The following is a 114163-nucleotide window of genomic DNA, read 5'->3' on the forward strand; positions in this document are numbered from 1 at the left end:
GGACGAGGAGACGGCCGGGCGGATCGGGGTGCTGGTGCAGGCTTCGGCGGCGACGACGGCGTTGATCGCGGGGGTGGAGCCGCCGGTGCCCGTGACGCGGCGGGTCGCGCCGGACGGGTCGGTGGTGGAGGTGGACCTGCGGGACGCGTGGTTCGGGGCCGGGCGGCACGCGTGCCCGGGGCGTGCGCACGCGTTGGCGCTGGTGGAGGGCTCGCGGGCGTTCCACCGGCTGCACGACGAGCTGCTGGTGCTGCCGAACGCGTGGGACTTCGCGTCGGCGGCGGCGTTCGTGCGGGCGGGGTTCGCGGCGGTGGGGACGACGAGCCTGGGCGTGGCGGTGGCGCACGGGCTGCCGGACGCGGCGGGGGTGGCGCGGGCGGAGACGCTGGCGCTGGCGCGGCTGCTCGTGCGGCTGCCCGTGCCCGTGACGGTGGACGTGGAGGCCGGGTTCGGCGGGGACGTGCGGGAGCTGGCGGCGGAGCTGTGGGAACTCGGCGTGGCGGGGGTGAACGTGGAGGACGGCCGTGGGACGGGGCTCGCGGACCCCGCGGAGCACGCCGGGATCGTGCGGGCGTTCAAGGAGGCCGCGCCGGGCTTGTTCGTCAACGCCCGGGTGGACACCCACTGGCTGTCGGTCGACCGGGACTCGGCCCTGCGGCGTGCCCGGACGTACGCGGACGCCGGTGCGGACGGCGTGTTCATTCCGGGCCTGCGCGACGAGCGTGAGATCGCCGCCACCGTCGCGGCGCTCCCCGTTCCGCTGAACACCCTCCCGGACCTGCCCCTGAGCACGTTGCGCTCCCTGGGCGTCCGCCGCGTGAGCACGGGCTCCCTCCCGTTCCGCGCCGCCCTCTCCGCCGCCGTCCACGCCGCGACCGCCGTGCTCACCGACCAGCCCACACCCACCGACCTCCCCACCTACGACGAAACCACCACCCTGACCACCCCGTGAGTCGAACCTCCAGGCCCCGAGAGTCGAACGCTCAGGACCCCCGAATTCAACGCTCAGGACGAGCGGCCCTGTCCTGAACGTAGAACTCAGGGGTCCTGGAGGTTCGACTCTCGGGACCTGAGCGTTCGACTCTCGGGTCCTGGAGGTTCGACTCTCGGGACCTGAGGGTTCGACTCGCGAGGGGTCAGGAGGGGTTGGTGGCGTGGGTCAGGGTTTCCCAGGCGATGAAGAGGCGGTCGGTGCCGGCGGGGCGTTGGCGTTCGGTCAGGGTCTGGGTGTTGGTCATGGCGATGCCCAGGCGGGTGTTCAGGGCGTTGAACGCCACCTCGGTGGTCGGGCCCAGCGCCTGCTTGCGCGTGCCGCCGCACAGCCAGGACGGCATCGGCTCCAGCTGGTAGCGGGAGTGCAGGCCGTAGGCGTGGCGGAGGCGTTCACGCACCTCGCCCCACAGGTCCTGCCCCTGGTGGTGGGCGGTCTCGGCGATGTGCGCCGCGGCGGCCAGGCCGTAGCCGGTGTGGGTGAAGTCGCGGCACGTTTCCTGCGACAGCCCGTTCACGAACGTCGTCTGCCCGTGCCAGTACGACACGATCTCGTCCCGCGTGTCGATGCCGCTGCCCGGCGGGGTGCGGGGCAACGCGCCGTCCGAGGTCAGGTAGACGTACGCGGGCATCCGGGTCCGGAAGATCGACACGGCCTTGTCGTACACGGCCCGGTCCTCCAGGAACACCGAGATTCCCAGCGTCGCCTCCATCATGGACAGTTCCCAGTTGCCGTTCGTCGCCGCACGCCCGTTGACGATCTCCGGCAGGTACACGTCCCGCAGCATGGTCGCGAACCGGCCCGCGTTCGGCCAGTTCCCGCGCACGTGCTTGATGATCTCCGCCGCGCGCGGCCACGACGAGCCCGCCCAGGCGGTCTGCAACGGCGCGTTGCTGTTGGTGTGGTCGCGGATCGTCGCCGACCACGCGTCCATGATCTCGATGGCCTTCGCCGCGTAGCGGTCGTCCCGAGTCACGTACCACGCCAGCGACAACGTGTACGCGGCCAGCGCGTCCTCGCGCTCGTCCGTGCACCCGTAGTTGGGGTTGGAGTACGACCCGCACTCCACCACCGCACGCGGTTTCGGCACGCGTGACAGCGAGGCGAACGGGTGCGCCACCATCTCGTCGAACGCGCCGCGCCACGGCTGCGCGCCCGCGTTGACCTTGGCCCGCACGAAGTCCAGCTGTCCCTTGCTCACCAGCACCCCGGGGTGGGTGAACGTGGCGGGCGCAGCCGTGGCCGACTGCCCGGGCGCCACCACCAAGCCGACCGCCAGCAACGCGGCGGTGAAGAGCGATTTCCCAGCCATGCCACCGAGTTTGTGTGGTCTAAACCACATTCGTCAACATCGTTCACGGTGGTGAAGCGACCGCGCCGTCCGGTTCCGGCCGGGAGCGCGACCAGCCGGAAAGCGCGACGTCACGGTCGCCCGCCGAGAACAATCCGTCGTGCCGTTACCCGGCGACCGGCGCGGATTCGACCCCGTCGGCCTTCCGACGCCGGGACCGGGCACCCAGCACGGCGTCGACCACGAGGAACGCCACCAGGCCCAGCCCGAGCAGCGGGATGAACCAGCCGACCGCCGCCGCGACCACGAGCACGGCGACGAGCTGCGCCCGCGGCACCTTGCGCCACTGGCCGCGCGGCACGGGCCGGCCGAAGCCGAGCGTCGGCCGGCGCAGCCACCAGATCCGGTAGCCGAGCATGACCAGCGCCACCAGGCCGAGCCCGACGGCCAGCAGCAGGAGCTGGTTGGGCCAGCCGAACAGCACGCCCATGTGCAGGTCGATGCCCCACCTCGTCAGCTTGGCCGCCAACGGGTAGTCGGAGAACCGCACCTGGTCCGCGATCACACCGCCGTCGACGGCGACCGCGTCCACCTGGGTGGGCCACGAGCGGTCGATCTCGGTGACGTTCCACGCCATGCCCGCCATCGGCGGCACGGTGATCTCGATCAGCCCGGCGTCGATGCCGGCCCCGCGCGCGGTGGCCAGCACGGAGTCGACCTGGCCCGGTGACGGCGGGATGGGGTCGGACATGTCGTGCCCGGCGTGGTCGCCGCCGCCCTCCAGCGCGGGCGTGGTCCAGTTGAACGCCTTCCGCAGGTCGGCCACGTTCTCGCCCGCGTAGGCGGACCAGGTGAGCCCGGTCGCGGACAGGAACAGCGCGCCCGCCAGCACGACCAGGCCGACGGTCGCGTGCGCGCGGGTGGTCGGCTTCGTGCGCTGGGCGCGGCGGCGGCTGAACCACAGCACCACGCCGCCCAGCGCCACCACCCAAAGCCAGGACGCGGCCAGCTCGCTGTAGAGCCGGCCGGGTTCGCCGAGCAGCAGGGTGCGGTGGACCTGGTCGATCGTGGTGCGCAGCGGCAGCACGCCGCTGGTGCCGTAGGTCATCAGCTGGCCGACCACGGTGCCGTCGGCGGGGTTGACGAACACGGTCGGGCGCGCGTCGCCTTCTCCGTCGCCGGTGAACAGCACGCGGGTGGTCGCACCGGGTTCGGGCGCGGGCCGGATCGCGACCAGGTCGTCGTCCGGCCGCACCGCCACCGCGGCCTTGACCTGCTCCGACAGCGGCACGGTGGACGTGGGCGCGGGCACGCGCAACTGGTCGGAGTACAGCCACGACTCCAGCTGCGGTGTCGCGGCGTAGAGCACGCCGGTGAGGGCGGCGATGAGCACGAACGGGCCGACGAGCACGCCCGCGTAGAAGTGGAAGCGCAGCACGAGGCCGCGCCAGGACTCGGTCATGGCGAGAACTCCCGGGTATGGGGGGATGCCACCGGTCCCGGAGCCGGGACGGTGGTGGGGACCTGCGCACACCTAGGAGCGGGGCGGGCCTCGACGGGGCAGCGTGCGGCGGCGCAGCACCTCGGAGAACGGCTGCTGCGGGTCGGCGGCGATCGGGATGCGCAGCGGCGCGAACGCGGGCGGCGCGCTCAGCGGGCGCGGCAGCACGGCCGCCACGGCGGCGGCCAGCCGGAACACGGCCTGCTCGAAGCCCGTCAGGGCGGCGACGACGATCGCCGTGGCGACGAGGTGGGCCAGCAGCGCCGAGGGCGACGGCAGCACGTCGCGCGGGTGCCGCGACAGCACGCCGAGGAAGACGTGCGCGGCCACCTGCACGACGCCGACCAGGCCGAGGAGTTCGGCGAACCCGAGCTGCCGGTCGGTCAGCGGCACGCACGTCCAGGCGATGGCCAGCGCGAACACCAGCACGTGGGGCAGGGACGGCAGGTGGCCGCCCCCGCTCGCGTGGGCGAGCACGGCCAGCAGCCCGGTGGACAGCCCGACCGCGCCGCAGCGCACCGCGCGCGCGGCTCCTCGGGTGGGGGCCGGTGCCACGCTTCCGCAGCGTAGTGGCCCCGTCCAGGGTGCGAGAAGAACCGAATCCGCAGTGCCCGGCGACGGGCCCGTCCGGACTTCGTCGGCCGGACGAGCCCGATTCGTCGCTATTCGCCCACCTCGGTTGGAATGTTGCCCTATCGGGTTGGAATACCGCGGGTCAGTTGTAGGGCATCCCACCGAACGGGCTGGTGGAGACCTGTGCCGCCGTCGTGAAGACGGCGACGAGCAGGGCGGCGACGAGCACTCGGGCGATGCGCATGCGTTCTCCAGTGAACAGGTCGGGGAATTTCGGCGATTACCCTGGCAGTACTCGGGCCGAAACGGGGCGGAATCATCGTGAACAATTGGATAACTGGTTTGACGACCAAGTAAATTGCCACGCAATGTAACATCTTGTTAACCAGGAGTTAGCACCGTATTCTCACGGTGTGCGCGCCGTCACACTGCGTCTCGCCGGTCGCGAGCGTGAGCTGGGCCGCCTCCTGGCGCTGGTGGACGACCTGTCCCAGGGGCGGGGCGCCGCGCTGCTCGTCGAGGGCGAGCCCGGGATCGGCAAGACGGCGCTGGTCCGGGCCGCGTGCGACACCGCGGCGGTCCGGGGGTTCCGGGTGTGTCGGGGCGCGGGCGACGAGCTCGGTCGACCGCTGCCGCTGTTACCCCTGTTGGACGCGCTCGCCGTAGCCCGGTCGGAGAGCGCCGGCGCCACCGCCGAACGCCTGCTGGCGCGGGTGGACGACCTGTGCGCGATCGGCCCCGTGGTGCTGGTGCTGGACGACCTGCAATGGGCGGACGAGGCGAGCGTCGCGGTGTGGCGACGGCTGGCGGGCCTCGTGCCGCAGTTGCCGCTGCTGCTGGTCGGCGTGCTGCGGCCGTTGCCGCGCCGGGACGACCTGGCCGTGCTGCGCATGGACGTGCCCCGGCTCGTGGTGCCTCGCCTCGCGCCGACCGCCGTGGCGGAGCTGACCGGGCGGCTGGTCGGCGGCGCGCCCGACGAGGCGCTGTCCCGGCTGGCCGAGGACGCCGGTGGCAACCCGCTCTACCTGGTCGAGCTGGTCGAGGCGCTGGTGCGCGGCTCGGCGGTCGCGGTGGACGGCGGGGTGGCCCGGCTGGTCGACGCGGGCGTGCCGCCGTCGCTCTCGGCCGCCATCGCGGACCGGATCGGGTTCCTCGGCGCGGACGTGCGGCGGGTGCTCGTGGCCGCCGCGCTGCTCGGGGTGGACTTCCCGGTCGCCGACCTGGCCGCGGTGCTCGGCAGGCGCGTGGTGGAGCTGCTGCCCGCGTTGCAGGAGGCGACCGTGGCGGGCGTGCTGGTGGACGGCACGGCCGGCCTGTCGTTCCGGCACCCGCTGGTGCGCACCGCGCTGTACGACGAGGTGCCCGAGGCGGCGCGGGCCGCGTGGCACGCCGAAGCGGCGCGGGCGCTGGCCGACACGGGCGCGGGCGTGGACCGGGTGACGCGGCAGCTCCTCGCGGCCGACGACCGGATGCCCGACTGGGTGGCGGACTGGCTCGTCCGGCACGGCTCGATGCTCGTGGCGCACGCGCCGGAGGCCGCGGTGGACCTGTTCGGCCGGGTCGTGGTCGCGCCGAACGCGGGCGCCCGGCGCGGCGTGCTGCTGGCGCACCTGGCGGAGGCGAGGTTCCGGCTCGGCGACCACCACGGCGCGGAGGCCGTCGCGCTGGCCGGGCTGGAGCACGGCACGCTGGTCGACCTGCACTGGACGTTGGCGCAGTGCCGCAGCATGACCGGGCGTTCGGCGGAGACGTTGGTGGAGGTGGAGCGCGCGCTCGCGGCGCCGGACGTCACGCCGTCGGACCGGGCGCGGCTGCTGGTGGTGGCCGCCCGCGCGCACTGGGACCTCGGCGAGCTGGACGACGCCGAACGGCTCGCGCGGGCCGCGCTGGTCGGCGGCGACCGGTGGGCCACCAGCTGGGCGCTGCACGTGCGCACGATCGTGGCGATGGCGCGGGGCCGGATGGCCGAGGCGCTGCCGCTGTTCGACCGGGCGCTGGCGGTGGCCATGGGCGAGCCGGCGACGTCGGACCTGCGGCTGCTGCTGCAGATCAACCAGGCCGTGACGCTGGGCGAGCTGGACCGCGGCGCGGAGGCCATCGCGTCCGCGCAGGTGGTGCGGCACGCGGCCGACCAGGTCGGCAACCTCGTGCGGCTCGGGCAGGCGCAGAGCGCGCTGGGCCAGTTGCTGCTCGACGCCGGCCGGTGGGACGAGGCGCTCGTCGACGTCGACCTGCTGACCGACGACCTGAAGCACCCGATGGTGTCGCGGTGCGACCACGGCGTGGCCGCGCTGATCCACCTGCACCGGGGTGACGCGGCGGGCGCGCGGCGGCACCTGGACGCGGCCGGGACGGGGTTGGAGGGGCACGTGATCGGGCCGCTGGCGCTGGCCGTGAGCCTGTCGCTGGAGCAGGCCGGGAGGGTGCGCGAGGCGTGGTCGGTGCTGGGCGGGTGGGACTGCGTGGAGGACCTGCTGCCGGACTTCGTGCGGCTGGCCGTGGAGCTGGGCGAGGACGCCGCCGACGCGGTCGCGCACGCCGAGGCGCTGGCGGCGGAGCTGGACGTGCCGCACCGGCGGGCGTCCGCCGCGTGCTGCCGGGCGCTGGTGTCGGCCGACCCGGTCGGGCTGCTGCACGCGGCGGAGGAGTACCGGGTGGCGGGCCGGCCGCTGTTCCGGGCCAAGGCGCTGTCGGCGGCGGCGGAGCTGTTCGCCTCGGCGGGCGACCGGACGTCGGCGCGGGCGGCGTTGAGCCACGCCGTGGACGTGCACGCGGAGCTCGGCGCGGACTGGGACTCGACCCGGCTGCTGGCCCGGCTGCGCGTGCACGGCATCCGCCGCGGCCCGCACGCGAAGCACCGGCGGGCCACGCACGGGTGGGAGAGCCTGACGCCGATGGAGCTGAAGGTCACCGAGCTGGTGGTGGCCGGCCTGTCGAACCGCCAGATCGGGGAACGCCTGTTCCTGTCCGGCCGCACGGTCGCCACGCACGTGTCGCACGTGCTGGCCAAGCTCGGCGTCCGCTCGCGCACCGACATCGCCCGCGAGGGCATCCGGCGCCTGGGCGCGTCGGGCTAACCGGTCGGGAAGCACTCCCGCGCCCAGGTGGCGTACGAGCGCGCCGGACGACCCAGCACCTGCGCCACGTCGTCGGACAGCAGCGAGCCGTCGCCGGCGCGAATCGCGCGCACGCCCTCCGCGTACTCCGGGGGCAGCGACTCCAGCGGAACGTCCACAGTGGACAGCTCGCGGTCGAGGAGGTCCGACAGCACGGCCACCTGCTCGGGCACGTTCAGCAGTTCCGGACCGGTGAGCGCGTACGTGCGGCCTCGGTGGTCGTCGAGCAGCGCCCGCACCGCCACCTCGGCCAGGTCGCGCGGGTCCACCACGCCGAGCCTCGTGTCACCCGTCGGGTTCGGGATCGGCTCGCCGGCGGCGACCAGCGGCGCCCACTGCGCCGAGTTGGACGCGAACAGGCTCGGGCGCAACAACGTCCACGCCGGGAACGCGCGGGCCGCCTCCTCGCCCGGCCGGTGCCACTCGGCGACCGGGCCGACCGGGATCGCGGACAGCTTCACGACCTTCGCCACCCCCGCGCGCTTCGCCGCGTCCAGCACGGCCAGGTCGTGGGCGGGCAGGTCGACGGTGCCCGGACCGAGCAGGAACACCGCGTCCACGCCCGCCACGGCCCGGTCGAGGGACGCCGGGTCGGTGTGGTCGCCGCGCACCTGGTCGCCGGTCGGCGTGCGGGACATGGCGCGGAACGCGACACCGCGGTCGGCGAGGAGGCGGACGACTTCACGGCCGGTGGTGCCGGTGGCACCCGTGATCAGCAACATGGGACGAGTCTGGGCCGGGCGGTGCGGGAAGGTCTTGGACGTTTCGGCGGTTGTGCCGGACGTGGAAGAACGTCTGCGGCCGTGGGTCGCCGGGATCGGCGTCCAGTCGTTCGAGGCCGGCGGCACGGTGGTGCACGCGCCGGACACGGCCACGACGCTGGTGCTGTGCACGGCGTCGGAGGGCGCGTACGTGGTCGGCCCGCGCGACCGGGCCCGCTACCGGGTGGGTGGTGACGCGTGGCGCACCGTCGTGCGGCTGGCGCCGGGCCGGGCGCAGGCCGTGCTGGACGTGTCGGTGGACGAGCTGGTCGACCGGGCCGTGCCGCTGAGCGAGGTGTGGGGCCGTCCGGTGGGGGACGAGGCCGCGTTGCGGTCGGCGTTGCTGCGCCGGGTCGCGACGGCCGACCCGAAGCGGTCGGACCTGGTGCACGCGGCGGCACGGCTGCTGCGTGCGCACGGCGTGGCGGAGACGGCACGGGCGCTGTCGGTCAGTGAACGGCACCTGCGCACGTTGTTCACCCGGGCGGTCGGGTTGTCCCCCAAGCAGTTCGCCCGGGTGGACCGGGTGCGCCGGGTGGTGGCGCGGGGTGCGCGCGGCGGGTGGGCGCGGCTGGCGGCCGAGCTGGGCTACTACGACCAGGCGCACCTGAGCCGCGAGTTCCGGGCCACGATGGGCGTGCCGCCGGGCGCGTACCTGGCGGGCGACCTGCCGGACGCGACCTACTGCTAGAGGTCCCGGGCGAAGAACAGCGCGACCTCGCCGGCCGCGGGCGTGCCCCGGTAGAACGTGGTGTCCAAGCCGCACAACGTGAAACCGGCCCGCTCGTAGGCGCGCACGGCGGGCACGTTCACCGACGACGTCTCCAGCCACGCGGTCGACGCGCCGCGCTCGCGGCCGTGCGCGCAGGCGTGGTCGAGCAGGGCCCGGCCGATGCCGCGCCCGCGGTGTCCCGGCGCGACCGTGACCTGCGCGATCACCAGCCGCCGGTGCCAGTCCTCCAGGTCGACGGCGACGAAGCCGCGCACGCGCGGGCCGTCGGCGGCGACGAACACCGTGCCGCCCGGGTCGTCGTCGGGCGGGAAGACCTTGTGCAGCGGCGGGTCGACCGGTCTGGGGCGCAAGGTGAAGCCCTCGGGCGTGGCCACGACGTCGAGCACGGTGCCGGTGGTGAAGGAATCGTCCAGCACGGCGACCTGGTCCAGGTCGGCGGGGCGGGCGCGGCGCAGTTCCACGGCGTTACAACCGGGCCGTGCGCACGGCGGAGAAGGTCATCCCGGCGGCTGTGCCGAGCAGGCCGACGACCGCGATCCACACCGCGAAGCGGTTGCCCAGCCAGTCGGCCGACACGCCGCCCAGCAGCGCGCCGAACACGATCACGCCACGGTTGACCGACCGCGTGGTGGCGTTCATCCGGCCCATGAGCCGGTCGGGCGTGATCGACTGCCGGTAGGCCATCTCCACCGGGGAGTCCAGGATGGCGGACAGGAAGAACACGAACTGCGCCGCGCACAGCAGCACGAACCCGGTCGTGCTCGACGTGGCGAACGGCACCAGCGCGTAACCGACGGGGGTGAGCCACCGCGCCGCCACCATCACGGGGCCGGCGCCGAACCGCCGTCCCGCCGGGCCGGACAGCGACGCGCCGAGCAACCCGCCGACACCGCCAACGGCGAACGTGACGCCGAACAGGAACGCGTCGAAGCCCAGTTCGTCCAGCACCAACACGGTGTAGGCAGCCGTGACCATGGACGTGCACAGGAACCACGCGTGCGAGCCGATGGCGAGCGGGCGCAGCACCTCGTGCCCGTAGACCCACCGCAGCCCTTCCTTCACCTCGCCGCGCAAGTCGCGCCGCACCGGCGTCTCGACCGGCCGTTCGGGTGTGCGCAGGGTGGCCAACACCAAGCCCGAGATCAGGTAGGACACGGCGTCGACCAGCACGGCGAGCGGTCCGCCGATGACCTTGACCAGCGCGCCGCCCACCAGCGGACCGAGGCCCTGCGCGGCGGCGCGCGTCTGTTCCAACCGGGCGTTGGCGTCGGTGAGGCGTTCGGTCGGCACGAGCAGCGGCAGGAACGACTGGTGCGCCGCGTCGTAGAACAGCGACAACGTCCCGAACACCACCACCAGCGCGAGCAGCAGCGGCATGGTGAGCGTGCCGGTGAACGCGGTCAGCGGGATCAGCGCCAGCACGACGGCGCGGGCCAGGTCCGTGCCGACCAGCACCGGCAGTCTGCGACGGCGGTCCAGCAGCGCGCCCGCGACCAGCCCGAACAGGAGGTAGGGCAGCCAGCGCGCGGCTTCGAGCATCCCGGCCTCGGTGGCGGTGGCGCCGAGCGTCAACACCGCCACGGCCTTGAGCGCCAACGTGGTGACGTGCGTGCCGGCCAACGACACCGTGTCGGCGGCCCAGAACCGGACGAATTCCCTGTGGTACAGCGACGTGGTGCGTTCTGCGCCGTCGCTCATGCGGCCACCCCCGGACCACCTTCCCAGACGTGTGCGCGGACGGGGAAGTCACCGCGTGCTCGTCCGCACCACGACCGTCCACTCGGGCTCGCGGACGGGCCCCCGGTCGCCCAACGAGATCAGCGCGCACGTCCGGCCCTGGTCGTGCAGCGACTGGGCGACGGTGGTGAGGCCCGCCCGGCTCGCGTCCGGGTCGTCGTCCCACCCGGCCACCGCGAGGTCGTCCGGCACGCGCAGCCCCCGGTGGTGGGCGGCGTCGAGCACGGCGAACGCGAGCTGGTCGCTCATGGCCACCACGGCGTCGGCGCCGGCGTCGAGCAGCGCGTCGGCCAGAGCCGCGGCGTCGGCCCGGTCGTTGCGCGCGACGACCGCGACCGGCAGCCGGTCGGGGTCCGGGCCCGCGTCGCGGCAGTGGTCGTAGACGCCGCGCAGGCGTTCCCGGGTGACGGGGAACGGCACGTCGTCGGCGTCGGGCCCGGTCTCCAGCCGCGGCCTGCGCCCGCGGTCGAACGGGAAGCTGAGCACGGCCGGGCGGCGTGCTCCGGTGAACGTGCGCGCGGCCAGTTCGCGGGCGGAGGCGCGGTTGTCGATGGACACCACCCGCGTGCCGACCACCGAGGGGCCGCCGTGGACGGCGACGGGCTTGTCCGACCCGGTCACCACGTCGAGCACGGGATCGGAGTCGACGGTCGTCCAGACGATGTAGCCGTCCACGGAGGCCGAGCGGACGCGGTCGACGTCGCCGTCCTCGCCGGTGGTCGGGATGAGGTTGAGCCCGACGCCGCGCTCCCGGCAGACCTCGGCGACGCCGGTCAGGAAGCGGCGCGCCTGCGGGTCCTCGAACGCGTAGGCCAGGTGCTCGCCGAGCACGACGCCGATCGCGCCGGTGCGGCGGCGGCGCAGGGACCGGGCGGTCGGGTCCGGTCCCGGGTAGCCCAGCTCGGCGGCGACGGCGAGGACCCGGCGCAACGTCTCCGGCGCGACCCGGTCCGGCTGGTTGTAGCAGTACGACACGGTCATCGGCGAGACGCCGCAGGTGCGCGCGACCAGCGCCATGGTCACGCGTGACGACCTCGGGCCCGACATGCGGCCAGCCTATCTGTGTATCGTTACACAATGCGCAGGTCGGGTGTGGCCCTGGTGGCGTTGAGCGCCGCCTGCTTCGTGTCCGTGACGTCGGAGAACCTGCCGGTGGCGCTGCTGGCCGAGCTCGCGGCCGGACTCGGGGTGGGTGAGTCGGCGGTCGGGCTGCTGGTCACCGGGTACGCGGTCGTGGTCGCGCTCTCGGCGGTGCCGCTGGTCGCCCTCACGGTCCGCTGGGACCGCCGCACGACCGCCCTGGTCACGGTCGCGGCCATCGCGTTGTCCAACGTGCTGCTGGCCGTCGCGCCCGGCTACGGCGTCGCGGTGCTCGCCCGGCTGGTCTCGGCCGTCGGGCACGGCGTGTTCTGGTCCGTCGTCGCGCCGATGGCCGCGCGGCTGCTCGGGGCGGACAGGGCCGGCCGCGCCACCGCCGTGGTGTTCGCCGGGAACTCGCTCGCCTTCCTCGTCGGGCTGCCACTGTGCTCGTGGCTCGGCGCGACGCTCGGCTGGCGGCTCACCGCGCTGGCGATGGCGGGCGTCGCGGCGGTGGCCGCGGTGGCGATCCGGCTGACGGTCGACCCGGTGCCGGGCGAGCGCTCGCCGGCGGCACGGGGACCGACGGCGATCCGGCACGCCCTGACCGACCGCGCCCTGCTCCCGGTCAACCTGGTCACGGTGCTCGCGGTGACGGGCCACTTCGCCGTGTTCACCTACATCACGGTGATCATCGCCGACTACGCGCACCTCGCCGGGCCCGGCACGTCGTCCCTGCTGCTCGCGTACGGCGCGGCGGGGATGCTCGGCCTGGTGCTGATCGGGCGGCACGTGGACGGCCGGCCGCGGGGGACCGCCCTCACCGTCACCGCCGGCCTGGCCGCGTGCATGCTCGTGCTGCTGGTCCTCGGGCCGGGTTCGGGGGTCGTGGCGGGAGCCGCCGTGGTGCTGTGGGCCGTGCCGTCGGGCGGGCTGGCCGTGGTGCTCCAGGCCGCGGTCCTGCGCACCGCCCCCGACCGGCCGGACCTCGCGTCCGCGGTCTACGTCGTCGCGTTCCAGGTCGGCATCGCGCTCGGCGCGTGGGTCGGCGGCGTCTTCCTCGACCTCGGCGCGCTGCCCGTCGCCGTGGCGGTCGCGGTGGCGTGCGGCCTCGTCGGCGCGGTCGTCGTGCGCCGGTCCGCCGCGTTCTCCGTAGCATCGAACGCGTGACGGAGTGGGCCCGTGCCGCGATCGGGTTGCTGGAAGCCTCCCCGGCCGCCGAGGAGCCGACACCGCTGCGGCGCTTCCCGTTGCCCGGTGACGGTTCGGTCGAGCTGTTCGTCAAGGACGAGTCGGCGCGCCCCACCGGCAGCCTCAAGCACGGGTTCGCACGGGCGCTGCTGCTGGACGCGCTGCGGCGCGGCCTGATCGCCGAGGGCACCCCGCTGGTCGAGGCGACCAGCGGCAACCTGGCCGTCGCGGCGGCGCACTTCGCGCGGCTGCTCGGCCTGCCGTTCACCGCCGTGGTGCCGCGGCGGACCGGCCGGGCCAAGCTCGACCGCATCGAGGAGCACGGCGGCCGGTGGGAGCCCGTGGACCCACCACTGGCCGTCTACGAGCGGGCCGGGCGGTTGGCCGCGGCCACCGGCGGCCACTACCTCGACCACCTGGCGACCCTGGGCGGCGCGGTGGATCGCGACGGCGGGTGGAACCTGGCCGCCGAGATCCTGCGCGACCTCGGCCGCCTCGGCCGCCCCGCGCCCGCGTGGGTGGTGGCGGGCGTGGGCACGGGCGCGACGTCCCGCGCGATCGGCCGCCACCTGCGCCGGCACGGCCACCCGACCCGGCTGGCCGTGGTGGACCCGGAGAACTCCGCCTACTTCCCCGGCTGGACCACCGACGCGGCCGACTACGCGACCGGCATGCCGTCGCGGATCGAGGGCATCGGCCGACCGCGGCTGGAACCGCCGTTCGACGGCGGGGTGGTGGACCTGGTGATCCCGGTGCCCGACGCGGTCAGCGTCGCGGCGATGCGGCACCTGCGCGCGGTCACCGGGCTGGTCGCGGGTCCTTCGACGGGCACGTGCCTGGTCGGCGCGTGCCACCTGGTGGCCGGGATGCGGGCGCGCGGCGAGAACGGCGCGGTGGTGATGGTGCTGGGCGACTCCGGCCTGCCGTACGCCGACACGTACTACGACGACGAGTGGGTGTCGGCGAAGGGCTGGGACCTGGCCGGTCCGACGGCCGCGCTGACCCGGTTCACCGAGGACGGCACGTGGCCGTGAGCGGTCAGGGCGTGGTGCGGCGGTAGTGGCGGTGCACCCGTGCCAGGCGGGCTTCGGTCCGCTCCGGCTCGTCCATGCCCGCGCGCACGCGCTGCCGGAGCCGTGCCGCCACGACCTCGCCCAGCGGCACGTCGGCGTGCTTGCGGAACCGCCCCGGTCGCCGGTCGCGCGCGGACTGCTCGGCGTGGTCGGCCGACGCCTGGTCGGGCCGGCCGAGCGCACCGCGCAGCGCCTGGTCGGCGTGGTGCCGGTCGGCGCGGTGCGCGAGCTGCCTGTTGCGGGTGATGTTGCGGCGCGAGCTCTTGTCGTTCTCGCCGTAGGTGTTGCGGCGGTCCTTCGCGTAGCTCAGCCGCTTCTTCTCCTGCGGGCTCCGGCGCACAACGTCCCCCTCTGTCCATCGGGTCACGGGACGTTAGCCGGGCGGCACCCGTGCGGCCCAGGTGTTTTCCCGGCCGTGTCGCGAGTCCTGACCTCACCGCTGCGCCGCGCGGGCCAGTGCCCGGCCGATGACCCTGGCGGCGTCGGGGAAGCGGTCGGGGTCCGGGCCGGAGTAGTTCAGGCGGAGGAACGAGCCGGAGGGCTCGGCCGGGAACCACTCCGCGCCGGGCGCGACCACCACGCCCTCGGCCTCGCAGTCGCGGACCAGCCGGTCCCGGTCGGTCGCGTCGGGCAGCCGGGCCCACAGGTTCAGGCCGCCGGGCGGCACGTGCTCCAGGTGCGCGTCCGGCACGTGCTCGGCCAGGCAGGCGGCGAGCAGGTCGCGCCGTGCCCGCAGCTGGTGGCGCAGGGCACGCAGGTGGGCGCGCCACCCGGGCTGCGTGACGACGTCGAGCGCGGCGGCCTGGAGCACGCCGCTGACGTACACCGACTCCGCGCCCCGGTCGGCCAGGATGCGGTCGCGCACCGGGCCGCGGGCGATGACGGCGGCGACCCGCACTGCCGGTGACACGCTCTTCGTCAACGAGCGCAGGTAGACCACGTGGCCCGCGTCGTCGTGCGCCGCGGCGGGCCGCGCGGTGGTGTCGATGCCGAAGTCGTGCGCCCAGTCGTCCTCCACCAGGAACGCGCCGTGCGCGCGGACGACGTCCAGGACCCGCCCCACCAGGTCGGGCGACCACTGCGCCCCGGTGGGGTTGGCGTAGTTGGGCTGCGCGTAGAACGCCCGCGCCCCGGTCTCCTCGAACGCCCGCGCCAGCTCGTCCGGGTCCGGGCCGGCCGCCCCGCTCGGCACCGGCACCACCCGCACGCCGGCCTGGGCCGCGGCCAGGATCGCGCCCCAGTAGGTCGGCGACTCGATCAGCAGCGGCCCGCCGAAGCCCACCAGCGCGCGGAACGTCGAGCTCAGACCGCTCTGGCTGCCGGGCAGGACCACCACGTCGCGCGGCGCGGGCGGGGTGACGCCGGCCGGCGTGGCCTGCCCCAGCTCGCCGGCGAACCACGCCCGCAGCTCCGGCAGCCCGGCGGTGTCCGACCGGGTCAGCGCCGCGTCGGCACGGGCGGCGCGGGCGAGCGCGGCGCGCACGAGCCGTTCGGGGAGCAGGTCGCGGTCGGGGTAGCCGGAGTGCAGGCCGATGGCGTCGGGCAACTGGCCGCGCAGGGGCGTGGCCAGGACGGGCAGGGCCGCTCGCGGTGACCGCAGGGCGCCGGTCTGCCAGCCGTAGTCCGGCGGCCGGACCGCCCGCACGGCGCGGACGAACGTGCCGACGCCGGGCCGTGACTCGACGAGCCCCTGTGCGGCCAGCGCGTGCACCGCCTTCTGCACCGTCACCGGGCTCGCGCGCCTGGTACCGCGGTCTGGCGATCGGCCCGATGGCGCGGGTCAGCCAGGTGCAGCTGGTGCAGCCCGTGCTGGGCATCGGTTGGGCGGCGCTGCTGCTGCGGGAGCGGCTGACCTGGCCGACCGTGCTCGGGGGCGTCGCCGTGGTGCTGTGCGCGTCGGTCGCGGTGCGGGTACGCCTCGACCGGGGATGACGCAGCGGCGCGGGGGTCAGCAGTTCGCGGCGCGGTCGAGCAGCAGCTTGCGCTCGCGCTCGTTGCGGGTGAGCCCGGCCGCCAGCTTGAACTCCTCCCGCGCCTCGGCGTGCCTGCCCAGCTTGGCCAGCAGGTCTCCGCGCACGCTCGGCAGCAGGTGGTAGCCCTTCAGCGCGGGCTCGTCCAGCAGCTCGTCCACCAGCTCCAGCCCGACCTCCGGGCCGAACGCCATCCCGATCGCCACCGCGTGGTTCAGCTCCACGATCGGCGACGGCGCGACCAGCGACAACGCCTCGTACAGCCCGGCGATGCGGGTCCAGTCGGTGTCCTCCGGCACGCGTGCCCGCGCGTGGCAGGCGGCGATGGCGGCCTGCAACGCGTACGGCCCGCCCGCGCCGCCCAGCGACTCGGCCCTCGCCAACGCCGCCAGGCCGCGGCGGATCAGCAGCTGGTCCCAGCGCGCCCGGTTCTGCTCCAGCAGCAGCACGGGTTCGCCGTCCGGGCCGACGCGGGCCCTGGCCCGGGACGCCTGGATCTCCAGCAGCGCCACCAGGCCGTGCACCTCGGGCTCGCGCGGCATCAGGCCGGCCAGCACGCGGGCCAGCCGCAGCGCGTCCTCGCACAGCGCCGGGCGCATCCAGTCGTCGCCCGCGGTGGCCGAGTAGCCCTCGTTGAAGATCAGGTAGATGACGCCGAGCACGGACGCCAGCCGGGCGTCCCGCTCGTCCTCCGCCGGCACCTCGAACGGGACACCGGCCTTGGCCAGGGTCTTCTTCGCCCGCACGATCCGCTGCGCCACGGTCGCCTCGGGCACCAGGAACGCGCGGGCGATCTCGTCGGTGGTCAGGCCGCCGAGCACGCGCAGCGTCAACGCCACCTGCGCCTCCGTCGACAGCACCGGGTGGCAGGCGGTGAACACCAGCCGCAGCAGGTCGTCGTCGATCCCACCGACCTCGGCGGCGGCGTCCGGCTCGTGGTCGGAGCCGGTGTCGCGCCCGATCTGCTCCAGCTTGCGCTGGTAGTTGCGCTCGCGCCGGATCCGGTCCACGGCCCGGTTCTTCGCCGCGGTCATCAGCCACGCGCCGGGGTTGCGCGGCACGCCCTGTTCCGGCCACTGCTCCAAGGCGCTGACCAGCGCGTCCTGGGCCAGTTCCTCGGCCAGGCCGACGTCGCGCACCATCCGGGCCAGCCCGGCGATCAGGCGCGCGGACTCGATCCGCCACACCGCCTCGACCGCGCGACGCGCATCGGTAGCCACCACGACCCGGGATCAGATCAGCTACCGATGCGCGTCGGCAAGCGGCGCGGCGGCCCCTCAGCCCCGGGAGGCGCGGGCCTCGTGCTCGGCGCGCAGCTCGCGCTCGCGGTCCTTCAGCTCCTCGGAGGCGTTGACGAAGTCGTCCTCGGTGAAGACCTGCCGGATCTCGATCTGCGACTCGTCGCCGGTGGGGTTCGGCACCCGCTTCACCCACTCGACGGCCTCCTCCAGCGACTTGACTTCGATCAGCCAGAAGCCCGCGATGAGCTCCTTGGTCTCGGTGAACGGGCCGTCGACCACGGTGCGCTTGTCGCCGGAGAAGTAGACCCGCGCGCCCTTGGAGCTGGGGTGCAGGCCCTCGCCCGCCAGCATCACGCCCGCCTTGACCAGCTCCTCGTTGAACGCGGCCATCTCGTTCAGCTGCTCCGCGGTCGGCTGGACCCCGGCCTCGGTGTCCTCGGTCGCCTTCACGATCACCATGAAACGCATGTCGCTCTCCCTGTCGGTTCGTCGGCCGGTACATCCTGGCCGCCACTGACGCGACGATCGAGCGGGTGCGCGGATCGACACGTGCGCCGAAGTTTTTCCAAGATTTTTTCGCGGGCCGCTGACCAGCGGGTTTACGTGATGGGTGAGCCGCCGGTGACGCCGACGACCTCGCCGGTGATGTAGCTGGACTCGGCCGAGGCGAGGAAGACGTACAGCGGCGCGAGTTCTGCGGGCTGCCCGGCGCGACCCATGGGGGACTGCTCGCCGAAGTTCTCCACCTTCTCCGGCGGCATGGTGGCCGGGATGAGCGGCGTCCACACCGGACCGGGCGCGACCGAGTTCACCCGGATCTTCCGGTCGACCAGGTTCTGCGCCAGGCCCTTGGTGAAGTTCACGATCGCGGCCTTGGTGGTGGCGTAGTCGAGGAGCTGGAAGGACGGCTGGAAGCCCTGGATGGACGACGTGGTGATGATCGAGGAGCCCTCGGGCATGTGCGGCACGGCGGCCTTGCACAGCCAGAACATCGCGTACACGTTCGTCTTCATGACGCGGTCGAACTGCTCGGTGGTGATGTCGAGCAGGCCGCCCTCTTGCGCCATCTGGTAGGCGGCGTTGCTGACCAGGACGTCGATCCGGCCGAACTCCTCGACCGCCCGCGCCACGACCGCCGAGCACTGCGCCTCCTCCACGAGGTCGCCCGGCACGGTGACCGCCTTGCGGCCGGCCTCCTCCACGAGCCGCGCGGTGTCGCGGGCGTCCTTCTCCTCGGCGGGCAGGTACGAGATCAGCACGTCGGCGCCCTCGCGCGCGAACGCCAGCGCGACGGCGCGGCCGATGCCGGAGTCGCCGCCGGTGATCACGGCCTTCTTGTCGGTGAGCCGTCCCGAACCGCGGTAGGTCTGTTCACCGTGGTCGGGGGTGGGGCGGACGTCGTCGGTCAACCCTGGGTACTTGATGGGGGTCTCGGCCATGCCCGCAGGGTGCCCAGGCGAGTCCGACCTGAACACGTCGAAGGGCGCGCCTCCGGTGTGAGGCGCGCCCTTCGGGTGGTGCGGGTGTCAGCGGCGCAGCGCGCGCTGGACCGTGAAGGCCCCCGGGCCGAGGACGGCCAGCAGCAGGAAGATCCAGCTGTAGACGGCGGCCAGCTCGCCCATGTTGTGCATCGGCAGCAGCGCTTCCGGCTGGTGGACGGTGAAGTAGGCGTAGGCCATCACCCCGGAGAGCACGAACGCCGCCGGCCGCGCGGCCAGGCCGATCAGCACCAGGACCGCGCCGACCAGCTCGATCACGCTGCCGTACCAGCCCGGCCAGGAGCCGAACGGGACCGCGCCGCCCTGGCCGTCGATGCCGCCGAGGAAGCCGAGGCCCTGGAGGCCGTGCAGGCCGAACAGGAACGAGACGACGACGCGGAAGGCGGCGAGCACCAGGTCGTTGCGCCTGGCGGCGGTGGCGGGGTGGGCGGCGGCGCGGCGGGTGTCGGTCGTGGTGGTCATCTCGGGCTCCCCTGCTCGGTGGTCTTACTGAGACGACGAACGGGGACCCCGCCGGATCGACACGGCCGCGGAACTTTTTTCGCCGAGCCTGACCTGGAGGGTGAAACGGCTGGTCGGAGGGGGAAGGCGCTGGCCGCGCCGGAAGAAGCGGACGCGGTGGGGGTCGGCCGCCTCGGCCCGCATGGCCGCCAGGTCGGCCTCGGTGGGCGCGCGGGCGACCGACGGGCCGGGCCGGTGGTCGAGCGGCGGTGGCGGGCCGTGGTCGTCGGCGTCGTCGGGCAGCGGGGGGAGGTCGACCCGGCACGCGACCAGGCCGTCGGTGTCGGGCAGGTCCAGCGGCAGCACGGACCCCGGCCAGAAGTAGTCGAGGTCGTCCGGGGCGTCGGGGAACAGCGGGCGGTAGTGGTCGGGGTCCTTGCGCAGGAGGGCGGACCGGTGGCTGCGGTGCAGGTCGTCGTCGCCCAGCCAGGGCGGCAGGAGACCTTCGGCCAGGCACCACGACCAGGTCGGCTCGTGGCCGCCGGTGAAGTCGAGGAGGGAGGCGCGCAAGCCGTCGCGGTGGCCCCGGCGCCGCCACTCGTCGCACACGGCCACGCCGTAGGCGACCAGCGCGGGCGTGAACCCGCGCCACATGACCACCGCCGGGTGCCGCTTCCAGCCGTAGTCGGGCCAGACCAGGGCGCGCAGGATCTGCAGGGTCTCCACGCGCTGCTTGCCCAGCCGTCGCGAGTCGAGCACGGCGGCGCTGGCGGCGAAGGTGGCGCGGGGCAGGAACGTCTGCACCCCAGCGACCTACCCCACCTGCGGCGGGTCAAGCGCGCGACCCGCAACAGACCGGTGGGCTGTTAGCCTGCGGCGGTGGAGTTCCAGCGCGCGAGGCGTCCCGAGCAGGTGGAGCAGCGGCGGCGCACGATCCTCGACGCGGCGTGCGCGATGCTGCGGGAGCGGTCGGTCGCCGACATCAGCCTGCGCGAGCTGAGCGACCGGGTGGGGCTCGCGAAGTCGAACGTGCTGCGGTACTTCGACAGCCGTGAGGCGATCTTCCTGGAGGTGCTCGACCGGGAGCTGGGTGCGTGGCTGGACGAGGTCGAGGACGCGCTCGGGCAGGCCGGGTCGGCGGAGGCGGTCGCGCGGGCGGTGGCGGCGACGTTGCTGCGGCGGCCGTTGCTGTGCGAGTTGATCAGCGGCATGGCGGGTGTGCTGGAGCGGAACATCCCGGTGGACTTCGCGCGCGTGTTCAAGCGCCGGGCGAACGAGCACAAAGCCCGGCTGGCGGACCTGGTGCGGGCCCGGGTGCCGGTGCTGGACGCCGCCGCCGCGCACCACTTCGCCACTTCGGTGCTGATCATGACGGCCGGCCTGTGGCCGCACGCCAAACCGACCGACGCGGTGGCCCAGGTGATGCGGGAACTGGGCGGGCCGACGGCGGCGGAACTGGTGCGCGAGGGCCTGACGGAGGGCCTGGTCAACCAACTGGTCGGCCTGGTCGCCCGCGCCTGACCGCGGGAGCCGGCCCGCGCTGTGAGGTGGGTGTCGCCGGCGGGTGGCGGGCGGCGACGTCAGGTCGGTCGGCAGTGGCGGCCACCGGGTGGTCGCGCCGCAGCCGGAGGAGCCGGTGACGCCCTAAGGTTCCACCCCGTGAAGGCACTCGTGGTTCGCGGTGGTTGGCCGGGGCACTCGCCGGTGGTGGCGACCGACTCGTTCCTGCCGTTCCTGCGGTCGTCGGGGTTCGCGGTGGACGTGTCCGACTCACTCGACGTCTACGACGAACGCCTCGGCTCCTACGACCTGGTCCTCCAGTGCTGGAGCGACGGCGAGCTGACCGACGAGCAGTTCACCTGCCTGGAAGCGGCGGTCCGGGGTGGGACGGGGTTGGCCGGGTGGCACGGCGGCCTGGTGGACGCGTTCCGCCACTCCCGTGGCTACATGCAGTTGGTCGGTGGGCAGTTCGTCGCTCACCCGGGTGATTTCGTGGACCACCGGGTGGACATCACCTCCACGCACCCCGTCGTGGCCGGCATCGAGGGGTTCGAGCTGCGGACCGAGCAGTACTGGGTCCTCACCGACGGCCTCAACGACGTGCACGCGACCACGACGTTCGCCGCCGCCGACCCGTGGCACGCCCCGCTGACCGTGCCGGCCGTCTGGACCCGCCGCTGGGGCGCTGGCCGGGTCTTCGCCTGCACGGTCGGCCACCACCCGGCCGACCTCGACCTGCCCCAGGTCCGCACGATGGTCGAACGCGGCCTGCTCTGGGCCGCCCGCCGCTGACCCGCACGACCCGCCGCACGACCGGCGGGCCGCCGGCTCACTCGCCCGACGCGGGCAGGGCGGCGGGCTCGGAGTCGGCCAGGTTCTCCGGCAGCCTCAACCCCTCGTGCAGCGGCACGAGCTCGGACTGCAGCACGAGGGCCGCACCACCGATCGCGGACGCCGTGGCGGCCGAACGGGACAGTCGCACGTCGACGCCGTGCGCCGCGCGCGAGAAGAACGTGCGGTCCAGCTCGTCGCGCACCACGGGCAGGTACACCGACCCGGCGATGGCGAAGCTCGGCCCGGTGAGCACCAGGACCTCCAGGTCCATGATGTTGGCCAGCGTCCGCGCCGCCACCGCGATGTAGCGCGCCGACCGCTCCAGGATCGCCAGCGCGGCCGGCTCGCCCCGCCGCGCCGCCCGGCTCACCGCGGCGAAGTCCGACGACACCGATCGCACCTGCCCGGTCAGCCCGGCCGCCCCGGCCAGGTCGGCGTCCGCGCGGGCCGCCGCCACCACGGCCGCGGGCCCGGCCAGCGCCTCCACGCACCCGCGCGCGCCGCACCAGCACTCCGGCCCGTCGGCGTCCACGCAGATGTGCCCGATCTCCCCGGCGTTGCCGCTGCTGCCGCGGTAGGTGATGCCGTTGATGATCAGGCCCGCGCCGATGCCCGTGCCCATGTAGAGCGCCGCCGAGATGGCCGTGCCGCCGATGCCGCCCGACCAGTGCTCGCCCAGCGCCGCCGCGGTGGCGTCGTTGTCCAGCACCACCGGCAGGCTCGTGGCCCGCTCCAGCTCCTGGTCGAGCGGGAAGTCCTCCCACTTGCGCATGGACGGCGGGGTCAGGCCCATGCCGGTGTCCGAGCTGAGCGGGCCGGGGGAGACCAGGCCCAGGCCGAGGACCCGGTTGTGGTCCACGCCGACGCCGTCGATCAGGCCCTTGACCTCGGCGGCCATCCGCGCCACGACGGTGCGCGGCTCGGCCGCGCCGGCGCCCGCCCTCGAAATGCGCGCCACGACCGACCCGCCGAGATTGGTCAGCACGTAGGTGATGCCGGCGTGGTCGAGGTGGACGCCCACGGCGTAGCGGGAGGAGTGGTTGAGCTGGAGCAGCACCCGCCGCTTGCCGCCGGTCGACTCGGCGCGTCCGGTCTCCACGACCAGGCCCTCGTCGATGAGCTTGCGGACGACGGTCGAGATGGTGGCGCCGGTGAAGCCGGTGGCGTTGATCAGGCCGACCCGGCTGATCGTGCCCGCCGCCCGGATCACGTCCAGCACGGCGGCCTTGCTGCTCGCGTGTTGCGTCGCCCGCGCCGGTCCGCTCACGTGGTCCCCCGCGTTCGTCTTAGTTCGTTCGTCGGCCGAAGGGTAGCAACTTGACCGGCAGATGACGCCGAGGTGTTGACTTCGTTTCTTCGATGACTTAACAATCTGCCTCAACGCGGGACCGCGGCCGGTCTCGGGCCACGAGAGGAATCGACGATGTCCCTGAAGGCAAGGCGCTTCTCACGGGCGCGCATGGCGGCGGCCGGGCTGGCCGCGGTCGCCATGCTGGCGACGGCGTGCGGCGGGTCGAGTTCGGGCAGCGACGCGAACAAGGACACGCTGGTCGTGTACACCGGTCAGTCCGGTGACTGGCAGCTGAACTTCAACCCGTACTCGCCCACCATGCTCGAGGGCCCCGGCACGATCTTCGAGCCGTTGTTCTTCTTCAACAACATCCGCGACGTGGAGCCCCGGCCCCGGTTGGGCAAGGGCTTCACGTGGAACGCCGACGGCACCCAGCTCGACATCGAGCTGCGCGACGACGCGAAGTGGAGCGACGGGCAGAAGTTCACCGCCAAGGACGTCGTCTTCACCCTCGACATGGTCAGCAAGAACGCGACCATGAACAGCACCGGCTACAAGGGCGTCGCGACCGCCGTGGACGACACCCACGTGACGGTCAAGTTCACCGAACCGTCCTTCATGGACGGCCCGCAGGTGCTCGGCCGGATCTGGATGGTCCCCGAGCACAAGTGGAAGGACATCCCGACCCCGGCGACCGACGTCGTCAAGGAGCCCGTCGGCACCGGCCCGTTCATGCTCGACGAGTTCAAGGCCCAGGCGTTCACGCTCAAGTCGAACCCGGGCTACCACTCCGGCGAGCCCGCCCTGAAGAAGATCCGCTACCTCGCGCTGTCGGGCAACCAGTCCGGTGAGGCCGCGCTCAAGCAGGGCCAGATCGACTGGCAGACCGGCCCCGTCCCGGACATCGCCAACGTCGAGAAGAACTACCCGGGATACAAGGCCATCACCATCCCGATGAACCAGACGGCCCTGTTCACCTGCTCGAACGCCGAACTGGGCTGCCAGGGCCCGCAGACCGACGTCGCCGTGCGCAAGGCGATCTACTACGGCCTGAACCGCACGCAGATCAACTCCCTCGCCTTCGAGAACACCTCCAGCGAGGTCTCGCCCGGCGCCGCGCTGCTCGAGCGGGACAAGGACCAGATCTCGGGCAAGCTCCAGGAGAAGACCGCGCCGATGCAGCCCGACGAGGCCAAGGCCACGCAGCTGCTGGAGAGCGCCGGTTACACCAAGGGCAGTGACGGCATCTACGCCAAGGACGGCAAGCCGCTGGCCATGACCCTCAAGGTCGTCGCCGGCTGGACCGACTACATCACCGCCGTCGACACCATGAGCCAGCAGCTGCAGAAGGTCGGCATCAAGGTCACCGCGCAGCAGCTGTCCTGGAACGAGTGGTCCGACGCCCGCGGTCGCGGCAACTTCGAGCTGCTGATCGACTCGCTGCACCAGGGCCCCGCGCCCGACCCGTTCTACAACGCGTCCTACTTCTTCAGCACCGCGACCACGGCGAAGGTCGGCGAGACCGCCAACCCGAACTTCTCCCGGTTCTCCAACCCCGCGGTGGACGCCGCGCTCGCCGCGCTGAAGGGCATCGACCCCGAGGACGACGCCGCCCGCCAGCCGCACTTCGACACCATCCAGACCGAGATCGAGAAGTCGCTGCCCTACATCCCGGTCCTGACCGGCGGCACCACCAGCGAGTACAACGCCAAGAAGTTCACCGGTTGGCCCACCAAGGAAGACCTCTTCGCGTTCCCGGCCGTCTGGGCGCGCCCGGAGCACTCCGAGATCTACCTGAAGCTCAAGCCGGCCGGCCAGTGAACGACTGAGTGAGGCGATAGGCGGACCGATGAGGTACTACGCCCGAAAGTTCGCGTTCTACGTGGTCGCCCTCTGGGCGGCGCTGACGCTGAACTTCTTCATCCCGAGGCTCATGCCGGGCAACCCGGTGGACATCCTCATGGCGAAGCTCGCGCAACGCGGCGGAACCGTGGACCCGTCGGCCCGCAGAGCGTACGAGCTGCTGCTCGGCACGAACAGCGGCGAGTCGCTCTTCCAGCAGTACCTGTCCTACCTGGGCAACATGTTCCGGGGTGATCTGGGCATATCGGTGAGCGCGTTCCCGGCGCCGGTGTCCCAGATCATCTCGGAGGCCCTGCCCTGGACCCTGATGCTCGTCGGCATCGCGACGTTCCTGTCGTTCGCCTTCGGCATCATCCTGGGCACGTTCGTCGGATGGCGGCGCGGCACCTGGCTGGACAGCCTGGTGCCCGCCACCACCGTGCTCGCCGCCGTGCCGTACTTCTGGCTGGCGCTGATCCTGGTCGCGCTGCTGTCCTCGGCGTGGGGCTGGTTCCCGCTCCAGGGCGGCTACGACGTGATCCTCACGCCCGGCTGGAACGCCGAGTTCATCGGCTCGGCGATCTACTACGGCACGCTGCCCGCGCTGACCATCGTGATCTCCTCGGTCGGCGGCTGGCTGCTGGGCATGCGCAACATGATGGTGTCGGCCACGGCGGAGGACTACGTGCTCACCGCCAAGGCCAAGGGCCTGCGCGACTCCCGGATCATGATCAGGTACGCGGCCCGCAACGCCGTGCTGCCGTCCGTGGCCGGGTTCGCCATCTCGCTCGGGTTCGTGGTGGCCGGCTCGATCATCACCGAGCAGGTGTTCTCCTACCCGGGCATCGGGTCGAAGCTCCTCCAGGCCGTGCAGAACAACGACTACGCCCTCATGCAGGGCATCTTCCTGGTCATCACGGTCGCCGTGCTCGGCGCGAACCTCGTGGTCGACCTGCTCTACGCCGTCATCGACCCGCGCACCCGCGTCAGCGGCTGAGAAGGAGAACGGACACCGTGACGAATCTCAGTGCCGCCACCGTCGGGGCTCCGCGCGGGCGGGCCGGGTGGCGGTCGATGCTGCCGCGCTGGTCGCCCAAGCTCGGCGTCGGCCTGGCGCTGATCGGGCTGATCTCGTTCATCGGCCTGATCGGCCCGCTGCTGGTCGGCGACCCGAACACGATCCGCGACCTGGGCCTGACCGCGCCGGGCGGCGAGTTCTGGCTCGGCACCACGCAGACCGGCCAGGACATCGTCCCGCAGCTCGCCCACGCGACCCGCGGCTCGCTCTACATCGGCTTGATGGTCGGCGTGATGGCGACGGCCCTGTCGGCGTTGTTCGGCATCGTCGGCAGCTACGTCGGCGGGTTCGTCGACGAGGCGTTCTCGCTGTTCTCCAACGTGATGCTGGTGATCCCCGGCCTGCCGCTGGTGATCGTCATCTCCGCGTTCGTGCCCGCCGACCAGCGCGGCACGTGGACCATCGCGGTGGTGCTCGCGATCACCGGCTGGGCGGCGTCGGCGCGGGTGCTGCGCGCGCAGACCCTGTCGCTGCGCAACCGCGACTACGTGGCCGCGGCCAAGGTGTCCGGCGAGAAGCCGTGGCGCGTCATCACCGTGGAGATCCTGCCGAACCTGCTGCCGCTGCTGGCCTCGCAGTTCGTGTTCTCGGTGATCTACGCGATCCTGAGCGAGGCGGGCCTGTCGTTCCTCGGCCTGGGCGCGTCCAACTCGTCCACGCTCGGCACGATGCTCTACTACGCGCAGAACGGCTTCGCGCTGCAACGCGAGGCGTGGTGGTGGTTCGTGCCGCCGGGCCTGATCATCGCGCTGTTCGGCTGCGGCCTCGCGCTGGTCAACTTCAGCATCGACGAGATCATCAACCCCAAGCTGCGCGACATCCCCCGCCGCGCCACCGCCGAAGCCGCCCGCACGCCCGCGCCCGAGCCGCGCGCGGACGACGACGTCGTGCTCACCGTGACCGACCTGTCCGTCGTCTACCAGGTGGACAAGCCGGTGCACGCGGTCAAGGACGTGTCGATCACCCTGCGCCGCGGCGAGATCCTGGGCCTGGCCGGCGAGTCCGGCTGCGGCAAGACGACCCTGGCCTACGCGATCAACCGGCTGCACCGCCCGCCCGCGGAGGTAACCACCGGCTCGGTCACGTTCCACGATCGTTCTGGCCAAGACCGCGAGGGCGGCGACGTGGACGTGCTGGCGCTGACGCCGGGCGAGCTGCGGGCGTTCCGCTGGTCGAAGCTGTCGATGGTGTTCCAGGGCGCGATGAACGCGCTCAACCCGGTCATCTCGATCCGGGCGCAGCTGGAGGACGTGCTCACCACGCACCGCCCGGAGATGACCAAGGCGCAGCGCAGGGCCAAGTGCGAGGAGGTGCTCAAGCTGGTCGGCGTGGACGTGCGGCGGCTCAGCTCCTTCCCGCACGAGCTGTCCGGCGGCATGCGGCAGCGCGTGATGATCGCCATGGCGCTCCTGCTCGACCCCCAGGTCATGATCATGGACGAGCCGACGACCGCGCTGGACGTGGTCGTGCAGCGCGGCATCCTGCGCGAGATCCTGCGGCTGCGCGACGAGATCGGCTTCGCCGTCCTGTTCATCACCCACGACCTGCCGCTGCTGCTCGAACTCGCCGACCGCATCGCGGTGATGAAGGAGGGCGAGGTGGTCGAGTACCGCGCCGCCCAGGACATGTTCGACCACCCCGAGCACCCCTACACCCGCCAGCTGCTCGACTCGTTCCCGAGCCTGACCGGCGAGCGCGGCTCGTTCGTCCGCTCCGGCGAGCAGCTCACGCCGGTCCGCGAGTCCGGCGAGCCCACCCCGTCCGGAGGATCTCAATGACCGTGTCAAGCAGTAGCTGGCGCGGTGGGCTGCCAGGGCCGGTTGTCGCGGAGCATGGCCCACAAGACGTCGACCAGTCGGCGGGCCAGGGCGACCATCGCTTTGGTGTGTCGCTGTCGTTCGGCTCTCTTGCGCTGATAGAAGGTGCGCGACGGGCCGTCGGTCTTCAGGCTGGAGAACGCCGCCATGTAGAAGACGTGCCGCAACCGGCGGTGGTAGCGCCGTGGCCGGTGCAGCACGCCGCTGCGGCGGCCGGAGTCGTTGGGCACCGGTGCCAGCCCGGCGTAGGTGGCCAGGCGTGCGGCGCTGCCGAAGGCCGCCAGGTCGCCGGCGGTGATCGAGAGGAACTCCGCGCCCAGGATCGGTCCCATGCCGGGCATGCTCTCGATGACGGCCGCTTGTGGATGGTCGCGGAACCGCTGGGTCAGCAGCTTGTCCAAGTCTTTGAGCTCGCGGTCGAGGTCAAGCAACCGGCGGGCCAGCCGGGTGATGAGCGTGGCGGTGGTGGCCTCGCCAGGCAGCGACACGGTCTGCGTCTGAGCGGCCGCCAGCGCCTTGCCGACGATGCCGGGGATGCTGGGCCGGTGGGCGCCTGCCGCGTGCAGGTGCCCGGACAACCCCGGCTTGCCCGCCGCCCGGATCGACGCGGGGGTGCAATAGCCGGTGAGCAGGATCAGCGCCGAGCGAGTCGTGTAGTCGAACGCGCGCTCCAGCGCCGGGAACACCCGCGTCAGCAGCTCGCGCAGCCGGTTGACGCCGCGGACCCAGTCGGCCATCAGGTCGGCTCGGTGCGCCACCAGCAAAGACAGTTCCACGACCAGTTCGTCCGGCGTCGTGACCTCGGTCAGATCCCGCCGCAGCCGGGCGGTTTCGGCGATGACCTTCGCGTCCCGCGCGTCGGTCTTGCCCTCACCGGCGAACGCACCGCTCATCCGGTTGACCACCGTGCCGGGCACGTAGACGACACGCTGACCGGTCGTGATCAGCAGCGCCGGCAACAACGCGGCGTTGGCCGAAGTCAGGTCGACCGCCCAGCACGGCTGCGACGCGGTCGTGCCCGCCTTGGTGACGAGCTGCTCGATCGCGGCCTGATCGTTGGGCACCTGCCGCGACCACGAAACCGTTCCGTGTTCATCGACAGCCGTCGCGTGATGCGACACCTTGCCGACGTCGACGCCGATCCAGGCCACCTCGGGCAGCGCCACGCGGCTCCACCTCCCGTCCTCGTGCTCCTCCGATCCCACGGACGACCCCGCCTGCATGCCCCTAAACAGCGACTTCTCGCAACACATCTCAATCAGCGGCCGGGGTGTCCCGGACGGCGGGGTGACCATCCTCCGGGAGCCATCGATCGCATCATCCGATCAGTCACGCCCCACCGTCCTGGGCGTCCAGAGAGCCCATCCCTGAACACCTACGAACTTAGGGGCGTCCGATGACCACGCTGGAAGCTCGCGAACTGGTCAAGGACTTCCACGTCCGGGTCGGCCTGCGCCGGGTCCGGCTGCGCGCGGTGGACAACGTCTCGTTCACCCTCACGCCCGGCCGCACGGTCGCGCTGGTCGGCGAGTCCGGTTCCGGCAAGTCGACCATCGCCCGCATGATCGCCCGGCTGGAGAAGCCCAGCGGCGGCGCGATCACGCTCACCGGGCCGGACGGCGCGAAGGTGCCCGAGCGGGAGTACCGCGACAACGTGCAGATGGTGTTCCAGGACCCGTTCGCGTCGCTGAACCCGTTCCACACCATCGAGCACCACCTGGCCCGGCCGTTGAAGCTGCACGGCAAGCCGCACGGCTGGGAGGACGTCGTGCAGCTGCTGGAGCGCGTGTCCCTGCCCGGTCGCGACATCGCCGGGCGCAGGCCGCACGAGCTGTCCGGCGGCCAGCGGCAGCGCGTGGCCATCGCGCGGGCCCTGGCTCCGGGCGCGAAGGTCGTGGTGGCCGACGAGCCGGTGTCCATGCTGGACGTCTCCATCCGGCTGGGCGTGCTGAACCTGATGGCGCGGCTCCAGCGCGAGGAGAACCTGGCCGTCCTCTACATCACGCACGACCTGGCCACCGCGCGGCACTTCTCCGACGACATCCTCGTGCTCTACAAGGGGCGCGTGGTCGAACGGGGACCGGCCGACGAGGTGATCCTCAACCCGCAGCACCCGTACACCAGGATCCTGGCCTCCGCCGCGCCGAACCCGGAGGCGCGCGGCCGGGCCGTCGAGATCGACCCGGCCGACGTGGAGCGCGCCGGGGCCGCCGCCGCGTTCGACCACAACACCGGTGCGTGGGAGGAAGTTGTCAGATGACGGTCACGTGGTCCACCGGCGCGATCAGGCTGCTGCTCACGCACGGCGACGACCGGCCGGTGAGCCTGCTCTCGCTGCGCCCCGACGGGCCGGTCGAGGGGATCGGGGTGCCGCTGGTCGAGGTGCAGGCCATCGGGCACGGCCGGTTCCCCGGCAGCCACCGGTACGCCGACACCACGATCGGCGCGCGCCTGCGCTACCGCTCCCACGCCGCGTCCGTGGACGAGCTGCGCGTCGTGCAGCACGACCCGGTGAGCGGGCTGGTGGTGACGTCGGTGTTCCAGGGCGTCGCCGGCGTGCCCGCGGTGCGGACGTGGACCGAGGTGGCGGTGGAGGGCGAACCGGTCCACCTCCAGGCCGTGACGTCGCTGTCCACCGGGGCGTTCCTGGTGGACTCCGGCCGTTCGGTCGACGAGGTGGACCTCGTGCACGCCGACTCCGACTGGGTCGCCGAGTCGCGCTGGCACCGCACGCCGCTGCGCGAGGCCGGCCTGGTGGCGATGGACCCGACCGTGCACCACCACGCGTCGCGCAGCCGGTTCGCGCTGACGTCGCGCAGCTCGTGGTCCACGGGCGAGCACCTGCCGACCGGCGTGCTGGTGGCGCGGGACGACAGCTGGGCGCTCGCGTGGCAGATCGAGCACAACGGCGCGTGGCACTTCGAGGTGGGGGAGACCGTCGCCGGCGCGTACCTGGCGCTGCTGGGGCCCAGCGACGGCGAGCACCAGTGGGGTCGCGTGGTGTCGGAGGGCGACGGCTTCACCACCGTGCCCGTGTCGGTGGCCACCGCCGCCGGTGGCGTGGACGAGGCCGTCGGCGCGTTGACGCGGCAGCGGCGGGCGACGTTGCGCAACCGGCGCGCGCCCGAGCTGCCGGTGGTCTTCAACGACTACATGAACACCCTCATGGGCGACCCGACCACGGAGAAGCTGCTGCCGCTGATCGACGCGGCGGCCTCGGTGGGCGCGGACTACTTCTGCGTCGACGCGGGCTGGTACGACGAGGACGGCAAGTGGTGGGACAGCGTCGGCGAGTGGCGGCCGTCGCGGACCCGGTTCCCGGGCGGGTTCGGCGAGGTGGCCGACCACATCCGGGCGCGCGGGATGGTGCCCGGCATCTGGCTGGAGCCCGAGGTCGTCGGCGTGCGGTCGGCGCTGGCCCGGTCGTTGCCGGACGAGGCGTTCTTCCAGCGCCAGGGCGCGCGGGTGGGCGAGCACGGCCGGTTCCACCTGGACTTCCGGCACCCGGCGGCGGTCCGGCACGTGGACGAGGTGGTCGACCGGCTGGTCGAGGAGTTCGGCGTCGGGTACATCAAGCTGGACTACAACATCATGCCCGGCGCGGGCACCGACGTCGGCGGGGTGGCGCCGGGTGACGGCCTGCTCGGGCACAACCGGGCGCACCTGGCCTGGTTGGACGCGCTGCTGGCCCGGCACCCGGGGCTGCTGCTGGAGAACTGCGCGTCCGGCGCGATGCGGATGGACTACGCGATGCTGTCGCGGCTGCACATCCAGTCCACCTCGGACCAGCAGAACCCGTTGCTGTACCCGCCGATCGCCGCCGCCGCGCCCGCGTCCGTGCTGCCGGAGCAGGCCGGGAACTGGGCCTACGCGCAGCCGGGGATGACGCCGTCCGAGGCGGCGTTCACGCTGGCCACCGGTGTGCTGGGCCGGTTGTACCTGGCCGGGCGGGTCGACCTGATGGACGACGCGCAACGCGCTCTGGTGCGCGAAGCGGTCACCGTCCACAAGGGACTGCGGCCGGAGATCGCCACCTCGGTCCCGTTCTGGCCGCTGGGCCTGACCGGCCGAACCGGTCCGTGGGTCGCGCAGGGGCTGCGCGCGGCGGCGAACAGCTACCTGACCGCCTGGCGGCTGCCCGACGCCGCACCGGACGTCGAGCTGCCCGTGCCGCACCTGCGCGGCCGGGACGTCGCGGTGTCGCCGGTGTTCCCGGTGACGTCGCCGGAGTGGGCCTTCGAGTGGCACGCGGGACGAGGGGTGCTGCGTGCCACCCACAGCGGCGCCACGCCGTCGGCGGTCGTCGTGCGGTTGAGCGCCTGACCGGGGTCAGGGGAGCCGGGGCTCGACCAGTTCGGCGACCCGCATCGCCAGCGGGCACGGGTCCTCGGTCGGGCTGCCCGAGTTCAGCACCACGTCGACCCGGGACGACGCCGTGACGCCGATGAAGATGCCGCAGCTGCCGGTCGCGCCCACGGCCTGCTTGGCCTGGTGCCGGCCGATCACCAGCTCCTGCACCACGTTGCCGTTCGACTGGACCTGGTCGAGCCCGGACGTGGTCCGGATGCCGACGCCGAGCAGGGCCTGGGGTGGCGAGAAGTTGCACACCCGCGCGGCGCCGAGCTGCTCCACCACCGGTTCGGCGGTCTGCGCGCCGGTGATCTGCTCGGCCTCGGCCTTGGTGAGCAGGCCGCACGGGTCGGCGCCGTCCAGCGGCCCGCCCCGCGACGGTCCGACCGCGGGCGCGGTGGCGGGTGCGGACGTGCCGCCGGAGGTCGGGGCGGACGGGCTCCCGGCGGGCCCGCCGCAGGCGACGGCGGAGAGCAGGACCGCGACGGCGGCCAGCGTGGTGCGAGGGTTCACTGGGTCGTTCCCCGGTCGGTCAGGGCGGGAGGGCGCGCCGCCGGCGTTCCGGTCGGTCCTCGCCCCGGTGACGCTCACGACCGGGACCGACACTTCCGTGCGCCGACCGTAGCGCACGTTCTGGGAGCGCTACCAGACCCGCGTCCTGCGGCGCGACGCGACGACGGCCGCCCACCGGGGGTGGACGGCCGTCGGGTCGCGCCGCTAGACCGCCGTCGCGCGCAGCAGCACCAACCGCTCCGGGTGCTGCACGGGGGCCTGCACGCCCGCCGTCGTCAGCACCCGGCCCGGCAGCGTCACGCCGTCCTGCCACCACGGCAGGCGCACGCCCCAGTTGTCGGCGTTGCCGTCCGGCACGTCGCCGGGCGCGAGGGGCCGCACGCGGTAGGTCCGGTCGTCGGGCAGGCCCGGCAGCCGCACCGGCCCCGGCGGGTAGAGCTGGGACGTGGCCACGGCGACGATGGCGAACACGGCGTCCGACCCGTCCTCCGCCACCACGCCGTGCACCTGGATCGCCGGGTCCGGGTGGTCGCCGTGGACCGACACGCCGGTGTGCAGCAGCGGCCGCAGCTCCTTGTAGAGCGCCACCCACGACCGCAGCCGCGCCAGGTCCGACTCGGAGGCCGCCGTCAGGTCCCACTCGATGCCGAAGTGCCCGAACAGCGCCGTCCCCGCCCGGAAGTCGATCGGGTGCTGCCGGTGCGTCGTGTGCGACGTGCCCGCGCCGACGTGCGTGCCCATCAGCTCCAGCGGGATCAGCGCGTTCGTCCACCGCTGCATCGACTGCCGCTCCAGCGCGTCGATGCAGTCCGACACCCACACCCGGTCCGTGCGCTCCAGAATCTCCAGGTCCACCCGCCCGCCACCGGACGAGCACGACTCGATCTCCACCCCGGGGTGGCGTCGCCGCAGCTCGTCCAGCAGCCGGTAGACGGCCAGCGTCTGGCCGTGCACGCCCGCACGCCCCGTCGGCCGGTGCCCGGCGTCCACCAGGTCCCGGTTGTGGTCCCACTTCAGGTAGGACACCGGGTACTCGGTCAGCAGCGCGTCCAGCCGGTCCAGGACGTGGGCGAACGCCTCGGGCCGGGCCAGGTCGAGCACCTGCTGGAACCGCGCCGTCCGGGGCAGCCGGTCGCCCGCCGCCATCAGCCAGTCCGGGTGCGCCCGCGCCAGGTCCGAGTCCGGGTTGACCATCTCCGGCTCGACCCAGATGCCGAACTGGAGGCCGAGCCCGGTCACGTGGTCGGTCAGCGGGCCAAGCCCGTCCGGCCACACCTCGTCGGACACGTACCAGTCGCCCAGGCCGCGCCGGTCGTCGCGGCGCGACCCGAACCAGCCGTCGTCGAGCACGAACCGCTCCGCGCCGACCGCCGCGGCGGCGTCCGCCAGCGCTTTGAGCCGGTCCAGGTCGTGGTCGAAGTACACGGCCTCCCACGTGTTCACCACGACCGGTCGCGGTGAGGTCGGGTGGGACGGGCGCGCGCGCAGGTGCCGGTGGAACCGCGCGGACACCTCGTCCAGCCCGTGCCCGTACGAGGCGTACTGCCACGGCGAGGTGTACGACTCGCCCGGCCGGAGCACGACCTCGCCGGACAGCAGCAGCTCGCCGGAGCCCAGCAGCGACACCGAGTGGTAGGTCTTCTCGGCGAACGTGCGGTGGTTGCCCGACCAGGCCGTGTGCACGGCCCAGATCTCGCCCGACCGGTTGCCGAACCCGGCCGTGCCCGCGGCGACCAGGTACGCCGAGTCGTAGCCGGTCCGGCCGGTCCGGTTCTCGCGCACCCGCAGACCGTGCGTCCACTGCGTGCGCTGGGGGCTGCGCTCGCGCGTCCACCGCCCGGTGAAGTCGAGGATCTCGACGGCCTGCGGCGGCACCGGCAGGGTCAGGTTGACCGCGTCCACGGTGAAGTCCGTCGACCCGGCGTTGGTCAGCGCGGCCCGCTGCCGCACGAGCCCGGACGGCGTCAGCTCGACGACGAGGTCCAGTTCGAGCCCGGCGACCTCGTCCACCGCGCGGACCGCGGGACCGTCCACCGACACCACGCGGAACGCGGTCGAGAAGTCGCGCCCGGCCCGGTTGCCGATAATTCCGGGGGTGCCCAGCCAGCCCGCGGACTGCTCGGGCAGCACGGCCACGTCCACCGGGCCGTCCACGGAGAACCCGATCGGGTGAGGCGCTTGCGCCAGCAGCACCGCGTCCAGCTCGGCGGGGGTCAGTTCGCCCAGGTCAGCGCCCCAATGGCGGACCCTCGGCAGGGTGCCTCCGGAGAAGTCGAGCACCAGGCTCACACCCGCGGCCCGCAGGTGCGTCACGTCTGCCACTTGTGGTCTTCCTCTCTGGTGGTGATCCTCGTTGACTTACTTTAGTTGCTGGCGTAAGAATCGCCATACCTTGAATGTCACACGGCAGAAACCCACCGCCGTCGCCGGGAAAAGAGGAACGATGATTCGCACGACCTTGCACGACGGGTGGCGACTGAGCGCGGTGGGCGGGCCGATCCCGGCGGCCGTCGCCGACCGCTCGGTGCCGGCCGCCGTGCCCGGCAGCACGCACCTCGACCTCCTCGCGGCGGACCTGATCCCCGAGCCGTACCTGGACACCAACGAGGCCGAGCTGGCCTGGATGCACCGCGCCGACTGGCGCTACGCCCTGACCTTCGAGGCGGAGGCGGCGAAGCCGGGCGAGAAGGTCGAGCTCGCGTTCGACGGCCTCGACACCGTCGCCGTGGTCGAGCTCAACGGCGTCGTGCTCGGCCGCACGGCGAACATGTTCCGCTCCTACCGCTTCGACGTGCGCGAGCACCTCGAGGACGGCCCGAACGACCTCGTCGTCACCTTCCACTCCGCGCTGGCCTACGCCGAGCAGCAGGAGGAGCAGCTCGGGTGGCGCGACCGGGCCTACCCGCACCCGATGAACGCGGTGCGCAAGATGGCCTGCTCGTTCGGCTGGGACTGGGGCCCCGACCTCCAGACCGCGGGCATCTGGAAGCCGGTGCGGCTGGAGCGCTGGACCGAGGCGCGCCTGGCCGGGGTCCGCCCCCTGGTCACCGTGGACGAGGACGGCACGGGCCGGGTCGAGGTGCACGTCGAGGTCGACCGCGCCCGTGACGCCGACCTGGCCGTGGTGGCGACCGTGGCCGGCGTGGAGCAGCGCGTCCGGGTCGAGGGCGACTCCGCCGTGGTGACCGTCGAGGTGCCGGACGTCGACCTGTGGTGGCCCGTGGGCTACGGCGACCACCCCCTCTACGACCTGGCCGTCGTGCTCCGGTCCGAGGAGCAGGACGTGGACCGCGTCGATCGTCGCATCGGCTTCCGCACCATCACCGTCGACACGACGCCCGACGAGATCGGGACGCCGTTCACGTTCGTGGTCAACGGCAAGCCGGTGTTCGCCAAGGGCGCCAACTGGATCCCGGACGACCACTTCCTCACCCGCGTCACGCGCGAGCGCCTCGCCCGCCGGGTGGACCAGGCCGTCGAGGCCAACATGAACATGCTGCGCATCTGGGGCGGCGGCATCTACGAGACCGAGGACTTCTACGACGTCTGCGACGAGCGCGGCGTGCTGGTCTGGCAGGACTTCCTGTTCGCCTGCGCCGCCTACGCCGAGGAGTCGCCGCTGTGGGAGGAGGTCGAGGCCGAGGCCCGCGAGAACGTCGCCCGGCTCACCTCGCACGCCTCCCTGGCGCTGTGGAACGGCAACAACGAGAACCTGTGGGGCTTCGCCGACTGGGGCTGGGCCGAGCAGCTCCAGGGCCGGTCCTGGGGCCTGCGCTACTACACCGAGCTGCTGCCCGCGATCGTGGCCGAGCTCGACCCGACCCGGCACTACTCGCCCGGCAGCCCGTACAGCCCCGGCGACCTGCACCCGAACTCCGACACCCACGGCACGCGCCACGAGTGGGAGGTCTGGAACCGGATCGACTACACCCACTACCGCGACAACGCGCCGCGGTTCTGCTCGGAGTTCGGCTTCCAGGGCCCGCCGACCTGGGCCACGCTCACCAACTGGGTGCACGACGAGCCGATGACCCCGACCTCGCCCGCGTTCCTGCTGCACCAGAAGGCCGAGGACGGCAACGGCAAGCTCGACCGCGGCCTCGCGCCGCACCTGCCCGCGCCGGCGGCGTTCGAGGACTGGCACTGGGCCACCCAGCTCAACCAGGCCCGCGCGGTCGCGTTCGGCGTCGAGCACTTCCGCTCGCACTGGCCCCGCACGGCGGGCGCGCTGGTGTGGCAGCTCAACGACTGCTGGCCGGTCACGTCGTGGGCCGCGATCGACGGCGACGAGCGGCCCAAGCCGCTGTACTACGCGCTCAAGCACGCCTTCGCGCCGCGCCTGCTCACCGTGCAGCCGCGCGACGGCCAGGACGCGCTGATCGCCGTCAACGACACCGATGAGGTCTGGACCAGCGACATCGTGCTGGAGCGCCAGACGTTCGCGGGCGACGTGCTCGCGGCGGTTAAACTCCCGCTCGACGTGCCGGCCAGGTCGGTGGCGCGGCTCGACCTGGCGGCCGAACTCGTCACGCCGGGCGACCCGAAGGGGGAGGTGCTGGTGGTGAGCACGGCCGACGCGCGCACCGCGCACCTGTTCCGCGAGGACCTGGAGCTGGCCTACGACCCCGCGCCGCTCACCGCCGAGGTGAGCCGGGTGGACGGCGGCTACCGGGTGGACGTCACCGCGACCTCCTTCGCCCGCGACGTCGCCGTGCTGGCCGACCGGGTCGCCGAGGACGCCGTCGTGGACGACACCCTGATCAGCCTCCCCGCCGGCGGGACGCACTCGTTCCTGGTCCGGACCGCGACCGAGCTGGCCGACCCGTCGGCCCTGACCGGCCCGCTGGTGCTGCGCTCGGCCAACGGCCTGTGCGCGGTGCGGACATGACCACCGGCTCGCCCGGCTCCGTCGGCCTCGTCCTGGCCCGCCCCGCGCGGCTGCTGGGCGCGGAGCCGTTCTTCATGGAGTTCATCGCGGGCATCGAGGAGCGGCTCGCCGAGGGCGACCGGTCCGTGCTGCTGCACATCGTGGGCACCGAGGACGCCGAGATCGCCGCCTACCGCAGGTGGGCGGCGGGCGGTGTGGTCGACGCGGTGGTGGTGGTCAACCGCACCGTGGACGACCACCGGCCGGCGGTGCTGCGCGAGATGGGCCTGCCCGCGCTGTACGTGGGCGAGCCGGACGAGCTGGCCGTGCCCGCGGTGCGCACCGACGACGCGGGCCCGGTGCGCGAGGCGCTGGCGTACCTGCTCGACCTCGGGCACCGCCGCATCGCCCGGGTCAGCGGCCCGACCACGCTGCTGCACACCAGGGCGCGCACGGCGGCCCTGCTCGAAGGCTGCGCGGAGGCGGGCATCGAGCCGGTCGTGGTGGAGGGCGACTACTCCGAGGAGTCGGGGGCCAAGCTCACCACCGCGCTGCTCGACGCGCCCGAGCCGCCCACCGCGATCCTCTACGACAACGACGTGATGGCCGTCGCGGGCCTGAGCGTCGCCAAGGAGCTCGGCGTCGCCGTGCCCGACCGGCTCAGCCTGGTCGCGTGGGACGACTCGTCGCTGTGCCGGCTCGCGTCACCCGCGTTGACCACGATGAGCGTGGACGTGCACCAGTTCGGCGTCACCGTCGCCGAGTCGGTGCTGGAGCTGATCGCCGGCGTCGAGGTCACCGAGCGCTGGTCGCCCAAGCCCACGCTCATCGCGCGGGAGAGCACCCGATAAGAGGATCGCCATGACCCACCACGCCGCCGAGTCGCGGTACGACGCCATGCCCTACCGCCGATCCGGCCGCAGCGGCCTCAAGCTGCCCGCCGTGTCGCTGGGCCTGTGGCACAACTTCGGCCACGACAAGCACCTGGACGGGCAGCGGGCCATCCTGCGCCGGGCGTTCGACCTGGGCGTCACGCACTTCGACCTGGCCAACAACTACGGGCCGCCGCCCGGCAGCGCCGAGGAGAACTTCGGCAGGCTGTTCGCGCGGGACTTCCGGCCGTACCGGGACGAGATCCTGGTGTCGACCAAGGCCGGCTACCACATGTTCGACGGCCCGTACGGCGAGTGGGGCTCGCGCAAGTACCTGGTCAGCTCGCTGGACCGGTCGCTGGAGCGGCTGGGCCTGGACTACGTGGACGTCTACTACCACCACCGGCCCGACCCGGACACCCCCATCGAGGAGACGATGGGCGCGCTGGACCACGTGGTCCGCTCCGGCAAGGCGCTGTACGTCGGCATCTCCAACTACTCGGCCGAGCAGACCGCGGAAGCGGCCCGGGTGCTCGACTCGCTGGGCACGCCGCTGCTGATCCACCAGCCTTCGTACTCGATGCTCAACCGGTGGGTCGAGGACGGCCTGCTGGACGTGCTGGCCGAGGTCGGCGCGGGCAGCATCGCGTTCTCGCCGCTGGCGCAGGGCGTGCTGACCGACCGGTACCTCGACGGCGTGCCGGAGGGGTCGCGGGCGGCGGGCGCGTCGCCGTTCCTGTCGGCGTCCAACCTGGACGACGCGACGCTGGCGAAGGTGCGGGCGCTGAACGACCTCGCGAAGCGGCGCGGGCAGACGCTGGCGCAGCTGGCGATCGCGTGGGTGCTGCGCAACGTCACGTCCGCGCTGATCGGCGCGTCGAGCGTGAAGCAGCTGGAGGACAACGTGGCCGCGACGGCGAACCTCGCGTTCGACGACGACGAGCTGGCCGAGATCGAACGCCACCTGTGACGGCGGGCCCCCGGTGCCGGACCGCCACCTGATCGACGTCCACGTCCTGCTGGTCCGCGACGGCCGCGTGCTGCTGTCGCGGCGGCGGGACGTGAACCCGCTCTTCGACGGCCTCTGGCACCTGCCGTCGGGGAAGTTGGACGCCGGCGAGTCGGTCCTGGCCGCGGTGGTCCGCGAGGCGGAGGAGGAGGTCGGCGTGGTCCTGGACCCCGCCGACCTGCGCCTCGTGCACACCCTGCACGCGCGGCGCGCCGGCCTGGAGCCGCGCCTCGGCCTCTTCTTCGAGGCGCGGACCTGGGTCGGGGAGCCGGAGAACCGCGAGCCGGACAAGTGCTCCGAGCTCGGCTGGTTCGACCTCGACGCGCTGCCGGACGACCTCATCGACTACCCGGCGGCCGGTCTGGCCGGCTACGCCGAGGCCGTGCTGTTCGCGGTCTACGGCTGGGAGGAGTGAGGCGAGGTGAACCGGTTCACCTTGCCCCTTCCGGCCGTGTCAACGCCTCTTGACGAAACTTTGCTTAACCGCTTAACTAAGTCCCATGGGGCAACCACTCGACCCGGTCGCGGTCGCCATCGACATCGGCGGCACCAAGCTCGCCGCGGCGCTGGTCGAGTCCGACGGCGCCGTCCTGGCCCGCCGCACCACGCCGACGCCCGCCGGTGACGCGGACGCCGTCTGGGCCGGCCTCGCGGGCATCCTCGACGACCTGCTGACCGTCGCCGCGGGCCGGACCGTGCTGGGCGCGGGCATCGCCTCCGCCGCCCCGATGGACCTGCGCACCGGCACCATCAGCCCGGTCAACATCCCCGGCTGGCGCGACTTCCCCATCACCGCCAAGGTCGGCGAGCTGCTGCCCGGCCTGCCGGTCCGGCTCGGCGGCGACGCGCTGTGCATGGCGCTGGCCGAGTACCACCACGGCAACGGCCGGGGCAGCGAGTGCCTGCTCGGCATGGTCGTGTCGACCGGCATCGGCGGCGGGTTCGTCTTCGCGGGCCGGCCGCACTTCGGCACCACCGGCAACGCGGGCCACGTCGGGCACTTCGTGGTCGACCCGGCCGGACCGCGGTGCGGCTGCGGCGCGCACGGCTGCTCCGAGGCCATCGCCAGCGGCCCGTCGATGGTGCGCTGGGCGGTGGACCAGGGCTGGCAGCCGCTCGGCGGCACCGCGGACGGCGTCGCCCTGGCCGCGTCGGCGCGGGCGGGCGACCCGACCGCGCGGGCCGCGTTCCGGCGTTCCGGCGCGGCGGTCGCCCAGGTCATCACGGTCGCCTCCGCGTTGTGCGAGATCGACCGCGTGGTCATCGGCGGTGGCGTGGCGCAGGCGTGGGACCTGCTCGAACCCGCCGTCACCGGCCCGCTCGCGGACCACGCGGGGCTGGAGTTCATGCGCCGGGTCGAGGTGTGCCCGGCGACGTTGGGCGTCGACTCGGGGCTGATCGGGGCCGCGGCGCTGCTCGCGGACGACCGCGTCCCGTCCCTGCCCGTGGGAATCTGAGGGATCGCCGTGCGCAAGTTGGACACCATCGTCCGGGAGTACCACTGGGGTTCGCGGACCGCGTTGGCCCGGATGCGCGGGGAGCCGGCGCCGAGCGCCGTGCCGCAGGCCGAGCTGTGGGTGGGGGCGCACCCCGACGACCCGTCCCGGCTGGCCGGCTGCGACGTGGCGCTGGACGCCCACCTGGCGGCCAACCCGGCCGGGCTGCTCGGACCGGACAGCCTGGCCGCGTTCGGGCCCCGGCTGCCGTTCCTGCTCAAGGTGCTGGCCGTGGACGCGCCGCTGTCGTTGCAGGTGCACCCGAACCGGGAGCAGGCCGCGGTCGGGTTCGCCGAGCACGGCTACCGCGACGACCGGCCCAAGCCGGAAATCCTGGTCGCGCTGACCGGGTTCGAGACCCTGTCCGGCTTCCGCCGGCCGGCGGACACGGTGGCGTTGCTGGACGAACTGGCCCTGCCGTCGCTGGGGGAGATGCGGGCCGCGCTCTCGGCCGACGACACGTGGAGCGCGCTGCGCTGGGCCCTGCACAACGCCGACGGGGCGCTGGTCGCCGAGGTGGTCGACGCGGCGGCACGCGTGCCCGCGCTCGCGCACGTCGTCGAACTGGCCAAGACCTACCCGACGGACGCGGGCGTGGTGGCGGCGCTGCTGCTCAACGCCGTGCGGCTGCGGCCGGGGCAGGCCGTGTACGTCGGCGCGGGCGTCCTGCACGCGCACCTGAGCGGCACGGGCGTCGAGCTGATGGTGAACTCCGACAACGTGCTCCGCGCGGGCCTGACCACCAAGCCGGTGGACGTGCGCGCGGTGCTGTCGTTGGTGGACCGCGCCTCCGGTCCCGCGGCCGTGCTCGACGGCGAGGAGGACGGTCCACTCAGGACTTATCGGACGCCGGAGCCGGAGTTCCGCCTGCACGCCGTGCGGCCGGGTGCCGTGCTGCCCGGCGGTGGTCCGCAACTCCTGTTGTGCACCAGTGGTTCCGTCGTGGTGAGCCGGGACGGTGACGAGGTCGCTCTGCGCGGCGGTGAGTCGGTGTTCCTGCCGCACAGCGCGAACTCCGCCGGGATCACCGGCGACGGCGAAGCGTTCTGGGCCACCACGAACCTGGCGTGACGCGAACGAGCACACGGGCGCGGAGACCGCCGCCCGTGTGCTCGTTCCGGCCTACGGCGTCACGGGGGGACCGCCGTCGGGCCCTTACTGGAAGTTGACGTCACTGCACAGGTAGTACGCCTGGTCCATGTGGCTGGCCTGCCAGATCGTGAACACCACGTGGCGGCCGGTGCGGCTGCCCGCGTTCACCTGGGCCTGGTAGAGACCCGTGGTGCCGTAGCGGCCGGTCGAGGTGACCAGCTCCAGGTCGCTCCAGCGCAGCGGCGTGGTCGCCGTGTTCACACCCTGGCGGGTGATGTAGATGCGCAGGTAGTCCGCCCCGTGCTTCGCCTGGTCCGTGATGGTCAGGGTGAACTGGCGCGGCTTGGTGGTGGTGTTCCACGCGCCGACCGTGTCCAGCGCCCGGTACCGGCCGCTCTCGGCCAGGCCACCGCTGCACAGCTGGCCGTTCGGCAGGGCGCCCTGGTGGTTGCCGCCGACACCGTTGCGGTACAGGCCGTTCCAGTTCCACATCGCGTTCGGATCGGTCTTCCACGCCTGGGCGCACATCGGGTCCGTCTGACCCATGTTCGGGTTCAGGTGGTCGCTACCCCAGCGCTGCCAGCAACCGTAGTTGCGCGACGGCGGGTCGGTGACCGAGCCGTGCGCGCTCGCGACGCCCGACGCGCCCACCAGGACCACGACACTGGCCGCGAGGACCCCGAGGACCGAGCTGAAGACGCCGATTGCCGAGCGGAGACCGCGTCTGAAGGTCATGTGTGTCCTCCACGTTGAGGATGTGCGACTACAGGGCTGGGAGCGCTCCCAGATCCCAAGGTAGCGAACCGGGCACAATCTGTGAACCCCATCGCCGCACGAAGCTCTCGCGTCCCAACCGCCCGCCGACCGGCCTACCCCGAACCCCCAACCGCCGCGAGTCGAACGCTCAGACCCCGAGAGTCGAACGCTCAGAACCCGAGAGTCCTACGTTCGGAACCCGAGAGTCCTACGTTCAGGACCCCCGAGTTCAACGCTCAGGACCGGTAGTAGCCGGCCACCGGAACGGTCGCCTCCTCCAGCAGCGCGGGCCCCTCCTGCGGCACGGCCGGGAACCCCCCACCCGGCTTCAACGCGTTCAGCTGCTCGGTCGACAGCGCGAACACCACCCGGCCCAGCCCGGACCGCTCGATCGCGCCCGTGCACATCCCGCACGGCTGGCAGCTCGTGTACATCGTCGTCCCGGCCGCCACCTCCGGCGTGAGCGACCGCGCCGCCCACCGCGCCAGCTTCAGCTCCGGGTGCGCGGTGATGTCGTCGTCCGTCACGCTGGTGTTGCGCTCCTCCGCCAGCACCGCGCCGTCCGGCCCCACCAACAACGACCCGAACGGCGGGTTGCCCGCCGCACGCGCCTCCGCCGCCAGCTCGATCGCCCTGCGCAAGCTCATCGGAACTCCTTCCGCACGGTGGCCAACGCCTGCCATGCGACCTCGGGGTGGACAGTCTCCTGCGGATCGCCGACGAACGGGTCCAGCACCACGGCCTCGGCACCCAGCGACCGCAGCTCCGCCAGGTCGCCCACGACCTGCGCCACCGTCCCCTCGCCCAACCGCCGTCCCGGCCCCTGCTCCTCGGAAGTGATGTGCAGCAGGATGCGGGGGGTCAACGCGGGCAACGGCTTCCCCTCCGCCTCCGCGATGACCTCCAACCGCCCCAACGCCTCCCGGAACCCCTCGGGCGTGAGCCGCAGGCTGTGCCACGCGTCCCCGAGCCGCACGACCCGCCGCAACGCCGCGTCGGAGTGCCCGCCGACCCAGATCGGGATGCGCCCGGCCCGGTAGTCCGACTCCTCGCGCCACGCCGCCCGCACGACGCGCAGCCCCTCGTCGGTCAACCGGCCGCGTTCGCCGAACGGCACCCCCAGCGCCGCGTACTCCTGCCGCGCCCACCCGACCCCGACGCCGAGCACGAACCGCCCGCCGGACAGGTCGTTCACGTTCGCCGCCATCCGCGCCACCAGCAACGGGTGCCGGTACGGCAGCACCACCACCGTGGTGCCGAGCCGGATGCGCGTCGTCACCCCGGCCAGCCACGCCAGCGCGGTGAACGGCTCGTAGAACGGCGCCGGGTACTGCTCGGCCACGTCCGGCGTCACGGCCACGTGGTCGGACACCATCAACAGGTCGAAGCCCAGGCCCTCGACCGTCCGCGCCCAGTCCCGCAACACGTCCGGAGAGGTGCCCGGACCGAAGTTCGGGACGTTCACACCGATCTGCACGGCCCCAACGCTAGGCGGCCCAGCCTCGATCTTGAAGAGACTTCGTCCGGTCTCGTCCCCGTTCCGCCGTGAAATCCACGGTAAAGTGCGCCGGTGACCGGGAACCTCGATCCGACCGACTGGGCCATCCTCGGTGAGCTGCAACGCGACGGCCGGATCGCGCTCAGCGAACTGGGCCGCCGGGTCAACCTCAGCGCCTCGGCCACCACCGAACGCGTCCGCCGGCTGGAGTCCGCGGGCGTGATCACCGGCTACCGGGCCGAGGTGGACCTGGCCAAGGTCGGCTACGCGGTGCTCGCCGTCGTCCGGCTGAAGTACCCGGGCAACCGGCACGAGCCGCTGCACGCGCTGCTGGCCGACCGCCCCGAGATCCTGGAGTGCCTGCGCACCACCGGTGACGACTGCTACACGCTCAAGGTCGCCGCCACGTCCATGCCGCACCTGGAGCAGGTCGTCAACGACCTCACCGGCTTCGGCAGCACCACCACGAACATCGTCTACAGCCAGACCCTGCCGTACCGGGGTGTGTCGCAGGCGTAGCGCGGCACACCCCGGCGACGACTACTCCCAGGCCACGGCCGGCGCGCACGTCGCCGGGTCGCGGTCGCGGGCGCCGGCGACGATCACGCCACCCGGGTCGACCCAGCACTTCGTCCGGTCCCACTGGGACATCCACTCGCCGAGCAGCGCACCCCGCGCGTCGTACGCCCGCAGGGTGCCCTGCCGGTCCCACCGGTCCGGGACCTGCCAGTCCGACGGGTGCGCGATCCGGGCCACGAACGTGCCGTTGGCGATCGTCGCCTCCACCTCCCGCCCGTCCTGCCCGAAGGTCACCCTCGCCACCTTCGACGTCACCCGGCCGACCGCCTGGTCGTACCCCGGCCGGTCCCGGTACTCCGGCTTCCCGCCGTCGCCGCCCGAGGCCGAGCCGACCTCGTCCGCGGCGAACTCGCCGGGCAGCCACCCGACCGCCAGGCCGCTCGCCATCGCCGAGTTGTAGGGCATGGTGGGGCCGTCGACCGTGCAGCTCAGCATGTCGCGCTCGGAGTAGAGCAGCGCGAACGTGCCGATCTCGTCGGTCAGGTACTGGTGCAGCACGGGCTTGCTCTTGACGCCCGCGCTGTCCGCGCAGCCCTGCTCGATCTCGGCGATCCGCTCCGGCGCGAGCCCGGGGACCACCGGCGTGGCCGGTGCGGCGGCCGAGGAGGCCGTCGTGCTCGTCACGACGGTCCGGCCCGCCGCCCCGTCGCCACCGCCGTCCTGCTGCCACGGCGCGACGACCGCGACCAGCGCGACGACGGCCGCCACCGCGACACCGGCGGTGATCAGGGGTGCGAACCGGACGGCGCGGCGACCACCGGTGACCTCCTGCTCCAGTCGCGCGCGGATGCGTGCCCGGCTGTGCGGCGGAACGTCCCGGGTCGGGGGGAGTGCGTGGTTCATCGGTCCTCCAGGGTGAGCGCGGGAGCTGCGACGACCGGCGCCAGCTTGCGGGACAACCGGGCCTTGGCCTTGCTGACCCGGGCCCGGACGCTCACCTCGGCGATGCCGAGCACGCCGGCGGCGTCGGCGTAGGACACGCCCGACCACACGCACAGCGCGAGCGCTTCCCGTTCGTTGCGCGGCAGTTCCGCCACGGCGGCCAGCAGTCGGGCCATCCGCCGCTGGTCGTCGACCCGCTCGGCCACCTGGTCGGCGTGGTCGGGGACCGGGGTCTCCACCGGGGCCCTGCGGAACAGGCGCAGCCGGCGCGCCACCGTGCGCCGGTCGCTGCGCACCACGTTCGTGGCCACGGCGAGCAGCCACGGCAGGGCGGAGTCGTGCTCCAGCCGCAGCCGGTCGCGCTTGCGCCAGGCCACCAGGAACGTGTTCTGCAGGTGGTCCTCGGCGGCCGCCCACGACGCGGTCAGCCGGAAGCAGTGGTTGTAGACCGCCTTGGCGTGCCGGTCGAACAGCACGCCGAAAGCCGGTCCGCTCCCCGCCGCGGCCTGTGACCACAGGGTGCGGTCGTCGGGGTCATCGGTCGTCATGCACCACTTGTGCCCGCCGGGCGGGCAGGTGTTGCCTCCCGGAATCCCAAAGGGCCGCCGCCGGCGAGGTCGGCCTCGTCGTCGAGACCTCCAGGGCGTGGGGGAGAGCGCTCTCGCCCCGCGTCCAGCCACACCGGCGGCGGCCCCTCGGACCCGTCAACGCCGCCGCCGTGCGTTGCGGGACGACCCGTCTCTGGGAACGTTCCCAGGATCGACGGTAGCGCACCCCGAGCACACCTGGCAAGCGCTTTCCGAAGGGGCGGTTCATGCTGCTGAACAGCGTGAACCGCCCCGCCGGGCCCATCAGGAGGAGTGCGGGCAGGTGTCCCGGTACTCGGAGATCGCCGCGTCGCGCGGCGCCGGGCACAGGAACTGCTCGTAGCGGGTGTCGTCGTCGATGAACCGCTTGAGCCACGCGATGCTGTACTTCGCGATCGTGGTGTTCGAGCTGTTCGGCGCGAAGTGGCTCGCGCCCTCCAGCTCCAGGTACGCCTTGTCCAGGGTGGACGGCAGGCCGTTGTAGAACGGCTCGGAGTGCGACGTGACGGACGCGACCGTGTCGTCCTCCGCGCCGACGATCAGGGTCGGCGTCTGCACGGTCGACCACGTCTTGGTGGTGTTCCACGCGGTGAGCGGGATGGAGGCTTGCAGGCTCGGCCGGTCCTTGGTGGCCTCCAGCGCGCCACCGCCGCCCATGGAGTGCCCCATCACGCCGAGGCGGGAGGCGTCGATGCGGCTGCGCACCGAGCTGCTCGTGGTGAGGTAGTCCAGCGCGGCCAGCAGCTGGTCGCCGCGCGAGGAGGGCTGGTCGTAGCGGGAGTTCGTGTCGATGATGAAGATGACGAAGCCCTGCGAGGCCAGGCGCGGTCCGAGCCAGGACAGGCTGGACTGCGTGGCCGTGTAGCCGGGCGAGACCGCGACCGCGCCGAAGGTGCCCTCGGCGGTGCTGGTCGGGTAGTAGATCGTGCCGCCGCCGAAGCCGCGCACGCTCAGCGACGACACGGTCGTCTGGCTGGTGGCGAACGGCCCGCGGGTGGCCTCGATGCTCGAAGTGGACGGTGCCGGTCCCCTCTCGTAGGGGTTCTCCGCGGCCTGGGCGACCGCGCCGGACGTGGTGAGGGCGACCGTCGCGGCCAGGATCAGGGCGCGACGGGACAGGGGAGACCTCAAGGACATGGCTTCGTTCCCAGCGTGGCAAGGACTTGGCGGCGTAAGTCCTGAGTGGACCAACTGACCTGGAGGAGTCTGAACCACTACCTACTCTCGCGTCAAGTAAGTGGTCGTGCACACACTGTGATCAGAAAATGTTTCACTTCCGCGTACCGGGACATCGGCCCGCGACCGGAACTCCGACCTGCGAGGAAGCGCTCCCACGGTGGTCTTGACCACGAACCGAGACCTCACGAGGATCGGGCGCGACACAGCCGTCGAACGAACGGAACCGCCGATGTCCCGCAGACACCTGAGCGCCGCGCTGGCCGCGGTGCTCGCCGCCGGTCTCATCACCGGAGGCGCCAGTGCCTCCCCGGAGTCGCGCCGTCCGGTCATCGGCGAGCCGCGCACCGAGCACGGCTGCGCCCGGATCGAGAACGAGCTCCCCGAGCTGGCCGACTGGCCCCGGGTCGAGAGCCGGGTCAAGTCCAAGCCCGCCGACGAGCGGCGCGTCAAGAGCATCCTCGCGGGCATGACGCTGGCCGAGAAGGTCGGCCAGATGACCCAGCCGGAGATCGGCGCCATCACCCCGGACGAGGTGCGCGAGTACGGCATCGGCTCGGTCCTCAACGGCGGCGGCTCGTGGCCGAACCGGGACAAGCACGCCGCGCCCGAGGCGTGGCTCGCCCTGGCCGACGCCTACTGGGACGCGTCCAAGGCCAGCCGCACGGGCATCCCCGCCATCTGGGGCATCGACGCCGTGCACGGCAACAACAACGTCTACGGCACCACCGTCTTCCCGCACAACATCGGCCTCGGCGCGGCGCACGACCCGTGCCTGATCCGGGACATCGGCAAGGCGACCGCCGAGCAGATCCGCGCCACCGGCCAGGACTGGGCGTTCGCGCCGACGCTGGCCGTGCCGCTGGACGACCGGTGGGGCCGCACGTACGAGGGCTTCTCCGAGGACCCGCGGATCACCCGGGCCTACGGCTACGAGGCCACCCGGGGGCTCCAGGGCAGCAGCCGCAGCCGGGTCGGCGTGCTCGCCACGGCCAAGCACTTCATCGGTGACGGCGGCACGGCCGGCGGCAAGGACCAGGGCGTCAACCCCTCGTCCGAGGCCGAGATGATCAACGTGCACGGCCAGGGCTACTACGGCGCGCTCGCCGCGGGCGCCCAGACCGTGATGGTGTCGTTCAACAGCTGGACCAACGCCGACCTGGGCATCGACGAGGGCAAGCTGCACGGCAGCAAGCTCGCGGTGAACGACATCCTCAAGGGCAAGATGGGCTTCGACGGCCTGGTGGTCTCCGACTGGAACGGCATCGGCCAGGTCGCGGGCTGCACCAACTCGTCCTGCCCTCAGGCGATCAACGCGGGCATCGACGTCGTGATGGTGCCCAACGAGTGGAAGGCGTTCATCGCCAACACGATCGCCCAGGTCGAGAGCGGGCAGATCCCCCTGGCCCGCATCGACGACGCGGTGACGCGCATCCTGCGCGTCAAGCTCCGCTCCGGCGTCCTCGACGGCGAGAAGCCGTCCCGGCGCGACCACGCCGGGTCCGCCGACGCCCTCGAAGCCCGCGAGCTGGCCCGCGAGGCGGTCCGCAAGAGCCAGGTCCTGCTCAAGAACGACGACCGCGTGCTGCCGCTGAGCCCCCGGTCGAAGGTGCTGGTCGTGGGCAAGAGCGCCGACAGCATGCAGAACCAGACCGGCGGCTGGACCCTGACCTGGCAGGGCACCGGCAACACCAACGCCGACTTCCCCCACGGGACCACCGTGCTCGGCGGCCTCAAGGAGGCGCTCGGCGAGCAGAACGTGGTGTTCAGCGAGACCGGTGACGTCGACCCCGCCGGCTTCGACGCGGTGGTCGCGGTGATCGGCGAGACCCCGTACGCCGAGGGTGTCGGCGACATCGGCAAGCGGTCCCTGGAGGCCGCCAAGCTCTACCCGAACGACCTCGCCGTGCTGGACAAGGTCAGCGGCAAGGGCACGCCGGTCGTCACGGTCTACGTCTCCGGCCGCCCGCTGCACGTCAACAAGGAGCTCAACCGCTCCGACGCGTTCGTCGCGGCGTGGCTGCCCGGCACCGAAGGCGGCGGCGTCGCCGACCTGCTGGTCCGCGGCAGGCACACCTACCCCGGCTACACCGGCAAGCTGTCGTTCTCGTGGCCGCGCAGCGCCTGCCAGACCCCGGTGGACGCCGACGGCGACCCGCTGTTCAAGGCGGGCTACGGCCTGCGCGCGCACCAGACCGGCAACGTCGGCCGGCTGGACGAGACCTCGCCCGAGTTCGGCTGCTCCGGCAACGGCGGCGGCGGCACGGCGACCGAGGACCTGGAGCTGCACGTCCGCACCGACGTGGCCCCCTACCGCAGCTACATCGGCTCCCCGGACAACTGGGGCGGCACCGAGCTCGGCCCGGACGGCGAGGCCGCGCACAGCTCGATCACCGTCGTCCCGGCCGACGTGAACGTCCAGGGTGACGCGATGAAGACGACGTGGACCGGCACGGGTCCGGGCCAGGTCTACGTGCAGGACCCGGCGGGCGGCAGCGACCTGCGCGGCTACCTCAACGCCGACGCCGCGCTGGTGTTCGACGTGATCGTGCACCAGGCGCCGGCCGCCCGGACGGTCGTGAGCACGCACTGCCAGTACCCGTGCTTCGCCGAGGTCAACGCGACGGGCGTGTTCACCGGCCTGCCCACCGGCGTGAAGTCGACGGTGAAGATCCCGATCTCCTGCTTCGCGCAGGGCGGTCTCGACCTGGAGAACGTCAACACGCCGTTCCTGGTCTACACCGAGGGCGCGTTCCAGGCTTCGTTCGCCAACGTCCGGTGGGTCCCGAAGGCCGCCGCCGACCCCGACGCCAAGACCTGCGCCGAACTGACCTGACCGGCCACCGACCCGGAGCCCTTCCCCGTCAGGGGGAGGGCTCCGGTCGTTCCGCCCCGCTCCGCCGGCTCCTGCGCCGCGCGTTCAGCCGGGCCGCCTGCTTGGTGAGGTGGGCGTGCTCGGCCAGGTCGACGGCCTTCCGCGCCGCCTCGACGTACAGCCGCGCCGCCGTGTCCAGGTCACCGTCGCGCTCCCGCAGGTGCGCTTCCACCGCCGTGTAGCGCGGCAGCGCGTCGTCCACCCCGGCGAGCGCCGCCAACCCGGCCCGCGGCCCGTCCGCCTCGCCGACCGCGACCGCCCGGTTGAGCCGCACGACCGGGCTGTCGGTCAGCCGCACCAGCTCGTCGTACCACTCCACGATCTGCACCCAGTCGGTCTCCTCCGCCCTCGGCGCGTCGGCGTGCAGCGCCGCGATGGCGGCCTGGGCCTGGAACTCGCCCAGCCGGTCCCGGGCCAGGGCCGCCTGCAGGATCTCGACGCCCTCCGCGATCAACCCGGTGTCCCACAGCCCCCGGTCCTGCTCGGCGAGCGGCACCAGGCTCCCGTCGGGCTTGGTCCGGGCCGCCCGCCGGGCGTGGTGGAGCAGCATCAACGCCAGCAGCCCGGCCACCTCCGGGTGGTCGATCGACGCCGCGAGCTGCCGGGTGAGCCGGACGGCCTCGACCGCGAGGTCGACGTCCCCGGAGTACCCCTCGTTGAACACCAGGTAGAGCACCCGCAGCACGGTGGCGACGTCGCCGGGCTGGTCGAACCGCACGGACGACACGGTCCGCTTCGCCCGGCTGATCCGCTGCGCCATGGTCGCCTCGGGCACCAGGTACGCCCGCGCGATCTGCCGCGTCGTCAACCCGCCGACGGCGCGCAGCGTGAGCGCGACCGCCGACGACGGCGTCAACGACGGGTGGGCGCACAGGAAGTAGAGCTGGAGCGTGTCGTCCACCGCCGCCGCGGGCCCCGGCCCCGGTTCCTCGTCCACGAGGTCCTCGCGCCGCCGACGGGCGACGTCCGCCCGCGTCGCGTCGAGGAATCGGCGCCAGGCCACCGTGACCAGCCAGCCCTTGGCGTCGCGCGGCGGGTCGTCCGGCCACACCCGGACCGCTTCGACCAGCGCGTCCTGCACCGCGTCCTCGGCCGCCGCGAAGTCGGCGCCGCGGCGGACGAGGATCGTGAGCACGCTCGGCGTGAGGGCGCGGAGCAGGAGCTCGTCCATCGTCGGACGTCAGTCCGCGATGGTGTGCGACGAGGTCAGGAACGGGCGCAGCTCCAGCCACTCGTGGATCGGCTTCCCGCCCGCGCCGGGTGCCGCGGACAGCTCGCCCGCCAGTTCCACCGCCCGCTCGTAGCTGTCGACGTCGATCACCATCCAGCCCGCGATGAGGTCCTTGGTCTCGGCGAACGGGCCGTCGGTGACCGGCGGGCGGCCCTCGCCGTCGTACCGGACGAACGTCCCCTGCGGGGCGAGAGCCTGGCCGTCCACGAACTCGCCGGTCTCCTCCAGCCGCCGCGCGAAGTCGTTCATGTACTGCACGTGGGCCGTGATCTCCTCCGGCGTCCACTGCTCCATGGGCACGTCGTTGACCGCCGCCGGAGCGCCGCGGTAGTGCTTGAGCAGCAGGTACTTGGCCATGGGGGTTCTCCTCGGTGCGCGGTGCGACCCATTCTGGTCGCACGTTCACCGCGGGGACGGAGCCGATGACGGGTTCTCGACATCCGGCCCGAAGAACTTCCTCAGTACCCGACGGTGAACCGGACACCCCGGTGCCGGGGCGCCTCGGCCTCGTCCAGCAGGGCCACCGCCAGGTCCTCGATCGAGATGGTCGACCCGACCTGCTCGTCCCGACCGACCCGGAACACGCCGGTCCGCTCGCCCGGCTCCAGCAGCGACGGCGGGCTGAGGTAGGTCCAGTCCGCCGCGCGGTCGGCCAGGCACACCCCCAGCTGCTCGGCGCACGCCCGGGAGATGGGCTTCAGCTCGTCCGGGAAGTCGGGCGCCTCCTGCACCGTGTGCCCCTCCGGCGTCACGAGCGTCGCGGCCCCTCCCACCAGCAACAACCGCACCCCGGTTCGCGCCACCCCGGCCAGCAGCGCCCGAGCCGCCTCGACCAGTTGGCCCTCCTGCCCGTCCACCGGCCGGGTGGCGCTGATCACCAGGTCGGACCCGGCGCTGAGCCGGACGACGTCCTCGACCACCCGCGCGTCCCCGACCTCGACCCCGGCTGCGGCCCCGGCCTTCCGGCTGACGGGCGTGACCTCGTGCCCGCGCCGCCGCGCTTCCTCCACCACGCGCCGACCGACGCTACCGAACGCTCCGAACACGGTGATCCGCACCGCTTTCCCCCTCCTGCTCGACCTTCTTCTCCCGCTCGGCCTTCCGAGCCGGTTCCCCTTGGGCCGGATTCCGCTGGATGGGATTCCCTTGGGCTGGATTCCGCTGGGCCACCACCAGCGCCACCAGCACGACCACCGCACCGACCACCTGCAACGCGCTCAGGCCCTGGTCGAGCACGAGCCACCCGACCGCCGTTGCGACGACGGGGCTGAGCAGGCCCAGGAACGTGACCTGCGTGGCGGCGAGCACCCGGATCCCCCGGAACCACAGGGCGTAGGACATCGCCCCGCCGATGATCCCCAGGTAGGCGAAGCCGCCGACGTTGGCCGCGGTCATCGCCGGCGGCGCCCCCTCGACCAGGAACGTCACCGGCAGCAGCACCAGGCCACCGCCCACGAGCTGCCACCCGGTCACGGCCAGCAGCGGTGCGGGCGACGTCCACCGCTTGCTCAGCACGACCCCGGCGGCCATCGCCACCGCGCCACCCAGCGCCGCCGCCACCCCGACCAGGTCCAGCCGCGCGTCGGCCCGCAGCACCAGCAGCGCCACGCCGACCACCCCCGCGATCCCGGCGAGCGCCGTCCGGGTCGTCATCCGCTGCCCCAGCAGCAGCACCGCCAGCCCGGCCACGATCAACGGCTGCACGGCGCCGACGGTCGCCGCCACCCCGCCCGGCAGCCGGTAGGCGGCCAGGAACAGCAACGGCAGGAACACGCCGATGTTCAGCGTGCCCAGCACCAGCGAGCGCCACCACCAGTCGCCGCGCGGCAGCTGCCGCGTGACCGCCACCAGCACCAACCCGGCCGGCAGCGCCCGCAGCAGACCGGCGAGCAACGGCCGGTCCGGTGGCAGGTGCTCGGTGGTGACGTAGTACGTCGTGCCCCACACGGCGGGGGCGAGCGCGGTCACCCATTTGCTTAGCACTAAGACAAAGTATCTCATTGCTAAGCTATCGCCCGCGTGACTTAGCTCACCGCTAAGCTAGTTCGGTGGCAGACCACGTCGACCTGGTTGTCAGCCAGTGGCACGCGCAGCGCCCCGACCTCGACGTCTCACCGATGGCGGTGATCGGCCGGCTCAGTCGCCTGGCCCGTCTGGTCGACGCCGAGCTGGGCAAGACCTTCGCCTCGCACGGCCTGGACCGGGCGTCGTTCGACGTCCTGGCGACCTTGCGCCGCAGCGCCCCGCCGCACCGGCTGACCCCGACCGAGCTCATGCGCGCCTCGATGGTGACGTCCGGGGCCGTCACCCAGCGGCTCGACCGGCTCGAAGCGCGCGGTCTCGTGGTCCGGACCCCGAACGAGCACGACGGCCGGGGTGTGGTCGTCGCCCTCACCGACGCGGGGTTCGACCTGATCGACCGGGTGCTGCCCGACCACCTCGCCACCGAGAACCGGCTGCTCGGCGCACTGTCGTCGGCGGAGCGGACGGCGTTGGCGGACACCTTGAAGCAGGTTTTGGAGTCCCTCGGCGACAAGTGAGCGCACGGGTCCGCGCGGGCCCGCGCGACTGACTTGGGCCAAGTTTCTTCACTTACGGCGCCTGTTCTCCCACCTGCGCGACCAGCAGGGCAACGGTGTGCTGTTCGGCCACCAGCAGACCACCGAGTTCGGCGTCACCTGGGACGAGTCCACCGAGACCGACGGGCTCAAGTCCGACGTGAAGGCGGGCGTCGGCGACCACCCGGCGCTGTTCGGCTGGGACACCGGCCACCTCGGCCACGGCTCGTCACCCGGCGACCCGGCCCCGGAGGAGAACTTCCGGGCCACGGTCAAGCTGATCGAGACCGCGCACAACGAGATCGGCGGCATCCACACGCTCGCGTCCCACATGGACAACTTCGTCACCGGCGGCAGCTTCTACGACACCGACGGCGACGTCGTCACCCGCATCCTGCCCGGCGGCGACCACCACGCGCAGTTCAACGCCTACCTCGACCGCGTCGCCCGCCTCGCGCACGAGGTCGACGACCGCGACGGCAACCCCATCCCGATGATCCACCGGCCGTTCCACGAGAACAGCGGCTCGTGGTTCTGGTGGGGCGCGGCGCACGCGTCACCGGCGAAGTACGTCGAGCTGTTCCGCTACACCGTCGAGTACCTGCGCGACGTCAAGGACGTGCACAACTTCCTGTACGCGTACTCGCCGGGCGGCGGCTACGGCGGCGTGGACGACGTCTACATGCGCACGTACCCGGGCGACAACTACATCGACGTGTTCGGCATCGACAGCTACGACGGCAGCAACGGCTCGCAGCAGTGGCTGGACGGCGTGGTCGCCGACCTCGGCATGATCGCCCGCATCGCCCAGCAGAGGGGCAAGGTGTCGGCGTTCACCGAGTACGGCGTCAGCGGGGCGCTCAAGCCCAACGGGCAGAACGGGAACCTCGACTGGTTCACCACCCTGTTCGACGCCATCAAGGCCGACCCGTGGGCCAACCGCAGCGCGTTCATGCTGACCTGGGTCAACTTCGGCACCGAGCAGTTCTTCCTGCCCCCCCGGCGACCGCCACCGAACCCGAGCACGAGCTGCTGCCGGACCTGCGCCGCCTGCACGCGGACCCGTTCGCCGTGTTCGGCTCGGCGCTGGACCTCGCCGACGTCTACGACCGCAAGGTCAAGGCCGCGGCGCACGAGCCGTTCCTGCACGTCGTGTCGCCGCCGGGCGGCGAGCGGATCACCACGCCGACCACGACGGTCCGCGCGCGGCTGCTCGACGCCAAGCACGCGCTCGTCACTACACCGTCGGTGACGACCCGACCAAGCACCCGTTGAAGCTCGACCGGCGGACCGGGTACCACACGGGCACCTGGGACATCGGCGCGGAGCACCTGATGAACAAGGTCACGCAGCTCAAGGTGACCGCGGTGGCGGCCGGTGGCACGTCGTCCACGACGAACCGCGTGATCCTGGGCGCGAAGCCGCCGTCGGCACCCGGTGTGGTGGACGACTTCGAGGGCCACGTGGACGACGTGGCGCTGGGCGCGGAGTACAGCCCGTACGGCACGAACCGGATCTCGTTGGCGGCGGAGAACGGCGGCAAGGCGCTGAAGTTCGCCTACGACTTCGGCTCCCAGACCTACACCGGCATCGGCAAGCGGATCTCGGGCGACTGGTCGGGCTGCACCGGGCTGTCGTTCTGGCTGCGGCCCGACGGGTCGAACCACGAGCTCGTGCTCCAGCTCAACGCCGGTGGCGTGGCGTACGAGGCGTACCCGTCGATGGCGGGCACGGCGGCGGGCGTCGTGACGATCCCGTTCGCGGACTGGCGGCCGGCGCCGTGGGACACCGGCAACGCGCACCGGCGGATCACGCCGGGGGACCTGGAGAACCTGTCCCAGTTCAACATCTTCGTCAACCAGGTGGAGGGCAACCCGGTCGTCACCGGGACGTTCTACCTGGACGACATCCGCGTGAGCTGACCGCTCCGCACCGACCCCGCCCCGGCGTCCGCGTCCGACGTGAGCCCGCAGTGCCGGGAATCGGGGTACTGCGTGTTCTCCGGCACCTCGTTCACCGGCACCCGTGCCGTCGTGCCGCCGACCTACGGCTGCCACCCCGTGGCGGACCTGGGCTTCCCGACCGCCCGTTCCGCCGCCCGGGGGCTTCGGCGACGGCACCGCCCTGGAGCTGTTCTCCGAGGCCACCTGCACGACCCGCGTCGCCACCGTCCACTACGAGACCCCGACCACCGCCGCCACCTCCTACCGCCTGACCCCGATCCCCACCTGACCGCGAGAGTCCAACGCCCACGCCGCGAGAGTCCTACGTTCAGAGCAGGCGAATTCAACACTCGGCAGACCGGGCGGTCGGTCCGAGCGTTGAACTCAGGGCTCCTGAACGTAGGACTCTCGGGCGTTGGACGTAGGACTCTCGCGGTCAGAGGGTGGTGGTCCAGGTGGCGACGGTGTGGTGGTAGGCGGGGGCGTTGGGGGCGTAGTTGATCGAGTGGCCGTAACCGGGCAGCACGTGGGACTGCAAGCGGGCCGACGGTGAGAAGAACGGGGATTCCGAGGCGCGCAGGGCGTCGGACGACGAGCAGTCGCTGCCCAGCGGTCGGCCGCAGAAGTGGGTGTCGCCCGCGCCGACCACGACCAGCACCGGCACGTCGATCAACCGGGTGAACGGGATGACCACGTTGTTCAGCGTGATCGTGTCCACCGCCTCCGACACCGCGAACACGTCCTTCGTCGCCTCGTCGACCGCGATCGCCTCCGGCACCAGCGGACCGGGCGCGTGGAACGAGTCGTAGCGGCGGCCGGGCCCGGTGGTCAGGTAGCCCAGGTCCAGCCCGGACCGGTGCAGCTGCGGGTCCAGCACCGCCGGGATCATGCCCGCCAGCGCCGGCACCACCGTGATGAAGTTCATCCGGTGCGTGAAGCCGGTGACCAGCACGCCGTCCACGTCGTGGTAGGTGCCGGCCTCGATCATCGCCATGGCCGACCCGATCGAGTGACCGCCGATGACCACCTTCTCGAACCGCGGCCGCACCGCCCGCACCACCTGGTGCACGGCGTGCGCCTGGGTCGACGCCGTCACGAGCGCGCTCAACGGCCGCGAGCTGCGCCCCGTGCCGAGCCGGTCCACGGCCAGCGTCGCGATCCCGGCCCGGTTCATCGCCTGCCGGTACGACCGGGTGTCCGGCGAGTACGAGATGTCCCAGTAGGAGCTGTTGTAGGTGCCGCCGGGGATCAGCACCTGCACGGTGGACGCGCCCGCCGGCGCGCACAGCCTGCCGTGCACGTGGTGCGCCGTGCCGAGCACCGGCACCGGCACGACGAGGTCCTCACACGTGATGGGCGCGGCGCTCGCCGGTGCGGCGGGCAGCAGACCGGCCGCCGCGGTGAGCAGGGCGACCGCGGACAACCGCAAGCGCGACCAACGCACGATTCGACAACCTCCGGGGAGTCAACGGGGCACCGCCGTCATCAGCAGGCCGCTGGGGTAGGCGGTGGAGGTGAACCTGGTGCGCACGGGCTTGCCGGGCACCGGGACGAGCCGCCACCGCGAGAGCACGGTGGCGAGCGTGATCACGACTTCCACCTGCGCGAACACGTTCCCGACGCACTGGCGCACCCCCGCCGCGAACGGGATGTACGCGCCGCGGGGCACGGCGTGGGACGGTGACAGCCACCGGTCGGGGTCGAACCGGTGCGGGTCGGGGAAGGACGCCGGGTCGTGGTGCAGGGCGTGCGGGCTCACGATCACCTCGGCGCCCGCGGGTAAGCGCACCCCGTCGAGGACGACCGGCTCGACGGCGCGCCGCATCAGGATCCACAGCGGGTACATCCGCAGGACCTCGTTGACGACGGCCGCCGTGTAGGTCAGCCGCGGCACGTCGTCGAACGTCACCGGCCGGCCGCCCAGCACCTCGTCGAGCTCCGCGACGAGCCGCCGCTCGACCTCCGGGTGCCGCGAGACCTCGTGGAACGCCCACGCCAGCGCCAGCGCCGTGGTCTCGATGCCCGCGGTGAGCAGGGTCAGCACCTCGTCGTAGGTCTGCTGGTCGGTCATGCCGTCGCCGGACTCGTCCTGCGCCAGCAGCAACGTCGACAGCAGGTCGCCGCGGTCGGTGACGCCCTCGGCCCGCCGGCTCGCGATCACGTCGAGCACGAGCGCGCGCATCCGCTCGACGGCCCGGTCGAACTCGCGGTTGCCCGGCAGCGGCAGCCGTTCCACGAACGACGGCGACAGCGCCCGCACCATGCCCTGCTTGATGATCACGAACACGGACCGGCGCACCTCGGCGACGGCCCGCTGCCCGAGCTCGGTGGAGAACAGCGCCTCGCCCACGACCGTGGCCGCCAGGCCCTGCATGTCGTCCTCGACCACCCGCACCTCGCCGGGCGTCCACGACCCGGTCAGCGCGGTCGCCGCCCGCGCCATCGTCGTGGCGTAGCGGGCGATCCGGTCGCGGTGGAACGCGGGCTGGATCATCCGCCGCTGCCGCAGGTGGAACGCGCCGCCGGAAAGCACCAGGCCATTGCCGACGTACGGGCGGAACTTGTCGAACATCGCGCCTTTGCGGAAACGCGGACCGTCCGTGACCAGCACCTGGTGCACAAGCCGAGGAGTGGTCACGAAAAATGTGGTCATGGGGCCGAGGTCCACCCTTACCACATCACCGTGATCGCGCAGTGATGAGGTGAACTCGTGCCGGCCGCGGATCATCGCCAGGGAGTGGCCGAGGAATGGCAGGCGGCCGGGCGCCACCGGGACAGCCATGCCCGCTCCTGTCGGCCGCGAAAGGGACGGCCCACAATAGGACCCGTTCGGTGGAAGCTGATAGTGCCCGATCGGGTGGGTTGGTGTCACACTGATGGGGTAACGCGTGCTGGTTCCGCCCACCCGGTACTCTCGCCGACCCGCGAGTGAAGAGGTGTCCGCAATTATGGTGCAGAGCGAATGGATTCCATCCGGCGTGGACATCTCCGTGCCGAGCGTGGCCCGGACCTACGACTACATGCTCGGCGGCGCGCACAACTTCGCCGTCGACCGCGCGCTGGGCGAGCGGATCGAGGCGATGATGCCGGGCCTGCGCAACGCCGCCCGCGTCAACCGGGCGTTCCTCGGCCGGGTCGTGCGGTTCATGGTGGACCGGGGCGTCCGCCAGTTCCTCGACATCGGCTCCGGCATCCCGACGGTGGGCAACGTGCACGAGGTCGCACAGGCCGTCGCGCCCGGCGCCCGCGTGCTCTACGTCGACCGCGACCCGGTCGCCGTCGCGCACAGCGAGTTGATGCTGCTCGGCAACGACGACGCGGCCGTCGTGCAGGCCGACATGCGCGAACCCGACGTGATCCTGAACAGCGACGCGGCCCGCCGGCTGCTCGACTTCGACCAGCCGATCGGGGTGCTCATGCTGCTCATGCTGCACTGGGTGCCCGACGACGCCGACCCGCGCGCCCTGGTCGCCCGGTACCGCGACGCGCTCGCGCCCGGCAGCTACCTGGCGGTCACCCACGCGACCGGGGACAACCAGGGCGAGAACCTCAACGACGCCACCGACGCGATCAAGCAGAGCAACAGCCCCGATCAGGTGAACCTCCGCTCCCACGCCGAGATCACCCGCATGTTCGACGGATTCGAACTGGTGGACCCGGGCCTGGTCGGGTGCGGTGAATGGCGCCCCGGCGGTCCTGGCGACATCGCCTCCGAACCGGACATGAACATGCTGGTCTACGCCGGCGTCGGCCGAAAGCCCTGAATTCCGGCGAAAAGTCACGGAGGGTGCGCGCGGTTCACACTTCCGGTCGAGTGTTGACCGGTGGGGGGTAGGTAAACTGCCGCGGATCCTCGATATCACAACAGGGCAACGGGAATGTCGATCCCCAGTCAGAGACAAGGGGCCACCTCGCCACCCGAACGTGGCCGGGAACTCCTCGCGCGGAAGTGGTCCTACCTGCTCAGCGGCGCTGTGGTCGTCGCGCTGAGCAGGGACGAACTCGACCGCGAAATGCGCGACCGCCTGGACGACCTGTGCGCGGCGGTGCACGCGGAGGTCTCTCCCGGATCGACGCCGCCGCGGTCCGCCGAGCGGATCGGCGAACAGCTCGTCGCGCTCGGCTACGTCAGCGAGGACGGCTTGCGCGTCACCCTCGACGTGCTCGGCAAAGGGCTGCTCGGGCTGACCGAGTTCCAACCCGTGGAACGTTATGCGCAGCCGATCGTGGCCGTGCTGGGCGCGTTGTCGTCCGGGTTCCTGTCGGCGAGCAGGCGCGCGGTGTTCGAGCAGCAGGAGTCGATGCAGCTGTCGCTGCTCAAGGCGGTCCGGGACGCGCAGTGGAACCTGCGGGAGAGCGAAGCCCGGTTCGAGGAGGTCGCCACGTCGTCGGCCAGCGGCATCCTGGTGGTCGACCTGGCCGGGCGGATCGTGCGGGCCAACGCGGCGATCGGCGACATCCTCGGCTACACGACCGAGGAGCTGACCGGCTTCGCCCTGCTCGACCTCGTGCACCCGGCGTCGGTCCGGGTCCTCGGCGAGGCGATGGGCGCGCTGGTCGACGGCGAGCAGGAACGGGTCCGGCAGCCGCAGCGGTTGCTGCGCAAGGACGGCGACGTCGCCCGGATCTCGTTGACCGTGTCGCTGCTGCGCGGCGCGGACGAGCAGTCGGGGCACTTCGTCGCGGTGGTCGAGGACGGCACCGAGCTGATGCTGCTGCAATCCGAGCTGAACCGGCAGGCGCTGCACGACGTGTCGACCGGGCTGCCGAACCGCCAGTACTTCACCACCTACCTGGAGAGCGCGCTGCGCCGGGCGGACCCGGTGCGCGGGATCAGCGTGTTCCACCTGGACCTCGACGCGTTCGGCATGGTCTGCAACAGCCTCGGCCGCCCCACCGGTGAACGGCTGCTCGTGCACGTGTCGCAGCGGCTGAAGGCCGTGCTGGCGCGGGAGAAGGCGATGATCGCCCGGTTCGACGGCGACGAGTTCGCCATCCTGGTCGAGAACGCCGCCACCACGCCGGACGTGGCGACCACGGTGGCCGAGATCAACCGCGAGCTGGCCGAGCCGGTGTACTTCGACGACCGCGGGCTGGCCGTGTCGGTCAGCGTCGGCGTGGTGCGCCGACCGCCGCCGGACTGGGACCCGGCGGACGTGATGCGGGCCGCGGAGCAGGCGTTGCGGCGGGCGAAGGCGGGCGGGCGCGGCCAGTGGGCGTTGTTCCACGAGGGGCAGGACGCGGAGGAGCGGCGGGTCGACGCGCTGGCCGTCGCCATGCCGGGCGCGTGGGAGCACGGCGAGGTCGACGTGCGCTACCACCCGGTGGTGGGGCTGGCCGACCGCAAGCTCGTGGGCGTGGTGGCGACGCTGTGCTGGGACCGCGGTGACGACTCGCTGGACCACGCCACGTGCGCGGCGCTGGCCGAGCGGACGGGGCTGATCCTGCCGCTGGGCGAGTGGCAGCTGGCCACGGCGTGCGGCCAGGTGGGGTGGTGGGGCCAGGGCTCCGGGTCCACCGTGCCGCTGCACGTCGGGTTGACCAGGCACCAGTCGCGGGACGGCGACCTGGTCCGCCGGGTGCGCCGGGTGCTGGGCGACACGGGGCTGCCCGCGTCGCGGTTGACGATCGGCATGCCGGTGTCGGTGCTCGCGGAGTCCGACGCGGTGGACAACCTGACCGTGCTGGCGGAGCTGGGCGTCGGCACGTCGTTGGACGACTTCGGCCTGGGGCCGGACGACCTCGCGGTGGCCGCGGAGCTGCCGGTCAGGTCGGTGCGGGTGGCGCGGCGGCTGGTCGCCCGGCAGGCCCGCGGTGACGCGGACTTCCTGGCCGACCTGGTGCCGCACGCCCACCGGGCGGGCGTGCAGGTGCTGGTCGACGGGCTGGGGACGCGCGAGCAGGCCGAGTGGTGGCGGGCCGCGGGCGCGGTCGCGGGCACCGGCCCGTTCTTCGGCGACCCGATGCCGGCGAGCGGGTTCCACGACCCGGTCGAGTGGTACGACTAGCCCGACCCGGCCGCCGCCATCTGGGACGGCGTGGAATCAGACCTTCACAGCGCGTTTCCTGACCGTTACAGTTCTGGGAGCGCTCCCAGAACTGTTCCGGTCAGTGTGGACCGCGGAACGGGCCTTCCTCCCGCAGGCGGGTCGACGTGGTCCCGCACGCGAAGGAAGTGATGTGGATGACGGAGTTCCCGTCCCGCCTGGATGCGCCCGCGCACGTCTTGCGGACGCTGAGCATCCCCCTCCTGCGGGGCTCGCTCGGCGTGGTCTTCGTGTGGTTCGGCGCGCTCAAGGTGACCGGCACGACGCCGGTGGCCGACCTCGTCGCGCGGACCGTCCCGTGGCTCCACCCGGGCGCCTTCGTGTTCGCGCTCGGCCTGGTGGAAGTGGTGTTGGGCGTCGCCCTGGTGGTGGGGTTCCGGCTGCGCTGGGTGGCGCTGCTGGTCGTGCTCCACCTCGCCGGGACGTTCTCGACGCTGGTGGTGCAGCCGTCCGTCGCGTTCCAGACGGGCAACCCGCTGCTGCTGACCATGACCGGTGAGTTCGTGGTCAAGAACCTGGTCCTGATCACGGCGGGCCTAGCGGTCATGTCGGCCGACGCACCCGTGCGGCAGCGGGTGGCGCGGGCCGACGTCGCCCGGCGGTGATCACGCGGTGCTGCGGGGCCCCGACCGGCCCCGCAGCACCCATCACGCCCGGCGGGCCAGGTAGGCGGCCACCCCGTCGAGGTAGAGGTCCAGGCCGAAGCTGAACTCCTCGTCCACGTCGCTCTCGTCGTAGAGCGCGTCGTGGTCGAACACGCCGGCGGCGACGACCCGGCTCAGCGCCGGCATCCGGCGCGGGTCGACCACGGTCCGCAACGCGTGCGAGTACGTGCGGCCGAACGCCTCCGGGTTGTCCTGGAACCCCTCGGCCAGCTCGACGCTGAAGCGCAGTTGGCCGTGCACCAACGTGATCAGGCCCATCACGACGCCGACCTTCTCGGCCTCCGCCAGCGGCGTGCCGGCCAGCGCGCTCAGCCCCCGGTCGAACCAGGCCAGGTTGCGCGGCCCGGCCGGTGGCCCGTGCAGCGGGATCCGCGAGTACCAGGGGTGCTTGCGCAGCGACTCCAGCACGCACGTCGTCCACGTCGTGAGCCCGGTCCGCCAGTCGCCGTCCGCGGGCAGCTCCGGCGGGTCGTCCAGCGCGGCGTCGGCCATCAGCTTGAGCAGCGACTCCTTGCTCTCCACGTACCGGTAGAGCGCCATCGTGGAGTTGCCCAGGTGCTTGGCCACCCGGGCCATCGACACCGCGCCGAGCCCCTCGGCGTCGGCGACCTCGATCGCCGCCCGCGTGACGTCCTCCACCGTCAGGGACGGCTTGCGGCCACGCCGCGGGGCCTCGCGCAGCCCCCAGAGCAGCGCGATCTCCGCCGGCAGGCCGGTCTCGTCCGTCATTTCCACCCTCTCGTCGGACCGGGGTCGAGTCTAGGGCTACCGCAATTAACTGCGTATGAGATACGCTCTTTCGCGTACTCCATACACATAAAGGGGGCGGCGATGATCGTCGAGGTGACCGGCCTGCGCAAGGCGTACGGGCCGAACGCGGTGCTGGACGGGATAGACCTGGAGGTCGCCGAGGGGTCGGTCTTCGCGTTGCTCGGTCCCAACGGCGCCGGCAAGACCACCACCATCCGGATCCTGTCCACGCTCTCGCGCCCGGACGGCGGCCGGCTGCGGGTGGCCGGGTTCGACGTCGTGCGGCAACCGGCCGAGGTGCGCCGCGTGATCAGCCTGACCGGCCAGTACGCGGCCGTGGACGCCGAGCAGACCGGCCGGGAGAACCTGGTCGTGGTCGGCAGGCTCATGCACCTGGGCCGGCCGGGGGCCAAGGCCCGCGCCGCCGAGCTGCTGGAGCGGTTCGACCTCGCCGCCGCCGCCGACCGGCGGGTCAAGACCTACTCCGGCGGCATGCGCCGGCGGCTCGACCTGGCCATGGGCCTGGTCGCCACGCCGCGGGTGATCTTCCTGGACGAGCCCACAACCGGCCTCGACCCGGCCAGCCGCACGACCATGTGGGACGCCATCCGCGACCTGGTCCGCACCGGCACCACGATCTTCCTCACCACCCAGTACCTGGAGGAGGCCGACCGCCTCGCCGACCGGATCATGGTGCTGGACCGCGGGAAGGTCGCCGCCCACGGCACCGCCGACGACCTCAAGGCCCGGGTCGGCGGCGACCGGCTCGACCTGCGCTTCACCTCCGCCGCGGCGCTCGACCACGCGACCGCGCTGCTCGGCGGCTTCACCGACCACGAGCGGCTGGTGCTCAGCGTCCCGTCCGACGGCTCCGCCGCGCACCTGCACACCGTGCTGGACGACCTGCGCGCCGCCGCCGTCGTGCCCGCCCAGGTCTCCTCGCACCGCCCGACCCTCGACGACGTCTTCCTCGCCCTGACCGCCCGTGAAGGAGTGCCGGCATGAGCCACGCCATCGCCGACTCGATGACGATGATCGGCCGCAGCATCCGGCTGACCCGCCGCAACGTCGACACGATGATCATGTCGATCGTCCTGCCGCTGCTGATGATGGCGCTGTTCGTGTACGTCTTCGGCGGCGCGATCGACACCGGCACCGGGTACATCAACTACGTGGTGCCCGGCATCCTCCTGCTGTGCACGGGCTACGGCGCGGCGTCCACCGCGATGTCCGTGGCCGACGACATGAACAGCGGCATGATCGACCGGCTGCGGTCCATGCCGATCCGCAGCTCCGCCGTGCTGACCGGGCACGTCACGGCCAGCGTCGCGCGCAACGCCCTGTCCACCACCGTCGTGGTCGGCGCGGCGGTCGCGATGGGGTTCCGGCCGTCCGCGTCACCGCTGGAGTGGGTGGCCGCGGCCGGCGTGCTGCTGCTCTACGTGCTGGCGCTGTCGTGGCTGGCGGCGGGGCTGGGCGCGGTGGCGAAGTCGGTCGAGTCGGCCAGCGCGATGAGCTTCATCATGCTGTTCGTGCCCTACCTGAGCAGCGCTTTCGTGCCCACCGAGACCATGCCGGCGTTCCTGCGGGGCGTCAGCGAGCACCAGCCGATCACGCCGGTCATCGAGACCGTGCGCGGCCTGCTCACCGGCACCCCGATCGGCGACCGGGGACCGGTCGCGCTCGCGTGGGTGGTGGGCCTGCTGCTGGCGTCGGTCGTCCTGGCGACCGCCCTCTACCGGCGGCGGGTCGACGACTGAACCCACGACCCGACGAGGTCGGCCAACGTGGACAGCGGCACGCGGGCCTCGGACAGCACGACCTCGTGGAAGTCGCGGACGTCGAACGCGTCGCCCAGGCGTCGTTCGGCGTCACGCCGCAACCGCTGGATCTCCAGCCGGCCGACCATGTAGGCCAACGCCTGCCCCGGGTCCGCCAGGTAGCGGTCCACTTCGGACTGGACCAGGTGGTCGGTCATCGGCGTGTTGGCGCGCAGGAACTCCACGGCGCGGTCCCGGGTCCAGCCGAACGCGTGCAACCCGGTGTCCACCACGAGCCGCCCGGCGCGCATCGAGTCGAACGTGAGCATGCCAAGCCGTGACAGCGCGTCGGAGTACAGGCCCATCTCGTCGGCGAGGCGTTCGGCGTACAGCGCCCAGCCCTCGGCGAACGCGCTGACGCCCGCGGTGCGCCGCCACACCGACAGGTCGGTGCGCGCCATCCGCCGCGCGCCGTCGAGGTGGTGCCCCGGCACGGTCTCGTGGAACGCCACCGCCTCGGCCGTGTGCCTGCCGTCGAGCTGGGCCGGGTTCACCGAGTAGGTGCCGGGCCGCGACCCGTCCACCGTGCCCGCCAGGTACGACGGGGGAGTCGCGGCCGGTGTGCCCTCCGGGTAGAGGCGCACCGCGCACCGCTCGGTCGGCACGGTGCGGAACCACGCCGGTGCGGCGGCCTCGGCGCGGCGCACGGTGGCACGTGCCGCGGCGAGCATCTCGTCCGCGTCACGCCACCTCGGGGCGTCGCGCAGCCCGGCGAACACCTCTTGGACGTCCGACGTGCCGAACACCTCCCGACCGAGCGCCGCGTACTCGTCGGCGAGGCCGTCCAGCACCTCCAACCCCAGGTGGTGCAACTGCTCGGGGGTGAGGTCGGTGGTGGTGTGGCGCCGTGCCGCCGCCGCGTACAGCTCCTCGCCGTCGGGCAGGTGGCACACGCCGGCCCGGTCGTCGTCGCGCCCGTGCGGCAGCACGTCGGCGGCCAGCGCGTCCCGGTACTCGCGCACGCCGGGCAGGTGGGCGTTGGCGTCGAGCTGGGCGATGGCCTGCCGCACCAACCGGGCCACCGGCAACCGTCCCGCCCGGATGCCGTCCCGGTGCCGTCGCGCCAGGGTGTCGAAGAACGCGGGCATCGCGGCCAACCGGCGCGCGTGGTCGGCACGCCGCTGCTCGGTGTCCAACCGCGCGTCGGCCAGCGCGTGCAGCAGGATCGGCACCGGCGTCAGGATGAGGTCGCTGACGGTGAACTCCACCCACCGCCGCACCACCTGGTCCAGCAACGCCGACGCCTGCTGCCCGATCATGGTCCGGGTGACCCGGTCGGTCACCGCCAACGGCCCGGGATCGACCGCCTCGGCCCGTGCGGCGATGTCCCGGAGCTGGGCGGCGAACTTCTCGTCGCCCTCCTCGGTGTAGTCGGTGAGCCGGTCGTCGTAGCCGGGCACGCCGAGCAGCGTCGCCACCACCGGGAACCGCGCCGCCACGGCCCGGTGCAACTCGTCCGCGATCCGATCGACGTCCGTCACCACGCCGATGGTGCCGGCCGGCCGCCGGCACCGCCGCCGGAGCGGGCCGCGCTAGTCCTGCATCCGGTGGACGACGACGATCCCGCCGTGCAGCGGCAGGTGGCGGCGTTGGTCGTCGGTGGCCACGTACTCGTCCAGGACGGCGCTGATGCGGCGGTCCAGTTCGGTCACGTCCTCCGGTGACAGGTGCAGCGCGAAACGCGCGAAGGTGCGCACCGACTCGGGGCCGGCCTCCCGCAGCTCCTCCTGGAACGCCTCCCACGGCGCGGTGTTCGCGGCCGGTTCGACGAGCGGGCCGTCCAGCCACCACGAGACGCCCGTCGAACGGTAGGGCTTCTCCAAGGCGCCGCTGGCGCCCGTGCGCACCTCGCCGGGCTCCAGGAAGCCGGCCGCCGCCAGCTGGCGCACGTGGTAGAGCACCGTGCCGGGGTCGCGGCCCAGGCGTTCGGCCAACTGCTTGTTGGTCAGCTCCTGCTGCGCGCACAGCCGCAGGATGCGCAGCCGCAGCGGGTGGGCCAGCGCCTTCGTCTCCTCCACCGTCGCCGGACGCCGGTGCCGATCAGCCATGCCGCCCAACCTAGCCGACCGGTGGACGACCACACCGATGGAGAAAACTCCATCGATGTGCGATCCTCCATCAATGCCACCACTGGGAGCAGGCTTCCGGCGCCTGTGGACGTCCTCCGGCCTGTCGAACCTGGCCGACGGCACGTTCAAGGTCGCCCTGCCGCTGGTCGCCGTCCACACCACCCGCGAGCCGACCCTCATCGCGGGCCTGGTGTTCGCCCTGACCCTGCCGTGGCTGGTCTTCGCCCTGCCCGCGGGCGCGTTGACCGACCGCTTCGACCGCCGTCGCACGATGCTGTGGGCCAACGCCACCCGGGCCGCGCTGCTCGCCGTGCTCGCGGTGGCCGTGGCGTCGGGTTGGGCGGACATCCGGCTGCTCTACGCCATCGCGTTCGCCGCCGGCATCGCCGAAACGCTCTACGACACCTCGGCCCAGTCCCTGCTGCCGCAGCTGGTCGACCGCGACCGCCTGCCCCGCGCCAACGCCCGCCTCTTCGCCGTCGAGCTCACGGCGCACGAGTTCGTCGGCCCGCCCGTGGCCGGGCTCCTGGTCGCCGCGGGGGCGGTGGCCGCCTTCACCGCGCCCGCCGCGCTCTGGCTGGTCGGCCTGGCCGTGCTGTGGTCGGTGCGCGGCACGTTCGAGGTCCACCGCGAGCACCGCACGACCCTGCGCGCGGACATCGCCGAGGGCCTGCGCTTCCTGCTGCGCCACCGCCTGCTGCGCGGACTCGCCGTCGTGGTGGGGCTGTTCAACGTCGCCAACACCGCGTCCGGCGCGGTCCTCGTGCTGTACGCGGTGGGCCCGGGGTCGGCGATGGGGTTGACCGGACAGGTGTTCGGCCTGCTCCTCACCGCCCCGGCGGTCGGCAGCCTGGTCGGCTCCCTGGTCGCCGAACGCGTGATCGCCGCCCTGGGGCGCGGGCGTGCGCTGGCCGCCGGGTTCGTCGCGGGCACGCTGATGGTCGCCGCGCCGGCGGTGACCATCGACCCGTACGCGGTCGCGGCGGCGTTCGCGGTCGCGGGCTGCGGGATCGCCGTGCTCAACGTGGTCGCGGTGTCGTTGCGGCAGCACGTCACGCCGGACCGGCTGCTCGGCCGCGTCACCAGCGCCTACCGCCTGGTCGCCTGGGGCGCCATGCCGCTGGGCGCGGCGGTCGGGGGCGGCTTGGCGCACGCGTTCGCCCTGCGCGCGGTCTTCGTGATCATGACCGGGGTGTCGCTCGTGGCCCTCGTCGGGCTGACGACCGCGACCGAGCGGAAGATCCGGCAGGCCCTGGCCGGGTAGCCGTCACCGCCGGCCCGACGCCGCGTCGATCACCTCGTCCAGCACGTCCCGCGACCGCACCAGGTCGGTGATCAACCGGTCGATGCGGGCCCGTTCGGCGGTCAGGTCGTCCACCAGCCGGGGCGTGGCGATCTCGGACGGCCCGCCGTCCGCGTCCCGCATGCACGGCAGCATCGCCGCGATCTTCTTGCTGTTCAGCCCGGCGGCGAAGAGCTCCTGGATGCGGATGACCCGGTCGACCGCCCGCTCGGGGTACTCGCGGTGGCCGCCGGTGGTGCGGTCGGACGCCAGCAACCCCTGCTGCTCGTAGTACCGCAACGACCGCACGCTCACCCCGGTGCGCTCGGCCAGCTCACCGATCCGCATGTCCCCACCCCGCCGCGACTTGAACCTGACACTGATGTCAACTTCTACCGTAGTCGCATGACGACCACAAGCACCGCGCCCAGCCTCTTCGCCCCCGCCCGCCTCGGCTCGCTGCACCTGCCCAACCGCCTGGTCATGGCCCCGATGACGCGCAACCGCGCCCGGTCCGACGGCGTGCCGCGGCCGATCATGGCCACCTACTACGCCCAGCGCGCGTCCGCGGGCCTGATCATCGCCGAGGCGTCCACGCCGAACGCCGTGGGCCAGACCTACCCCGACATCACCGCCATCCACGACCGGACGCACGTGGCCGGGTGGAGACGCGTCACCGACGCGGTGCGGGCCGAGGGCGGTCGGATGTTCCTGCAACTCCAGCACGGCGGACGGGTCGGCCACCCCGGCACGAGCGGCCTGCACCCGGTCGCGCCGTCACCGATCCCGTTGCCCGGCACCATCTTCACGCCGAACGGCCACCGGCCCGCGGTCGTGCCGAGGGAGATGACCGCCGACGAGATCCGGTCCACCGTCGCCGACTTCGCCGCCGCCGCCCGCAACGCCGTCGACGCGGGGTTCGAGGGCGTCGAGGTGCACGGCGCGAACGGCTACCTCATCCACCAGTTCCTGGCGAGCGGCACGAACCACCGCACCGACGACCACGGCGGCCCCGTCGCGGGTCGCATCCGGTTCGCGGTCGAGGTGGTCCGAGCGGTCGCCGCCGAGATCGGCGCGGACCGCGTCGGCCTGCGCATCTCGCCTGGGGTCACCGCCAACGGCGTGCACGAGGACGACCCGGACCTCGTGTACCCGGCGCTGCTCGCCGCCGTGGCCGACCTCGGCCTCGCCTACCTGCACGTCGTCTTCGCCGACCCGGACCAGCCGCTGTTCCGCGCGATCCGCGCGGCCTGGGCGGGCACGCTGATCGCGAACCCGGCGCTGCCGTGGCCCGGCCCGCTGCCCGAGGACGGCGGCAAGCGGCACGGCGAGCGGCTGCTGGCGGCCGGCGCGGACCTGGTCTCGCTGGGCCGGGCGTTCCTGGCCAACCCCGACCTGGTCGAGCGGCTGCGCGTCGGCGCGCCGCTCAACCCGGTGCGGGACGAGCACCTGATGTACGTCGGGGGCGAGGAGGGCTACACCGACTACCCCACGCTGGAGGAGGCGGACGGCGTCGTCGGGAGGCTCACGGTTCCAGCGCTCCGGTCATGATGGCGACCGCGTCGGACATCGAGACCTCGCCGGGGTCGACGACCGCCTTGCGCCGACCCAGCCGCTGGATGTGGACCCGGCCCGCGACCTCGAACACGTGCGGCATGTTGTGGCTGATCAGGATCACCGGCAGGCCGCGGTCGCGGACCTGGCGCACCAGGTCGAGCACGGCCCGCGACTCGCGCAACCCTCGTCCGCCGCGGCTCGGGCGAACTCCCGCCACCACCGGCGTGACCCGTGTAAAGGTGGGGGAGGACGAGGGGGTTCCAGTGGTGATCCGGATTCGAGGGCGTGCTCTGCCGCACGGCGAGCACGTGGACCTCTACGCCGACGGCGACCGGTGGACCACCGATCCCGTGCCGAACGCCGAGCTGGTCGCCGAGGGCTGGCTGCTGCCCGGTCTGGTGGACGCGCACACGCACCCCGGCGCGGAGGCGCCCGGCGACCCGCTCGACCACGGGATGCTGCGCGACCACCTCCGGCAGCACGTGGACGCCGGGGTGACGGCGATCCGCGCGCCCGGCCTGGCCGACGAGCCGCCGCCGTGGTTCGGCGTCGACCCGGAGACGCCCCGCGCCTGGCACGCCGGTCCGTGGCTCGCGCAGCACGGCCAGTTCTTCGACGGCTGGGGACGCCGGGCCGACCACGCCGAGCTGCCCGTGATCGCCGCGGCGCAGGCGGCGCGCACCGGGTGGGCGAAGGTCATCGGCGACTGGCGGTCGGACGGCGAACCCGTGCCGCTGGACGTCATGACCGCCGTGGTGGCGGCCGTGCACGCGGTGGGCGGCCGGGTCGCCGTGCACGCGCAGCAGGCGGCGGGCGGTGAGGTGGCCGTGCTGGCCGGGGTCGACTCGGTGGAGCACGGGATGTCGCTGGACCCCGGGCTGCTGGCGCGGATGGCCGCGCAGGGCACCGCGTTGACGCCGACGTTGTCGGTGACGAAGAAGACGTTGCCCGAGGTGCGCAACCGCCCGGACAGCCCCGGCAAGCGGTGGTACGTGCGCGGCGCACAAGCGCACGCCCACCTGATCGCCGCCGCGGCCGAGGCGGGCGTCCGGGTTCTGGCGGGCACGGACTCGGTGCCGCACGGCCGGATCGTCGACGAGGTGCGCGCGCTCGCCGGCGCGGGGATGCGCCCGCACGACGCTCTCGCCGCCGCGTCCTGGGACGCCCGGTCGTACCTGGGGCTGCCGGGCCTGGAACCGGGCGCGCCCGCCGACGCCGTCGTCTACGCCGAGGACCCGAGGGCCGACCTGGACCGGTTGGCGCACCCGGTCGCCGTGATCCTGCGCGGCCGTCCGGTGCGCCGGATCCGCTGAACCGGCCCGGAACCCGCGCCGCCGTCGGCATACTGTCGGCCATGATCGAAACGGCGGCCCTGGCCGGTTTCTACGCCGCGCACGGCGTCTGGAGCGTCTCCGAGGGCGAGACCCTGATCCCGCTGATCGGCTACGAACAACCCGACGGCAGCCGCGGCATGGACCGCTACATGTCCGACGACGTCGGCCAGTCCGCGCAGGCCGCCCAGGCGGCGCTGGACTCCAACGACCACCGCGCCACCCGCGCCGTGCTGGTCGCGGACGCCTACCTGACCATGGAGTGGGGCCGCACGGACGCGCTGGTCGTGCGCGCGGTCGACCACGGCCCGACCCCGGGCTCGATGGAACTGGCCATCCCCTACAGCCCACCGACCGCCACGACCCCGTTCACCGTGTACCGCTTGCAGATCATCGAGGTCACCGGCTTCGCCGACCAGGACTACGACACCCTGGCCGACGCCTTCTTCGACGGCGTCGACTCCCACCCCGACGCCGCCACCGTCTGGTCCGCCCACCTCGACCAGTCCTGACCGGGACGCGCCGCCGACCGGCTGACCGTCACGCCAGCAGTTCGCGGGCCAGGGCGGCGGACCACCACTGTTCCACGCGGTCCGGTGACCAGGAGCGTTCGACGGTGAGGGTGGTGTAGACGTCGATGTTGCACAGGGCCGCGTACACGTCGACGGCCGTCCGCACGTCCAAGCCCCGGCGCAGGGTGCCGTCCGGCCAGGAGGAGAACACCTCGACGCGGGTGTCGTCGCCACGCCGGCGGCCCTCGTCGTAGGCGGCGGCCAGGGTCGGGTCGGTGCGGCCCGCTTCGCGCACCAGCGCGATCACGTCCCCGGACCGCTCGAACAGGCGGCGGTCGTAAGCGGCCATCGCGGTCAGTTGGCGGGGTGGGCCGGAGGCGGCGTCCTCCAGCTCGGCCAGCATCTCCGCCATGTCGGCGGAGAGGGTGGCGGCGTCGGCGACGGCTCGCACCAGGCCCGCCTTGTCCCCGTACGCCGCGTACACCGTCGGGACCGAGACCTTCGCCTCCTCGGCCACCGCGCGCACGGTCGTGGCCGCCCAGCCGTGGGCGACGAAGAGCCGGCGTGCCGCGCGCGCGATCTCCGCCCGCGTCTCCTGCGCCTGCGCCACCCGCCGCAACGAGTCGTAGCGACGCTTGCCCATCCGTCCCCCCTGAAGCTGACTATATTCATTATATGCGGTCTAAACCCAAAACGGTGACCAGCCCGTTCCTGCGGGTCGCGGGCTTCTCCGGCCTCGGCTTCGCCACCCTGATCGTGCTGGCCAACGCCATCGTCGTGCCCACCGGCCTGCCCTCGACCGGCGCCGACACCGCCGTCGCCGTCGCCTACTTCTCGGCCAACCGCGCCGTCGTCGGCCTCACGTCCGCCCTCACCCCGGCCGCCTGGGTCCTGTCCACCGTCTTCGCCGCCGGAGCCGTCGCGGCGCTGTGGCGGTCCGACCGCGACCGCGGCGCGGCCTGGTCCCTGGTCGGCTTCGCGGGCGTGCTGCTGCAGAACGGCGCCTTCGCCGGCGTGATCGCCCTCCGCCTGGCCCTCGTCGACGACCCCACCGGCGTGCTCTGGCCCCTCCACGACGCCCTGTTCACCCTCAACGGCGTCTTCCTCGCCCTGGCCCTGCTCGGCCTGTCCCTCGGCGGGCGGCACGCCGGCCTGATCCCCCGGTGGCACGCCGGGCTCGGCCTGCTCTCGGCGGCCCTGCTGTTCACCTCGGCCACCCTGACCCCGCTGATCGTCCAGCACGCCGGCGCGCTCGGCCTCCTCGGCCTCACCGGCTGGCTGCTCTGGGTCGCCTGGATCGTCGCCTACTCCACCGCCCTGATCCGGCGGGCCACGGGGGAGTAGGGCCGCGGCGCTGTTCCCGGTGTCCTGTTCGCTCATTCGGCCTGCCCGCGTCCCACCTTCCCGGCTCTTCGCGCGCTGCGGGAAAATGGCGATCGTGGTCGCGGTGGAGGTGAACGTCGGCACGGTTCGTGCGCTGGCCGACGAGAAGTCGTTCGAGCGGGGCGAGAAGTACTTCGCCGCAGGGCACGTGCGGCGGGTCGGCGTGGACGGGACGACTGTCAGCGCGACGGTCGAGGGCACGCACGCCTACCGGGTGCGCCTCGACGTGACGCGGACCGGTCTGCGCGGACGGTGCTCCTGCCCGCACGACGTCGACTTCTGCAAGCACTGCGTCGCGGCGGCGCTGGCCTGGCTCGACCAGGCGAGCCGGGTCGAGCCGACCGCGCGGCCCCGCGGGAAGCCGTTGCCGGAGAAGCGGTTGCGGGCGTTCCTGCTCGGCCGCGACCCGGAGTGGCTGGTGGACCAGCTCATGGCCGCGGCGACGACCGACGAGGTGCTGCGCGCCCGGCTCGACGTGGCCGCCGGGGTGGACGCCGACCGCGCGTTCGACGCCCGCGGGCTGCGGGAGCGGCTGGAGTTCGCCCTCGACGTGCCCGACTACGTCAGCCTCGGCGCCGCGGACCAGTACTTCCACCACGTCGAGCGGGCGCTGGACGAGGTGGACCGCTTGGTGGACAACGGGTTCGCCGCCGCTGCTGCCGACCTGGCGGAGTACGCGGTGGAACTGTTGGAGGACGTCGACGACCGCGTGGAGGACCTCGACGGCCTGGATGGGGCGATCACCCGGGCCAGGCGGATCCGCCGCGCCGCCGGTCGTCGTTGACCGGAGAGGCCGCCAGCCGGGGAACGGGTCCCGGGCGGGCGGGAGCGGTCAGGCCGGCGGGTGGAGGGTCGTCTCGGTGACGCTGGTCCAGTCGTTGCCGGTGTTGCCGTAGCCCACGACGCGCACGTAGCGGGCCGTGGTGTCGGGGATGTCGTAGGTCTCCGGCTGGAGCGTGGTGCCGCTGCTCGTCCCGGAGAACCCGGTGGTCCAGCTCGTGCCGTCGGACGACGTCTGCACGCGGAAGTCGTGCCGGCGGGTGTCGCCCCTGTGCCAGGCCAACTTCACCGAACCGACCGCGCGCGCCGCGCCGAGGTCGTAGCGGATCCACACGCCGTCGCCCTCGTCCGACCAGCGGGTGGCCAGGTCGCCGTCCAGCGTGTTCGCGGGCACGTTCCCGTCGTCACCGCTCGCGGTCACCGCCGAGACCGGCAGCCGCTCGCCGGTGGGCGGCTCGGGCTGCGGCGCGCTGTCGCCCAGCGTCACCTTGTGGATGATCGTCTCGCCGTAGTTGCCGGCGTCGCACGGGCTGGAGTTGCCGCAGTTGGCCTGCGCGTACGCGCCCGCCTTGAAGTAGCCGGTGCTGAAGCTCGCGCTCAGCGTGGCCGCGAGCGTGCCGTTGTAGTAGGCGTTGATCTTCCCGCCGGAGACGACGAACCTCACCTGGAACCGGGTGTTCAACCGGAAGTCGTCGGTGACCAGCTTGTGGTGCGCGTCGTCCCCGTTGGTGACGTAGAGCCTGGTGCCCTCGACCCGGAACACCGACACGTCGTCGTCACCACCGTGGATCTGCCCGACGACCAGGTGCGGCTTGTCGTTCGGCAACCGGGTGACGGTCTGGTCGACGGTCATCGCGTGCGTCCCCGAGGTGGACGACCAGGCCGCGTTCGCCGTGCCGTTCATCTCCCGCAACTCCGCCCGCGGGTAGTTCGACCCGCTCGTCGTCACCCCGTTCACCGCCGCCCGGAACCGCACCCCGTCACACCCCGGCGTGGCCACGAACCACGGGTCCACCCGGTACGTCCCCAACGCCGGCTGCTTGACCTCGTCCGGGTCCTCCTCCCCGCCGATCGGCAACTGGACCTTCCAACTCCTCAGGTCCAACACCTGCGCCGGGTAGTCACAGGCGACAGCACCCGCCCCGGACCCCACCGCGACCAACGCCCCGACCACGACCGCGCCGGCGGCCACCAACCCGAGAACTCTTCCCATGCCGCCATCGTGCTGACGACCCGGCCCGTCCGGACGGGCGTTGTCGCCTTCCTGCCACGCGGCCCGGCCACGGTCGACGTCGTCCCCGGCGGCCGTGCTGCCGGGTTGGGAGTGGCCGCAGTGGTCGCCATCATCGTCGCAGTGGTGGTTCTTTCCTCCCCCCGGGCAACCTCGCCGCCCACGAGGTGCGTTCTTGGTGGGGTAGAGGCACGACACAGGAGGTCACCGAGGTGATTCGGTCCGAGGAGAACGCGTACCGCGAGTACGTGACGGCTCGGGTGGAGGCCATTCCACCGCCACGTCCCGCAGTTCCACGATCACCCTCGTTCCACCGGGCGACCTCGCCGCGCACGGGGCGCGTCCCCGGTCGGGCAGGAGCACGACACAGGAGGTCACCGAGGTGAAGCGGTCCGAGGAGAACGCGTACCGCGAGTACGTGACGGCGCGGATGGAGTCCCTGCGGCGCACCGCGTACCTCCTGTGCCGGGACTGGCACACGGCGGACGACCTCGTGTCGATCACCATCGGCAAGCTGTACCGGCACTGGTCGAGGGTCGGCCGGTCGGCGGGCATCGACGCCTACGTCCGCAAGGTGCTGCTGCGCACCTGGCTGGACGAGAAGCGCAGGCCGTGGCGACGCGAGCAGGCCGTGGAGGAGCTGCCGGAGCTGCCGACGACGTCCGAGTTCGCCGTGGTCAGCCGGGCCCAGCTGCTCGACCTGCTCGACGGTCTCCCGCCGCGGCGGCGGGCCGCCGTCGTGCTGCGCCTCTACCTCGACCTCTCGGTGGAGGAGACCGCCGAGATCCTCGGCTGCTCGGTGGGCACCGTGAAGAGCCAGACCGCGCGGGGGCTCGACACGTTGCGCGCCAACGCGGCGCAGACGACCAGGGAGGGGTGCTGATGGACAAGCAACTGTTCGACGACGCGATCGGGGAAGTGCCGCCGTCCACGGTCGACGTGGACGCGGTCATCGTCCGCGGCCGCCGCGCGGTCCGGCTTCGCCGGGTGGCGAACCCCGCGGTCGCCGCCGGGGTGGCCGTCGTGGCGCTGACCGGCGTTGTCGCGTACGCGCTGACCAGCGGCGACGGCGGGTCCTCACCGGTCGGCGGGTCGCTGAGCACCACGTCCTCGGTCTCGCCGTCCCCGACCACCTCGGAACAGCCGCCCGGCTCGGAGGTGTCCACGCCGTCGGTCATCACCGTGGACGAGAAGGTGCCACCACCCCAGTGCGAGGGCCGGCTGGAGCCCGCGGCCGAAGCCGCCACCCGGCTGACCCAGGCGACGACGGACGCGGTCAAGGCACAGCGGCCGGACCTTCAGCTGTCGCCCAACCCGGTGAGCGCACCCCACGGACCGCTCGGCTACCACCAGGTGAACCCGGTGAACCCGGGCGTCGAGCTGCCCCTCTGCGACCCCATGGCCACCTTCGAGGCGTACGCCACCACGACCGCGGCGGACGGGACCGGGAACATCTTCGTCCTCACGCAGCCCGCCTGGCGCGCCGGCCTGGGCCCCGTGTGTTCCTACTCCGGGCTGGGAACCCGGATCTCCTGCGTGACGGAGACCGGCTCCCGCGGTGAGGAGATCGTCAAGCAGGTCGCGGACATGGGCAACGGCATCACCATGAACCAGGTCCTGGTCCACCGCAAGGACGGCACCCGAATCCTCGTGCAGTCCGAGAACGTCGCCACCTCCGGCAAGTCCGGCCACGCGTCGACCGCCCCCCAGCCACCACTGACCCTCGACCAACTGGTCGCGATCGGCGTCGACCCGGACCTGACGATGTTCCCGGGCTGACACCCCTCACCGGTCCCCGCCGACACGAAAAAGCCCGCTGAACAGCATTCACGCTGTTCAGCGGGCTTCGTGGTGGTGCCCACGGCAGGATTCGAATCTGCGCACCCCCTACGGAGGGCGGTGCGACTACCGAGTGAGACAAGCGGTCTACCAGCATAAATAGTAAATTGATCTTGTTTGAGGGCAACTTTGACCCGTATTTGGCGCACGAAGCGGGCGCATCACCCGTTCGACTTAGGTTGATCAACGACCTCTAGCGGCCGTAACAGCTTCGCAGGGTGGTCGTATGGTTGAGCGAGACGGTGACCGTCGCCTTGAGGGTGCACTCGCGCGTACCCCGTTACCCCGTCAAGCTTAGATTGGTCCTCTACGACCGTCTCTGGGGCAGGAGTGCGGTCTTGGCGCAGATCGGACCCCCCACTACTTACGGCCTATTGGAGGCCGTCCGGGCTGGACTGGTTGAACCTCTAAGCACGAACATCGCGGTGCGTGGGATGCTAGCCCGATGAGGGGACGGAGGATGCTCAAGGCATTCGGGCTGTTCTGCGTGGTGGTGTTGGTCGCCTGGAACTATCGGGATGTCGGGCAGGTGTTGTCGGTTTGGCTGTCTGGGCGACAGACATCCGGGCATGCGGTAGGGCCTGTGTCGATGGTGTGGGTAGGCAGAATTGGCAAGGGAATGCAATTTGTCGCGGGCTGTGTGGTGGTTCTGGACCTGATCGGTCCGGACGATTTGCGTGCCTACGGCGAACGCGTGAACGTTCACTTGAAGGATTTCCTTGCCTCTGACGCCCGTGCGCGTGCACGGAATGAACTGAAGGAGCTTCGGCTTCAAGTTCGGCAACAGATTATCTTTCACCATGTCACTGCGAACCGCTGGTACGGCTACTCCCGATGGGTGCTGATGAAGGAGGCTGATTACCCGCTGGGGCACGAACCTTGGTTCACTAAGGACGAGGTCGACAATTTGCGACAGGAGATCGTCCATGCATTGCCCACGCGCCATACGTGCAGCTGGTCACATGCTGATGATGATTTGTGTGACGGGCAGGTCGTCTACGTGAAGGCGCAAGTCGACCGGTTCGTGCGGGAAGGGCTTCAGTCCCGTGATCGGGAACTGCTCAACCACTGGGTGGATGAGGAGGTCAACGAATACGGACTATCGGCCCAACGTGAAGTTCTTCTCCTGCTCATGGGAATTTTCTTCAGTGTCATTATGGCGGTGGTTGTATTCATGTTCGGCAGTGTCGCCATGACTGTCATCGCAGGATCGCCAGCGCTGCTCGGCATTATAGCCGTGCTCCTCAGGGTCGACCCACTACCGCTCGGCTTGCGACTTCGGAAGACTATCGTACCGCCGCTCATGCGGTATGTCGCAAACATCCTCTATCAAAACCGTCCCGGTCATGGGATTCGCTGGTTTTGCTTTCGTCTTTTCCTCATCGGATTTTCCCTCGATCTACTTGCGAGCTAGTAATGCAGTAACGGCGAGTAGGAGGGACGGGAACCCACTCCGAGGAGATGTTGCGGCGGAGTCCAGATAGGCGGGACAGCTAAGACGGATGAGGCAGTACTCACCTCGGGAGGGCGGTGCGACTACCGGACGCCTTGAGCGCTCTACCAGCATGAACAGTAAAGTGATCTTCTTCTCAAGAGCTACTTTGGCCCAGTTTGGCACAGGCTGGCTTCATGCCGACTGTTGGATGCCGGTGAGCCATGAGCAGGGGGCTGTAACAGCCGGGCGACAGGGCGACGTGGTGACCATCGCTCGCTGTGCTCCGAGGGGTTCACCCATCAACCGCGGCTCGTGCACCGCTCCGCGGCCGTCTCAGCGCTACGCGTATAGCCCGTACGGAGATCAATCCGCCCTGCCGTGAACGCCAGGGGTGCGCGCAGGCAGGCGTGTAGAGCCAAGCGGAGTTTCAACACGCCCCGACTGTTACAGCGTTCCGAGGTCCGCACGGTGGAGTGGGACAGGTGGGACAGTGGTTCTGCGGACTGTCCCACCTCAGAACCGCTGGTCAGGGGGCATGGCGAGACAGCTGGGACAGGTGGGACACGCATCCACGTCGGGAAGGCATCTGCTGCGGCTTCGTCGGACAAGCAACATGCGCAACCGCCATGCCGGGACAGGTGGGACAGCGGCGCTACCCCGGCGCGAGTGCCGCAGTGAGCCGCTGCCTGCTCGCCTCGGAAGGGCGGATGCGCGGCCTGATGGGACAGGTGGGACAGATGCCCCGCTGGCTGTCCCACCGTGGAGTCGCTGGTCGGGCCGGTGTGCCGGGACACGCGGGACACGCGGGACACCACCAGCTTGGGGCGGGCGGGTGCCGAGTGGTTAGGGACAGGTGGGACAGCGGTCCTGTAAGGCTGTCACGCCTGGAAACCGCTGGTCAGCAGCGCGGCGGGCACGTGGAGAGACGCGCACGGTGCCCTGCCCACCTGAATTGACCGCGCTGCTGCACTCCCACATCCGGCAGTTCGGCACGGCGGCGGATGGTCGGCTGTTCACCGGGGAGCGCAACGGCCAGGAGCTGCCGAAGCTCACCATCGTCCGGGCCTGGCAGCGTGCCCGCGCTGAGGTCTTCACGCCGGAGGTGGCGGCCACGCCGCTGGCGGGCACGCCGTACGACCTGCGGCACGCGGCGGTGTCGACGTGGCTCAACGGGGGAGTGCCCGCGGTGACGGTGGCGGAGTGGGCAGGGCACTCGGTGGAGGTGCTGTTGAAGATCTACGCCAAGTGCCTGGATGGGGAGGCAGTGACGGTCCGGCAGCGCGTGGAGGCTGCTCTGGGCCACCGTCCGGGCTAGCCCGAACTTTGGCCCGTATTTGGCCCGTATTTGGCCCGGACATCCGTAGACGGCCGGACTTCACCGGACACGGCCGGACAGACGAGTAAGGCCCTTGACTGCGTTCGCGCTGGTCAAGGGCCTTTTCGTGCTGGTGAGAGATGGTGCCCCCGGCAGGATTCGAACCTGCGCACCCGCCTCCGGAGGGCGGTGCTCTATCCCCTGAGCTACGGGGGCCGCAGCTACGGGTGGAAGCTTAGCGCACGGCCGCGAGGGGTTTTCACCCCCTACCCTCTTGGGTTGTGGACACGTGGGGCGAACGGGTGGTGCAGGGGGATGACCTGCGGATTCGAGTGGTGGAGGGTGGGGTGGTCGGGGCGGTGCCCGTGGTGTTGGTGCACGGGTTCCCGGACACGTCGGAAGTGTGGGACGGGGTCGGGCGGAGGTTGGGGGAGCGGTTCTGGGTGGTTCGGTACGACGTGAGGGGTGCCGGAGGGTCGGAGGCTCCCGCGGGGCGGGGGAGTCGGGGGTACAGGTTGGAGCGGTTGGTCGGGGATCTGGCGGCGGTGGTGGGGGAGGTCGGCCGGCCGGTCCACCTCGTGGGGCACGACTGGGGGTCGGTGCAGGGGTGGGCGGCGGTGGCGGCGAGGCCCGAGTTGTTCCTGTCGTTCACCAGTGTTTCCGGCCCGGACCTGGGGCAGCTCGGCGACTGGGTCAGGCGCAACCGCTCGCGGCCGGTCAGGGTGGCGAAGGTGTTGGGGAGGTCGTGGTACATCGCGGGCTTCCAGGTGCCCGGTGTGGCGGAGGCTCTGTGGCGGGTGCCGGCGGTCCGCAAGTGGTTGGGGGCGGGGCGGCGGGAGTTGGTGAACGGGCTCGGTCTGTACCGGGCCAACGTGGGGCGGGGGCGCGAGCCGGGGAAGGTCGCGGTCCCGGTTCACCAGATCGAGCTGGCGAAGGACCCGTACGTGGTGCGGGAGCACCTGGAGGCGGCGGAGCCGTGGGTCGAACGGCTCACCAGGAGCACGATCGACGCGGGCCACTGGGCGCCGCGGACGCACCCGGAGCTGGTCGCGCGCCACATCGAGGACGCCATCGACGGCAGACGGCGGTGACCACCGAAGTGGTGAACGCGGTGGGCGAAGGCAGATCGGTGGTACCCGTGACGGCGCGGGCGAAGTTGGAGTCCGCAGGTCCGGTTGTGGTGCGCCCGACACACAAGTTGCACTCATGCGCATGTGACTATATGTTCCGCTCATGGGTCACGGACACGGCCACGGTGTGTCGTCGGGGAGCGCCAAGCACCTCGGTCGGCTGTGGATCGCCTTCGCCGTCGGCGCCGCGTTCATGGCGCTGGAGTTCGTCGTCGGCGTGGCCACCGGCTCGCTGGCCCTGATCTCCGACGCCGCGCACATGCTCACCGACGTCCTGGGCGTCGGCATGGCGCTGGTCGCGATCATGCTGGCCCGCCGCGCCCGCACGGGCGGCAGCCGCACGTTCGGCCTCTACCGCGCCGAGGTGCTGGCCGCGCTGGCCAACGCCGTGCTGCTGTTCGGCGTGGCCGGGTACGTCGTGTACGAGGCCGTGGGCCGGTTCGGCAACCCGCCGGAGGTGCCCGGCCTGCCGGTCGTGCTGGCCGCCACGGCGGGCCTCGCGGCCAACGTCGTCGCGTTCTTCCTGCTCCGGGACGGCGCGAAGGACAGCATCAACGTCCGCGGCGCGTACCTGGAGGTCCTGGCCGACCTCATCGGGTCGGTCGGCGTGCTGATCAGCGGCGTCGTCACGCTGCTCTTCGGCTGGCGCCACGCCGACCCGGTCATGGGTGTCGCGATCGGCCTGTTCGTCCTGCCGCGCACGTACAAGCTGGCCGCGAGCGCGCTGCGCATCCTCTTCCAGCACGCCCCGGAACGCCTGGACGTCGCCGCCATGAAGGCCGACCTCGGCCGGCTGCCGGGCGTGGCCGAGGCGCACGACCTGCACGTCTGGACGCTCACCTCGGGCATGGAGGTGGCCTCCGCGCACCTCACCACCCGCGACCACGTCGACCCGGCCGAGGTGCTGCGCGCCGCCCAGGCGCTGCTGGCCGAGCGCTACCACATCGAGCACGCCACGCTCCAGGTCGAACCAGGAGATTCCGCGCAGAGGTGCCGCGAAATCTCCTGGTGACCCGAGAGCCCTACCGGGCTACAGCCCGGCGCACTGACCCGTCTTGGGCCCGTTCGCCGAGTTCGCCCACCCGCTGTTCACCGGCGCGGGGTCGCTGCCCGTGCAGGACATCGGCCCGCTGACGGTGTTGCCGGCGACGAGCGTGCCGCCCTTGTTGTCGACCAGCCGCACGGGCCCGCCGACGTTCACCCGTTCCAGCGACAGCTCACCGGTCGTGCCGGTCACGTTCACCGGACCGCCCACGGTCGTCTCCACCAGCACGACCGCCGCCGCGCCGGTCGCGTTCACCGGGCCGTCGACCTTCCCGCCGAACACGTACAGCGACGCGCCCGCCGCCACCGTCACCGGGCCGGTCACGGTGCCGCCGTCCACGCACGTCACGCCCGACTGCACGCGCAGCGCCCCGGCGTGCTCACCGGTCACCGTGGCCGTGCACGCCGCGAACGGCTTGGCCAGCAGCTCGACCTCGGCGACCGTCGCGGTACCCGGGAACTCCAGCCGGTAGTGCTGGTAGTGCCCCGGCCGGGCGATCTTGAACGCCCGCGTCTGCTGCCGCCACGGGAACGCCTCGCCGGACCGCTCGTCCACCGCGGACCAGGTCCGGCCGTCGTACGAGCCCTTCAGCACCCACGACGACGGGTCGCCGCCCGCCTTGCCCGACGTCACCGTGTAGAACGAGGCGCTCTCCTTCTTCGACGGCAGGTCGACCTGCATCCACGACAGCTCGCCGGACGTCTGCGAGGTGTTGTCCACCACCGACGCCGGAGCACCGGTCACGGTCCCGAGCAGCGTCACGTCCCGCAGCGGGGCGGGCGCCGCGGAGCCCTTGGTCAACGACGGCGGCGCGGCGTCCGCACCCGTGGCCCAGCGCGACGGCGACGACCCCATCTCGAAGTCCAGCACGCCGCCGTTCGCGATCTCCGCGTGCGGCAGGTGCGCCTTGTCCCACGTCTTGCCGTTGACCTTCAGCGACTGCACGTAGATGTTCTTCGCGGAGTTCGCGGGCGCGTTGACCACCAGGTCGCGCCCGTTCTCCAGGTGCACGGTCAGCTTCTTGAACAGCGGCGACCCGATCGCGTACGAGTCGTTGCCCATCTGCAGCGGGTAGAAGCCCATGGCGCTGAACAGCCACCACGCCGACTGCTCGCCGTTGTCCTCGTCACCGGGGTAGCCCTGGCCGATCTCGCTGCCCAGGTACAGCCGGGACAGGATCTCGCGCACCTTCTCCTGCGTCTTCCACGGCTGACCGGCGTAGTCGTACATGTAGGTGATGTGGTGCGACACCTGGTTGGAGTGCCCCAGCTGCCCCATCCGCACGTCGCGCGCCTCGGTCATCTCGTGGATCACGCCGCCGTAGGAGCCGGGGAACTTCGCCGTCTCCGGCGTGGCGAAGAACTCGTCCAGCTTCTTCGCCAGCCCGTCCCGGCCGCCGTAGAGGTTGGCCAGGCCCTGCCCGTCGTGCGGCACCGAGAAGGCCATGTTCCAGCCGTCGGTCTCGGTGTAGTCGTGGCCCCACTCGCGCGGGTCGTACTCGTCGGTGGGCACGCGCCACGTGCCGTCGGGGTTGCGGCCCTGGAAGAATCCGGTCGACGGGTCGAACATGTGGATGTAGGTCTGCGCGCGGTTGGCGAAGTACTCGGCGGACGCCTGGTACTGCGCGTCACCGGTCTGCTCGTACAGCTCGCGGGCCATGTTCGCGATGCCGTAGTCGTTGACGTAGCCCTCGATCGCCCACGACATGCCCTCGCCGGTGGCGGTGGACGTGTAGCCGGTGAAGATCGAGGTGTCCAGGCCCTTGCGGCCGACGCCCGCGTTCGGCGGCGCGACCGTCGCGTTCTTCACCGCCGCCTCGTAGGCCGCCTTGGCGTCGGGCAGCGGCACGCCCTTGACGAACGCGTCCGCGAACGCCACGTCGGAGCTGGTGCCGGTCATCAGGTTCGCGTAGCCGGGCGACGACCAGCGCGAGATCCACCCGCCGTCGCGGTACTGCTGCACGAAACCGTCCGCCAGCTCGGCCGCCCGCCGGGGCGTCAGCAGGCTGTAGGCGGGCCAGGTGGTCCGGTAGGTGTCCCAGAACCCGTTGTTGACGTAGATCTTGCCGTCCAGCACCTTCGCGCCGGTCTGCGTGGGCGTGGACGGCCCGGCGGCCTGCACCGGCGAGGCGTACCGGTACTTCGGCGCGTCGGCGGTGCCGGTGTTCTCGAAGCCCGAGTTCGGGTACAGGTAGAGCCGGTAGAGGTTGGAGTACAGCGTGGTCAGCTGGTCCTCGGACGCGCCTTCCACCTCGACCATGCCGAGCACGCGGTCCCACGCCTGCTGCGCCCGGTCGCGCACCGACTCGAACGTGTCCGAAGCGGACACCTCCAGCTCCAGGTTCCGCTTGGCCTGGTCGACGCCGAGCAGCGACGTGGCGATCCTCATCGTCACGGTCTTGTCGGCGGAGGTGTCGAACCGGAAGAAGCCCGCCACGTCGTCGCGGCCCGCGCCGGTGAGCCGACCGCTGGAGACGACCGGCTTGTCCACCACGCCGTACACGAACAGCCGCGTCGCACCGGTGGACAGGCCGCTCTTGACGTCGGAGAAGCCCGTCACCACACCGGTCGCCGGGTCGAGCGTGAGCCCGCCGCCGTTGTTGACGTTGTCGAACACCAGGTTCGAGGTGTCGTCCACGAACGTGAAGCGGAACACCGCGGCGTGGTCGGTCGGCGCGATCTCGGTGCGCATGCCGTTCTCGAACCGCACGCCGTAGTAGTGCGCCTTCGCGGTCTCGTTCTCGTGCTTGAACGGCAGCGCGCGCGCCGCCCGGTCGGCGGTCGGCGTGCCGGTGGACGGCATCACCTGGAAGGTCTGCCGGTCACCCATCCACGGGCTGGGCTCGTGGCTCGCGGTGAACGCCTGCAACGTGGGCAGGTTGTCCCGGTTGTTGTTCTTGGCGTACTCGTAGAGCCAGCTGATCGAGCCCGCGTTGGTCATGGGCGACCAGAAGTTGAAGCCGTGCGGCACCGCGGTGGCCGGGAAGTTGTTGCCCCGCGAGAACGAGCCGCTGGAGTTCGTGCCGCGCGTGGTCAGCACCCAGTCCGACGGGCGCGGCCGGTCGACCGCGGCCGGCGCGGACTTCACCGCGACGTCGTCCACCCAGCCGTTGAACCCGGCCGGGCCCTTCGGGTTGTCGTACGCCACGAGGACGCGCTTGATCGTCTTGCCCGCGGCGACCTCGCCGACCACGGACGCGACCCGGTTCCACTGGTTGGTGTAGAGCGACTTGGCCGCGCCCTGGCCGCGCGGCGACAGCTCGAACCCGTGCTGGTCGCGCGCGCCGAGGTCGCTGAGGTAGGTGCCGTCGGCGAACGCGAGGTCCAGCGAGACGTAGGTGGCCGGGTAGTTCAGGTCGTCCGTGGTGAACGACGGGAAGATCAGGTACGACAGCTCGGTGGTCGGCGTCACCGGGATGTCGACGTCGAAGACCTTGTTGTACGAGTAGCCGCGGCCCTCGGCGACGTGCGTCCCCTGGTAGCGCAACGCCTTCACGCCGGTGAACCCGGCGCCCGACTTGGCGTTGTACCCGCCGTTGGCGCCCTTGCCCACGGTGGTGCGCATGTTCTTCGCCGGCGGGGTGGTGGAGCCGTCGGAGAACTGCACCTCGGCGAGCTGGATGAGGTTCACGCCGCCCGCGGTCGCGGAGATGTCGAGCTGGTAGTGCTTGAACGCCTCGGTGTTGGCGATGTCGTAGGTCTTGGTCTGGAACCGCTCGGTGAACGCCTCACCGGCGCGGGTGTCCAGCGGCGTCCACGTGGTGCCGTCGTTGGAGCCGCGCAGGGTCCAGTCCTTCGGGTCGCGCTCGGGCGCGTCGTTGGCCGAGGACATCGCGTAGCGCTTGACCGCGACGGGCTCGGCGAAGGTGAACCGGGCCCAGCCGGTCGGCGTGAAGGTGAGCCACTTCGACGCCACGTTGCCGTCGACCAGGTTCTCCTTGACCTCGCCCGAGCCGGAGTTCTCCGAGTTGGCGGCCACGTCGACCACGCGGTCGGTGACGTTGCCGGGGATGCCGGTGGAGTCCGAGCCGTTGACGCCCGACGTCTTCGGCGTGCCGTCCGGGCCCGTCTCCACGGTGCTCGCCCACGTGGGCTGCGGCTGCCCGTCCTCGAACGACGTGGCGAAGAGCGTCTCGCTCACGGTTGGCTCCCCCGGTGCGGCGGTCGCGGAGGACCAGCCTCCCACGCTCCCCACCGCCAGTGCGATGGTCGAGACGACCACCAGCGATCTTCTGCCGCGTTTGTGCCCCATTGCACGCCTTTCGCCCGAACCGACCCGATCTTTAGCGAAGCAAAGGGCGAGGTGACATCGTTGTCAAGTGCGGTCGCCCATCTTGTCCGCAAGCCTGTCCGGATGCTGCTCCACCCGATCTACACTCACTCGCTGTGACGGCCCGGAACTCGCCCCCGGTGGGCACCCCCGCGGGGATGCGCGTGCTCAACCAGCGCGCGGTGCTCGACCGGCTGCGGGCGGGCGGTCCGGCGACCAGGCCGCAGATCGCCAAGGACACCGGCTTGTCCAAGCCGACCGTGGGCCAGGCGCTGGTCGACCTGGAGCAGCACGGCCTGGTGCGCCCCATCGGCCGCACGTCGGCGGGTCCGGGCCGCTCGGCGGTGGTCTACGAGCCCAACCCGGCGGCCGGGCACGTGCTGGGCGTGGACATCGGCAGGCAGCGCATCCGGGTGGCCGTGGCGGACCTGGCCGGTTCGGTGATCGCGCGGGTGGACGAGCGCAACCGGTGCCGTTCGGCGACGGCGCTGGTCCGCACGGTGCGGGAGCTGGCCGAGCGGACGGTGTCCGACGCCGGGCTGGCGCTGGCCGACCTGGTGGTGAAGGTGGTCGGCACGCCCGGTGTGCCCGACCCGCGCGACCGGACGCTGCACCACGCGCCGAACCTGCCCGGCTGGGAGCGCCCCGGCCTGCTCGACGACCTGGACGCGGAGCTGGGGCCGGGCCTGGTGGTGGAGAACGACGCGAACCTGGCCGCCGTCGGCGAGCAGGCGCACGGCGTGGCGCGGGGCGCGGACGTGTTCGTGTGCGTCACCGTGGGCACCGGGATCGGCATGGGGATCGTGGTGGACGGCCGGTTGTTCCGCGGCGCGCACGGTGCCGCGGGCGAGGTCGGCTACCTGCCGTTCACCGGTCAGTCCGAAGAGGACGGGCGGCAGCGCGGCCAGGTGGAGGCCGCGGCGGCGGCGGAGTCCGTGGTGGCGCTGGCCAGGCAGCGCGGCTTGTCGGCGCGGTCGGCGCGGGAGGTGTTCGCGGCGGCGAAGGCGGGTGACGAGCGGGCGCTGCTGGCGGTGCGCGACGAGGCGGAGCGGCTGGCGTTCGTGGTGGCGTCGGTGGTGGCGGTGATCGACCCGGAGCTGGTGGTGCTCGGGGGTGGCATCGGTAGCAACACCGACCTGCTCCAGGAGCCGATGGAGGCCGCGTTGCGGCGGATGACGCCGCTCGTGCCGCGGATCGTGGCGGGGGAGCTGGGTGACGGCGCGGTGCTCAGCGGCGCCATCGCGATGGGGTTGCGGTCGGCGCGCGAGCTCGTGTTCGACCGTCGGGGGTCAGTGACTCTCTGAGAGTAGTCGAGTGCCCCTCACCTGGGTGATTCACTCAAAAGTCGTAGGTTCCAACTGGCCGGTAATGACGTAGCGTCACTCGTTACCTCCTCCTGGAGGGTGTTGTTCCTTCCGTAGTTAGAAGGGGAGTCGAAAGGGGAGTACGGGGGACGTGGTCCCCTTTCGACCGTGCCACGGGGCAGGTGCCGCGCCCGCCAACACCTGCCCCGTGTACAACACCCGTCACGGCGTCTTGCGGTGGACGTCCCGCGCGGTGGACGCCCGGTGCGTCGAGTCCGCGATCCACGGCCCCGGGCTGGACGGGTCCACCACCCCTTCTTCGAGCCAGGTGAACCGGCCGTCCAGGACGTGCCGCGCCAGCGCCGCGTCCGAGTCGTCCGAGTTGCGCCACAGCCGGTCGAACAGCTCGTCCACCCGCACCCTGGCCTGCGTCGCGAACGCGTCCGCCGGTTCCACCGCCCGGTCGCCGTCCGCCGCCGCCTTCACGCACGCCGCGCTGATCGCGAACAGCTCCGCGCCGATGTCCACGATCCGCGCCAGGAACCGCTGCTTGCGCTCCAGCCGGCCCTGCCAGCGCGACATCGCGTAGAACGTCTGCCTGGCCAGCTTGCGGCTCGCCCGCTCGACGAACCGCAGGTGCCCGGCCAGCGGCCCGAACTCGGCGTACGCGCGCGGCACCTGGCCCTTGCCGACCACCAGCGTCGGCAGCCACTTCGCGTAGAACCCGCCCGCCCTGGCCAGCGCCTGCGCCTTGCGCTTCGCGTCGGCCTCGGGGTCGATGAAGTCCCCGGCGACGGCCAGGTGGGCGTCCACCGCCTCGCGCGCGATCAGCAGGTGCATGATCTCGGTCGAGCCCTCGAAGATCCGGTTGATCCGCAGGTCGCGCAGCATCTGCTCGGCCGGCACGCCGCGCTCGCCGCGGGCCGCCATGGACGCGGCGGTCTCGTAGCCGCGACCGCCGCGCAGCTGCACCAGCTCGTCCGCGACCAGCCAGGCCATCTCCGAGCCGTACAGCTTCGCCAGCGCGGCCTCGATGCGGATGTCGTGGCCGCCCGCGTCGGCCAGCTCGCTCGCCAGGTCGACCACGGCCTCCAAGGCGTACGCGGTGGCCGCGATGTAGGCGACCTTGCCCGCGATGGCCTCGTGCTCGCCGATCGGCCGACCCCACTGCACGCGTTCGGCCGACCACTCGCGGGCGATCTTGAGGCTCCACTTCGCCGCGCCCGCGCACAGGGCGGGCAACGACAGCCGGCCGGTGTTGAGCGTGGTGAGCGCGATCTTCAGGCCCGCGCCCTCCTCGCCGATCAGGTTCGCCTTCGGCACGTGGACCTGGTGGAACCGGGTGACGCCGTTCTCCAGGCCGCGCAGGCCCATGAACTCGTTGCGGTTCTCCACCGTGATGCCGGGCGAGTCGCCCTCGACCACGAACGCGCTGATGCCCTTGCCCGGCACCTGCGCCATCACCACCAGCAGGTCGGCCACCACGCCGTTCGTCGTCCACAGCTTCACGCCGTCGAGCACGTAGCCGTCGTCGGTGGGGGTGGCCGTGGTGCCCAGGCGGGCCGGGTCGCTGCCCACGTCCGGCTCGGTGAGCAGGAACGCGCTGATCGCGCCGGTGGCGCAGCGGGGCAGGTACTCCCGCTGCTGCTCCGGCGTGCCGAACAGCGCCAGCGGCTGCGGCACGCCGATCGACTGGTGCGCGGACAGCATCGCGCCCAGCGCCGGGCTGACCGAGCCGACCATCATCAACGCCCGGTTGTAGTACACCTGGGACAGCCCGAGGCCGCCGTACTCGGTCTTGATCTTCATGCCGAACGCGCCGAGCTGCTTGAGCTCGGTGAGCACGTGATCGGGGATGCGGGCGTCCCGCTCGATGGCCGCGCCGTCCACGGTGTGCTCGCAGAACTCGCGCAGCGCGGCGAGGAACGTCTCGCCGCGCTCCCGGTCCTCGGCCGAACCGCTGGGGTGCGGGTGGATCAAGTCGAGGCGGAAGTGGCCGAGGAAGAGGTCGCGGCCGAAGCTGGGGTGGCGCCACCGGGTCTCGCGGGCCTGTTCGGCCACCTCGCGGGCGGTGCGCTCGTCGACGTGGCGCTGGGGATCCACTGCGGTCATCGCTGACCTCCGAGTCGGATTGCCGCTGCTCCGCAGGCGGGTCTCTCACGTTACTACCGGCGGGTAGCCCCAATCGGGTGACGCGAAACCGCGCGGTGGACCGCCTGGAGCCGGACCCGGGTGTGGTGAGGGCGGTGCTCGGCAGTGCGATCGCGGTGATCGCCAGGTCAGCTCGGCAGGGGAGCGGCGCCGCGCTCGGTGATCAGCTGCTGCATGTACGTGCTCTCGCCGGTCTGCGACTTGAGCATGTTGTCCGCGAGCGTGCGCACCACGCCCTGACCGGCGTGCGTGGCCGCGTACTCGGCCATCGGCGCGCCGCCCTGGTGGTGGCGCAGCATCAGCTGGAGGAAGTACACGTCGAACTCGACGCCGCTCAACGTCCGCAGCTCGGCGATCTCCTGCGGGGTGGCCATGCCGGGCATCGCGCCCGAGTCGGCGGACCCGGCGCCGGAGTGGCCGTGGGTGGACGAGGTCATCCACCACATGTGCCTGCCGTCGGCCGACTGCTCCGGGTAGCCCCAGAGGAACAGCCAGCCCTTCATCCGGCCGACCTGCTCCAGCTGCGTCGACGAGATGTCGAACGCGAGCTGCTCGATCGCCGGGTCGGCGGTCCGCTCGCGGGCGATGTTCGCCATCTGCACGCCCTGGAGGTGGTGCGCCGACATGTCCTGCGTGAACCCGACGTCCACGGAGTCGCGCGCGGGCGTGGCGCTGTGGTCCGCGCCCGGCAGCTTGATCAGCAGGCCGATGGCGGCGCCGAGCAGGAGGACGGCCAGCACGGCCACCGTCACGACGACGGCCCTGGTCGCGGTCACCCCGCGGGTGGGGGCGACCTCCTCCTGCTCGGCGTCGGCCACGGTCAGCTGCCCGGCGTGGAGCTGGCGGCCGGCGCGTCGGAGGCGGACGGCGTGCCGCTCTCCTGCGTGGCGGCGTCGGTGCCACCGCTCATCGGGACGGCGTCGGGTCCGGGCGCCTCCGCCACGAACGCGGGCGGGTTGGCCACGTCGAAGGTCGGCGACTCGCAGGACGCGCCCACCTCGGGGTAGGCGTACTGGTTGCGCCGCAGCGACTGGATGAACTGGTCGATGCGCTCGTCGTCGGCGCTGTCCAGCTTGAGCTGGTGGCCCCACGACTGCAGCGAGATCGGCTTGTCCAGGCCGGGGTACGGCGACAGCATGGTGAACGGCTGGCCGTCGGCGCGGGCCTTCAGCTTGTCCAGCGCCTCACCGCTGACCTGGTCCGGGTTGTACGTGATCCACACCGCGCCGTGCTCCAGCGGGTGGACCATGTTCTCGTTCCGGACGGCCTTGTCGTACACGGTGCCGGTGCAGTCGGCCCACACGTTGTCGTGCGGACCGCCGAAGGGCGGCGACTGGTCGTAGGCGACCCGCTGCGTGGCGTCGACGTGCTTGCTCGCCTCGTACTCGACCTTCACCACGCCCGTGATCTTGTCCGAGGGGTCCTTGTTCTCCTCGGACGGCGTCCACTGGGCGAGCGCCTCTTCCTTCGCGTTCTGCTCGGAGATCTGCGAGAACGCGTAGCCGAACACGGTGCCGGCCAGGGCCAGCACGGCCACCACCGCGAGGATGGTGCCCCATGGCTTCGGCTTCTTGGCCACCACCGAGGAGCGCGCCGCCGCAACGCTGGAGCGCGCGGCCTTCGTCTTCTTGCCGCTGGTCATGTCCGCCTCAGTTCCGTCATACGCCCATGCCGCGGGCCAGTGTAGGGATACTGTGTCTGATCACCGTCAACTGCCCGTCACAGCGGGTGGTCACGGGACGTGGTCGTTCCCACTGCTCGGGACGCCCATCCCGGTCGAGACCAGCGGGAACGCTTCCCTAGACTTGCCGGGTGACTCCCGCTGCGCTCGCTGAACTGGTCCGTGCGACGGCCGTGGACGTGCTGTCCGCGCGCGGCCTCGACCCCGCCGCCCTGCCCACAGCGGTCACTATCGAGCGCCCCCGCAACCCCGAGCACGGCGACTACGCCACGAACGTGGCCCTCCAGACCGCCAAGAAGGTCGGCGTGACGTCCCGCGACCTGGCCGGCTGGCTGGCCGACGCGCTGACCGGCACCGACGCCATCTCGTCGGTCGAGGTCGCGGGTCCGGGCTTCCTGAACCTGCGGCTCGCCGCGGACGCGCAGGGCGCGATCGTGCGCGACGTGCTGGAGGCGGGCGAGGCGTACGGCCGCGGCGACCTGCTCGCCGGCACCCGGATCAACCTGGAGTTCGTCTCGGCGAACCCGACCGGCCCCATCCACCTGGGCGGCACCCGCTGGGCCGCGGTCGGCGACGCGCTGGGCCGCATCCTCACCGCCAACGGCGGCGAGGTCACCCGCGAGTACTACTTCAACGACGCGGGCGCGCAGATCGACCGGTTCGTCCGGTCCCTGATCGCCGCCGCGAAGGGCGAGCCCGCGCCGGAGGACGGCTACGCGGGCGGGTACATCGGCGACATCGCCGCCGAGGTGCTCCGACAGGAGCCCAGTGCTCTGACCAGCGAGGACTCGCACGAGGTGTTCCGCCGCATCGGCGTGAACCTCATGTTTGAAGAGATCAAGAAGGACCTGCACGACTTCGGCACGGACTTCGACGTCTTCTTCCACGAGGACTCGCTGCACAAGTCGGGTGCGGTCACCAAGGCCGTGGAGCAGCTCAAGGGCTCCGGCGCGCTGTACTTCGAGAACGGCGCGTGGTGGCTGCGGTCCACCGAGTTCGGCGACGACAAGGACCGCGTGGTCATCAAGAGCGACGGTGACCCGGCGTACATCGCCGGTGACATCGCGTACCTGGTGGACAAGCGGTCGCGCGGCTTCGACCTGTGCATCTACATGCTCGGCGCGGACCACCACGGCTACATCGGCAGGCTCAAGGCGGCGGCCTCGGCGCTGGGCGACGACCCGGCGTCGGTGGAGGTGCTGATCGGCCAGATGGTGAACCTGGTCAGCGACGGCAAGCCGGTGCGGATGAGCAAGCGCGCGGGCACCGTGATCACCATGCAGGACCTGGTGGACGCGGTCGGCGTGGACGCCGCCCGGTACGCCATGAGCCGGTCGTCGGTGGACTCGTCCCTCGACATCGACCTCGACCTGCTGCGCAAGCGCAGCAACGACAACCCGGTCTTCTACGTGCAGTACGCGCACTCGCGGATCTGCTCGGTGCTGCGCAACGCGGCCGACCTGGGCATGACCGGGAACGAGTCCTTCGAGCTGCTGCGGCACGACCGGGAGGGCGACCTGATCCGCACCGTCGGCGAGTTCCCGCGCGTCGTCGCCACCGCGGGTGAGCTGCGCGAACCGCACCGCATCGCGCGGTACCTGGAGGAGTTGGCAGGCACGTTGCACCGGTTCTACGACACCCCCGAGTGCCGCGTGCTGCCGCGCGGCGACGACGAGGCGACCGAGGTCCAGCGGGCCCGGTTGAGCCTGTGCGCGGCCACGCGCCAGGTGTTCGCCAACGGCCTCGCGCTGCTGGGCGTGACCGCGCCGGAGCGCATGTGATGCGCGCGCACCCGGCCGGTCCCCGGCACGCCGACGTCCTCGTCCCCTCCAACACCGCGGGCAACCGGCCCGGGTCCGCGCAGGACCTGGACGCGCTGCACCCGCAGGTGTGGCCCCGCAACGCCGAGCGCAGCGACGACGGCGCGGTGCGCTTCGCCGGCGTGGACGTGCGGCAGCTCGCCCAGGACCACGGCACCCCGCTGTTCGTGATGGACGAGGCCGACTTCCGCGCCCGCTGCCGCGAGCACGCCGAGGCGTTCGGCGACCCGACCCGCGTGCACTACGCGTCCAAGGCGTTCCTGTCCGTCGCGGTGGCCCGCTGGGTCGCCGAGGAGGGCCTGAGCATGGACGTGGCCAGCGGCGGCGAGCTGGCCGTGGCGCTGCGCGCGGAGTTCCCGCCCGAGCGGATCGCGCTGCACGGCAACAACAAGTCCGTGGCCGAGCTGACCTCTGCGGTCGAGGCCGGCGTCGGCGCGGTCGTGCTGGACTCGTTCTACGAGATCGCCCGCCTGGACCAGGTGGCCCGCGAGCGCGGCCGGGTGCAGCCGGTGATGATCCGGGTCACGGTCGGCGTCGAGGCGCACACGCACGAGTTCATCGCCACCGCGCACGAGGACCAGAAGTTCGGCTTCTCGCTGTCCTCCGGCGACGCGGCCGAGGCGGCGCGGCGGGTGCTGAAGTCCGAGGGCCTGCGGCTGATCGGCCTGCACAGCCACATCGGCTCCCAGATCTTCGACGCCAGCGGCTTCGAGGTCGCCGCGCGCCGGGTCATCGGGCTGCTCGCCGAGCTGCGCGACGAGCACGGCGACGCGATCCTCGAGCACGTCTCGACCGTGGACCTCGGCGGCGGCCTCGGCATCGCCTACACCCCGGACGACGACCCGCCGCCTCCCGCCGAACTGGCCCGCCAGCTGCGCAACATCGTGGCCAAGGAGTGCGAGCACGCCGAGCTGCCCGTGCCGAAGATCGCGGTCGAGCCGGGCCGCGCCATCGTCGGCCCCGGCACGGTGACGCTGTACGAGGTGGGCACCATCAAGGACGTCCAGCTCGACGCGGGCGTGGTCCGCCGGTACGTCAGCGTGGACGGCGGCATGAGCGACAACATCCGCACCGCGCTCTACGACGCGGTCTACGACTGCAAGCTGGTCTCGCGCGCCGCGGCCGAGGACTCCCGGCCCGTGCTGTGCCGCGTCGTGGGCAAGCACTGCGAGTCCGGCGACGTGGTCGTGCGCGACTGCTGGCTGCCCGACGACCTCGCGCCCGGCGACCTGATCGCGGTCGCCGCCACCGGCGCGTACTGCTACTCCATGGCCAGCGGCTACAACCGACTGCCCCGACCCGCGCTCGCCGCGGTCGTGGACGGCCAGGCCCGGTTGCTGCTGCGCCGGGAGACCGAGGAAGACCTGTTCCGCCTGGAGGTATGAGAAGTGGCAAGCCACGAGGGCAAACCGATCCGGGTCGCGTTGCTGGGCTGCGGCACCGTCGGCACCGAGGTGGTCCGGCTGCTCATCGACCAGGCGGCCGACCTGACCGCACGCGTCGGCGCGCCGGTCGAGCTGGCCGGCATCGCCGTGCGCAAGCCGAACAAGCACCGCGAGGTGCCGGCCGAGCTGCTCACGACCGACGCCGAGGCCCTGGTCGGGACCGACGACGTGGACGTGGTCGTCGAGGTCATCGGCGGCATCGAGCCCGCCCGCACGCTGCTGCTCGCGGCGCTGCGCGCGGGCAAGTCCGTGGTGACCGCGAACAAGGCGCTGCTGGCCGAGCACTCGGCTGAGCTGTTCGAGGCCGCCGACGCCTCCGGCGCGGACCTGTACTTCGAGGCGGCGGTGGCGGGCGCGATCCCGCTGCTGAGGCCGCTGCGCGAGTCGCTGGCCGGTGACCGCATCACCCGGGTGATGGGCATCGTCAACGGCACCACGAACTTCATCCTCTCCGGCATGGACTCCACCGGGGCGAGCTACGCCGAGACCCTGGAGGAGGCGACCCGGCTCGGGTACGCCGAGGCCGACCCGACGGCGGACGTGGACGGCTTCGACGCCGCGTCCAAGGCCGCGATCCTCGCGTCGCTGGCCTTCCACAGCCGGGTCACGGCCGCCGACGTGCACCGGGAGGGCATCGCGTCGGTCAGCGCCGCCGACATCGCCGCCGCCAAGGCGCTGGGCCGCACGGTGAAGCTGCTGGCCATCTGCGAGCGGGTCACGCACGACGACGGCGAGGGCATCTCGGTGCGCGTGCACCCGGCGATGATCCCGACCTCCCACCCGCTGGCGAGCGTGCACGGCGCGTTCAACGCGGTGTTCGTGGAGGCCGACGCGGCCGGCGAGATGATGTTCTACGGACAGGGCGCGGGCGGCGCGCCGACGGCCAGCGCGGTGCTCGGCGACCTCGTCGCGGTGGCCCGCAACCGGACGCACCGCGGTCGCGGCCCGCGCGAGTCGGCCTACGCGGGGCTGCCCGTGCGGCCGATGGGCCAGACCCCGACGCGGTATCACATCAGCCTCGACGTCGCCGACCGGGCGGGCGTGTTGTCGCAGGTCGCGGCGGTGTTCGCGGAACACGACGTGAGCATCGCGGCGGTGCGGCAGGAGGGCCGGGTCGACGACGCCAGCCTGGTGATCGTCACCCACGCCGCGACCGACGCGGCACTGCGGTCGACCGTGGACAAAATCGGCGGGCTGCCCGTGGTTCGGGAAGTGGTCAGCGTGATGAGGGTGGAAGGCGAAGAGTGATGGCGGCCCAAGCAGCCCTCGGCGAAGCCGAGGATCAGACAGCAGCCCGCGGGGCCAGGGGTGGAAGCGCGGTGCGGCCGGGGTGGCCCGGCATCATCCACGCCTACGCGGACCGGATCCACCTCCCCGAGGGCGCCGAGGTCGTCACCCTCCACGAAGGCGGCACGCCGTTGGTGGCCGCCGAGCACCTGTCGGAGCTGACCGGCTGCCAGGTCTACGTCAAGGTCGAGGGCGCGAACCCGACCGGGTCGTTCAAGGACCGCGGCATGACCGTGGCCATGACGCACGCGCTGGCCAGCGGCATCCGCGCGGTGATCTGCGCGTCGACCGGCAACACGTCGGCCAGCGCGGCGGCGTACGCGGCCAAGGCGGGCCTCACCGCCGCGGTGCTCGTGCCGCGCGGCAAGATCGCCCTGGGCAAGCTCGCCCAGGCGGTGGCGCACGGCGCGAAGATCCTGCAGATCGACGGCAACTTCGACGACTGCCTGGAGCTGGCCGCCAAGACGTCGACCGAGTACCCGATCACGCTGGTCAACTCGGTCAACCCGGTGCGGTTGATCGGCCAGAAGACCGCCGCGTGGGAGATCTGCGACGTGCTGGGCCGCGCGCCCGACATCCACTGCCTGCCGGTCGGCAACGCGGGCAACATCACCGCGTACTGGCGCGGTTACTCGGACTACCACGCCGACGGCGTGACGGCCTCGACGCCGCGCATGTTCGGCTTCCAGGCCGCGGGCTCCGCGCCGCTGGTGCTGGGCGAGCCGGTGGCGAACCCGGAGACCATCGCGACCGCCATCCGGGTGGGCAGCCCGGCGTCGTGGACCGGCGCGGTGGCCGCCAAGGAGGAGTCCGGCGGCCTGTTCGAGGCCGTGACGGACGAGAAGATCCTGGAGGCGTACCGGCTGCTGGCCTCGACCGAGGGAATCTTCGTCGAGCCGGCGTCCGCGACGAGCGTGGCGGGCCTGCTGGCCACGGCCGCCGACGGCCGGCTGCCCAAGGGCTCCACGGTCGTCTGCACGGTCACCGGCCACGGCTTGAAGGACCCCGACACCGCCCTGCTCGGCATGCCCGAGGTGGAGCCGGTGCCGGTGGACCCCGGCGCTGTCGCGACCGCCCTGGAGCTGGCGTGACGGCCCTGGCCGCCCGCTCGCTCCGCGTCACCGTCCCGGCGTCCACGGCGAACCTCGGCTCGGGCTTCGACGCGCTGGGCATGGCGCTGGGCCTGCACGACGAGCTGGAGTTCGCGGTGACCGGCGGCGGGCTGGTGGTGGAGGTCTCCGGCGAGGGCGCCGGGGCCGTGCCGACCGACGAGCGCCACCTGGTCGTGCGGGCGTTCCGCGCGGCCTGCGAGCTGGTCGGGGTCGAGGTGCCGGGGCTGCGGCTGACGTGCCGCAACGCCATCCCGCACGCGCGGGGCCTGGGCTCCTCGGCGGCGGCGGTCGTGGCGGGCGTGGCGGCCGGTTTCGCACTCGCGGGTCGCGGGTCGGACACGGACGCGTTGCAACTCGCCGCCGAGTTCGAGGGCCACGCCGACAACGCGGCGGCGGCCATGTTCGGCGGCGTGGCGATCGCGTGGACGCAGGGTGACCGCTACCGCGCGGTGCGTGTGGAGCCGCACCCCGGTGTGACGCCGGTCGTGCTGGTGCCGGCGGAGGAGTCCTCCACGCACACCACCCGGGGCCTGCTGCCGTCGAAGGTGCCGCACGAGGACGCCGCGTTCGCCGCGGGCCGGTCCGCGCTGGCCGTGCACGCCCTCGCGGCGGACCCCTCGCTGCTGCTCGACGCGCTGGACGACCGGCTGCACGAGCCGTACCGGGAACCCGCCTGGCCTGCGACGACCCGCCTGGTGCGGTCGTTGCGGGAGGCGGGGGTGGCGGCGGCGGTGTCGGGGGCGGGACCCACGGTCCTGGCCCTGCCACCGGACGGGGTGGTCCCGCCCCGGGTGGACACGACCGGGTTCGAGGTCCGCCCGGTGCCGGTCGACCTGGGCGGAGTCCGGGTTGCGCCACTCGGCTGAGTGAAGCGACGCGCCGTGCCCCGGTTGTTGCACCCGGCCGGACCGGCGTCTACCCTCGGGGCCATCAGTCACCGCGCGCACGGGCGCCGGTGTGGTGCCCGGACGTTCGTTCCGGATCGCATTCCTCCAGTGACTTGGCTCTGTGCCGTATGGACGGGGCCGACGCTGGAAGGCACCCGCTCGCCGTGTGACCGAAGTCCCGCACCGGAGGACTCCGCTTTCGTGCGCGTTCCGCGCCGTCGCCAGGTCCGCCTGAACCGGGACGAAACTGCCGCACCGCATTCCGTCGGACGGCAGGTCCGCTGGATCGCGTAGGAGGCGCGCTCCGGTCAGGAAGGACATGTGTGACCAACACCGATGTACTGAGCAGCCAAGCTCCTGCTGCTCCCAACCCCGCTGCCAGTTCCGGAGCCGAGGAGAACGCTCTGACCACCCCTTCGAACGGCAGCGCCACGCCGCGCAAGCGCGCGGGCCTCTCTGGAATGGTGCTGGCCGAACTCCGTGAACTCGCAGGTCAGCTGGGCATCACCGGTACGGCCGGCCTCCGCAAGGGCGACCTGATCGCCGCCATCAAGGAGCGGCAGGGCGGCACCTCCGGTCGGGGCAGTGCCGCGACGCCGCCCAAGGCCGAGAAGAAGGCCGAGGCTCCGAAGGCGGCCGCCGAGAAGGCGCCCGCGGTGGAGAAGGCCGTCGAGGCGCCCGCCGCGGTGGACAAGCCCACCCAGCAGCAGCTCGACGTGACCGACCGCCCCGCCGAGGAGGAGGGCGGCCGCCGCGGCAACCGCCGCCGCCGGTCCGCCAACCGCCCCGCGGGCAGCCCCGAGGCGCCGGCCGCGGACGCCCCGCAGGCGCCGCAGGCCGACCGCGTCCAGGGTGACGGCCGGCAGGGCGAGCGCCCCGACCGCGCCGAGCGCCAGGAGCGTGCCGAGCGGCCCGACCGGGCCGAGCGCCAGGACCGGGCCGAGCGGTCCGACCGGGGTGACCGGTCCGACCGCGGTGACCGGTCCGACCGCTCGGAGCAGCGCGAACAGCGCCAGGACCGGGGCGAGCGGGGCAACCGCGGCGACCGGCAGGACCGGGGTGGCCGGGACGACCGCGGCGACCGCGGTGACCGGGGTGGCCGCGACCGCGACCAGAACCGCAACCGCCAGCAGAGCGGCCCGGACGACGGTGACGAGGAGGGCGGCCGGCGCGGTCGCCGCTTCCGCGACCGCCGCCGTCGCGGTGGCCGGGGCGAGGACGGCGGTCCCGCCACCGACACCGAGGTGCGCGACGACGACGTCCTGCTGCCCGTGGCGGGCATCCTCGACGTGCTGGAGAACTACGCGTTCGTCCGCACCTCGGGCTACCTGGCCGGGCCGAACGACGTGTACGTGTCGTTGTCGCTGGTCCGCAAGTACGGGCTGCGCCGCGGCGACGCCCTGATCGGCGCCGTGCGGCAGCCGCGCGACGGCGAGCAGCAGCGCCAGAAGTTCAACCCCCTGGTGCGGGTGGACAAGATCAACGGCCTCGACCCGGAGGAGTCCCGCAACCGGCCGGACTTCACCAAGCTGACGCCGCTGTACCCGAACGAGCGCTTGCGCCTCGAGACGGAACCGCACATCCTCACCACGCGCGTCATCGACCTGGTGATGCCGATCGGCAAGGGCCAGCGCGCCCTGGTCGTGTCGCCGCCGAAGGCGGGCAAGACCTCGGTGCTCCAGTCGATCGCCAACGCGATCACGAAGAACAACCCCGAGTGCCACCTGATGGTGGTGCTGGTGGACGAGCGCCCCGAAGAGGTCACCGACATGCAGCGGTCGGTGAAGGGCGAGGTCATCGCCTCCACCTTCGACCGCCCGCCGTCGGACCACACCACGATCTCGGAGCTGGCCATCGAGCGGGCGAAGCGCCTGGTCGAGATGGGTCACGACGTGGTCGTGCTGCTGGACTCGATCACCCGGCTGGGCCGTGCCTACAACCTCGCGGCCCCCGCGAGCGGCCGGATCCTGTCCGGTGGTGTCGACTCGACCGCGCTGTACCCGCCCAAGCGGTTCCTGGGCGCGGCCCGCAACATCGAGGGCGGCGGCTCGCTGACCGTCATCGCGACGGCCCTGGTCGAGACCGGGTCCGCGGGCGACAGCGTGATCTTCGAGGAGTTCAAGGGCACCGGCAACGCCGAGCTCAAGCTCGACCGGAAGATCGCGGACAAGCGGACCTTCCCGGCGGTGGACGTGGACTCGTCCGGCACCCGCAAGGAAGACCTGCTGCTCTCGCCGGACGAGCTGGCGGTCATGCACAAGCTGCGCCGGGTGCTGCACGCCCTGGACAGCCAGCAGGCCATCGACCTGCTGCTGGACCGCCTGCGCAAGAGCCGGACCAACATCGAGTTCCTGATGCAGGTGGCCAAGACCACCCCGGGCGCGGACAACGACTGACCGCGTGCGAACGACGAAGGCCCGCTCGGCGTGCTCGCCGGGCGGGCCTTCCGCCGTCGTGGCGGGCGCCGGTCAGCAGGGTGGCACGGGCGCGGCCAGGCCGGCCTCGGCCAGCGCGGCGGTCCGGCGGCGTTCGAGGAAGTAGCGGGCGACCAGCAGCACGACGACCGGCACCCCGACGACCACGACAGCGGGCACGGGCACCCGCACGCCGTGCAGGAGCACGCCGATGGCCAGCACGGCGGCCAGGTACGGCCAGCGCAGCCACGTGCGCTGCCACCGGGCGGTCCACAGCACGGAGCTCGACGTCGCGACGCCCACGGCGACGCCCGCGCCGAACACGGGGCTCGACAGGGCGAGGTAGCCCGGAGCACCCACCAGCAGGCCACCCAACCCGGTGAGGCCCAGGACGGCGATGCTGAACAGGAAGGGCACGGCCAGCCACGTGGTCAGCGGCAGGGGACGCCCGACAGTGCACAACACCCGGCCAGTGTGGCGTCCGCGCAACGCGGTGTGCTGCTCTCTGTAGTTCAGCGGTTACCTCGTGCGCCGAATGGTCGACCACCATCGGCGAGCGGTTGTGACGCTCCCCACCGGGAACAAGCGTGGCCGCCCTGGCGTTGCAGCGGGTGACAGCCGATCTGGCACACTGTCGGGTCGAGTCCGGCTCCGGTTCACCTCGAAGAACCCCAACGAGGACCCGGCGGCCACTTAGGAAAGGGACAAGACGTTGAAGACCGGCATTCACCCCGAGTACGTGACGACCGAGGTCACCTGCGGTTGCGGCAACACCTTCTCCACCCGCAGCACCCAGACCTCCGGCGCCATCCACGTCGAGATCTGCTCCAACTGCCACCCGTTCTACACGGGCAAGCAGAAGATCATGGACACCGGTGGCCGGGTCGCGCGCTTCGAGGCCCGCTACGGCAAGCGCGCCAAGTAGCTGCCAGAACGGCGTCCACCCCGAGTGCGCGGGTGGGCGCCGTTGTCGTCTCCACACCCCGAAGCACCTCTCGCCAGACGCTGAGACCGGAGCAAGATCGTGACGCTGGACGCCCTGCTGGCCGAGCACGCCGAGCTGGAAGCCAAGCTCGCCGACCCCTCGGTGCACGCCGACCAGGCGGGCGCGCGCAAGCTCGGCAAGCGCTACGCCGAGCTGACCCCGATCGTGAAGGCGGCCCGCGAGCTGGAGCAGGCGAAGTCCGACCTGGAGACGGCCCGCGAGCTGGCCGCCGAGGACCCGGTGTTCGCCGAGGAGGCCGAGGAGCTGGCCCAGGCCGTCCCGGCGCTGGAGTCGAAGCTGACCGAGCTGCTCCTGCCGCGCGACCCGCACGACGGCGCGGACGTCGTGCTGGAGATCAAGTCCGGCGAGGGCGGCGAGGAGTCGGCGCTGTTCGCGGGCGACCTGCTGCGCATGTACCTGCGGTACGCCGAACGGCACGGGTGGAAAGCCGAAGTCCTGGACGGCACGGATTCCGACCTGGGCGGCTTCAAGGACGTCACGGTGGCCATCAAGAGCCGTGCCGACACCCCGGACGGCGTGTGGTCGCGGCTGAAGTACGAGGGCGGCGTGCACCGCGTGCAGCGGGTGCCGGTGACCGAGTCGCAGGGCCGCATCCACACCTCCGCCGCCGGTGTCCTGGTGTTCCCCGAGCTCGACGAGGTCGAGGTCGAGATCGACGAGAACGACCTGCGGGTGGACGTGTTCCGCTCGTCGGGCAAGGGCGGGCAGAGCGTCAACACGACCGACTCGGCCGTGCGCATCACGCACCTCCCGACCGGCATCGTGGTCTCCTGCCAGAACGAGCGCAGCCAGCTCCAGAACAAGGCCCGCGCCATGCAGGTGCTCCAGGCCCGGCTGACCGCGTTGGCGGAGGAGAAGCAGCAGCAGGAGGCGTCGGACGCCCGGCGCTCGCAGATCCGCACGGTGGACCGCTCCGAGCGGGTCCGGACCTACAACTTCCCGGAATCGCGCATCTCCGATCACCGGGTTGGGTACAAAGCCCATAACCTGGATCAAGTTCTCGACGGCGACCTGGACGCGCTGCTCGACGCCCTGGCGTCGGCCGACCGCGCGGAGCGGCTCGCCGGCGGGTGAGGTGAGGACGAGGGGGCGCGCGATGGCGGAAATCCTGGTGACCCCGCGGCGCGCCCCCCTCGACGCCGTGCTGGACGTCCGGGTGGTCGACCTGCCCCCCGACCAGCTCGTCACGCTGCGCGCGTCCACCGGTGACCACGCCTCGTCGGCGGTGTTCCGGGCCGACGACCGCGGCGTGGTCGACCTGACCCGGCACGCGCCGCTGTCGGGCAGCTACTCCCGGATCGACCCGATGGGGTTGTTCTGGTCGATGACGCCGACCGGTGGCGAGCCGGGCGAGACCGTCGTGGAGGCCGAGGGCGTCGGCGAGGTCCGCTTGGAACGCCTCTGCCGGCCCGACGGCCTGCGACGGACCGAGGTCACCGAGAACGGCCTGGTGGGCGTGCTGTACGAGCCGGACGACGACGTGACGCACCCCGGCGTGCTGGTCCTGGGCGGGTCCGAGGGCGGGCTGCACGAGGACGACGCCGCGCTGGTGGCCGGGCACGGGTTCGCGGCGCTCGCGCTGGCCTACTTCGGCGCGCCGGGCCTGCCGGACGACCTGGTCGAGGTCCCGTTGGAGTACGTGGGCACCGCGCTGGAGTGGTTGGGCGGTCGGGCGGGGAAGCTCGGCGTCGTCGGCGGCTCGCGCGGCGGTGAGCTGGCGCTGCTGGTCGGCGCGACGTTCCCGCAGGTGGAAGCAGTGGTGAGCGTGGTCGGCAGCGGTGTGGTCACCCAGTGCGTGGGACCCGGCCCCCGATTGCTGGGCAAGCTGGAGCACGAGGCCGCGTCGTGGACGTTCCAGGGCAGGCCGCTGCCCTACCTGCCGTACTCGGTGCCGCAGGAGATGCGGATGCGCGTCGTGAACGGCGAGCCGGTGGCCCTGCGGTCGGCGTTCGACCGGTCCGACGGCATCCCCGAGGACTGCGAGATCCCGGTCGAGCGGATCAACGGCGGTGTGTTGCTGCTCTCATCGGGGCAGGACGAGAACTGGCCGTGCACGGAGCTGAGCGAGGTCGCCGAGCGGCGGCTGATCGAGCACCATCACCCGTTCAGGTACGAGCACGTGGTGTACGCCGAGGCAGGACACCTGATCGCGGGGCCGCCGCACCGCCCGACGACCGAGCTCGTCGTCCCGGGGCCGGGCGTGACGCTCTCGATGGGCGGCTCACCGGCCGCCACGGCCGCCGCACGGGCCGACGCGTGGCGTCGGACCGTTGAGTTCTTGTCGGACCAACTGGGCACCTAATGTGTCGCTTATGAGCGCACACTTTGACGTCGTGGTCCTCGGTGCGGGGCCAGGCGGGTACGTCGCCGCGATCCGGGCGGCCCAGCTGGGGCTGAAGACGGCGGTCATCGAGGAGCGTTACTGGGGCGGGGTGTGCCTGAACGTGGGCTGCATCCCGTCGAAGGCGCTCCTGCGCAACGCGGAGCTCGCGCACCTGTTCACCCACGAGCAGAAGACCTTCGGCATCCAGGTCGACGGCACGGTGAAGTTCGACTACGGCGTCGCCTTCGAGCGCAGCCGGAAGGTCGCGGACGGGCGCGTCAAGGGCGTGCACTTCCTGATGAAGAAGAACGGCATCACCGAGTACAACGGCTACGGCACGTTCCGCGACGCCAACACCATCGAGGTGAACGGCGAGACCGTCACGTTCGACCACGCCATCATCGCCGCGGGTGCGAAGACCCGGCTCCTGCCGGGCACCGAGCTGTCCGACCGGGTGGTGACCTACGAGGAGCAGATCCTGTCCAAGGAGCTGCCCGGCAGCATCGTCATCGCCGGCGCGGGCGCCATCGGCGTCGAGTTCGGCTACGTGCTGCACAACTACGGCGTGAAGGTCACCATCGTCGAGTTCCTCGACCGGATGGTGCCGCTGGAGGACGCCGAGGTGTCCGCCGAGCTGGCCAAGCGCTACAAGCGCATGGGCATCGACGTCCGCACGTCCACCCGCGTGGAGTCCATCGACGACAGTGGCGAGAAGGTCCGCGTCACCGTGTCGAAGGACGGGCAGCAGGAGGTCCTGGAGGCCGACAAGGTCCTCCAGGCGATCGGCTTCCAGCCGCGGGTGGAGGGCTACGGCCTGGAGAACACCGGGGTGGGGCTGACCGAGCGCGGCGCGATCGCCGTGGACAACCGGGGCCGCACCACCGTCCCGCACATCTTCGCCATCGGCGACGTGACCGCGAAGCTGATGCTGGCGCACGCGGCCGAGTCCATGGGCATCGTCGCGGCCGAGACCATCGCGGGCGCGGAGACCATGGAGCTGGACTTCCCGATGATCCCGCGCGCGACGTTCTGCCAGCCGCAGATCGCGTCGTTCGGCTGGACCGAGGCGCAGGCCCGGGAGAAGGGCTTCGACGTCCAGGTCGCGAAGTTCCCGTTCACCGCGAACGGCAAGGCGCACGGCCTGGCGGACCCGAACGGCTTCGTCAAGCTGATCAGCGACGCGAAGTACGGGGAGCTGCTCGGCGCGCACATGATCGGCCCGGACGTGACCGAGCTGCTGCCGGAGCTGACGCTGGCCCAGCAGTGGGACCTGACCGTGCACGAGGTGGCGCGCAACGTGCACGCGCACCCGACGTTGAGCGAGGCGGTCAAGGAAGCGGTCCACGGCCTGGCCGGGCACATGATCAACTTCTGATCCGCCTACCCTGATCCCATGACCCGACACCCGTTGCGGCTGGCCATCATCGAAGCGGAACGCCTGCTGGCCGCGGCGGGTGTCGACAGTCCCCGCGTGGACGCCGAGCTGCTGGCCGCGCACGTGCTCGGCGTCGAGCGGTCCCGGTTGGCGCTGATCCCGCTGGTCGACCCGCCGGTGGTGGACGCGCTGCACAAGGCCGTGCGGCAGCGCGCGACCCGGGTGCCGCTCCAGCACATCACCGGGCAGGCGCACCTGGGCGGGGTGGACCTGGAGGTGGGTCCGGGCGTGTTCACCCCGCGCCCGGAGACGGAGCTGGTGCTGGAGTGGGGTTTGTCCACTGTGGAGTCGGCGAACCCCGTCGTGGTCGACCTGTGCACGGGGTCCGGCGCGCTGGCCCTCGCGGCGGCGCACCGGTTGCCGCGCGCCACCGTGCACGCGGTCGAGCGCGACCCGACGGCGCTGGCCTGGGCGCGCCGCAACGCGGAGGCCCGCGCGGCGGCCGGTGACACGCCGATCACGCTGCACGCGGGCGACGTGACCGCGCCCGACGTGCTGGTCGACCTGGACGGCCAGGTCGACCTGGTGCTGTGCAACCCGCCCTACGTGCCGGACGGGACCGAGGTGCAGCCGGAGGTCGCCGAGCACGACCCGCGGCACGCCGTGTTCGGCGGTGAGGACGGGCTCGAGGTGATCCGGCACGTGGTGGCGGTGGCCGCGCGGCTGCTCAAGCCGGGCGGCCACGTGGCGATCGAGCACGACGACAGCCACGGCGACGTCGTGCCCGCGCTGCTGGCCACCCGCCGCGTGCTGACCGACATCGCCGACCACCGCGACCTGGCCGGGCGTCCCCGCTTCGCCACCGCCCGCCGGGTCTGAGCCGAGCCCGTCGGGGCGCCTCGCGCTCCGACTCGTCGGAATCAGCTCTTCCCGGGCCCGGACAACGGGGTCACGGGCGCGCGTGGGTGATCAGCGCGGCCAATCGCGCACGCGTTTGCGGCCATTCCCCGGCCGGGCCCGACGCGTACACCACGTATTCGATCCCACCCGTTTCCCAGTAGGCCACGGCCGCCCGTTCGGTCACCCCGTCCGCCACCTGCTCGAAATCCCACCGCACCGCCGGGAAATCGCGGATCCGGTCACCGGCCAGCGCCAGCCTGGTGTGGCCGGGCTGCCGTTCCCGGTCGACCGCGGCGGCCGTGATCCGGTCCAGCAGCGACACCGACGCGTCGGTGACGGGCGCTCCGCCGAGGCGCACCTCGCGGCTCGGGTTCGTCGGGTCGGTCGCCACGAGCGTGGTCGCCACCGTGCCCGTCGTGACCGCCCACCCGGCCGGGATGGCCGTCGTGAGGCCGCCCGGGGCCTCCACGCGTCGCAGGTCCGGGGGCAGCGCGGCGGTCGTCGTGGGTGCCGGTCGAGCCGGCGGGGCGGACGGCGGGGCGGACGGAAGGGCGGTGGTGGTCGTGGTGATCACCGGCAGCGTGCCGGCCGCCGCCGCGGTCGGCGCGGGGGCCGGCGCGTCCAGCGCGAGGTACCCCGCGGCACCGGCCACGACCACGTACACCGCCGCGCAGCACAGCGCCAGCGGAACGGCGCCGATCGGGTTCCTGGCACTCACCGGACGCCTCGCCATCGGGATAATCTGGAGGTCAACGCTCCGCCGAGTAAATCGGAGTACCCGCGATGGCTGTCAATGGCCCGAACGAGTGGAGCGAGCTGCGGGAATGGCTGCTGGCCCGCATCGTGCACGTCGACCTCACCGAATTCGCGGACACCGACCGGGTCCGCCTGGCCCGGGCGTTGACCGCGGTGATGTCGGCGCTGGACGGGGGCCACGACGACGAGGCGCACCGGGCCGCCGCCGTGGTGCGCGGCGAACTGGAGCGCGGCGGCGCTCCCCGCGCGGACGACGTCCTGCGCACGCACCTGGCCATCGCGCTCGCGGCCCGCACGGCGGAGGTGCGGGGCGTCACCGGGACCGGCGCGCTCGTCGTCGCCGACGCCCGGCAGTGGGCGGAGTGCCGCGCCCTGGCCGACGGGATCGAAGCGCTCAGCCCCCACCCGGAGCTGCTCGGGTTCGCCGCCGACCTGCGCCGACGCCTGGACCGGGCGCGGCGGTGGCGGTGGGTGGAGCCGGACGTCGGCGCGGCGGCGGTGGTCGGCCTCGCGGTGCTGGTGCTGCCGTTCGTCGGTGGCGCGATCGACGACCCGGCGGTCACGGTGGCCGGCGTGCTGGTCGGCGCCGCGCTGGTCTTCGGCTTCGTGGTCGCGCACCGCAAGCGGCAGTGGTCGGTGGACGCCGAGGCCGCGGTCGGCCGCGGTCGGGTGTGACCTCCGCCGCTGCGGGTCTCCGTGCTGTGCTTGGATCAGCAGGGTGAGCACGGTCTACGATTGCGGCGTTCCGGCTGACCGGGCGGCAGGGCTCGCCGCCGCCGCGGGTGCGGTCCGATCCGGGCGCCTGGTTGTCCTCCCCACCGACACCGTCTACGGCATCGGCTGCGACGCGTTCGACGCGTCCGCCGTGCGGGCCCTCCTCGAGGCCAAGGGCCGCGGGCCCGACATGCCCGTCCCGGTGCTGGTCGGGTCGTGGACCACGATCGACGGCCTGGTCCTGGGCGTGCCCCGGCAGGCGCGGGCGCTCATCGAGGCGTTCTGGCCCGGCGGCCTGTCCCTGGTGCTCCACCACGCGCCGTCGCTGGCGTGGGATCTCGGTCACACCCGCGGCACGGTGATGCTGCGGATGCCGCTGCACCCCGTCGCCCTGGAGCTGCTGCGCGACGTGGGCCCGATGGCGGTCTCGAGCGCCAACAAGTCCGGCTTCCCGCCCGCCGGCACCGCCCAGGAAGCCTGGGACCAGCTCGGCGAGGAGGTCGGTGTCTACCTGGACGGCGGCCCGGCCACCGACAACACCGCCTCCACCATCGTCGACCTGACCGGTCCGGACGCCGTGGTGCTGCGCGAGGGCGCGGTGCCGGTGGCCGAGGTGTCCGAGGCGCTCGGCGTCGAAGTCGAGGTCGCCCGCTAGTGGATCTTGTCGATCGGAGTAGCGTGGTGGTCCCGTCGCACGAACCACCCCGACGGGATCCAATGCAGCAAGATCCACCCGACACCCCATCGCCGAGGGGCTAGCCTGCCGTGGGCCAGTTGCCTGCCGTGTCCAACGTCCTCCCCGTCCGGGAGTACCTGCTCGTCGCGCTCACCGCCGCGGTCGTGACGTTCCTGCTCGTCGGCCTGGTGCGCGCCCTGGCGTTCCGGATCGGCGCGGTCGCCTACCCCCGGCAACGGGACGTGCACGTGCAGCCGATGCCCCGGATGGGCGGCCTCGCCATGTACGGCGGGGTGCTCGGCGGCATGCTGCTGGCGCACCAGCTGCCGGTGCTGCGCTCGGCGTTCGACTTCTCCTACGACCCGTACGCGGTGATCGTGGGCGGCGGCGTGATCGTCCTCGTGGGCGTGCTGGACGACCGGTTCGAGCTGGACTCCCTCACCAAGCTCGCGGGGCAGGTCACCTCGGCGGGCATCCTGGTGCTGTTCGGCCTGCAGTGGCTGCTGTTCTGGGTGCCGTGGGGCGACGACGGCGAGGGCACCGGCTCGCTGCTCTCGCTGGACCAGAACCAGGGCGCGATCCTGAGCGTGCTGCTGGCCGTGACCATGGTCAACGCGATGAACTTCGTGGACGGCCTGGACGGCCTCGCGGCGGGCATCGGCCTCATCGCCGCCGCCGCCACCTGCGTGTTCTCCATCGGGCTGCTGGCCAACAACGGCGGCGACGTCGGCGCGTACCCGCCCGCGCTGATCGCGGCCACGCTCGCCGGCGCGTGCCTGGGCTTCCTGCCGCACAACTTCAACCCGGCGCGGATCTTCATGGGCGACTCCGGGTCGATGCTGATCGGGCTGATGCTCGCGGCGGCCACGATCTCGGCCTCCGGCAAGATCAACTACGAGTCGGTGCGGGCCACCGACGTCCTGGGCCTGCTCTCGCCGCTGGTCGTGGTGGCCGCGGTGCTGTTCGTGCCGCTGCTGGACCTGCTGATGGCCGTGGTGCGGCGGACCCGTCGGGGCGAGAGCCCGTTCTCCGCGGACAAGATGCACCTGCACCACCGGCTGCTGGAGATCGGCCACTCCCAGCGCCGCGCCGTCCTGCTGATCTACCTGTGGGCGGGCGTGCTGGCGTTCGGCGCGGTCGCGCTCACGCTGTTCGACGTCGTGGTCGTGGTGTGGTGCCTGGCCATCGGGCTCGTTCTCGCGCTGCTGGTCTCCGCGATACCCAGACTCCGCGAAGTGCGCCGCACCTGACCCCCGATGGTGGGGTGAGCATCAAGACGTCTTTACACTCGGTCCCGATGGGTGGACAGCGCCCGACCGTTTGGGGGTGACATGAGCTCTCCGGAGAAGACCGAGTGGACGCACGAGGCCGTCGTGCGGCGACTCGCGGGTGAGATGTACCGCAGCGCCCTGTGGGCGGCACTCGGGACGGTGGTCCTGGGCGTGATCCTGTGGACCGTGCTGGCCGGTGTCCCCGGGCTGGTCGCGGCGCTGATCGGCGGCGTCATCGCGTGCCTGTCGTCGGCCGGGACGCTGCTGCTCATGCACCGCACCGCCGCGATGCCGCTCCAGGTGATCATGGTGGCGGCGTTCGCCGGGTTCCTGGGCAAGCTCATCCTGCTGTTCGCGGTGATGGTGCTGCTGCGCCAGTTCCCCGTGCTGCACACGAACGCGCTGGCCCTGACCATGGCCGCGACCATCCTGGTCGCCACGGCGATGGAGGTGCGCGCTTCCAAGCGCAGTCGCAGTCAGATCGTCATCCCGACCCCTGGAAACACCTGATCTACCGGCTGGTACGGTGCGCGCAAGACGGGACACCCAGGTAGGCGGGGTGCCTCTCGCGGGCGCTTGCGGTCCGTAAGGTACGTTAAGTCCCGATCGTGACGATTCCCCCGGCGGAGTGAACGCCGGCCGGGAGAACCGGAAGGAACACAGTGACCACGTTGGTGCTGGCCTCGGGTGGCGAGTTCGTCGCACCCGGTGTGAAGGACTTCTTCCCCCCGGCGATCTTCGGCTCGGTCGACAAGCCGATGGTGCTGCTGGTCCTGTCGGTCCTCATCATCGGGGTGTTCTTCATCCTGGCCACCCGGAACATGAAGCTCGTCCCGGGTAAGTTCCAGTTCCTCGCCGAGTCGGCCTACGACATCGGGCGCAACTCGATCGCGCGGGAGCAGATCGGCGGCAAGGACTTCAAGCCCTTCGTGCCGCTGATCCTGACCGTCTTCACGTTCGTCCTGGTGAACAACCTGTTCGGGCTCATCCCGTTCGTCCAGTTCCCCACGATGGCGCACATCGGCTTCCCGCTCGCCGTCTCGGTCTTGGTCATCTATCCCGTTTACCACTTCGTGGGGTTCAAGCGCCACGGTTTCGTCGGCTACCTGAAGCACGCCACCATGCCGCCCGGCGCGCCCTGGTTCGTGCTCATCCTGCTGATCCCGATCGAGTTCTTCCAGAAGTTCGTCCTGAACCCGCTCACGCTCGCCATCCGAGTCTTCGCGGCGATGTTCGCGGGTCACCTCCTGCTGCTGGTGTTCACCCTCGCGGGTGAGTTCCTGCTGCTCAACGGCGGCATCACGGTCGTGGTGGCCCCGATCGCCTTCCTCTTCGCCATCGCGCTGACGTTCCTGGAAGCGCTGATCATGGTCCTTCAGGCATACATCTTCGCCCTGCTGAGCGCCAACTACATCGGCGCCGCGCTGGCGGAAGAGCACTGAAAAATAGTCAAGCCTCCGATCCGCGATGCCTTTCGCGGACCGAGTTGGAAAGGGAACAGCACAAGTGAGCGCATCCATCGTTCTTGCTCAGGAAGCCGCCTCCGGTGTGACCAACGCGGGTCTCGCCGCGATCGGCTACGGCCTCGCGGCCATCGGCCCGGGCATCGGCGTGGGTTTGATCTTCTCCTCGGTCATCAGCGGCACCGCCCGCCAGCCCGAGGCCCGCGGCGTCCTGCTGAGCCTCGCCTGGACGACCTTCGCCATCGTCGAGGTCCTCGCGCTGCTCGGCTTCGTCGTGTACTTCCTCGCGTCGGCAGCCTGAGCACCCGTTCATCGCATAAGAGAGGTTTGTGATGAAAACCCTCATCGTGGCGGCGGCGGAGGGGGAGCCGATCAACCCGGTCCTCCCGCACACTTCCGAGATCATCATCGGCCTGATCGCGTTCCTGCTGCTCTTGTTCGTCATCAAGAAGTTCGTCTCGCCGAAGTTCGAGGCGGTCTACGCGGAACGTGCCGCCAAGATCGAGGGCGGGATCGAGAAGGCCGAGCAGGCGCAGGCCCAGGCGCAGGCGACGCTGGAGCAGTACAAGGCGCAGCTCGCCGAGGCCCGTGCCGAGGCGGCCCGCATCCGGGACGACGCCCGCATCGAGGGCGAGCAGATCATCAGCGAGCTGCGCGCCAAGGCGCAGGAGGAGTCCGCGCGGATCGTCGCGCAGGGGCAGACCCAGCTCGAGACGCAGCGCGCGCAGATCGTCGCGGAGCTGCGTGGCGAGTTGGGCCGACTGGCCATCGACCTGGCTGACCGGGTCGTCGGCGAGTCGCTGGAGGACGAGGTGCGCCGTCGGGGCACCGTCGACCGGTTCCTCTCCGAGCTCGACGGCACGTCGGCTCCGGCCGCCAAGTGAGGGAACGCCGATGACGCTGCACGCCGCTAGCCGTGACGCACTGGCCGCCGCCGAACTGCGGCTGCTGGAGGTCGTCGACGGTACGACCGGCCCCACCGCCAGCGAGTCCCTGGGCAAGCTGGGCGGAGAGCTGTTCGCGGTCGTCAGCCTGCTGTCGGCGCAGCCCGCGCTGCGCCGGGCGCTGGCCGACAACTCCTCGGACCCCGCGTCCCGGGAACAGCTGCTGCACGGCCTGCTCGACGGCAAGGTCGGCGACGTGACGGTGCAGGTGCTGGCCACGGTCGTCACCGCGCGCTGGTCGAGCCCGCGCGAGCTGGTCGACGGCATCGAGTCGCTGGCCCGCACCACGCTGCTGGTGCGGGCGGAGCGGGACGGCAAGCTCGACTCCGTCGAGGACGAGCTGTTCCGGCTCGGCCGCATCATCGCGGGCAACCACGAGCTCGAGCTGGCGCTGTCCGACCCGGCGGCCGAGCCCGCGGGCAAGGTCGCGCTGGTCGACAGCCTCGTGGCGGGCAAGGTCGAGGAGACCACCAAGACCCTGGTGGACCAGCTCGTCCGCGAGCCCCGGGGCCAGGGCGTCGTCAACGGTCTGGGCGAACTCGCGTCGCTCGCGGCCAAGCGCCGGGAACGTTCCGTCGCCTACGTCCGTTCGGCCGTCGAGCTGGACGCGGCGCAGCAGGAGCGCCTCGAAGCCACGCTGACCCGGATCTACTCCCGGCCGATCGCGCTGCACGTGGAGGTCGATCCGACGCTGCGCGGCGGCCTGCTGATCAAGATCGGCGACGAAGTCATCGACGGAAGCGTGGCGGGTCGGTTGGCGTCCCTGCGCCGCGACCTCGCCGGCTGACCGAACCGGAACCGCGGCCCACAAGCCCCTTTCCCGAAAACGAAGTGAGAGCAGGAACGACATGGCGGAGCTGACGATCTCGTCGGACGAGATCCGCAGTGCGATCGAGAAGTACGTCTCGACCTACTCCCCGGAAGTCAGCCGGGAAGAGGTCGGCGTCGTCGCGGAGACCTACGACGGCATCGCCATCGTCGAGGGTCTGCCCGGCACCATGACCAACGAGCTGCTGGAGTTCCCCGGCGGCGTGCTCGGCGTGGCCCTGAACCTGGAAGTCCGCCAGATCGGCGCGGTCATCCTGGGCGACTTCGACAAGATCGAAGAAGGCCAGGAGGTCAAGCGGACCGGCCAGGTGCTCTCCGTGCCGGTCGGCGACGGCTTCCTCGGCCGCGTGGTGAACCCGCTCGGCCAGCCGATCGACGGCCTCGGCGACATCGTGGCCGACGACAACCGCGCCCTGGAGCTGCAGGCCGCGACCGTGCTGCAGCGGCAGCCGGTGAGCGAGCCCATGCAGACCGGCATCAAGGCCATCGACGCCATGACGCCGATCGGCCGCGGCCAGCGCCAGCTGATCATCGGCGACCGCAAGACCGGCAAGACCGCGGTCTGCATCGACACGATCATCAACCAGAAGAAGGCTTGGGAGTCGGGCGACCCCAAGCAGCAGGTCCGCTGCGTCTACGTCGCCATCGGCCAGAAGGGCTCCACCATCGCGGGCGTCAAGGCCGCGCTGGAGGAGGCGGGCGCGCTGGAGTACACCACCATCGTCGCCGCCCCCGCGTCCGACTCGGCCGGCTTCAAGTGGCTCGCGCCCTACACCGGCTCGGCCATCGGCCAGCACTGGATGTACCAGGGCAAGCACGTCCTGATCATCTTCGACGACCTGACCAAGCAGGCGGAGGCGTACCGCGCCATCTCGCTGCTGCTGCGCCGCCCGCCGGGCCGCGAAGCCTACCCGGGTGACGTCTTCTACTTGCACTCGCGCCTGCTGGAGCGCTGCGCGAAGCTGTCCGACGACATGGGCGGCGGCTCGATGACCGGCCTGCCGATCATCGAGACCAAGGCCAACGACGTGTCGGCGTACATCCCGACCAACGTCATCTCGATCACCGACGGCCAGTGCTTCCTCGAGTCGGACCTGTTCAACGCCGGTGTGCGCCCGGCCGTCAACGTGGGTATCTCGGTGTCCCGCGTCGGTGGCGCCGCGCAGACCAAGGCGATGAAGGACGTCGCGGGCTCGCTGCGCCTGGACCTGTCGCAGTTCCGCGAGCTGGAGGCGTTCTCCGCCTTCGCCTCGGACCTCGACGCCGCCTCGCGCGCCCAGCTGGACCGCGGCGCCCGGCTGGTCGAGCTGCTCAAGCAGGGCCAGTACTCGCCGGTGCCGGTCGAGGAGCAGGTCGTCTCGATCTTCCTCGGCACGAACGGCCACTACGACGACATCCCGGTGGGCGACGTCCGCCGCTTCGAGTCGGAGTTCCTGGACCACGTGCGGCGCAGCCACGACGTGATCCTCTCCGACATCCGCGAGTCGAAGAAGCTGTCGGACGAC

General features: G+C 72.1%; 105 protein-coding genes and 1 tRNA gene (2 of these 106 running past the window's edge). 62 read left to right on the plus strand and 44 right to left on the minus strand.

The window, feature by feature from the left end; translation table 11 throughout:
* A protein-coding gene (locus tag ACIQMJ_RS12995) for an isocitrate lyase/PEP mutase family protein (protein ID WP_499761171.1) crosses the window boundary here: on the plus strand, positions 1-952 show its 3' portion. Its footprint begins 335 nt before the window's first position; 952 of the gene's 1287 nt are visible here — the last part of the coding sequence; its start codon lies beyond the left edge, outside the window; it ends in the stop codon at positions 950-952.
* A 184-nt stretch (positions 953-1136) separates the two neighbouring features.
* Here ACIQMJ_RS12995 and ACIQMJ_RS13000 read toward each other — a convergent pair whose 3' ends face one another.
* The 3 genes from ACIQMJ_RS13000 to ACIQMJ_RS13010 all read right to left on the minus strand — a co-directional run bounded on the left by ACIQMJ_RS13000 (position 1137) and on the right by ACIQMJ_RS13010 (position 4338).
* Complete coding sequence (locus tag ACIQMJ_RS13000) at positions 1137-2303, minus strand: alginate lyase family protein (protein ID WP_499761172.1); 1167 nt, start codon at positions 2301-2303, stop codon at positions 1137-1139.
* A gap of 145 nt (positions 2304-2448) precedes the next feature.
* Positions 2449-3744 carry a PepSY-associated TM helix domain-containing protein gene (locus ACIQMJ_RS13005; protein WP_499761173.1) on the minus strand — a complete coding sequence of 432 codons (1296 nt, stop codon included), beginning with the start codon at positions 3742-3744 and terminating at the stop codon, positions 2449-2451.
* Positions 3745-3816: 72 nt separating this feature from the next.
* The gene (locus tag ACIQMJ_RS13010) at positions 3817-4338 is read right to left on the minus strand and encodes a hypothetical protein (RefSeq protein ID WP_499761174.1); all 522 of its coding nucleotides are present in this window, start codon (positions 4336-4338) and stop codon (positions 3817-3819) included.
* Between the two features lie 431 nt (positions 4339-4769).
* Here ACIQMJ_RS13010 and ACIQMJ_RS13015 point away from each other — a divergent pair, with 431 nt between their 5' ends.
* Positions 4770-7433, plus strand: a complete 2664-nt coding sequence (locus tag ACIQMJ_RS13015; RefSeq protein WP_499761175.1) for a helix-turn-helix transcriptional regulator — start codon at positions 4770-4772, stop codon at positions 7431-7433.
* On the opposite strand, the gene ACIQMJ_RS13020 is transcribed toward ACIQMJ_RS13015, so the two are convergent.
* On the minus strand, positions 7430-8194 hold the full coding sequence (locus tag ACIQMJ_RS13020) for an NAD(P)H-binding protein (protein ID WP_499761176.1): 765 nt from the start codon (positions 8192-8194) through the stop codon (positions 7430-7432). The two genes, ACIQMJ_RS13015 and ACIQMJ_RS13020, sit on opposite strands and share 4 nt — an antisense overlap.
* A gap of 61 nt (positions 8195-8255) precedes the next feature.
* On the opposite strand from ACIQMJ_RS13020, the gene ACIQMJ_RS13025 reads away from it, so the two are divergent.
* Complete coding sequence (locus ACIQMJ_RS13025; RefSeq protein ID WP_499761177.1) at positions 8256-8924, plus strand: helix-turn-helix domain-containing protein; 669 nt, start codon at positions 8256-8258, stop codon at positions 8922-8924.
* Here ACIQMJ_RS13025 and ACIQMJ_RS13030 read toward each other — a convergent pair.
* Genes ACIQMJ_RS13030 through ACIQMJ_RS13040 form a run of 3 tightly spaced genes read right to left on the minus strand, consistent with a single transcriptional unit; the run spans position 8921 to position 11750 of the window.
* Positions 8921-9427: a GNAT family N-acetyltransferase gene (locus tag ACIQMJ_RS13030; RefSeq protein WP_499761178.1), complete on the minus strand. Its 507-nt coding sequence runs from the start codon at positions 9425-9427 to the stop codon at positions 8921-8923. The genes ACIQMJ_RS13025 and ACIQMJ_RS13030 overlap by 4 nt on opposite strands.
* A 4-nt stretch (positions 9428-9431) precedes the next feature.
* Positions 9432-10664 carry an MFS transporter gene (locus tag ACIQMJ_RS13035; protein ID WP_499761179.1) on the minus strand — a complete coding sequence of 411 codons (1233 nt, stop codon included), beginning with the start codon at positions 10662-10664 and terminating at the stop codon, positions 9432-9434.
* Positions 10665-10712: 48 nt separating this feature from the next.
* Entirely contained in the window at positions 10713-11750 is a 1038-nt protein-coding gene (locus ACIQMJ_RS13040; RefSeq protein WP_499761180.1) for a LacI family DNA-binding transcriptional regulator, read from the minus strand.
* A 30-nt stretch (positions 11751-11780) separates the two neighbouring features.
* Between ACIQMJ_RS13040 and ACIQMJ_RS13045 the strand changes: the two genes are divergently transcribed.
* Positions 11781-12950 (plus strand): MFS transporter, encoded by a 1170-nt coding sequence (locus ACIQMJ_RS13045; RefSeq protein WP_499761181.1) that lies wholly within the window; start codon positions 11781-11783, stop codon positions 12948-12950.
* A complete protein-coding gene (locus tag ACIQMJ_RS13050) occupies positions 12947-14005 on the plus strand; it encodes a PLP-dependent cysteine synthase family protein (RefSeq protein WP_499761182.1) in 1059 nt (352 codons plus the stop codon). The genes ACIQMJ_RS13045 and ACIQMJ_RS13050 overlap by 4 nt, the downstream gene beginning before the upstream one ends.
* A 4-nt stretch (positions 14006-14009) precedes the next feature.
* On the opposite strand, the gene ACIQMJ_RS13055 is transcribed toward ACIQMJ_RS13050, so the two are convergent.
* Positions 14010-14384 carry a hypothetical protein gene (locus tag ACIQMJ_RS13055; RefSeq protein WP_499761183.1) on the minus strand — a complete coding sequence of 125 codons (375 nt, stop codon included), beginning with the start codon at positions 14382-14384 and terminating at the stop codon, positions 14010-14012.
* Positions 14385-14477: 93 nt separating this feature from the next.
* The gene (locus ACIQMJ_RS13060; RefSeq protein ID WP_499761184.1) at positions 14478-15773 is read right to left on the minus strand and encodes an aminotransferase-like domain-containing protein; all 1296 of its coding nucleotides are present in this window, start codon (positions 15771-15773) and stop codon (positions 14478-14480) included.
* Between ACIQMJ_RS13060 and ACIQMJ_RS13065 the strand changes: the two genes are divergently transcribed.
* Complete coding sequence (locus ACIQMJ_RS13065; protein ID WP_499761185.1) at positions 15737-15976, plus strand: EamA family transporter; 240 nt, start codon at positions 15737-15739, stop codon at positions 15974-15976. The genes ACIQMJ_RS13060 and ACIQMJ_RS13065 overlap by 37 nt on opposite strands.
* A gap of 16 nt (positions 15977-15992) precedes the next feature.
* On the opposite strand, the gene ACIQMJ_RS13070 is transcribed toward ACIQMJ_RS13065, so the two are convergent.
* The 5 genes from ACIQMJ_RS13070 to ACIQMJ_RS13090 all read right to left on the minus strand — a co-directional run bounded on the left by ACIQMJ_RS13070 (position 15993) and on the right by ACIQMJ_RS13090 (position 19999).
* Positions 15993-17237, minus strand: coding sequence for an RNA polymerase sigma factor (locus ACIQMJ_RS13070; RefSeq protein WP_499761186.1), 1245 nt, complete (start codon positions 17235-17237; stop codon positions 15993-15995).
* Positions 17238-17291: 54 nt separating this feature from the next.
* Entirely contained in the window at positions 17292-17723 is a 432-nt protein-coding gene (locus tag ACIQMJ_RS13075; RefSeq protein ID WP_499761187.1) for a YciI family protein, read from the minus strand.
* Positions 17724-17854: 131 nt separating this feature from the next.
* A complete protein-coding gene (locus ACIQMJ_RS13080) occupies positions 17855-18694 on the minus strand; it encodes an SDR family oxidoreductase (protein WP_499761188.1) in 840 nt (279 codons plus the stop codon).
* An 87-nt stretch (positions 18695-18781) separates the two neighbouring features.
* Positions 18782-19216: a DoxX family protein gene (locus ACIQMJ_RS13085; RefSeq protein ID WP_499761189.1), complete on the minus strand. Its 435-nt coding sequence runs from the start codon at positions 19214-19216 to the stop codon at positions 18782-18784.
* 24 nt (positions 19217-19240) lie between these two features.
* Positions 19241-19999: an MSMEG_6728 family protein gene (locus ACIQMJ_RS13090; RefSeq protein WP_499761190.1), complete on the minus strand. Its 759-nt coding sequence runs from the start codon at positions 19997-19999 to the stop codon at positions 19241-19243.
* A 75-nt stretch (positions 20000-20074) separates the two neighbouring features.
* Between ACIQMJ_RS13090 and ACIQMJ_RS13095 the strand changes: the two genes are divergently transcribed.
* Positions 20075-20716, plus strand: coding sequence for a TetR/AcrR family transcriptional regulator (locus ACIQMJ_RS13095; RefSeq protein WP_499761191.1), 642 nt, complete (start codon positions 20075-20077; stop codon positions 20714-20716).
* Positions 20717-20854: 138 nt separating this feature from the next.
* Positions 20855-21487, plus strand: coding sequence for a ThuA domain-containing protein (locus ACIQMJ_RS13100; protein ID WP_499761192.1), 633 nt, complete (start codon positions 20855-20857; stop codon positions 21485-21487).
* A 37-nt stretch (positions 21488-21524) separates the two neighbouring features.
* Here the strand turns inward: ACIQMJ_RS13100 and ACIQMJ_RS13105 are convergent, their stop codons facing one another.
* The gene (locus ACIQMJ_RS13105; protein WP_499761193.1) at positions 21525-22796 is read right to left on the minus strand and encodes an ROK family transcriptional regulator; all 1272 of its coding nucleotides are present in this window, start codon (positions 22794-22796) and stop codon (positions 21525-21527) included.
* Positions 22797-22952: 156 nt separating this feature from the next.
* On the opposite strand from ACIQMJ_RS13105, the gene ACIQMJ_RS13110 reads away from it, so the two are divergent.
* The 3 genes from ACIQMJ_RS13110 to ACIQMJ_RS13120 are packed head-to-tail and all read left to right on the plus strand — an operon-like array spanning position 22953 to position 27518.
* Positions 22953-24641, plus strand: coding sequence for an ABC transporter substrate-binding protein (locus tag ACIQMJ_RS13110; protein WP_499761194.1), 1689 nt, complete (start codon positions 22953-22955; stop codon positions 24639-24641).
* 28 nt (positions 24642-24669) lie between these two features.
* Entirely contained in the window at positions 24670-25659 is a 990-nt protein-coding gene (locus ACIQMJ_RS13115; protein ID WP_499761195.1) for an ABC transporter permease, read from the plus strand.
* Between the two features lie 17 nt (positions 25660-25676).
* Positions 25677-27518 carry a dipeptide/oligopeptide/nickel ABC transporter permease/ATP-binding protein gene (locus tag ACIQMJ_RS13120; RefSeq protein ID WP_499761196.1) on the plus strand — a complete coding sequence of 614 codons (1842 nt, stop codon included), beginning with the start codon at positions 25677-25679 and terminating at the stop codon, positions 27516-27518.
* Positions 27519-27523: 5 nt separating this feature from the next.
* Here ACIQMJ_RS13120 and ACIQMJ_RS13125 read toward each other — a convergent pair whose 3' ends face one another.
* Entirely contained in the window at positions 27524-28723 is a 1200-nt protein-coding gene (locus ACIQMJ_RS13125) for an IS110 family RNA-guided transposase (RefSeq protein WP_499761197.1), read from the minus strand.
* Between the two features lie 230 nt (positions 28724-28953).
* On the opposite strand from ACIQMJ_RS13125, the gene ACIQMJ_RS13130 reads away from it, so the two are divergent.
* Both ACIQMJ_RS13130 and ACIQMJ_RS13135 read left to right on the plus strand, forming a co-directional pair.
* Complete coding sequence (locus ACIQMJ_RS13130; RefSeq protein ID WP_499761198.1) at positions 28954-29817, plus strand: ABC transporter ATP-binding protein; 864 nt, start codon at positions 28954-28956, stop codon at positions 29815-29817.
* Positions 29814-31880 (plus strand): glycoside hydrolase family 36 protein, encoded by a 2067-nt coding sequence (locus ACIQMJ_RS13135; RefSeq protein ID WP_499761199.1) that lies wholly within the window; start codon positions 29814-29816, stop codon positions 31878-31880. The genes ACIQMJ_RS13130 and ACIQMJ_RS13135 overlap by 4 nt, the downstream gene beginning before the upstream one ends.
* A gap of 6 nt (positions 31881-31886) precedes the next feature.
* On the opposite strand, the gene ACIQMJ_RS13140 is transcribed toward ACIQMJ_RS13135, so the two are convergent.
* Positions 31887-32420, minus strand: a complete 534-nt coding sequence (locus ACIQMJ_RS13140) for a DUF3558 domain-containing protein (protein WP_499761200.1) — start codon at positions 32418-32420, stop codon at positions 31887-31889.
* A gap of 204 nt (positions 32421-32624) precedes the next feature.
* Positions 32625-34742 carry an alpha-galactosidase gene (locus tag ACIQMJ_RS13145; protein WP_499761201.1) on the minus strand — a complete coding sequence of 706 codons (2118 nt, stop codon included), beginning with the start codon at positions 34740-34742 and terminating at the stop codon, positions 32625-32627.
* Positions 34743-34863: 121 nt separating this feature from the next.
* Between ACIQMJ_RS13145 and ACIQMJ_RS13150 the strand changes: the two genes are divergently transcribed.
* From ACIQMJ_RS13150 to manA, 6 genes are all read left to right on the plus strand, one after another.
* Entirely contained in the window at positions 34864-37308 is a 2445-nt protein-coding gene (locus ACIQMJ_RS13150; RefSeq protein ID WP_499761202.1) for a glycoside hydrolase family 2 protein, read from the plus strand.
* A complete protein-coding gene (locus tag ACIQMJ_RS13155) occupies positions 37305-38138 on the plus strand; it encodes a LacI family DNA-binding transcriptional regulator (protein ID WP_499761203.1) in 834 nt (277 codons plus the stop codon). Before ACIQMJ_RS13150 ends, ACIQMJ_RS13155 begins: the two co-directional genes overlap by 4 nt.
* Before the next feature lie 10 nt (positions 38139-38148).
* Positions 38149-39129, plus strand: a complete 981-nt coding sequence (mgrA, locus tag ACIQMJ_RS13160; RefSeq protein ID WP_499761204.1) for an L-glyceraldehyde 3-phosphate reductase — start codon at positions 38149-38151, stop codon at positions 39127-39129.
* Between the two features lie 13 nt (positions 39130-39142).
* Entirely contained in the window at positions 39143-39583 is a 441-nt protein-coding gene (locus ACIQMJ_RS13165; protein ID WP_499761205.1) for an NUDIX hydrolase, read from the plus strand.
* A gap of 85 nt (positions 39584-39668) precedes the next feature.
* Entirely contained in the window at positions 39669-40625 is a 957-nt protein-coding gene (locus ACIQMJ_RS13170; protein WP_499761206.1) for an ROK family protein, read from the plus strand.
* A gap of 9 nt (positions 40626-40634) precedes the next feature.
* Positions 40635-41735: a mannose-6-phosphate isomerase, class I gene (gene manA / locus ACIQMJ_RS13175; protein ID WP_499761207.1), complete on the plus strand. Its 1101-nt coding sequence runs from the start codon at positions 40635-40637 to the stop codon at positions 41733-41735.
* A gap of 84 nt (positions 41736-41819) precedes the next feature.
* On the opposite strand, the gene ACIQMJ_RS13180 is transcribed toward manA, so the two are convergent.
* The 3 genes from ACIQMJ_RS13180 to ACIQMJ_RS13190 form a co-directional block, all read right to left on the minus strand.
* Positions 41820-42491, minus strand: coding sequence for a lytic polysaccharide monooxygenase auxiliary activity family 9 protein (locus ACIQMJ_RS13180; RefSeq protein WP_499761208.1), 672 nt, complete (start codon positions 42489-42491; stop codon positions 41820-41822).
* Between the two features lie 257 nt (positions 42492-42748).
* Positions 42749-43159, minus strand: coding sequence for a nucleoside deaminase (locus tag ACIQMJ_RS13185; protein ID WP_499761209.1), 411 nt, complete (start codon positions 43157-43159; stop codon positions 42749-42751).
* Positions 43156-43989, minus strand: a complete 834-nt coding sequence (locus ACIQMJ_RS13190) for an LLM class flavin-dependent oxidoreductase (protein ID WP_499761210.1) — start codon at positions 43987-43989, stop codon at positions 43156-43158. Before ACIQMJ_RS13190 ends, ACIQMJ_RS13185 begins: the two co-directional genes overlap by 4 nt.
* Positions 43990-44082: 93 nt before the next feature.
* Here ACIQMJ_RS13190 and ACIQMJ_RS13195 point away from each other — a divergent pair, with 93 nt between their 5' ends.
* Complete coding sequence (locus ACIQMJ_RS13195; RefSeq protein ID WP_499761211.1) at positions 44083-44529, plus strand: Lrp/AsnC family transcriptional regulator; 447 nt, start codon at positions 44083-44085, stop codon at positions 44527-44529.
* Between the two features lie 21 nt (positions 44530-44550).
* Here ACIQMJ_RS13195 and ACIQMJ_RS13200 read toward each other — a convergent pair whose 3' ends face one another.
* The 3 genes from ACIQMJ_RS13200 to bdeA form a co-directional block, all read right to left on the minus strand.
* On the minus strand, positions 44551-45432 hold the full coding sequence (locus ACIQMJ_RS13200; protein WP_499761212.1) for a hypothetical protein: 882 nt from the start codon (positions 45430-45432) through the stop codon (positions 44551-44553).
* Positions 45429-46019, minus strand: coding sequence for an RNA polymerase sigma factor (locus tag ACIQMJ_RS13205; protein WP_499761213.1), 591 nt, complete (start codon positions 46017-46019; stop codon positions 45429-45431). The genes ACIQMJ_RS13200 and ACIQMJ_RS13205 overlap by 4 nt, the downstream gene beginning before the upstream one ends.
* Positions 46020-46322: 303 nt before the next feature.
* Complete coding sequence (bdeA, locus tag ACIQMJ_RS13210) at positions 46323-47195, minus strand: bis(hydroxyethyl) terephthalate hydrolase (RefSeq protein WP_499761214.1); 873 nt, start codon at positions 47193-47195, stop codon at positions 46323-46325.
* A 271-nt stretch (positions 47196-47466) separates the two neighbouring features.
* On the opposite strand from bdeA, the gene ACIQMJ_RS13215 reads away from it, so the two are divergent.
* Positions 47467-50070, plus strand: a complete 2604-nt coding sequence (locus ACIQMJ_RS13215) for a glycoside hydrolase family 3 protein (protein ID WP_499761215.1) — start codon at positions 47467-47469, stop codon at positions 50068-50070.
* Between the two features lie 28 nt (positions 50071-50098).
* Here the strand turns inward: ACIQMJ_RS13215 and ACIQMJ_RS13220 are convergent, their stop codons facing one another.
* The 4 genes from ACIQMJ_RS13220 to ACIQMJ_RS13235 form a co-directional block, all read right to left on the minus strand.
* On the minus strand, positions 50099-51280 hold the full coding sequence (locus tag ACIQMJ_RS13220; protein ID WP_499761216.1) for an RNA polymerase sigma factor: 1182 nt from the start codon (positions 51278-51280) through the stop codon (positions 50099-50101).
* A 9-nt stretch (positions 51281-51289) separates the two neighbouring features.
* Positions 51290-51697: a YciI family protein gene (locus ACIQMJ_RS13225; protein WP_499761217.1), complete on the minus strand. Its 408-nt coding sequence runs from the start codon at positions 51695-51697 to the stop codon at positions 51290-51292.
* A gap of 101 nt (positions 51698-51798) precedes the next feature.
* A complete protein-coding gene (locus tag ACIQMJ_RS13230) occupies positions 51799-52353 on the minus strand; it encodes an NAD(P)-dependent oxidoreductase (RefSeq protein ID WP_499761218.1) in 555 nt (184 codons plus the stop codon).
* Positions 52354-52366: 13 nt separating this feature from the next.
* Positions 52367-53341: an EamA family transporter gene (locus tag ACIQMJ_RS13235; protein ID WP_499761219.1), complete on the minus strand. Its 975-nt coding sequence runs from the start codon at positions 53339-53341 to the stop codon at positions 52367-52369.
* A 47-nt stretch (positions 53342-53388) separates the two neighbouring features.
* Here ACIQMJ_RS13235 and ACIQMJ_RS13240 point away from each other — a divergent pair, with 47 nt between their 5' ends.
* From ACIQMJ_RS13240 to ACIQMJ_RS13250, 3 genes are all read left to right on the plus strand, one after another.
* The gene (locus ACIQMJ_RS13240; RefSeq protein ID WP_499761220.1) at positions 53389-53880 is read left to right on the plus strand and encodes a MarR family winged helix-turn-helix transcriptional regulator; all 492 of its coding nucleotides are present in this window, start codon (positions 53389-53391) and stop codon (positions 53878-53880) included.
* Positions 53881-53941: 61 nt separating this feature from the next.
* The gene (locus ACIQMJ_RS13245) at positions 53942-55150 is read left to right on the plus strand and encodes a glycoside hydrolase family 26 protein (protein WP_499761821.1); all 1209 of its coding nucleotides are present in this window, start codon (positions 53942-53944) and stop codon (positions 55148-55150) included.
* 19 nt (positions 55151-55169) lie between these two features.
* Entirely contained in the window at positions 55170-55820 is a 651-nt protein-coding gene (locus ACIQMJ_RS13250) for a carbohydrate binding domain-containing protein (protein ID WP_499761221.1), read from the plus strand.
* Between the two features lie 457 nt (positions 55821-56277).
* Here the strand turns inward: ACIQMJ_RS13250 and ACIQMJ_RS13255 are convergent, their stop codons facing one another.
* Positions 56278-57285: an alpha/beta hydrolase gene (locus ACIQMJ_RS13255; protein WP_499761222.1), complete on the minus strand. Its 1008-nt coding sequence runs from the start codon at positions 57283-57285 to the stop codon at positions 56278-56280.
* Between the two features lie 21 nt (positions 57286-57306).
* Positions 57307-58623 (minus strand): cytochrome P450, encoded by a 1317-nt coding sequence (locus tag ACIQMJ_RS13260; RefSeq protein ID WP_499761223.1) that lies wholly within the window; start codon positions 58621-58623, stop codon positions 57307-57309.
* Between the two features lie 166 nt (positions 58624-58789).
* Between ACIQMJ_RS13260 and ACIQMJ_RS13265 the strand changes: the two genes are divergently transcribed.
* From ACIQMJ_RS13265 to ACIQMJ_RS13275, 3 genes are all read left to right on the plus strand, one after another.
* Positions 58790-59605: an SAM-dependent methyltransferase gene (locus ACIQMJ_RS13265; protein ID WP_499761224.1), complete on the plus strand. Its 816-nt coding sequence runs from the start codon at positions 58790-58792 to the stop codon at positions 59603-59605.
* Positions 59606-59719: 114 nt separating this feature from the next.
* Positions 59720-61849: a putative bifunctional diguanylate cyclase/phosphodiesterase gene (locus ACIQMJ_RS13270; protein WP_499761225.1), complete on the plus strand. Its 2130-nt coding sequence runs from the start codon at positions 59720-59722 to the stop codon at positions 61847-61849.
* Between the two features lie 176 nt (positions 61850-62025).
* A complete protein-coding gene (locus ACIQMJ_RS13275; protein WP_499761226.1) occupies positions 62026-62493 on the plus strand; it encodes a DoxX family membrane protein in 468 nt (155 codons plus the stop codon).
* A gap of 42 nt (positions 62494-62535) precedes the next feature.
* On the opposite strand, the gene ACIQMJ_RS13280 is transcribed toward ACIQMJ_RS13275, so the two are convergent.
* Positions 62536-63282 (minus strand): TetR/AcrR family transcriptional regulator, encoded by a 747-nt coding sequence (locus ACIQMJ_RS13280; protein ID WP_499761227.1) that lies wholly within the window; start codon positions 63280-63282, stop codon positions 62536-62538.
* 102 nt (positions 63283-63384) lie between these two features.
* On the opposite strand from ACIQMJ_RS13280, the gene ACIQMJ_RS13285 reads away from it, so the two are divergent.
* Entirely contained in the window at positions 63385-64308 is a 924-nt protein-coding gene (locus tag ACIQMJ_RS13285) for an ATP-binding cassette domain-containing protein (protein WP_499761228.1), read from the plus strand.
* Positions 64305-65063 (plus strand): ABC transporter permease, encoded by a 759-nt coding sequence (locus ACIQMJ_RS13290; RefSeq protein ID WP_499761229.1) that lies wholly within the window; start codon positions 64305-64307, stop codon positions 65061-65063. Before ACIQMJ_RS13285 ends, ACIQMJ_RS13290 begins: the two co-directional genes overlap by 4 nt.
* Here the strand turns inward: ACIQMJ_RS13290 and ACIQMJ_RS13295 are convergent.
* Both ACIQMJ_RS13295 and ACIQMJ_RS13300 read right to left on the minus strand, forming a co-directional pair.
* A complete protein-coding gene (locus tag ACIQMJ_RS13295; protein ID WP_499761230.1) occupies positions 65039-66604 on the minus strand; it encodes a DUF885 domain-containing protein in 1566 nt (521 codons plus the stop codon). The genes ACIQMJ_RS13290 and ACIQMJ_RS13295 overlap by 25 nt on opposite strands.
* Positions 66605-66655: 51 nt before the next feature.
* Positions 66656-67171 carry an ArsR/SmtB family transcription factor gene (locus tag ACIQMJ_RS13300; RefSeq protein WP_499761231.1) on the minus strand — a complete coding sequence of 172 codons (516 nt, stop codon included), beginning with the start codon at positions 67169-67171 and terminating at the stop codon, positions 66656-66658.
* Positions 67172-67244: 73 nt separating this feature from the next.
* Here ACIQMJ_RS13300 and ACIQMJ_RS13305 point away from each other — a divergent pair, with 73 nt between their 5' ends.
* Positions 67245-68456: an MFS transporter gene (locus ACIQMJ_RS13305; RefSeq protein WP_499761232.1), complete on the plus strand. Its 1212-nt coding sequence runs from the start codon at positions 67245-67247 to the stop codon at positions 68454-68456.
* Between the two features lie 3 nt (positions 68457-68459).
* Here ACIQMJ_RS13305 and ACIQMJ_RS13310 read toward each other — a convergent pair whose 3' ends face one another.
* A complete protein-coding gene (locus ACIQMJ_RS13310) occupies positions 68460-68822 on the minus strand; it encodes a MerR family transcriptional regulator (protein WP_387487370.1) in 363 nt (120 codons plus the stop codon).
* Between the two features lie 57 nt (positions 68823-68879).
* On the opposite strand from ACIQMJ_RS13310, the gene ACIQMJ_RS13315 reads away from it, so the two are divergent.
* Positions 68880-70025: an alkene reductase gene (locus ACIQMJ_RS13315; protein ID WP_499761233.1), complete on the plus strand. Its 1146-nt coding sequence runs from the start codon at positions 68880-68882 to the stop codon at positions 70023-70025.
* Here the strand turns inward: ACIQMJ_RS13315 and ACIQMJ_RS13320 are convergent.
* Positions 70000-70212, minus strand: coding sequence for a hypothetical protein (locus ACIQMJ_RS13320; protein ID WP_499761234.1), 213 nt, complete (start codon positions 70210-70212; stop codon positions 70000-70002). The genes ACIQMJ_RS13315 and ACIQMJ_RS13320 overlap by 26 nt on opposite strands.
* 85 nt (positions 70213-70297) lie before the next feature.
* Here ACIQMJ_RS13320 and ACIQMJ_RS13325 point away from each other — a divergent pair, with 85 nt between their 5' ends.
* Together ACIQMJ_RS13325 and ACIQMJ_RS13330 are read left to right on the plus strand one after the other, a co-directional pair.
* Positions 70298-71344 (plus strand): amidohydrolase family protein, encoded by a 1047-nt coding sequence (locus tag ACIQMJ_RS13325; RefSeq protein WP_499761235.1) that lies wholly within the window; start codon positions 70298-70300, stop codon positions 71342-71344.
* 41 nt (positions 71345-71385) lie between these two features.
* Entirely contained in the window at positions 71386-71874 is a 489-nt protein-coding gene (locus ACIQMJ_RS13330; protein ID WP_499761236.1) for a hypothetical protein, read from the plus strand.
* 28 nt (positions 71875-71902) lie between these two features.
* On the opposite strand, the gene ACIQMJ_RS13335 is transcribed toward ACIQMJ_RS13330, so the two are convergent.
* Entirely contained in the window at positions 71903-72517 is a 615-nt protein-coding gene (locus ACIQMJ_RS13335) for a TetR/AcrR family transcriptional regulator (RefSeq protein WP_499761237.1), read from the minus strand.
* 53 nt (positions 72518-72570) lie between these two features.
* On the opposite strand from ACIQMJ_RS13335, the gene ACIQMJ_RS13340 reads away from it, so the two are divergent.
* On the plus strand, positions 72571-73218 hold the full coding sequence (locus ACIQMJ_RS13340; RefSeq protein WP_499761238.1) for a hypothetical protein: 648 nt from the start codon (positions 72571-72573) through the stop codon (positions 73216-73218).
* Between the two features lie 85 nt (positions 73219-73303).
* On the plus strand, positions 73304-74041 hold the full coding sequence (locus ACIQMJ_RS13345) for an SWIM zinc finger family protein (RefSeq protein ID WP_499761239.1): 738 nt from the start codon (positions 73304-73306) through the stop codon (positions 74039-74041).
* 48 nt (positions 74042-74089) lie between these two features.
* On the opposite strand, the gene ACIQMJ_RS13350 is transcribed toward ACIQMJ_RS13345, so the two are convergent.
* Positions 74090-75250: a polysaccharide lyase family 7 protein gene (locus ACIQMJ_RS13350; protein WP_499761240.1), complete on the minus strand. Its 1161-nt coding sequence runs from the start codon at positions 75248-75250 to the stop codon at positions 74090-74092.
* Between the two features lie 400 nt (positions 75251-75650).
* Here ACIQMJ_RS13350 and ACIQMJ_RS13355 point away from each other — a divergent pair, with 400 nt between their 5' ends.
* The 4 genes from ACIQMJ_RS13355 (at position 75651) to ACIQMJ_RS13370 (ending at position 79857) form a co-directional block, all read left to right on the plus strand.
* Positions 75651-76151 (plus strand): SigE family RNA polymerase sigma factor, encoded by a 501-nt coding sequence (locus ACIQMJ_RS13355; protein WP_499761241.1) that lies wholly within the window; start codon positions 75651-75653, stop codon positions 76149-76151.
* On the plus strand, positions 76151-77047 hold the full coding sequence (locus ACIQMJ_RS13360) for a hypothetical protein (protein WP_499761242.1): 897 nt from the start codon (positions 76151-76153) through the stop codon (positions 77045-77047). The genes ACIQMJ_RS13355 and ACIQMJ_RS13360 overlap by 1 nt, the downstream gene beginning before the upstream one ends.
* Before the next feature lie 520 nt (positions 77048-77567).
* Entirely contained in the window at positions 77568-78521 is a 954-nt protein-coding gene (locus ACIQMJ_RS13365; protein WP_499761243.1) for a hypothetical protein, read from the plus strand.
* Positions 78522-79476: 955 nt separating this feature from the next.
* Positions 79477-79857, plus strand: a complete 381-nt coding sequence (locus ACIQMJ_RS13370) for a site-specific integrase (RefSeq protein WP_499761244.1) — start codon at positions 79477-79479, stop codon at positions 79855-79857.
* 141 nt (positions 79858-79998) lie between these two features.
* Here ACIQMJ_RS13370 and ACIQMJ_RS13375 read toward each other — a convergent pair.
* Positions 79999-80073, minus strand: a tRNA-Arg gene (locus tag ACIQMJ_RS13375).
* Positions 80074-80231: 158 nt separating this feature from the next.
* On the opposite strand from ACIQMJ_RS13375, the gene ACIQMJ_RS13380 reads away from it, so the two are divergent.
* On the plus strand, positions 80232-80948 hold the full coding sequence (locus ACIQMJ_RS13380) for an alpha/beta fold hydrolase (RefSeq protein WP_499761822.1): 717 nt from the start codon (positions 80232-80234) through the stop codon (positions 80946-80948).
* Positions 80949-81090: 142 nt separating this feature from the next.
* Entirely contained in the window at positions 81091-81999 is a 909-nt protein-coding gene (locus ACIQMJ_RS13385) for a cation diffusion facilitator family transporter (protein WP_499761245.1), read from the plus strand.
* An 18-nt stretch (positions 82000-82017) separates the two neighbouring features.
* Here ACIQMJ_RS13385 and ACIQMJ_RS13390 read toward each other — a convergent pair whose 3' ends face one another.
* Positions 82018-86283, minus strand: a complete 4266-nt coding sequence (locus tag ACIQMJ_RS13390; protein WP_499761246.1) for a GH92 family glycosyl hydrolase — start codon at positions 86281-86283, stop codon at positions 82018-82020.
* Between the two features lie 176 nt (positions 86284-86459).
* Here ACIQMJ_RS13390 and ACIQMJ_RS13395 point away from each other — a divergent pair, with 176 nt between their 5' ends.
* Positions 86460-87605 carry an ROK family transcriptional regulator gene (locus ACIQMJ_RS13395; RefSeq protein WP_499761823.1) on the plus strand — a complete coding sequence of 382 codons (1146 nt, stop codon included), beginning with the start codon at positions 86460-86462 and terminating at the stop codon, positions 87603-87605.
* Between the two features lie 222 nt (positions 87606-87827).
* On the opposite strand, the gene ACIQMJ_RS13400 is transcribed toward ACIQMJ_RS13395, so the two are convergent.
* From ACIQMJ_RS13400 to ACIQMJ_RS13410, 3 genes are all read right to left on the minus strand, one after another.
* Entirely contained in the window at positions 87828-89717 is a 1890-nt protein-coding gene (locus ACIQMJ_RS13400; RefSeq protein ID WP_499761247.1) for an acyl-CoA dehydrogenase family protein, read from the minus strand.
* 167 nt (positions 89718-89884) lie between these two features.
* A complete protein-coding gene (locus ACIQMJ_RS13405; RefSeq protein WP_499761248.1) occupies positions 89885-90574 on the minus strand; it encodes a DUF305 domain-containing protein in 690 nt (229 codons plus the stop codon).
* 2 nt (positions 90575-90576) lie between these two features.
* Positions 90577-91398, minus strand: coding sequence for a thioredoxin-like domain-containing protein (locus tag ACIQMJ_RS13410; protein WP_499761249.1), 822 nt, complete (start codon positions 91396-91398; stop codon positions 90577-90579).
* A 170-nt stretch (positions 91399-91568) separates the two neighbouring features.
* On the opposite strand from ACIQMJ_RS13410, the gene argS reads away from it, so the two are divergent.
* From argS to rho, 6 genes are all read left to right on the plus strand, one after another.
* On the plus strand, positions 91569-93218 hold the full coding sequence (gene argS / locus ACIQMJ_RS13415; RefSeq protein ID WP_499761250.1) for an arginine--tRNA ligase: 1650 nt from the start codon (positions 91569-91571) through the stop codon (positions 93216-93218).
* Positions 93218-94642, plus strand: coding sequence for a diaminopimelate decarboxylase (gene lysA / locus ACIQMJ_RS13420; RefSeq protein WP_499761251.1), 1425 nt, complete (start codon positions 93218-93220; stop codon positions 94640-94642). The genes argS and lysA overlap by 1 nt, the downstream gene beginning before the upstream one ends.
* Before the next feature lie 3 nt (positions 94643-94645).
* The gene (locus ACIQMJ_RS13425) at positions 94646-95950 is read left to right on the plus strand and encodes a homoserine dehydrogenase (protein ID WP_499761252.1); all 1305 of its coding nucleotides are present in this window, start codon (positions 94646-94648) and stop codon (positions 95948-95950) included.
* 71 nt (positions 95951-96021) lie between these two features.
* Positions 96022-97080, plus strand: coding sequence for a threonine synthase (gene thrC / locus ACIQMJ_RS13430; RefSeq protein WP_499761253.1), 1059 nt, complete (start codon positions 96022-96024; stop codon positions 97078-97080).
* Positions 97077-97967 (plus strand): homoserine kinase, encoded by an 891-nt coding sequence (gene thrB, locus ACIQMJ_RS13435; RefSeq protein ID WP_499761254.1) that lies wholly within the window; start codon positions 97077-97079, stop codon positions 97965-97967. The genes thrC and thrB overlap by 4 nt, the downstream gene beginning before the upstream one ends.
* A 344-nt stretch (positions 97968-98311) precedes the next feature.
* Positions 98312-100384: a transcription termination factor Rho gene (rho, locus tag ACIQMJ_RS13440; RefSeq protein ID WP_499761255.1), complete on the plus strand. Its 2073-nt coding sequence runs from the start codon at positions 98312-98314 to the stop codon at positions 100382-100384.
* 72 nt (positions 100385-100456) lie between these two features.
* Here the strand turns inward: rho and ACIQMJ_RS13445 are convergent, their stop codons facing one another.
* Positions 100457-100867: a hypothetical protein gene (locus tag ACIQMJ_RS13445; RefSeq protein WP_499761256.1), complete on the minus strand. Its 411-nt coding sequence runs from the start codon at positions 100865-100867 to the stop codon at positions 100457-100459.
* A gap of 247 nt (positions 100868-101114) precedes the next feature.
* Between ACIQMJ_RS13445 and rpmE the strand changes: the two genes are divergently transcribed.
* The 5 genes from rpmE (at position 101115) to prmC (ending at position 105985) form a co-directional block, all read left to right on the plus strand.
* Positions 101115-101327, plus strand: a complete 213-nt coding sequence (rpmE, locus tag ACIQMJ_RS13450) for a 50S ribosomal protein L31 (protein ID WP_499761257.1) — start codon at positions 101115-101117, stop codon at positions 101325-101327.
* A 99-nt stretch (positions 101328-101426) separates the two neighbouring features.
* Positions 101427-102482, plus strand: coding sequence for a peptide chain release factor 1 (gene prfA / locus ACIQMJ_RS13455; RefSeq protein WP_499761258.1), 1056 nt, complete (start codon positions 101427-101429; stop codon positions 102480-102482).
* 22 nt (positions 102483-102504) lie between these two features.
* Positions 102505-103710, plus strand: a complete 1206-nt coding sequence (locus ACIQMJ_RS13460; RefSeq protein WP_499761259.1) for an acyl-CoA thioester hydrolase/BAAT C-terminal domain-containing protein — start codon at positions 102505-102507, stop codon at positions 103708-103710.
* A gap of 10 nt (positions 103711-103720) precedes the next feature.
* Positions 103721-105106 carry a dihydrolipoyl dehydrogenase gene (lpdA, locus tag ACIQMJ_RS13465; RefSeq protein ID WP_499761260.1) on the plus strand — a complete coding sequence of 462 codons (1386 nt, stop codon included), beginning with the start codon at positions 103721-103723 and terminating at the stop codon, positions 105104-105106.
* Positions 105107-105124: 18 nt separating this feature from the next.
* Positions 105125-105985 carry a peptide chain release factor N(5)-glutamine methyltransferase gene (prmC, locus tag ACIQMJ_RS13470; RefSeq protein ID WP_499761261.1) on the plus strand — a complete coding sequence of 287 codons (861 nt, stop codon included), beginning with the start codon at positions 105125-105127 and terminating at the stop codon, positions 105983-105985.
* A 70-nt stretch (positions 105986-106055) separates the two neighbouring features.
* On the opposite strand, the gene ACIQMJ_RS13475 is transcribed toward prmC, so the two are convergent.
* Positions 106056-106724, minus strand: a complete 669-nt coding sequence (locus tag ACIQMJ_RS13475; RefSeq protein WP_499761262.1) for a hypothetical protein — start codon at positions 106722-106724, stop codon at positions 106056-106058.
* Positions 106725-106789: 65 nt separating this feature from the next.
* Here ACIQMJ_RS13475 and ACIQMJ_RS13480 point away from each other — a divergent pair, with 65 nt between their 5' ends.
* From ACIQMJ_RS13480 to atpA, 9 genes are all read left to right on the plus strand, one after another.
* Complete coding sequence (locus ACIQMJ_RS13480) at positions 106790-107437, plus strand: hypothetical protein (RefSeq protein ID WP_499761263.1); 648 nt, start codon at positions 106790-106792, stop codon at positions 107435-107437.
* A gap of 43 nt (positions 107438-107480) precedes the next feature.
* Positions 107481-108131: an L-threonylcarbamoyladenylate synthase gene (locus ACIQMJ_RS13485; protein ID WP_499761264.1), complete on the plus strand. Its 651-nt coding sequence runs from the start codon at positions 107481-107483 to the stop codon at positions 108129-108131.
* Positions 108132-108241: 110 nt separating this feature from the next.
* The gene (locus ACIQMJ_RS13490) at positions 108242-109402 is read left to right on the plus strand and encodes a glycosyltransferase family 4 protein (protein ID WP_499761265.1); all 1161 of its coding nucleotides are present in this window, start codon (positions 108242-108244) and stop codon (positions 109400-109402) included.
* An 81-nt stretch (positions 109403-109483) separates the two neighbouring features.
* Positions 109484-109933: a Cg1360 family ATP-synthase-associated protein gene (locus ACIQMJ_RS13495; RefSeq protein ID WP_499761266.1), complete on the plus strand. Its 450-nt coding sequence runs from the start codon at positions 109484-109486 to the stop codon at positions 109931-109933.
* Between the two features lie 152 nt (positions 109934-110085).
* Positions 110086-110865 (plus strand): F0F1 ATP synthase subunit A, encoded by a 780-nt coding sequence (gene atpB, locus ACIQMJ_RS13500; protein ID WP_499761267.1) that lies wholly within the window; start codon positions 110086-110088, stop codon positions 110863-110865.
* Positions 110866-110941: 76 nt separating this feature from the next.
* Positions 110942-111187: an ATP synthase subunit C-like protein gene (locus ACIQMJ_RS13505; protein WP_121231937.1), complete on the plus strand. Its 246-nt coding sequence runs from the start codon at positions 110942-110944 to the stop codon at positions 111185-111187.
* A 31-nt stretch (positions 111188-111218) separates the two neighbouring features.
* Complete coding sequence (locus ACIQMJ_RS13510; protein WP_141980869.1) at positions 111219-111770, plus strand: F0F1 ATP synthase subunit B; 552 nt, start codon at positions 111219-111221, stop codon at positions 111768-111770.
* A 10-nt stretch (positions 111771-111780) separates the two neighbouring features.
* Positions 111781-112617 carry a F0F1 ATP synthase subunit delta gene (locus ACIQMJ_RS13515; RefSeq protein WP_499761268.1) on the plus strand — a complete coding sequence of 279 codons (837 nt, stop codon included), beginning with the start codon at positions 111781-111783 and terminating at the stop codon, positions 112615-112617.
* 61 nt (positions 112618-112678) lie between these two features.
* Positions 112679-114163 carry the 5' portion of a F0F1 ATP synthase subunit alpha gene (gene atpA, locus ACIQMJ_RS13520; protein ID WP_499761269.1) on the plus strand. 159 nt of this gene lie beyond the right edge of the window, so 1485 of the gene's 1644 nt are visible here — the first part of the coding sequence; it begins with the start codon at positions 112679-112681; the stop codon falls past the right edge of the window.

It is taken from the genome of Actinosynnema sp. NPDC091369 (genome assembly GCF_044757065.1).
Lineage (GTDB): Bacteria > Actinomycetota > Actinomycetes > Mycobacteriales > Pseudonocardiaceae > Actinosynnema.

Bases quoted from the DNA above. Each gene is read 5' to 3' on its own strand.
- lpdA (WP_499761260.1), top strand. From the start codon at position 103,721: ATGAGCGCACACTTTGACGTCGTGGTCCTCGGTGCGGGGCCAGGCGGG.
- prmC (WP_499761261.1), top strand. From the start codon at position 105,125: ATGACCCGACACCCGTTGCGGCTGGCCATCATCGAAGCGGAACGCCTG.
- ACIQMJ_RS13285 (WP_499761228.1), top strand. From the start codon at position 63,385: ATGATCGTCGAGGTGACCGGCCTGCGCAAGGCGTACGGGCCGAACGCG.
- ACIQMJ_RS13300 (WP_499761231.1), bottom strand. From the start codon at position 67,171: ATGGCTGATCGGCACCGGCGTCCGGCGACGGTGGAGGAGACGAAGGCG.
- ACIQMJ_RS13305 (WP_499761232.1), top strand. From the start codon at position 67,245: ATGCCACCACTGGGAGCAGGCTTCCGGCGCCTGTGGACGTCCTCCGGC.
- ACIQMJ_RS13020 (WP_499761176.1), bottom strand. From the start codon at position 8,194: ATGTTGCTGATCACGGGTGCCACCGGCACCACCGGCCGTGAAGTCGTC.
- ACIQMJ_RS13315 (WP_499761233.1), top strand. From the start codon at position 68,880: ATGACGACCACAAGCACCGCGCCCAGCCTCTTCGCCCCCGCCCGCCTC.
- ACIQMJ_RS13410 (WP_499761249.1), bottom strand. From the start codon at position 91,398: ATGACCAGCGGCAAGAAGACGAAGGCCGCGCGCTCCAGCGTTGCGGCG.
- lysA (WP_499761251.1), top strand. From the start codon at position 93,218: ATGCGCGCGCACCCGGCCGGTCCCCGGCACGCCGACGTCCTCGTCCCC.
- ACIQMJ_RS13205 (WP_499761213.1), bottom strand. From the start codon at position 46,019: ATGACGACCGATGACCCCGACGACCGCACCCTGTGGTCACAGGCCGCG.
- ACIQMJ_RS13390 (WP_499761246.1), bottom strand. From the start codon at position 86,283: ATGGGGCACAAACGCGGCAGAAGATCGCTGGTGGTCGTCTCGACCATC.
- ACIQMJ_RS13185 (WP_499761209.1), bottom strand. From the start codon at position 43,159: ATGAGCTTGCGCAGGGCGATCGAGCTGGCGGCGGAGGCGCGTGCGGCG.
- ACIQMJ_RS13130 (WP_499761198.1), top strand. From the start codon at position 28,954: ATGACCACGCTGGAAGCTCGCGAACTGGTCAAGGACTTCCACGTCCGG.
- ACIQMJ_RS13200 (WP_499761212.1), bottom strand. From the start codon at position 45,432: ATGAACCACGCACTCCCCCCGACCCGGGACGTTCCGCCGCACAGCCGG.
- ACIQMJ_RS13510 (WP_141980869.1), top strand. From the start codon at position 111,219: ATGAAAACCCTCATCGTGGCGGCGGCGGAGGGGGAGCCGATCAACCCG.
- ACIQMJ_RS13265 (WP_499761224.1), top strand. From the start codon at position 58,790: ATGGTGCAGAGCGAATGGATTCCATCCGGCGTGGACATCTCCGTGCCG.
- ACIQMJ_RS13225 (WP_499761217.1), bottom strand. From the start codon at position 51,697: ATGGCCAAGTACCTGCTGCTCAAGCACTACCGCGGCGCTCCGGCGGCG.
- ACIQMJ_RS13080 (WP_499761188.1), bottom strand. From the start codon at position 18,694: ATGGCCGAGACCCCCATCAAGTACCCAGGGTTGACCGACGACGTCCGC.
- ACIQMJ_RS13035 (WP_499761179.1), bottom strand. From the start codon at position 10,664: ATGAGCGACGGCGCAGAACGCACCACGTCGCTGTACCACAGGGAATTC.
- ACIQMJ_RS13360 (WP_499761242.1), top strand. From the start codon at position 76,151: ATGGACAAGCAACTGTTCGACGACGCGATCGGGGAAGTGCCGCCGTCC.
- ACIQMJ_RS13005 (WP_499761173.1), bottom strand. From the start codon at position 3,744: ATGACCGAGTCCTGGCGCGGCCTCGTGCTGCGCTTCCACTTCTACGCG.
- ACIQMJ_RS13215 (WP_499761215.1), top strand. From the start codon at position 47,467: ATGTCCCGCAGACACCTGAGCGCCGCGCTGGCCGCGGTGCTCGCCGCC.
- ACIQMJ_RS13345 (WP_499761239.1), top strand. From the start codon at position 73,304: ATGGCGATCGTGGTCGCGGTGGAGGTGAACGTCGGCACGGTTCGTGCG.
- ACIQMJ_RS13000 (WP_499761172.1), bottom strand. From the start codon at position 2,303: ATGGCTGGGAAATCGCTCTTCACCGCCGCGTTGCTGGCGGTCGGCTTG.
- ACIQMJ_RS13115 (WP_499761195.1), top strand. From the start codon at position 24,670: ATGAGGTACTACGCCCGAAAGTTCGCGTTCTACGTGGTCGCCCTCTGG.
- ACIQMJ_RS13155 (WP_499761203.1), top strand. From the start codon at position 37,305: ATGACCACCGGCTCGCCCGGCTCCGTCGGCCTCGTCCTGGCCCGCCCC.
- ACIQMJ_RS13110 (WP_499761194.1), top strand. From the start codon at position 22,953: ATGTCCCTGAAGGCAAGGCGCTTCTCACGGGCGCGCATGGCGGCGGCC.
- ACIQMJ_RS13135 (WP_499761199.1), top strand. From the start codon at position 29,814: ATGACGGTCACGTGGTCCACCGGCGCGATCAGGCTGCTGCTCACGCAC.
- ACIQMJ_RS13235 (WP_499761219.1), bottom strand. From the start codon at position 53,341: ATGAGATACTTTGTCTTAGTGCTAAGCAAATGGGTGACCGCGCTCGCC.
- ACIQMJ_RS13275 (WP_499761226.1), top strand. From the start codon at position 62,026: ATGACGGAGTTCCCGTCCCGCCTGGATGCGCCCGCGCACGTCTTGCGG.
- ACIQMJ_RS13480 (WP_499761263.1), top strand. From the start codon at position 106,790: ATGGCTGTCAATGGCCCGAACGAGTGGAGCGAGCTGCGGGAATGGCTG.
- ACIQMJ_RS13280 (WP_499761227.1), bottom strand. From the start codon at position 63,282: ATGACGGACGAGACCGGCCTGCCGGCGGAGATCGCGCTGCTCTGGGGG.
- ACIQMJ_RS13085 (WP_499761189.1), bottom strand. From the start codon at position 19,216: ATGACCACCACGACCGACACCCGCCGCGCCGCCGCCCACCCCGCCACC.
- ACIQMJ_RS13310 (WP_387487370.1), bottom strand. From the start codon at position 68,822: ATGCGGATCGGTGAGCTGGCCGAGCGCACCGGGGTGAGCGTGCGGTCG.
- ACIQMJ_RS13150 (WP_499761202.1), top strand. From the start codon at position 34,864: ATGATTCGCACGACCTTGCACGACGGGTGGCGACTGAGCGCGGTGGGC.
- bdeA (WP_499761214.1), bottom strand. From the start codon at position 47,195: ATGTCCTTGAGGTCTCCCCTGTCCCGTCGCGCCCTGATCCTGGCCGCG.
- ACIQMJ_RS13330 (WP_499761236.1), top strand. From the start codon at position 71,386: ATGATCGAAACGGCGGCCCTGGCCGGTTTCTACGCCGCGCACGGCGTC.
- ACIQMJ_RS13045 (WP_499761181.1), top strand. From the start codon at position 11,781: ATGCGCAGGTCGGGTGTGGCCCTGGTGGCGTTGAGCGCCGCCTGCTTC.
- ACIQMJ_RS13260 (WP_499761223.1), bottom strand. From the start codon at position 58,623: ATGGCTGTCCCGGTGGCGCCCGGCCGCCTGCCATTCCTCGGCCACTCC.
- ACIQMJ_RS13365 (WP_499761243.1), top strand. From the start codon at position 77,568: ATGCTCAAGGCATTCGGGCTGTTCTGCGTGGTGGTGTTGGTCGCCTGG.
- ACIQMJ_RS13290 (WP_499761229.1), top strand. From the start codon at position 64,305: ATGAGCCACGCCATCGCCGACTCGATGACGATGATCGGCCGCAGCATC.
- ACIQMJ_RS13220 (WP_499761216.1), bottom strand. From the start codon at position 51,280: ATGGACGAGCTCCTGCTCCGCGCCCTCACGCCGAGCGTGCTCACGATC.
- ACIQMJ_RS13040 (WP_499761180.1), bottom strand. From the start codon at position 11,750: ATGTCGGGCCCGAGGTCGTCACGCGTGACCATGGCGCTGGTCGCGCGC.
- ACIQMJ_RS13400 (WP_499761247.1), bottom strand. From the start codon at position 89,717: ATGACCGCAGTGGATCCCCAGCGCCACGTCGACGAGCGCACCGCCCGC.
- ACIQMJ_RS13335 (WP_499761237.1), bottom strand. From the start codon at position 72,517: ATGGGCAAGCGTCGCTACGACTCGTTGCGGCGGGTGGCGCAGGCGCAG.
- ACIQMJ_RS13350 (WP_499761240.1), bottom strand. From the start codon at position 75,250: ATGGGAAGAGTTCTCGGGTTGGTGGCCGCCGGCGCGGTCGTGGTCGGG.
- ACIQMJ_RS13460 (WP_499761259.1), top strand. From the start codon at position 102,505: ATGGCGGAAATCCTGGTGACCCCGCGGCGCGCCCCCCTCGACGCCGTG.
- ACIQMJ_RS13515 (WP_499761268.1), top strand. From the start codon at position 111,781: ATGACGCTGCACGCCGCTAGCCGTGACGCACTGGCCGCCGCCGAACTG.
- mgrA (WP_499761204.1), top strand. From the start codon at position 38,149: ATGACCCACCACGCCGCCGAGTCGCGGTACGACGCCATGCCCTACCGC.
- ACIQMJ_RS13180 (WP_499761208.1), bottom strand. From the start codon at position 42,491: ATGACCTTCAGACGCGGTCTCCGCTCGGCAATCGGCGTCTTCAGCTCG.
- ACIQMJ_RS13170 (WP_499761206.1), top strand. From the start codon at position 39,669: ATGGGGCAACCACTCGACCCGGTCGCGGTCGCCATCGACATCGGCGGC.
- ACIQMJ_RS13495 (WP_499761266.1), top strand. From the start codon at position 109,484: ATGAGCTCTCCGGAGAAGACCGAGTGGACGCACGAGGCCGTCGTGCGG.
- ACIQMJ_RS13385 (WP_499761245.1), top strand. From the start codon at position 81,091: ATGGGTCACGGACACGGCCACGGTGTGTCGTCGGGGAGCGCCAAGCAC.
- ACIQMJ_RS13270 (WP_499761225.1), top strand. From the start codon at position 59,720: ATGTCGATCCCCAGTCAGAGACAAGGGGCCACCTCGCCACCCGAACGT.
- ACIQMJ_RS13075 (WP_499761187.1), bottom strand. From the start codon at position 17,723: ATGCGTTTCATGGTGATCGTGAAGGCGACCGAGGACACCGAGGCCGGG.
- ACIQMJ_RS13395 (WP_499761823.1), top strand. From the start codon at position 86,460: ATGCGCGTGCTCAACCAGCGCGCGGTGCTCGACCGGCTGCGGGCGGGC.